The sequence below is a fragment of the Halomonas alkalisoli genome, assembly GCF_021412585.1.
Taxonomy (GTDB): domain Bacteria; phylum Pseudomonadota; class Gammaproteobacteria; order Pseudomonadales; family Halomonadaceae; genus Halomonas; species Halomonas alkalisoli.
In genome coordinates this window covers 57672-143839 of the sequence record NZ_JAKCMI010000019.1, presented here as the reverse complement: position 1 = coordinate 143839, position 86168 = coordinate 57672, and the positions used below count along the sequence as shown (strand labels likewise).

The 86168-nt window shown below is 65.4% G+C and carries 77 protein-coding genes and 1 tRNA gene (1 of these 78 only partly in view); 32 read left to right on the top strand and 46 right to left on the bottom strand.

The annotated features are described in order from the left end of the window. Positions 1–4 precede the first annotated feature (4 nt). The 3 genes from trkA to LY622_RS06430 all read left to right on the top strand — a co-directional run bounded on the left by trkA (position 5) and on the right by LY622_RS06430 (position 4385). Positions 5–1378: a Trk system potassium transporter TrkA gene (trkA, locus tag LY622_RS06440; protein ID WP_201025426.1), complete on the top strand. Its 1374-nt coding sequence runs from the start codon at positions 5–7 to the stop codon at positions 1376–1378. Positions 1379–1457: 79 nt separating this feature from the next. Next, a complete protein-coding gene (locus LY622_RS06435; protein WP_234290122.1) occupies positions 1458–2906 on the top strand; it encodes a TrkH family potassium uptake protein in 1449 nt (482 codons plus the stop codon). Between the two features lie 240 nt (positions 2907–3146). After that, positions 3147–4385, top strand: coding sequence for a TraB/GumN family protein (locus tag LY622_RS06430; protein WP_234290121.1), 1239 nt, complete (start codon positions 3147–3149; stop codon positions 4383–4385). Positions 4386–4394: 9 nt separating this feature from the next. On the opposite strand, the gene LY622_RS06425 is transcribed toward LY622_RS06430, so the two are convergent. After that, positions 4395–4823: a transcriptional regulator gene (locus LY622_RS06425; protein ID WP_234290120.1), complete on the bottom strand. Its 429-nt coding sequence runs from the start codon at positions 4821–4823 to the stop codon at positions 4395–4397. Positions 4824–4972: 149 nt separating this feature from the next. On the opposite strand from LY622_RS06425, the gene LY622_RS06420 reads away from it, so the two are divergent. Beyond that, positions 4973–6958, top strand: a complete 1986-nt coding sequence (locus LY622_RS06420; protein WP_234290119.1) for a sensor domain-containing diguanylate cyclase — start codon at positions 4973–4975, stop codon at positions 6956–6958. A 4-nt stretch (positions 6959–6962) separates the two neighbouring features. Here the strand turns inward: LY622_RS06420 and LY622_RS06415 are convergent, their stop codons facing one another. The 7 genes from LY622_RS06415 to LY622_RS06385 form a co-directional block, all read right to left on the bottom strand. After that, complete coding sequence (locus LY622_RS06415; protein ID WP_223137238.1) at positions 6963–7712, bottom strand: tRNA-uridine aminocarboxypropyltransferase; 750 nt, start codon at positions 7710–7712, stop codon at positions 6963–6965. Between the two features lie 79 nt (positions 7713–7791). Beyond that, complete coding sequence (locus tag LY622_RS06410; protein WP_234290118.1) at positions 7792–8526, bottom strand: SIR2 family NAD-dependent protein deacylase; 735 nt, start codon at positions 8524–8526, stop codon at positions 7792–7794. A gap of 66 nt (positions 8527–8592) precedes the next feature. Further along, positions 8593–10338 (bottom strand): bifunctional isocitrate dehydrogenase kinase/phosphatase, encoded by a 1746-nt coding sequence (aceK, locus tag LY622_RS06405; protein ID WP_234290117.1) that lies wholly within the window; start codon positions 10336–10338, stop codon positions 8593–8595. 241 nt (positions 10339–10579) lie between these two features. After that, positions 10580–10888 carry a hypothetical protein gene (locus LY622_RS06400; protein WP_234290116.1) on the bottom strand — a complete coding sequence of 103 codons (309 nt, stop codon included), beginning with the start codon at positions 10886–10888 and terminating at the stop codon, positions 10580–10582. Between the two features lie 166 nt (positions 10889–11054). Beyond that, positions 11055–11474: a SpoIIAA family protein gene (locus tag LY622_RS06395; RefSeq protein ID WP_234290115.1), complete on the bottom strand. Its 420-nt coding sequence runs from the start codon at positions 11472–11474 to the stop codon at positions 11055–11057. A gap of 134 nt (positions 11475–11608) precedes the next feature. After that, positions 11609–12841, bottom strand: a complete 1233-nt coding sequence (locus LY622_RS06390; RefSeq protein ID WP_234290114.1) for an MFS transporter — start codon at positions 12839–12841, stop codon at positions 11609–11611. A gap of 104 nt (positions 12842–12945) precedes the next feature. Next, positions 12946–13611: an SDR family oxidoreductase gene (locus LY622_RS06385; RefSeq protein WP_234280964.1), complete on the bottom strand. Its 666-nt coding sequence runs from the start codon at positions 13609–13611 to the stop codon at positions 12946–12948. A 224-nt stretch (positions 13612–13835) separates the two neighbouring features. Between LY622_RS06385 and LY622_RS06380 the strand changes: the two genes are divergently transcribed. Further along, positions 13836–15254 (top strand): hypothetical protein, encoded by a 1419-nt coding sequence (locus tag LY622_RS06380; RefSeq protein WP_234290113.1) that lies wholly within the window; start codon positions 13836–13838, stop codon positions 15252–15254. A gap of 320 nt (positions 15255–15574) precedes the next feature. Here LY622_RS06380 and LY622_RS06375 read toward each other — a convergent pair whose 3' ends face one another. Next, positions 15575–16894, bottom strand: a complete 1320-nt coding sequence (locus LY622_RS06375) for a ferredoxin reductase family protein (RefSeq protein WP_234290112.1) — start codon at positions 16892–16894, stop codon at positions 15575–15577. 173 nt (positions 16895–17067) lie between these two features. Between LY622_RS06375 and LY622_RS06370 the strand changes: the two genes are divergently transcribed. From LY622_RS06370 to LY622_RS06355, 4 genes are all read left to right on the top strand, one after another. Next, a complete protein-coding gene (locus tag LY622_RS06370) occupies positions 17068–18366 on the top strand; it encodes a Glu/Leu/Phe/Val family dehydrogenase (protein ID WP_234290111.1) in 1299 nt (432 codons plus the stop codon). Positions 18367–18482: 116 nt separating this feature from the next. Then, positions 18483–19250: a pseudouridine synthase gene (locus LY622_RS06365; protein ID WP_234290110.1), complete on the top strand. Its 768-nt coding sequence runs from the start codon at positions 18483–18485 to the stop codon at positions 19248–19250. Positions 19251–19272: 22 nt separating this feature from the next. Next, entirely contained in the window at positions 19273–20106 is an 834-nt protein-coding gene (tcdA, locus tag LY622_RS06360; RefSeq protein ID WP_234290109.1) for a tRNA cyclic N6-threonylcarbamoyladenosine(37) synthase TcdA, read from the top strand. Between the two features lie 34 nt (positions 20107–20140). Next, positions 20141–20365 (top strand): DUF1653 domain-containing protein, encoded by a 225-nt coding sequence (locus LY622_RS06355; RefSeq protein WP_114480880.1) that lies wholly within the window; start codon positions 20141–20143, stop codon positions 20363–20365. Positions 20366–20511: 146 nt separating this feature from the next. Here LY622_RS06355 and LY622_RS06350 read toward each other — a convergent pair whose 3' ends face one another. The 8 genes from LY622_RS06350 to lptF all read right to left on the bottom strand — a co-directional run bounded on the left by LY622_RS06350 (position 20512) and on the right by lptF (position 27047). Beyond that, complete coding sequence (locus tag LY622_RS06350) at positions 20512–21279, bottom strand: ABC transporter permease (RefSeq protein ID WP_234290108.1); 768 nt, start codon at positions 21277–21279, stop codon at positions 20512–20514. Between the two features lie 13 nt (positions 21280–21292). Then, on the bottom strand, positions 21293–22102 hold the full coding sequence (locus LY622_RS06345; RefSeq protein WP_234290107.1) for an ABC transporter ATP-binding protein: 810 nt from the start codon (positions 22100–22102) through the stop codon (positions 21293–21295). A gap of 4 nt (positions 22103–22106) precedes the next feature. Beyond that, positions 22107–23156: an ABC transporter substrate-binding protein gene (locus tag LY622_RS06340; RefSeq protein WP_234290106.1), complete on the bottom strand. Its 1050-nt coding sequence runs from the start codon at positions 23154–23156 to the stop codon at positions 22107–22109. A 289-nt stretch (positions 23157–23445) separates the two neighbouring features. Next, positions 23446–23928, bottom strand: coding sequence for a bacterioferritin (gene bfr, locus LY622_RS06335; protein WP_234290105.1), 483 nt, complete (start codon positions 23926–23928; stop codon positions 23446–23448). Positions 23929–24096: 168 nt separating this feature from the next. Continuing rightward, positions 24097–24303 carry a (2Fe-2S)-binding protein gene (locus LY622_RS06330; protein ID WP_234290104.1) on the bottom strand — a complete coding sequence of 69 codons (207 nt, stop codon included), beginning with the start codon at positions 24301–24303 and terminating at the stop codon, positions 24097–24099. Between the two features lie 117 nt (positions 24304–24420). Then, entirely contained in the window at positions 24421–24897 is a 477-nt protein-coding gene (locus LY622_RS06325) for an RDD family protein (RefSeq protein ID WP_234280951.1), read from the bottom strand. Between the two features lie 6 nt (positions 24898–24903). Further along, positions 24904–25968, bottom strand: coding sequence for an LPS export ABC transporter permease LptG (lptG, locus tag LY622_RS06320; RefSeq protein ID WP_234290103.1), 1065 nt, complete (start codon positions 25966–25968; stop codon positions 24904–24906). Then, a complete protein-coding gene (gene lptF / locus LY622_RS06315; protein ID WP_234290102.1) occupies positions 25968–27047 on the bottom strand; it encodes an LPS export ABC transporter permease LptF in 1080 nt (359 codons plus the stop codon). The genes lptG and lptF overlap by 1 nt, the downstream gene beginning before the upstream one ends. A 117-nt stretch (positions 27048–27164) precedes the next feature. On the opposite strand from lptF, the gene LY622_RS06310 reads away from it, so the two are divergent. The 10 genes from LY622_RS06310 to LY622_RS06265 all read left to right on the top strand — a co-directional run bounded on the left by LY622_RS06310 (position 27165) and on the right by LY622_RS06265 (position 40593). Next, positions 27165–28685, top strand: a complete 1521-nt coding sequence (locus tag LY622_RS06310; protein WP_234290101.1) for a leucyl aminopeptidase — start codon at positions 27165–27167, stop codon at positions 28683–28685. A 145-nt stretch (positions 28686–28830) separates the two neighbouring features. Continuing rightward, a complete protein-coding gene (locus tag LY622_RS06305) occupies positions 28831–29931 on the top strand; it encodes a branched-chain amino acid aminotransferase (protein ID WP_234290100.1) in 1101 nt (366 codons plus the stop codon). 180 nt (positions 29932–30111) lie between these two features. Beyond that, positions 30112–30567, top strand: coding sequence for a DNA polymerase III subunit chi (locus LY622_RS06300; RefSeq protein ID WP_234290099.1), 456 nt, complete (start codon positions 30112–30114; stop codon positions 30565–30567). A gap of 293 nt (positions 30568–30860) precedes the next feature. Continuing rightward, complete coding sequence (locus tag LY622_RS06295) at positions 30861–33722, top strand: valine--tRNA ligase (RefSeq protein WP_234290098.1); 2862 nt, start codon at positions 30861–30863, stop codon at positions 33720–33722. Between the two features lie 165 nt (positions 33723–33887). Further along, positions 33888–35345, top strand: a complete 1458-nt coding sequence (locus tag LY622_RS06290) for a sigma-54 interaction domain-containing protein (protein WP_234290097.1) — start codon at positions 33888–33890, stop codon at positions 35343–35345. A 301-nt stretch (positions 35346–35646) separates the two neighbouring features. Continuing rightward, the gene (locus LY622_RS06285; RefSeq protein WP_234290096.1) at positions 35647–36759 is read left to right on the top strand and encodes a TRAP transporter substrate-binding protein; all 1113 of its coding nucleotides are present in this window, start codon (positions 35647–35649) and stop codon (positions 36757–36759) included. A gap of 151 nt (positions 36760–36910) precedes the next feature. After that, positions 36911–37513: a TRAP transporter small permease subunit gene (locus LY622_RS06280; RefSeq protein ID WP_234280942.1), complete on the top strand. Its 603-nt coding sequence runs from the start codon at positions 36911–36913 to the stop codon at positions 37511–37513. 11 nt (positions 37514–37524) lie between these two features. After that, complete coding sequence (locus LY622_RS06275; protein WP_234290095.1) at positions 37525–38895, top strand: TRAP transporter large permease; 1371 nt, start codon at positions 37525–37527, stop codon at positions 38893–38895. 21 nt (positions 38896–38916) lie between these two features. Further along, complete coding sequence (locus LY622_RS06270; RefSeq protein WP_234290094.1) at positions 38917–39699, top strand: 3-hydroxybutyrate dehydrogenase; 783 nt, start codon at positions 38917–38919, stop codon at positions 39697–39699. A gap of 159 nt (positions 39700–39858) precedes the next feature. Next, positions 39859–40593: a phosphatase PAP2 family protein gene (locus LY622_RS06265; RefSeq protein WP_234290093.1), complete on the top strand. Its 735-nt coding sequence runs from the start codon at positions 39859–39861 to the stop codon at positions 40591–40593. 192 nt (positions 40594–40785) lie between these two features. Here LY622_RS06265 and LY622_RS06260 read toward each other — a convergent pair whose 3' ends face one another. The 3 genes from LY622_RS06260 to LY622_RS06250 all read right to left on the bottom strand — a co-directional run bounded on the left by LY622_RS06260 (position 40786) and on the right by LY622_RS06250 (position 42533). Then, positions 40786–41247: an META domain-containing protein gene (locus LY622_RS06260; RefSeq protein ID WP_234290092.1), complete on the bottom strand. Its 462-nt coding sequence runs from the start codon at positions 41245–41247 to the stop codon at positions 40786–40788. A gap of 168 nt (positions 41248–41415) precedes the next feature. After that, on the bottom strand, positions 41416–41856 hold the full coding sequence (gene gloA / locus LY622_RS06255; RefSeq protein ID WP_234280937.1) for a lactoylglutathione lyase: 441 nt from the start codon (positions 41854–41856) through the stop codon (positions 41416–41418). Between the two features lie 182 nt (positions 41857–42038). Then, on the bottom strand, positions 42039–42533 hold the full coding sequence (locus tag LY622_RS06250; protein ID WP_234290091.1) for a DUF411 domain-containing protein: 495 nt from the start codon (positions 42531–42533) through the stop codon (positions 42039–42041). 91 nt (positions 42534–42624) lie between these two features. On the opposite strand from LY622_RS06250, the gene LY622_RS06245 reads away from it, so the two are divergent. Next, positions 42625–43161, top strand: a complete 537-nt coding sequence (locus tag LY622_RS06245) for a DNA-3-methyladenine glycosylase I (protein ID WP_234290090.1) — start codon at positions 42625–42627, stop codon at positions 43159–43161. 49 nt (positions 43162–43210) lie between these two features. Then, a complete protein-coding gene (locus LY622_RS06240) occupies positions 43211–44278 on the top strand; it encodes a metal-dependent hydrolase (protein WP_234290089.1) in 1068 nt (355 codons plus the stop codon). 185 nt (positions 44279–44463) lie between these two features. Here LY622_RS06240 and LY622_RS06235 read toward each other — a convergent pair whose 3' ends face one another. Beyond that, on the bottom strand, positions 44464–45072 hold the full coding sequence (locus LY622_RS06235) for an FMN-dependent NADH-azoreductase (RefSeq protein ID WP_234290088.1): 609 nt from the start codon (positions 45070–45072) through the stop codon (positions 44464–44466). Between the two features lie 186 nt (positions 45073–45258). Further along, positions 45259–45837: a superoxide dismutase gene (locus LY622_RS06230; RefSeq protein ID WP_223138065.1), complete on the bottom strand. Its 579-nt coding sequence runs from the start codon at positions 45835–45837 to the stop codon at positions 45259–45261. Between the two features lie 110 nt (positions 45838–45947). Here LY622_RS06230 and LY622_RS06225 point away from each other — a divergent pair, with 110 nt between their 5' ends. Next, on the top strand, positions 45948–46607 hold the full coding sequence (locus tag LY622_RS06225) for a helix-turn-helix transcriptional regulator (RefSeq protein WP_234290087.1): 660 nt from the start codon (positions 45948–45950) through the stop codon (positions 46605–46607). 410 nt (positions 46608–47017) lie between these two features. Here LY622_RS06225 and LY622_RS06220 read toward each other — a convergent pair whose 3' ends face one another. Together LY622_RS06220 and metE are read right to left on the bottom strand one after the other, a co-directional pair. Continuing rightward, the gene (locus LY622_RS06220) at positions 47018–47746 is read right to left on the bottom strand and encodes an MliC family protein (RefSeq protein ID WP_234290086.1); all 729 of its coding nucleotides are present in this window, start codon (positions 47744–47746) and stop codon (positions 47018–47020) included. A 110-nt stretch (positions 47747–47856) separates the two neighbouring features. Beyond that, positions 47857–50157: a 5-methyltetrahydropteroyltriglutamate--homocysteine S-methyltransferase gene (metE, locus tag LY622_RS06215; RefSeq protein ID WP_234290085.1), complete on the bottom strand. Its 2301-nt coding sequence runs from the start codon at positions 50155–50157 to the stop codon at positions 47857–47859. 101 nt (positions 50158–50258) lie between these two features. Between metE and LY622_RS06210 the strand changes: the two genes are divergently transcribed. Then, positions 50259–51173 carry a LysR family transcriptional regulator gene (locus LY622_RS06210; protein WP_234281076.1) on the top strand — a complete coding sequence of 305 codons (915 nt, stop codon included), beginning with the start codon at positions 50259–50261 and terminating at the stop codon, positions 51171–51173. On the opposite strand, the gene LY622_RS06205 is transcribed toward LY622_RS06210, so the two are convergent. Then, positions 51160–52791: an ATP-binding protein gene (locus LY622_RS06205; RefSeq protein ID WP_234290084.1), complete on the bottom strand. Its 1632-nt coding sequence runs from the start codon at positions 52789–52791 to the stop codon at positions 51160–51162. The genes LY622_RS06210 and LY622_RS06205 overlap by 14 nt on opposite strands. A 3-nt stretch (positions 52792–52794) precedes the next feature. Beyond that, entirely contained in the window at positions 52795–53508 is a 714-nt protein-coding gene (locus tag LY622_RS06200) for a response regulator (RefSeq protein WP_234290083.1), read from the bottom strand. 337 nt (positions 53509–53845) lie between these two features. On the opposite strand from LY622_RS06200, the gene LY622_RS06195 reads away from it, so the two are divergent. From LY622_RS06195 to LY622_RS06180, 4 genes are all read left to right on the top strand, one after another. After that, positions 53846–56746, top strand: a complete 2901-nt coding sequence (locus LY622_RS06195; RefSeq protein ID WP_234290082.1) for a ribonucleoside-diphosphate reductase subunit alpha — start codon at positions 53846–53848, stop codon at positions 56744–56746. Positions 56747–56820: 74 nt separating this feature from the next. Then, on the top strand, positions 56821–58071 hold the full coding sequence (locus LY622_RS06190; RefSeq protein ID WP_234281072.1) for a ribonucleotide-diphosphate reductase subunit beta: 1251 nt from the start codon (positions 56821–56823) through the stop codon (positions 58069–58071). 279 nt (positions 58072–58350) lie between these two features. Beyond that, positions 58351–58659, top strand: a complete 309-nt coding sequence (locus LY622_RS06185; protein WP_234290081.1) for a hypothetical protein — start codon at positions 58351–58353, stop codon at positions 58657–58659. 68 nt (positions 58660–58727) lie between these two features. Then, a complete protein-coding gene (locus LY622_RS06180) occupies positions 58728–60374 on the top strand; it encodes an alpha/beta hydrolase (RefSeq protein WP_234290080.1) in 1647 nt (548 codons plus the stop codon). A 104-nt stretch (positions 60375–60478) separates the two neighbouring features. On the opposite strand, the gene LY622_RS06175 is transcribed toward LY622_RS06180, so the two are convergent. From LY622_RS06175 to rplU, 16 genes are all read right to left on the bottom strand, one after another. Next, positions 60479–61894 (bottom strand): pilus assembly PilX family protein, encoded by a 1416-nt coding sequence (locus LY622_RS06175; protein WP_234290079.1) that lies wholly within the window; start codon positions 61892–61894, stop codon positions 60479–60481. Between the two features lie 34 nt (positions 61895–61928). After that, positions 61929–62543, bottom strand: coding sequence for a PilW family protein (locus LY622_RS06170; protein WP_234290078.1), 615 nt, complete (start codon positions 62541–62543; stop codon positions 61929–61931). Next, positions 62540–62962 (bottom strand): type IV pilus modification protein PilV, encoded by a 423-nt coding sequence (pilV, locus tag LY622_RS06165; RefSeq protein WP_234290077.1) that lies wholly within the window; start codon positions 62960–62962, stop codon positions 62540–62542. Before pilV ends, LY622_RS06170 begins: the two co-directional genes overlap by 4 nt. After that, positions 62959–63390, bottom strand: coding sequence for a GspH/FimT family pseudopilin (locus LY622_RS06160; RefSeq protein ID WP_234290076.1), 432 nt, complete (start codon positions 63388–63390; stop codon positions 62959–62961). Before LY622_RS06160 ends, pilV begins: the two co-directional genes overlap by 4 nt. Before the next feature lie 5 nt (positions 63391–63395). Then, on the bottom strand, positions 63396–63803 hold the full coding sequence (locus tag LY622_RS06155; protein WP_234290075.1) for a type IV pilin protein: 408 nt from the start codon (positions 63801–63803) through the stop codon (positions 63396–63398). Between the two features lie 169 nt (positions 63804–63972). Further along, the gene (ispH, locus tag LY622_RS06150) at positions 63973–64947 is read right to left on the bottom strand and encodes a 4-hydroxy-3-methylbut-2-enyl diphosphate reductase (protein ID WP_255762276.1); all 975 of its coding nucleotides are present in this window, start codon (positions 64945–64947) and stop codon (positions 63973–63975) included. A gap of 66 nt (positions 64948–65013) precedes the next feature. Beyond that, positions 65014–65460, bottom strand: coding sequence for an FKBP-type peptidyl-prolyl cis-trans isomerase (gene fkpB / locus LY622_RS06145; RefSeq protein ID WP_234290073.1), 447 nt, complete (start codon positions 65458–65460; stop codon positions 65014–65016). A gap of 43 nt (positions 65461–65503) precedes the next feature. Further along, positions 65504–65992: a signal peptidase II gene (gene lspA, locus LY622_RS06140; protein ID WP_234290072.1), complete on the bottom strand. Its 489-nt coding sequence runs from the start codon at positions 65990–65992 to the stop codon at positions 65504–65506. A gap of 19 nt (positions 65993–66011) precedes the next feature. After that, positions 66012–68855: an isoleucine--tRNA ligase gene (ileS, locus tag LY622_RS06135; RefSeq protein WP_234290071.1), complete on the bottom strand. Its 2844-nt coding sequence runs from the start codon at positions 68853–68855 to the stop codon at positions 66012–66014. Between the two features lie 10 nt (positions 68856–68865). Continuing rightward, complete coding sequence (gene ribF, locus LY622_RS06130; RefSeq protein ID WP_234290070.1) at positions 68866–69924, bottom strand: bifunctional riboflavin kinase/FAD synthetase; 1059 nt, start codon at positions 69922–69924, stop codon at positions 68866–68868. Positions 69925–70053: 129 nt separating this feature from the next. Then, positions 70054–71577, bottom strand: a complete 1524-nt coding sequence (gene murJ, locus LY622_RS06125) for a murein biosynthesis integral membrane protein MurJ (RefSeq protein WP_234290126.1) — start codon at positions 71575–71577, stop codon at positions 70054–70056. 263 nt (positions 71578–71840) lie between these two features. Beyond that, positions 71841–72107 carry a 30S ribosomal protein S20 gene (gene rpsT / locus LY622_RS06120; protein WP_066443760.1) on the bottom strand — a complete coding sequence of 89 codons (267 nt, stop codon included), beginning with the start codon at positions 72105–72107 and terminating at the stop codon, positions 71841–71843. Positions 72108–72325: 218 nt separating this feature from the next. After that, complete coding sequence (gene proB / locus LY622_RS06115) at positions 72326–73462, bottom strand: glutamate 5-kinase (protein ID WP_234281061.1); 1137 nt, start codon at positions 73460–73462, stop codon at positions 72326–72328. Between the two features lie 68 nt (positions 73463–73530). Beyond that, on the bottom strand, positions 73531–74718 hold the full coding sequence (gene cgtA / locus LY622_RS06110) for an Obg family GTPase CgtA (RefSeq protein WP_234290069.1): 1188 nt from the start codon (positions 74716–74718) through the stop codon (positions 73531–73533). A gap of 84 nt (positions 74719–74802) precedes the next feature. Beyond that, positions 74803–75060, bottom strand: a complete 258-nt coding sequence (gene rpmA, locus LY622_RS06105) for a 50S ribosomal protein L27 (protein WP_066443752.1) — start codon at positions 75058–75060, stop codon at positions 74803–74805. A 33-nt stretch (positions 75061–75093) separates the two neighbouring features. Beyond that, positions 75094–75405: a 50S ribosomal protein L21 gene (gene rplU / locus LY622_RS06100; protein WP_066443749.1), complete on the bottom strand. Its 312-nt coding sequence runs from the start codon at positions 75403–75405 to the stop codon at positions 75094–75096. Between the two features lie 284 nt (positions 75406–75689). Here rplU and ispB point away from each other — a divergent pair, with 284 nt between their 5' ends. The 3 genes from ispB to LY622_RS06085 all read left to right on the top strand — a co-directional run bounded on the left by ispB (position 75690) and on the right by LY622_RS06085 (position 78426). Beyond that, positions 75690–76697: an octaprenyl diphosphate synthase gene (ispB, locus tag LY622_RS06095; RefSeq protein ID WP_234290068.1), complete on the top strand. Its 1008-nt coding sequence runs from the start codon at positions 75690–75692 to the stop codon at positions 76695–76697. Between the two features lie 102 nt (positions 76698–76799). Next, positions 76800–76876 (top strand) — tRNA-Pro (locus tag LY622_RS06090). A 230-nt stretch (positions 76877–77106) separates the two neighbouring features. Further along, positions 77107–78426, top strand: a complete 1320-nt coding sequence (locus LY622_RS06085) for a sensor domain-containing diguanylate cyclase (RefSeq protein WP_234290067.1) — start codon at positions 77107–77109, stop codon at positions 78424–78426. 100 nt (positions 78427–78526) lie between these two features. Here the strand turns inward: LY622_RS06085 and LY622_RS06080 are convergent, their stop codons facing one another. From LY622_RS06080 to LY622_RS06070, 3 genes are all read right to left on the bottom strand, one after another. Then, the gene (locus LY622_RS06080) at positions 78527–80032 is read right to left on the bottom strand and encodes an SLC13 family permease (RefSeq protein ID WP_234290066.1); all 1506 of its coding nucleotides are present in this window, start codon (positions 80030–80032) and stop codon (positions 78527–78529) included. 77 nt (positions 80033–80109) lie between these two features. Further along, on the bottom strand, positions 80110–81690 hold the full coding sequence (locus LY622_RS06075; RefSeq protein ID WP_234290065.1) for a phospholipase D family protein: 1581 nt from the start codon (positions 81688–81690) through the stop codon (positions 80110–80112). Then, complete coding sequence (locus LY622_RS06070) at positions 81677–81916, bottom strand: hypothetical protein (protein WP_234290064.1); 240 nt, start codon at positions 81914–81916, stop codon at positions 81677–81679. The genes LY622_RS06075 and LY622_RS06070 overlap by 14 nt, the downstream gene beginning before the upstream one ends. A gap of 132 nt (positions 81917–82048) precedes the next feature. Between LY622_RS06070 and LY622_RS06065 the strand changes: the two genes are divergently transcribed. Together LY622_RS06065 and rapA are read left to right on the top strand one after the other, a co-directional pair. Next, positions 82049–82849, top strand: a complete 801-nt coding sequence (locus LY622_RS06065) for a TlpA disulfide reductase family protein (RefSeq protein ID WP_234290063.1) — start codon at positions 82049–82051, stop codon at positions 82847–82849. Between the two features lie 142 nt (positions 82850–82991). Continuing rightward, positions 82992–85946: an RNA polymerase-associated protein RapA gene (rapA, locus tag LY622_RS06060; RefSeq protein ID WP_234290062.1), complete on the top strand. Its 2955-nt coding sequence runs from the start codon at positions 82992–82994 to the stop codon at positions 85944–85946. Positions 85947–85961: 15 nt separating this feature from the next. Here the strand turns inward: rapA and LY622_RS06055 are convergent, their stop codons facing one another. Continuing rightward, a protein-coding gene (locus tag LY622_RS06055; protein WP_234290061.1) for a TIGR01777 family oxidoreductase crosses the window boundary here: on the bottom strand, positions 85962–86168 show its 3' portion. The gene runs 705 nt beyond the window's last position; 207 of the gene's 912 nt are visible here — the last part of the coding sequence; its start codon lies beyond the right edge, outside the window; its stop codon occupies positions 85962–85964.

Genomic DNA, 86168 nt, shown 5'->3' with positions numbered 1-86168 from the left:
AGCAATGAAGATCATCATTCTTGGCGCCGGCCAGGTCGGCGGTACGCTGGCCGAGCATCTGGCCCGCGAGGAAAACGACATCACCGTGGTGGACACCGACGGCGAGCGGCTGCGCGAGCTGCACACCCGGCTCGACATCCGCACCGTGGTGGGGCCGGGCTCCTACCCCGTGGTGCTGCGCCAGGCCGGCTGCGAGGACGCCGATATGCTGATCGCGGTGACCAGCCAGGACGAGGTCAACATGATCGCCTGCCAGGTCGCCCACACCCTGTTTCGCACCCCCACCAAGATCGCCCGGGTCCGCGCCACCGCCTACCTCACCCGCAAGGGGCTGTTCGCCCACGAGGCGGTGCCCATCGACGTGCTGATCAGCCCCGAGCAGGTGGTCACCGACCACATCCGCCGGTTGATCGAGCACCCCGGCGCGCTGCAGGTGCTGGAGTTCGCCGGTGGGCTGGTGCAGCTGGTGGCGGTCAAGGCGTTCTACGGCGGCCCGCTGGTGGGCCAGGACCTGGGCTTCCTGCGACGCCACATGCCCAGCGTCGACACCCGGGTGGCGGCCATCTACCGCCGCAACCGGCCGATCATTCCCCGCGGCGACACCGTGATCGAGGCCGACGACGAGGTCTTCTTCATCGCCGCCCGCCGCGACATCCGCGCGGTGATGAGTGAGCTGCGCCGGGTCGACCGCGACTTCCGCCGGGTGATGATCGCCGGCGGCGGCAACATCGGCGAGCGGCTGGCCGAACACCTCGAGCACAGCCACCAGGTCAAGATCATCGAGCACGGCATCGAGCGCTGCACGGTGCTCGCCGAGCGCCTCGACCGCACCGTGGTGCTGCACGGCAGCGCCACCAACAAGCGGCTGCTGGAAGAGGAGAACATCGAGGACTGCGACATCTTTTGCGCGCTGACCAACGACGACGAGGTCAACATCATGTCGTCGATGCTGGCCAAGCGCATGGGTGCCAAGAAGGTGCTGACGCTGATCAACAACGCCGCCTACGTGGACCTGGTCCAGGGCGGCGAGATCGACATCGCCATCTCGCCGCAGCAGGCCACCATCGGCAGCCTGCTGACCCACGTGCGCCGCGGCGACATCGTCAACGTGCACTCGCTGCGCCGCGGTGCCGCCGAGGCGATCGAGGCCATCGCCCACGGCGACATGCAATCCTCCAAGGTGGTTGGCCGCGCCATCGGCGACATCGACCTGCCCAGCGGCACCACCATCGGTGCGCTGGTGCGCGGCAAGGAGGTGCTGATCGCCCACGACGACGTGGTGGTGGAGTCGGGCGATCACCTGATCCTGTTCGTGATCGACAAGCGCCGCATTCGCGAGGTGGAACGCCTCTTCCAGGTCGGCCTGACCTTCTTCTGATGCCAACGGGGCGCCTCTTGATGTCACGCTGCTGCTTCGCGCCTATGGTTCGCACGCCTGTCGCCAGGGGAATCTTCGCATGAGCCTGCGCATCATCCTGCGCATCCTGGGCATGCTGCTGATGATGTTCAGCCTGACCATGGTGCCACCCATCCTGATCTCGCTGCTGTTCGGCGATGCCCAGTGGGATGCCTTCGCCATCGCGATCATCATCACCGCGGCAACGGGACTGGTGATGTACCTGCCCAACCGGCTGGCTCGCAAGGAGCTGCGCACCCGCGACGGCTTCCTGATCGCCGCCCTGTTCTGGAGCGTACTGGGGCTGTTCGGCTCGCTACCACTGATGTTGACCGGCGACGCCGCCCTGTCGCCCACCGACGCGGTTTTCGAGTCCTTCTCGGGGCTGACCACCACCGGCGCCACGGTGATCACCGGCATCGACTTCCTGCCGGAGTCGATCCTCTACTATCGCCAGCAGCTGCAGTGGCTCGGCGGGATGGGGATCGTGGTACTGGCGGTGGCGATCCTGCCGACCCTGGGGGTCGGGGGCATGGCCCTCTATCGCACGGAGATCCCGGGCCCGCTGAAGGACTCCAAGCTCACGCCGCGCATCACCGAGACCGCCAAGGCGCTGTGGTACATCTACGCCGCCCTGACCATCACCTGCTTCCTGGCCTACCTGGCCGCCGGCATGAACTGGTTCGATGCCCTGGGCCACAGTTTCTCAACCGTGGCCATCGGCGGTTTTTCCACCTACGACGCCAGCATCGGCCATTTCGACAGTGCCACCATCGAGCTGATCTGCATGTTCTTCCTGATCATCTCGGCAATGAGTTTCAGCCTCCATTTTCTGGCCTGGCGCGGCCGGCGCATCCGCCACTATTTCCAGGACCCGGAAGCCCGTTTCCTGCTGATGTTCCTGGCTTTCCTGTCCGTCATCACCGTGATCTCGCTGTGGCTTACCGGCACCTACGATACCGAGCGGGGCCTGCGCCATGGCCTCTTCCAGGTCGTCTCGATCGCCACCACCGCCGGTTTCGGCGTGGCGGACTTCGCGGCCTGGCCGGGCGCGCTGCCGTTCCTGCTGTTCATGGCGGCCTTCGTCGGCGGCTGCTCCGGGTCCACCGGCGGCGGCATGAAGGTGATCCGCATCATCCTGATCCTGAAGCAAGGCATGCGCGAAGTCATGCGCCTGATCCACCCCAACGCGGTGATCGCGGTCAAGATCGGCAAGGTGAGCGTACCCGATGGCATCGCCCAGGCGGTGTGGGGTTTCTTCTCGGTCTATGTGATGCTGTTCTTCCTGATGCTGGTGGGCGTCATGGCCACCGGCGTCGATCAGGTCACCGCCTGGTCGACGGTGGCCTCGGCGCTCAACAACCTGGGCCCTGCACTCGGGGAAGCCTCAGCGAATTACGGCGAAATGCCGATGCTCGCCAAGTGGATCCTGGTGGTTGCCATGCTGCTGGGCCGCCTGGAGATCTTCACGGTGCTGGTGCTGTTCACCCCGGCCTTCTGGCGCCGTTAGGGAAACACTGCACAAATGCCTACACGAGCGAATCGCTGCGTTGCGCGGTGCTCGGAATCCTCACATATACCCCATATGCTCCGGTTCCTGTGCTCCGTGCGCCTTGCGCTTCATCTCGCTCGACGATTTGTTCAGCGTTTCCTTGGATAAGCCTGATGCTACTTCCGACAGGCCGGGTTTGGAGCGCGGGCCGGCTTCGTGGATAATCGGGCATTCATCCCCTTTCAACCCCGAGCGTTCATGACCCACTCCCAGGACACCGTGACCGACCCCCGCCAGGAAGGCGACTTCAGCGGCCCGCGCCAAGTCATCGAGCTGGGCGGGACCCGCTATACCCTGCTGGGCACTGCCCATGTCTCGGCGCAGAGCGCCGATGACGTGCGCCGCCTGATCGGCTCCGGTGAATTCGACGCCGTGGCCATCGAGCTGTGCGACTCCCGCCACCAGAACCTCAGCGACCCGGATGCCCTGGGCAAGCAGGATCTCTTCGAAATCTTTCGCCAGGGCAAGGCCGGCATGGTCGCCGCCAGCCTGGCGCTGGGCGCCTTCCAGCAGCGAGTCGCCGAACAGTCGGGTATCGAGCCGGGTGCCGAGATGCGTGCCGCCCTGGAGGAGGCACGCCGGCACGAGCTGCCCTTGCTGCTGATCGACCGCGACGTGGGCATCACCCTCAAGCGCATCTACCACAACGTACCCTGGTGGCAACGCATGTCGCTGTTCACCGGGCTACTCGGCAGCGTGCTCTCGCGCCAGGAGATCAAGCCCGAGGAGATCGAGCGGCTGAAGCAGGGCGACGTGCTGGAGTCCACCTTCAATGAGTTCGCCGCCGAGTCCGAGGCGCTCTACATTCCGCTGATCACCGAGCGCGACCGCTACATGGTGATGTGCCTGGCCGAGCAGGCCCCTCCCGGGCGCTATCGCAATGTGCTGGTGGTGATCGGTGCCGGGCATATGAAGGGGATGGCCGAGCGCTTCGGCGAACCCTTGCCCGCCTCGCCCCGGGAAGAGCGTGAGAAGCTGGAGGTCACGCCGCCGCCGTCGAAGATTTGGCGCTCACTCCCCTGGCTGATCACGGCCCTGGTGCTGACCGGCTTCGCCATCGGCTTCTCGCGCAACACCGAACTGGGCTGGCAGCTGGTCGGCGAGTGGTTCCTGATCAACGGCGTGCTCTCGGGGCTCGCCACCCTGGCCGCCCTGGCTCACCCGGTCACGGTACTGGCCACCATGGTCGCGGCACCGCTCACCTCGCTGAATCCGACCATCGGCGCCGGCTTCGTCGCCGCCGGGGTGGAGCTGTGGATGCGCAAGCCCAAGGTGCGCGACTTTTCCACCCTGCGCCACGATGTCACCGAGCTGAAGGGCTGGTGGCGCAATCGGGTTTCACGCACCCTGCTGGTGTTCCTGTTCGCCACGCTGGGCTCCGCCGCCGGCACCTGGATCGCCGGCTTCCGCATCGCCGGCGCGCTGTTCGGCGGCTGACGGGGCGCATCACCCCCCTTCCGAGGCCTCGCCGCTCTCATCCGGGTGCGTACCATAGGCCTGAGAGAATGCCTCGATGACCTGCGCCACCACCTTGCGCTGCGCGACCGGCAGCGCGAGGTAGCGTTGCAGCACCTGGCGCTCCTCGCCACTGATCGACGCCTCCCAGCGGCCCCGGGCCTCGCGAATCTGCAGCCCGGCGGCTTCCCCGTAGCGCAGCGCCTGGGGCTCGACGCCCAACCACTCCGCCAGCACCTGGAGCTTCTCCTGCTTGGGAAGGGTCTCGCCACAGAGCCAACGACGCACCCCCTGCAGGGTGACGGGCTTGCCCCAGTAGCGCAGGTTGAATTCACGTTCCAGCACGGCGGGCCGTGGCTCGTAGCCAGCCGACCGCATTGCGGTTGCCAGGCGTTCGGCAAAGGCGGTTTTTTCGTTCATGCGGCGAATGTGCCGCGCAGTTCAGGCTCGCAGTTAAACTGGAGTTGATCTAATATAGCAACCAATGGTTAACTCCATCATGTCAGTTGATCATCGATGCCAGCCGCGTCAAGGCCCGGCCGTTGGCTCAAAACACAACAGGACCCCCCATGCCGGACTCGCTTCAAAGGGATCTCGATGCGAGCTACTGTCCGAGGGTACTGGCGGAAACCGCCGGTGCCATCCAGCCCCATGGCTGCCTGATCGTCGTCGATCAGCGGTGGCGCAGCGTGACCCTCACCAGCACCAACCTGGATCGGTTCCTTGGCCAGGCACCGGCCGATGTGCTCGGCCGCTCTCCATCCGCCGTACTGGGCTCGGTTCCCATCGGCCTGCTCGCCTCCCGGTTCGGCAAAGGCGAGGAAGGCCGCGCCAGTACCGCCACCTGCCGGCTCGACATCACCCCACAGCCACTACATGTCACCGCACACGGCGTGGCGACCAGCATCGTCCTGGAGCTGGAGCCATGCGGAAACCTGACCGACAACCTGACGGAACGGGTGGCTGGCTGGGGTTCACGCATCGCTGGGGCCGACTGCCCAGGCAGGGTGCTCTCGCTGCTATTGGCCGCACTGCGCGAGCTGACCGGGCTCGAGACCGCCGAGGCCTATCGCATCGACGATGGCGGCCACCTGCAACGACTGGCGGCGGACGCTGCCTCCGACCAGGTCCGCAACGCATGCGGCGCCTTTTCCGCCGGCCTTCCGCACCCGACGGGGAGCCTCTTTTCCGGCAGCACACCATTGCGGATGATCGCCGACACCACGGCAAGCCCCGTCCCGCTGACGGGTCCGGGGGCGGCTGCCCTGGACCTCTCCCGGGCCGTGCTCCGCTCGATTCCTGTGCGCGACCGGAACTGGCTGCGGCAGTTGCAGGCGCATACCGCCCTTGTCATCAACCTGTACGATGGGCAGCGCCGCTGGGGGCTGATCGCCTGCCATGGGCGCCAGGCCCGTTACCTGGCACCCAGGCTTCGCCAGCTGCTGCAGCTGTTGGCCCATACGGCATTCCAGCGCCATGCCCTGCTGCAGGAGCGGGCAGAATCCCTGCGTCGACGCCGGTTGCTGGCAATGGCCGGCCAGCTCGGCGTTCGCCGACCGCGACGGCCCTCCAACACCGCGCTGCTGGCAGCCGCCAAGGCCTGCAAGCACTACTTCCAAGCCTGTGGTGTCGCCCTAGTATATCAAGGTAAGGCCCTGGGACTTGGCAAGCGTCCGCCTGCCCGAACCCTACAGCAGCTTGCCGCTGATCTCGACCGTTGTTCACCCGATGCCCTCTGGCACAGTCATCGACTGGCCGATACCGCACTCGGCAAGGCCTTGCCGCCACAGGGAGACTTCAGTGGCCTGCTGGCGGCTCCCCTGACCAGCGAGGCACAGCCAGCCGGGTGGCTAATGCTGTTTCGGCAGCCGACAAGGCGGCGCACCGTCGCACAGCAGAATGAAGTCCTCCAGACCGAAGCGCCCCACGACAGCATCGCCTGGTCCACCGCCGACCAGCATGCCGCTGTCGAGCTGGGCAGGATGCTATCCAATGACATCACCGTCTGGCGGGCCAGGCATCGCTGCAGGCGCCTGCATGAGCGCAATGCCAGGCTCAGGCACCTGGCCCGCACCGATCCGGTCGCAGGCATTGCCAACCGTCACCGGATCGAGGAGCTGCTCAAGGCGGAGCTCGCCATAGCCGAGCATGGTGGCAAACCCTGCTCGCTGCTGCTGTTCGATATCGACCATTTCAAGCGAATCAACGACAGCCATGGGCATGACGCAGGCGACAGCGTGCTGCGACAGGTGGCCCAGACCGTTCAAGCGCGTCTGCGAGCCTCGGATCACCTGGGCCGCTGGGGGGGCGAGGAGTTTCTGATCATCGCCCCGGACTGTACCCTGCCCCAGGCCACCGAGCTGGCGGCTCGCCTCTGCCAGGACCGGCTAGAGACACCCTTCCCTGCTGTCGGCCCGGTCTCGATCAGCATCGGCGTCACTGCCTGGCAGCCGGGTGACACCCCGAGCCAACTGGTGCATCGGGCCGACATGGCCATGTATCAGGCCAAGGAGGCGGGGCGCGCCTGCGTTCGAGTCGCCGAGGCGGCAGACTGAAGACTTACCGGGTGCGCCGGTTCTGCAGCCGCTTCATGGCGGGCGTCGGCGCCAGGAGCTTCTCGAAGCGCCGGCTGGCGGCATAGCTGTCGTTGAAGGCGTCGAAGTAGTCATCCAGCACGTCGCCGGCCAGGGTGTCCCCCGATTGACGCAGCAGTTCGGCGGCCACCTCGGCCGTGCAGAGGTGTGCCGCCGACGCCGGCTTGCGCAGCCGATAGCGGGTCAGTCGCTCGGTGGCCAGCGGCAGCACCGGCAGGTTCTTCAGGTAGGGGCTCTTGCGGAAGATCCGCCGTGCCTGGCGCCAGGTGCCGTCGAGCAGGATAAAGACCGGTGTCTTCCCGGCGCTCTTGACGCTCGCGACGGCGTCCAGGCTCACCACGCGGTCGGCGTAGTCGGGCTGATCATCGGGAAAGATCACGAAGGGGGCGAAGCGGCTATCCTCGAGCAGTGCCAGCAATCGCTCGTCCGGGGTCGTACGGTACCAGGTAAACACCTCGGTGGTGGGCAGCACGTCCCGGATCAGTCGCCCGGTATTGGTCGGCTTGTGGTGCTCCAGGGGGTGCGTCAACAGCCAGACACGAGCCGTACTCTCCACCGTGAACCGATAGGGGCAAAGGCAGTTGAGGCGAGGCAGGTTGCAACCGGGACAGCGCTCGACGAAGCTCCCGCGCCCCTTGAACTCTCGCCGTGGCGGCCGAGGATGACCCGTTGCGGGGTCACGATCGCTGAAATCGCTGGGCGTATTGTCCGACATGAGGGCCTTTGGCGGTGCTGAAAGGGGCGGCATTCTATCATGGCTCCCCGCTGCGGGAGAGGCCGCTTGCCGAGTGGCATTAGCCCAGCAGGGTCTCCGGCATCCACAGCCGCCCCTCCCGCTGCCAGTGGCGTACGAGTTCTGGCACCCCCCTGCCGGCGGGCTGGCTGACGCGAGTCACGCCCGGCGGCGCCAGCGTCTCGGCCTCGGGGTCCACCAGCACGCAGGGGGCCTCCAGGGGAGCATGATCCAGCAATGAAGCGGCGGGCATCACGGCAAGCGAGGTGCCGACCACCAGCAGCAGGTCGGCCTCGCCGACGATCTCACAGGCCTCGGCAAAGTGCGGCACGCTCTCGCCGAACCACACCACGTCCGGGCGCAGCTGGCTCCCCTTGTCGCAGATATCGCCCAACTCGATGCCGCCACGGGGCAGGCGATACTGCATTCGGGCATCCACCGTAGAGCGCGCCTTGAGGATTTCGCCATGCAGGTGCAGCACGTTGCGGGATCCCGCGCGCTCGTGCAGGTCATCGATGTTCTGGGTGATGATACTGACCCGAAAACCCCGCTTCTCCAGCTCCGCCAGGGCCTTGTGGGCGGCATTGGGCCGGGCCCGGCGGACCTGGGCCCGGCGCGTATTGTAGAATTCCAGCACACGCCGGGGATCACGACGCCAGGCTTCGGGGGTGGCCACCGCCTCGATGGGGTGGTCGGCCCAAAGGCCATCGTCGGCCCGGAAGGTCTGGATACCGCTCTCGGCGCTGATGCCGGAACCGGTAAAGACCACAAGATGGGGGCGCCTCTCCTCCGCCATACCTTGCCTCGTCATTGCCGCTGCCTGCCGGACGCACTGAAGTGGCGGGCCTGGAAGCGGCTCGCTTCAATAGACCAGGCCATTCTCCTCGCTACCGACAAACCGCTGCTTGTTGCGGTAGGGATAGACGTCGATGACTCGTCCATCGCGAATGGCCTGCTGTAATCCCTTCCAGTAATCCGCGTCGAGCAACTCCGCGTGCAGTTCATAGAAGAGCTTGCGCAGTCGGATATCGGCGAACAGGAAGGGGCCGAATTCCTCGGGAAAAATATCATTCGGCCCCACCGAGTACCAGGGTTCGTCGGATAGCTCCTGCTCGGGGTACATCGGCTCCGGAATATGGCGGAAATTGCACTCGGTGAGATAGCAGACCTCGTCATAGTCGTAGAAGATCACCCGGCCGTGGCGGGTGACGCCGAAGTTCTTGAGCAGCATGTCACCGGGGAATATATTGGCAGCCGCCATCTGCTTGATGGCATTGCCGTAGTCCTTGAGTACGGCCCGTGTCTCGGCTTCATCGCACTGCTCCAGGTAGAGGTTGAGCGGCGTCATCATCCGCTCCGTGTAGCAGTGCTTGATGATGACCTTGTCACCCTTGAGCTGGACGTTGGAGGGTGCCACCTCGAGCAGTTCCTCCAGGCACTCCGGTGCAAAGTGATCCTTGCGGGCGATGAAGTTGGAGAATTCCTGGGTATCCGCCATGCGGCCGACCCTGTCGTGACGCTTGACCAGGCTGTACTTCTCACGGACGTTATCCCGGCTCATCTGCTTGGAAGGGTCGAAGCGATCCTTGATGATCTTGAAGACCGTGCGAAACGACGGCAGCACGAATACCGCCATGACCATGCCACGCACCCCCGGCGCGATGATGAACTTGTCCTCCCGCTTGGCCACCTGCCGGTTCAGCGCACGGAAGAACTCCGTCTTGCCATGCTTGAAGAAACCGATCGTGGCGTACAGCTCCCCTTCGGGCTTGTCGGGCATCAACTCCTGCAGATAGTCGACGAACTCTCCCGGCACCTGCACCTCCACCTGGAAGTAGGCACGGGTGAAGGAGAAGATGATCGACACCTCGTCGGACTCGATGAGCACCGTATCCAGGTGCAGCCCCTTCCCTTCATCGTGAAGCACCGGCAACACCAGCGGGACCTGTTCACCGCCCCCTCGAATGCGCCCCACCAGATAGGCGCCCTTGTTGCGGTAGAAGACGCTCTTGAGCAGCTCGACCTCGGTATCCGGCGCGTCGAGAATGGCGGCCGGCAGGTGGCCACGCAGGAACTCGGCGGCCAGCCGGGTATCACGCTGCAGGTTGTCGAAGGGTGTCTCGAAGGGAGCACCCGCCAGTGCCCAGTGGATGGCTTCCTGCCATTTTCCGTCCACCGGCAGGCGACGACAGCGCTCGATCCCCGAGTGGTGCGCCGCCGCATCCCGGGAGCTGTAGACGAACATCCAGTCGTTGCGGATATGGCGGTGATGGAAGATAGAGCAGAACATCGAGTTGAAATAGGTTTCGGCCAGCTCGTAGTCGAGACGCTGGCTGATCAGTTCGGCGTAGTGATTCCTGCCCTCGCGCCAGCATTCACAGTGGGTCAGTTCCTCGTCGGCGAAGGATCGCTTGAGCCTGTCGAGGGTTTCCTCGACCTTCTCGTCGTAGAGGTTGATGCGTTCCGCAGAAGCCTGCTGTGCCTCCCGCCATGCGGCATCACGGAAACGCCGGCTGGCATCCGCGGTGATCTCCTTGAAACGCGAACGGTACTCATCGAAGCCGTGCAGGATCGTGGCAGCAAGACGATAGGCGGGGGAATGCTTCATGGCGGACTCCGGGCAGCTTGAACGACAAGCTTCGCGGATTTGGCCACGTTTCGCGAGCAGACCATGGTGGACCATGGGTGTAGTGAGGCGACACGGACGTCATCCCTTCATCCACGCCAACGAAAACCACACGGATGCGGCATCCAGATGGCAATGCCATGACAATCAACGCGCTCGCGATTCCTGACCAGTCATGGCATTGAGTCACACCGTTCCCCCGGCCGTGGGGAGATCGACCGGCTCACTCCACCGCCCGGTAGATCTCCCAGCGGGTGGAGCCGCTGACGACCAGGGGCTCGATCGCCTTGCCCCACTCCCGGTGGTCGGCGCGCTCGGCGAGCTTGTCCCACTGGGCGCTCAGAGTCGCGATGTCCGCCACCCGAACGTCCACGGCGACAACCGACTCGGCGGCACCGATGCTGCCGGTGGTGATGGTGTAGTCGGTCTGGCCGATCTCGCGGCCGATGGTGCGCCACCACTCCTGGGTCTTCGCAAGCAGCTCCTGCTTGTGCCCAAAGCGGGCCTGACAGTACCAGCGTGCAATGATCATGACATCCTCCCGTGCTCTGCAGGTTGCGAGTCGCCGGGGTATGCCCCGGCGATCACAGGGACGCAGCAGGCGGCAGAAAGGTTCCCGCCTATCCCTATCAGCCGAGAAGAAAACGTGCCGTGGAGGTGTCCACCACTTGCGCTGGTTCCCAAGTGGCAGGACAGGATCAGGCCCCGTGGTAGCCGTCCTCTTCGGGATCCTCATGGGCGCCCCTGGGAAGCTCACCGGCCCAGGCCATCGCAGCGGCGCGTTCGCGGCAAGAGAAAGTGCGGATATCCACCGCCTTGAACAGCCGCTCTTCCAGGTGGGCGAAATGCTCGATCCACGCCTGGTCGGTGACCACGGCGGCGCGGTGGTAGTGGTCGAGATCGCCGAGCTGAGTCAGGCCATAACCGATGTCCTTGAGCAGGGCAGTCAGCGTCATCAAGCGCAGGTTGTCGATCTCGATCACCAGGCTGATCACGGGATGATCCCGCTTGGCGGCCTCAATGGCATCAATGGCGCGCTGCAGCTCTCTGCCCGTCACGATGCCCCCCGCCTTCATCGCCACGACATGGTCTGCCGGGTGGGAGATCAGATCCAACATGGGCGTTCTCCTTGAGGTCTGGAGCAATACGAAGTGCCTCGGCCACTTTCAGCATAGCGCGCCATGGCGGCCTGGCGGAAAGCATGACGCACACACCCTGGGCGAAGCCAGCCTGGTGGAGTAGAAACGGCGGCTCAGGCGACGCGCGGCGCGGCATCGCTGCGCACGCAGTTCAGCAGGCAGAAGACCGCCAGCGCACCGGTCAGCGTGGGTAGCAGGAAGCCCACGGCGTAGCTGCCGGTGAGCCACACGATCAGGCTGAACAGCGCCGGGCCCACCAGCACCCCCATGTAGGTCAGCACCAGCACGGCGGCGGTGGCCTCGCCCACCTCACCGGGCTGGCAGCGCCGCGCCACCTCGCCCAGATAGACCCCGTTCCAGCCCACCGCCGTGGCGCCGGCGACCACCATCAGGGCAATCGTCAGCCAGGTCGGCACCACGGTGCCGAGTACGGCCAGCAGAAAGAAGAGCACGGAGATAACGCCGGCCAGGCCGAATAGCACCGGCAGGCTCCCTCCCAGGCGGTCGGCCAGGGCACCCCAGGCCAGTCGCCCCGACACCCCGGCCACATGCACCAGCGACACCACGGCCCCCGCCATGACCAGGCTCAGCAGCAGCTCCTCGACCATGAAGGCCACCGCGAAGCTGAGCAGCGAGAGCTGCGCCGCGGAGAGGCAGAAGCCGGTGGCGCCCAGCCAGCGCATGGCACGGGAGCGGCGCAGGACATCCAGGCTGCCGGCCCCCTGCATGCGTACGCTGGCATCTCGGCTGGCATCCCAGCGGGAGCGACGTGGCTGCAGCAGCAGCAGTGTGGCAAGGCTGGCCGCGCCCACCGCCAGGAAGGCCGCCTGCCAGTTCCAGTAGGCCGCCAGCGGCGGTGCCATCAGGCCGGCCAGCACGCCGCCCAGGGGCACGCCGGTCTGCTTGATGGAGTAGACGAGATTGCGTCGTTCGGGGGGCGTGAAGCGGGAGAGCAGCTCCGCCGCCGCGGGACTGGTGATGCCGTAGGCGAGGCCCAGCATCAGGGTGGTGCCGAGCAGCGCCAGCGGCGTGCCGATCAGGGCCAGCGCGCAGCCCCCCATCACCAGCGCGATGGCCAGCTGGCTGGCCCGACAGCCGCCCAGGCGCCGGGCTAGCACCGCCGACTGCAGCGAGGTGAGCATTGCCACCCCGTAGAGCAGGCTGACCTGCAGCCCGACCCAGCCGGTCGGCACGCCGAAAGCGGCGGCGATCTGTGGCGCCAGGGTCGGCACCAGCAGCATTCCCGCGCTGCACAGCACCTGTACCCAGGTCGCGGCCAGCAGCACCACGAGCCCCTCGCCCCATTCGGGGGAGGCGGGGGGCTGGACGGTAGGGGATGGCGGCATGGGCGCGCTTCCTGGCCAAGGAAACCGTTAGCCTACACACAATCTGCAGCTTCCCGCCAATACTTGCGCCGGGACGAGCGCCACGGCGCCTCCCGGCTCCCGCCTTACCAGGGCAGCGGTTCGCCGTTGCTATGCCAGAAGGTACCGGTGGTCTCGAGCGTCAGTGCCGCGATACGCGCCGCGATACCGGCTGCGGCCTCCTCCGGTGAAATCATGCCGCCGAAGTTGACCATGCGGGTCTTCACGAAGCCGGGATGGAGCTGGATGACCGAAATTCCGCGGGGAGCCAGGTCCATGGCCAGCGACTTGCCGAAGGCATTGAGTGCCGCCTTGGAGGCGCGATAGCCATAACGGCCACCGGAATCGTTGTCGGCGATCGAACCCATGCGGCTGGTGATGTTGGCGATCTTGCTGCCTTCCCCCAGGTTGTCGAGCAACGCCTCGACCACGGCGAGCGGCGCGTAGGCATTGATCTCCATCTGTTCCCGGATGGTGTCGAAGTTCAGTTCGCCCAGGGACTCGTCGCGCAGCAGCCCCGCGTTGTTGATCAGCAGGTCGAGCCGCTGATCCTTCACCTCCTCGGCGAGTCGGGCGATATCCGCGGCACGGGTCACATCGATACCTTCCACCACCCGGCTGGCCACTGCGTCCAGCTCGGCGGATGTCTGGCGACAGACCCCGATCACTTGCCAGCCCTCGCCATGATAGTGCCGGGCCAGTGCCAGGCCGACGCCGCGATTGGCACCGGTGATCAAGACGGTTGAGGACATGATGACTCCTGTTGAATGGTAGAACGGTCGGTTTAACGTTGACCGGAGGTTTTCCTGGCTTGCTCAGGGAGAGGTTGGGGGTCACGGGGCTCACTTCAAGCGGCAAGTGCTTCCCACTGCCCCTCAACGAAGAAGCCCCGTATAATGGTTACGTAATGTAAACATTGCCCGACATAGCCGGGCGCCCCTTTCACCGATGCTCGCCATCGAACAAGGAAGCTTCCATGGCCAACCGTGCCACTCCCCTTTTCCTGATCGCCCTGGGCGGCGCAGCCGTCGGCTTGATCGTCGGCTGGCAGCTGCCGGCGGTCGCCACTTCCACCGAAACGGCGGCGGATGACGCTAGCGTCATGACCGCCTTTGAGCGCATCCAGCTGGGCGAACGCCACCGTGGCGAGATCACCTCGCAGAGTGAGCTCAACGGCAAGGATGGCAGCCGTTTCACCCGCTTCACCCTGCCGCTCGAAGAGGGAGCGCTGGTCGAAATCGAGCTCGGCGGTCCCCTGCAGGGCGCCCTGTCGCTATATGACGATGAAGAGCAGCTGCTGGCATCCACCTACGCCCCCACTGACTACCTCGACCCGGCCCAGACACCGGCGCTGCGCCGCCGCATCGACGAGAGCGGTGATTACACCCTGATCGTGAGTGGCAACGACCTGCACAGCTATGGGCCCTTCAGCGTCACCAGCCGCAGCATGGAGCTCACCACCAGCGACACCCTGAGCGTACCGTCACGTGCCGACGGCTGGCTGCAGGACGGGCCGGATCACTACACCCTGACGGTGGAAGAGAGCGGGCTTTACCAGATCGAGATGCGCTCCAGCGATGTGGACGCCTACCTGGTCCTGGAAGGCGCTCATGGCTACCACCGCGAGGATGACGACAGCGCCGGCGACCTGGACGCCCGCATCGCCGATTTCCTCGAGCCGGGCGAATACCAGCTCACCGCTCGCACCGCCTATGGCCAGGAGAGCGGCCTCTACACCCTCACCGTCGAGCCTCATGAACTCGCCCACGGCGCCGCCCTGCGCAACAGCGGCGAGCTGGCGATCGACGAGCCGCTGCATGGCTGGCTCAACGGCGAGGCGCTGGAATACCAGCTGACCCTCGTGTCTCCCGCCCTCGTCACCATCGACATGCTCTCCGACGACTTTGATGCCTTCCTCGAGCTGCGCGGCGAGGACATCTTCACCAGCGACGACGACGGCGGTGAAGGACTCAATGCACGTATCCGCTACAACCTGGGGCCGGGCGGCTACACCGTTACCGCCCGCAGCCACAGCTTCAGCGGCAGCGGCCTGTTCGAACTCAAGGCTTCCGCAGTGGAACTCGACGAACTCCCCGACGATGGTCAGCTGGCAATCGGCCAACCCATCGAAGCCTGGCTGGAAGCGGGTGCCCGGGACGCCTATACGTTTCAACTGGAAGAAGCCGGCACCTACCGCCTGGACATGATCTCCAGCGAGCTGGACGCCTTCCTGGAGCTGGAGGGAGAAGGACTGTTCTTGAACGATGACGATGGCGGCAACAACCTCGATGCCCGTATCGAGGCGCACCTGGAGCCCGGCGAATACCGCGCCATCGCGCGCTCCTTCAACGGCGGCGACAGCGGCACCTATGTGCTGAGCCTGAGCGCCGAATAGTCGCCCACTGCCATGACGGTGGCCCCGGCCGACCTGGCGACCGCCTGTGGCGGGGCCATCGGTGGCCCATGGCACCTAACCAGCGACCAGGCGTGCGGCCAGAAAGGCGATTATCACCAGCAGTATGGCGATGAACATGCCGGCGCGGCGAGCGTAGAGGTGCAGCATGGTGGCTCCTTAGGCTATGTACGAAAAGTCGCCGAGCGAAGGTCAGGCAAGGCAAAAATCGGCGAAAAAGCGGAGTTTACGGGGTGTAAATGAGCATTTTGAGTCGATTTTTAACGCCGCATGGCCGAGCGCAGGCAGTTTTCGTACAAAGCCTAGACGATATCGAATCGATCGGAATAGATACGGGTCGGCGCGGCACCAATGTGCAACAGCGCCTTTTCGGCGGCATTCATCAGCGGTTCGGGGCCGCAGATGAAGTACTCCCGTCGGCCGTCGTCGGCAGGTAACCGCCGCCTCACCAGCGCCTCGTCGATCATGCCGCTCTCGCCTTGCCACTCCGGCTCCGGGTCGCTGATCACGTGGATGACCTCGAGGGGCAGGACCTCCTCGAGTTCCATCAGCTCGTCGCGGAAGGTGGCCTCGTCCCAGGTATCGTTGGCATAGAGCAGCCAAAGCGGCACTGTCGCACCCTGGTCCCTCAAGGTGCGAAGAATGCTCATGATCGGTGTGATACCGATGCCCCCCGCAATCAGCACCGCTCCCGAATCACTCGCCATATTCGGCACGAAAGCGCCGTAGGGGCCCTCGATATAGGCCAGCGTGCCCGGCTTGACGTCGGGCAGGGTATGGGTGAAATCGCCGAGCCGCTTGGCGGTGAAGGCGATCCGCTCGCTTTTGACGGCCGATGACGCAATCGAGAAAGGATGCTGCTGCAGCGAGAACGGCGTCTCGCCCAGGGTGATCCAGAAGAACTGCCCTGGCGCGAAGTCGAGGCGATGGTCGCCGTCGGCCTCCAGGGTCAGCGTGGCGGCATCGCCCCGCTCCTGGCGGTTGTCGATCACTCGCCAGGGGCGCTTCCGGTTGCGCCAGACCCGGAACAGACGCGACTCCAGCAATAGCAGCAGCGGCACGGCAATGACCGCAATCAGCACCAGCGAGGTCGCCAGCCCTGCCGTGTAGTGCTGCACCATCAGCGCATGGCCGAGGCCGGCGGAGACGATGAACAGCGACAGCATGCCGTGCAGCGCCCGCCACCATTCGTAGGAGAGGCCGAAGCGGGTCCGCCACAGCGAGCTCGCCACCAGCAGCAGTGTCGCTGCCAGCAGCAGGATCAGCGTCACTGCCCGCAGCGTCTCGTCGCGCGGATCGAGAAACTCGATCCATTCGGGCCGCGTGGCGATCATGACGACGGGGTGAGCCAGCACCAGCAGCAGGGCACAGATGCCCGTCTGCCGGTGGAACTGCAGGATATTGTCAAAGCCCAGTGATTCGGCGAACCAGCGATGGCGCCCCGATATCACCACCTGCATGGCCAGCACGCCAAGCGCCAGCAACCCGAGAAAGGCGCCGAAAACAGCACCCAGCGCCCGAGCCTCCTCGGGCCGGGCGACCAGCGCCACGATCAGCGGCGTCAGTACCAGCAGCATATAGCTGCCACACCAGAAGAGCGCTTTTCGCATCAGTGGGCTCACGGCTTCCCTCCCTTGTTCGATCCTTGGCGTCCTGCCTTGCCCAAGATAGTGCTTCATCCGGTAATCGACTGAAATTTTTCGTCCCCGTCGCCGGCACGCCAATGGCTGAGTCGGGAGGACTGCTACGCTGAACTCTAATAATCACTATACCGTCTCGACAATGGAGGATGACGATGTCACGGCAAATGGATCATGCCAATCTCTTCGACGATGCCCGCTCCCGCCTGGAAGACGTCTTCGAGGCGCTGGACGTCCACGATGACGTCATCGAGCGCCTGATGCAGCCCAGCCTGTCGCTACAGGTGAGCGTTTCGGTGCGCATGGACGACGGCCGGCTGCGCGTCTTCCCCGGCTGGCGAGTGCAATACGACACTACGCTGGGCCCGGCCAAGGGTGGCATTCGCTTCCACCCCGACGTCGATCAGTTGGAGGTCACCACCTTGAGCTTCTGGATGGCGGTGAAGTGTGCCGTCGTCGACCTGCCCTATGGCGGCGGCAAGGGCGGGGTCAAGGTCGACCCCAAGCAACTCTCTCGCCTCGAGCTGGAACGGCTCGCCCGGGGCTACATTCGTGCCATTGCCGATGTGATGGGCCCCCGCCGTGACATCCCCGCACCGGACGTCAACACCAACGCCACGGTGATGGGCTGGATGGCCGACGAATACGACCATATCGTGCGCGGCAAGGAGCCTGCTGCGATTACCGGCAAGCCACCGGCCCTGGGCGGCTCCCTCGGCCGAGTGGCGGCCACCGGGCGCGGCGCCCTGCAGGTGCTGGACCTGTGGGCCAAGCGTGAGCAGCGCAAGCCGGAAGACACGACCCTGGCCATCCAGGGCTTCGGCAATGCCGCCTACCACTTTGCCCGGCTGGCCCACGAGCGCGGCTATCGCATCGTCGCCCTCTCCGACTCGGGCGGCGCCATCTACAGCGACGAAGGGCTGGACCCGGAGCCGATCATGCAGCAGAAGACAAGGAACCAGCGGCTGCACGACCTCGTCTACTGCGATGAATCGGTCTGTATCGCCGAGGACGTCGAGCACCTCGACCGGGACGACCTGTTGACCCTCGATGTCGATGTGCTGGTACTGGCGGCGCTCGAGGATCAGGTTCACGACGACAACGTGGGCCAGGTGAAGGCAAAGGCCCTGCTCGAGATCGCCAATGGCCCGGTTACCAGCAAGGCCGAGGCGGCGCTCGACGAGCGGGGCGTTCCGGTCCTGCCGGACGTGCTGGCCAATACCGGCGGCGTCATCGTCAGCTACTTCGAGTGGGTGCAGAACCTCACCGGCGAGCGCTGGTCGGAGGAGACCGTCAACGAACGTCTGGCGGAACGGATCGAAAGCCAGGGCCGGCTGGTGCTGGAGCGGGCCGAGAAGGAGTCGATCTCCTACCGCCAGGCCGCTTATCGCCAGGGTATCGAACGCATCGCCCGCGGCATCCTTCAACGGGGCAACTGCCAGGACAGCGAATGACGGCATATACGGCGACCAGGTCCTCTAGGCGACAAGCACCGAGGTGAAGAGCACCGAGGTGACAACGCCCCGCGGGGCGGCGACAATGGCGGCCCCGTTCCACGAGCCAGGCTGACATGTCGGAAGCGTTGACGATTCTCCACCGGGATGAGCACCTGGTCGCCGTGCACAAGCCGGCTGGCCTGCTGGTGCACCGCACGGCCCTGGCACGGGGTGAGCGCGAATTCCTGCTGCAGCGCCTGCGCGACCAGCTCGGCCAGCGGGTCTACCCCGTGCACCGCCTGGACCGCCCCACCTCGGGGGCGATGGTCTTCGCCCTGTCGACGACCGCGGCAGCCCGGCTGGCGGAAGCCTTTACCGAGCGCCGGGTCGCCAAGCGCTACCTGGCAGTAGTTCGCGGCATCGGCCCCGAGCACGACTGGCTCGACTACCCGCTGCGCGAGGAGGACGGCAGCCGCCCCAAGGCGGAAATGCCGGCCATGGAGGCGATGACCGAAGTGAGGCGGCTCGACAGCGTCGAGCTGCCGGTGCAGGTGGACCGCTACCCCCAGAGCCGCTACTCGCTGATGCAGGCGTGCCCCGTGACCGGGCGCCGCCACCAGATACGCCGTCACCTGTCGCAGCGGGGCTATCCCATCATCGGTGACGCCAAGCACGGCAAGGGCAACCACAACCGCTTCTTCAAGGAGCGGCTGGGGTGTTCGCGGCTGCTGCTGGCCGCCGTGGGCCTGGCCTTCGACCATCCGTTCGAGGCGTATCGGCTGACCTTGAGCTGTGCCCTGGACGTCCCCATGTCGTCACTGTTCGAACGCTTCGGCTGGGGCGGCCACCTGCCGGTGAACGGCGCCGGCCTCAGCGCCCCCAACCCCGAACCCACTGCCTGACCGGGAGTCCGAGCCACCTATCATGACAGCCCCATTCTCGAGCCACGGCGACCCCGCCACCCAGCATGACCACGACCTTCGTTTCGGCGGCATCCGTCGGCTCTATGGCTCCCGTGCCGCCGAGCGCTTCCGCACCGCCCATGTGGTGGTGGTAGGCGTCGGCGGCGTAGGCAGCTGGGCGGTGGAAGCCCTGGCCCGCTCGGGCATCGGCAAGCTCACGCTGATCGACCTGGACGATGTCTGCGTCTCCAATGTCAATCGCCAGCTCCACGCCCTGGACGGCACCATCGGCCGACCCAAGGTGGAGGTCCTGGCCGAGCGCTGCCGGGCGATCCAGCCGGGCATCCAGGTGGTGGCGGATAGCGCCTTCGTCACCGCTACCAACCTGGCCGAGCGCATTCCCCAGGATGCCGACCACGTGGTGGATGCCATCGACAGCGTGCTGGCCAAGGCCGCGCTCATCGCCTGGTGCAAGCGGCGCAAGCTGCCGATCACCGTGACCGGTGCCGCCGGCGGCCAGACCGACCCGACACGCATCCGCATAGCGGACCTCAGCCGCACGGAGCATGACCCGCTGCTGGCCAAGGTTCGCGCACGCCTGCGCCGTGACTTCGGCTTCTCCCGCAACCCCAAGCGCCGCTTCTCGGTGGAGTGCGTCTACTCCGACGAGCAGCTGGTCTATCCGGGCAGCGATGGCGAGGTATGCTTCCAGAAGCCGGGAACCGGCGAGGCGATACGGCTCGATTGCGCCTCGGGCTTCGGCTCCGCCACCTTCGTCACCGGCAGCTTCGGTTTCACGGCCGTCTCGCGGGTGTTGGCCAGGCTGGCCAGGCTCGCCGCCGCACCCGGCGAGTGACCCTCCCTACCACGCTTCACGCATGGAGTCTCCGATGACAAGCCCCTACCCCGTTCCCGGCATCTACAGCCACTACAAGGGCAACCGCTACGAGGTGCTGGGCGTCGCCCACCACAGCGAGAGCGAGGAAGCCCTGGTGGTCTATCGCGCCCTCTACGGCGAGTACGGCCTGTGGGTGCGGCCGCTCGCCATGTTCACCGAAACCGTCGAGGTCCAGGGCGAACCGGTACCGCGCTTCGACCTGGAGAAGGCGTTCTAGCTGAGGTAAGTGTGGATTCCCGTAGCGAGCGAAGAGAGGCTGACCGCCGCCGGAACGGAGCAACCGGAGTTGACTGGCTGCTCAATGAGGATTGTGAGTACCGCCGGCGGCCAGGATATCGAGCGCAGTAGGGAAGGCGCCTTACCTTAACGTTGGCCCCGATGTGCCCATCCAGTCATCCGCTTCTCCAGCACGGCAAACAGCTCATACATCACCATCGCCATGGCGCTGATCACGATCAGCCCGGCGAACACCAGCGCCATGCGCATCTGCGAGCCGGCACTCATCATCAGGTAGCCGATACCCTGGTTGGAGGCCACCGTCTCGGACACCACGGTGCCGACGAAGGCCAGGGTGATGGCCACCTTCAGCGAGGCGAAGAAGTAGGGCAGCGAGCGCGGCAGCCCCACCTTGAGCAGCACATCGAGTCGCTTCGCCCCCAGCACCCGCAGCACGTCCTCCATTTCCGGCTCCAGGGTCGCAAGCCCGGTGGCCACGTTGACCACGATGGGAAAGAAGCAGATCAGGAAGGCGGTGAGGATCGCCGGCACCGAGCCGATGCCGAACCACACCACCAGGATCGGCACGAAGGCGACCTTGGGAATGGCGTTGAAGCCCACCAGCAGCGGGTAGCAGGCGTGGTAGAGAAACTTCGACGAACCGATGATGAAGCCCAGCAAGAGGCCCACCGCCACGCCGATGCCAAAGCCCACCATGGTGGTCCAGAAGGTCTGCCAGGAGTGCATGCCGATGGGGCCGGCGTAGGTCACCAGCGCCTGGGCCGTGGCCCAGGCCCCGGGAAAGATGAACTTCGGCACGTCGAGCAGCCGCACCGTGGCTTCCCAGATCACCACCAGGATCGCCACCGCCGCCCAGGGTGCGATCCGCTGGCGGCTCTTTTCACTCAGTTGCATGTCACGTCCTCGATCAGGTGCCGCGGATCTCGCCGATCTGCTTGCGCAGGCTCTGCACCAGGCCGGTGAACGGCTCCTCGTAGGTGATCGCCAGTTCACGCGGGCGTGGCAGGTCGATGGTGCGCCGCTCGATGATGCGCCCCGGCCGCCGACTCATCACGTAGACGGTGTCGGCCAGGAAGGCCGCCTCGCGCAGGTCGTGGGTCACCAGCACCACGGTGAAGCGCTGGGCTTCCCACAGGTCGCGCAGCACGCACCACAGCTCCTCGCGGGTGAAGGCGTCCAGGGCGGCGAAGGGTTCATCGAGCATCAGCAGCCGCGGGCGATGGATCAGCGCCCGGCAGATCGACGCCCGCTGCTGCATGCCGCCGGAGAGCTGCCAGGGAAACTGGTCCTCGTAGCCCTCGAGCCCCACGGTGCGCAGCAGGTCCCGGGCCCAGCCGACGAACTCGGCCCGGCGCTTGCGGAACTGCGAGCGGTAGGGCTTGACGATCTCCAGCGGCAGCAGGACGTTGTCCAGGGTGGTTCGCCAGGGCAGCAGGTTGGCATTCTGGAAGGCCATCCCCGATATCTTCAGCGGACCGCCCACCGGCGCGCCATCGACCCTCACCTGGCCTGCGGAGGGGCCATGCAGGCCGGTACACAGCTTCATGAAGGTCGACTTGCCGCAGCCGCTGGGGCCGACGAAGGCGACGAACTCGCCCTCCTCGATGGTCAGGGTGATGTCCTCGATGGCATTGCCCGAGTCGTCGTAGGCCAGGCTCACCTGGTCGAAGGCGACGAAAGGCGTGTCGGTTGCCTGCGCCAGGGGTACTTCCGCCATGCCGCTACTCCGCCCGGTCGGCAAAGATCATCCGTTCGTCCCGAGCCGGCAGGAAGCGCGAGGTGAAGACACGCTCCGCGTCGGGCACCGACGGCAGATCATAGGCGTCGGCCACCAGTTGAATGGCGTTGCGCAGCCGCTCCTCGTCCACCGCCCCGGCGCCGTTGGCACGGGCATCCTCGGTATCGATCACGCTGTCGATGGCAAGCCTGAGGCGCCGGGTCTCCATCTCCCTGTCGATCAACGAGTCGCGGTTGTAGACATAGTCGATGGCGCCATCCGGGTCGGCCAGGGTCTCCTCGAGAGCGCGGTTGAAGGCGCGCAGGAAGCCCTCGACGGCTTCCGGGTTCTCCTCGGAGAAGGCCTCGCTGGCGATGATGGCATTGCCATAGAGCGGCACGCCATAGTCGGGGAACGGCATGATGGTGAGCTCCTCCTCACCCATTCCACGCCCTTCCAGATTGAGCAGGCTGGTGAAGTAGAACCCGGTGATCGCATCCACGTCGCCGCGCACCAGCAGGGTCTCGCGCAGGGTCGGATCGACGTTCTGCCACTCGACGTCGTCGGCATCGAGATCGTTGGCCGCAGCGAAGATGCCCCAGGCCCGATAGCCGGTATCGAAGGCCGGCGCGGCGATGGACTTGCCGGCGAGGTCCGCGGGGGACTCGATCTCCCGATCCTTGCGTGCGAAGACCGAGGCCGGGCTGCCGTCATACACCACGTAGACCCCCTGGATGCCTGGCCCATCGGGATTCTCGGCGAGAAACTCCACCAGGGCGTTGAGGTCGCCGAAGCCCATCTCGTAGGCGCCGGAGGCGACCCGGTTGATGGCGCCGGCGGAACCACTGCCGGAGTCGATCTGGACATTGAGCCCCTCCTCGGCGAAATAGCCGCGCTCCACGGCCATCAGGAAGGGCGCCGAAGGGCCCTCGAAACGCCAGTCGAGCTGGAAACGAATGCGGGTCTCGTCGGCCTGGGCCAGCGGCGCCCCGGCCAGTATCAGACCAAGTGCGCCGACCAGCAGGCCGGTGGAACGGGAAAGGTGACGACTCATCAAGGCTGCCCTCGCAGGTTCTGGTTATGATTGTTGTATGCAGTTTTCCTGCCAATGCCCTGCGCACTGGCAGCTGCCAAGAGCGGCACACGCCCTCGCTGGCAGGACAGGGCGGCAAGGGCAACATACTGGTGCAGTACGCGACGACTCGCACGCCCACATGCACCAGCGTAGATCATTGCCGGCGGTTTCCCAGAGGGCGGGGCGAGAACGGAAGGACAGAAACGCCGACACCGGCGCAGTGCGCCGATGTCGGGAGGGGAAAATGAGGGTGCGGCTACGGCAGGACTTACTCGTTGCCCGCTTCCTGCATCTGCTTGAGCATGTAGTTCTCGATACCGACCTTGTCGATCAGGCCGAGCTCGGTCTCGATATGGTCGATGTGGTCTTCCTCATCGGCAAGGATCTCGCGGAAGAGGTCGCGGCTCACGTAGTCCTTGACCTTCTCGCAGTGGGCGATCGCTGCGATATAGGCCTTGCGTCCTTCGTGTTCGATCTTGAGATCGGACTCGAGCATCTCGCGGACGTTTTCACCGATATGGAGCTTGCCGAGATCCTGCAGGTTGGGGAGACCCTCGAGAAACAGGATACGCTCGATCAGCTTGTCGGCGTGCTGCATCTCCTCGATGGACTCGTCGTACTCCCACTTCGCCAGCGCCTTGAGGCCCCAGTCCTTGTACATCTTCGCATGCAGGAAATACTGATTGATCGCCACCAGCTCATTGCCGAGCGCGGTATTCAGGTGCTCGATGACCTTGGCATCGCCTTTCATGGCACTTCTCCATTCTCGTCGGGGATCGGGGACTACTCAGTATTAGCCACACTGACAAAAAAGTCCAACAACGACAAGAGCTTGGATAAAGGTCAACAATAATGATAGAGATTGGCATCAGGGCCGGAGGGGGCGGCAAGCCATCACGTCAACATCGGGAAATACGCGCTACACGGCATAGGCCAGGCCGGCAGCCGAGGCCTTCATTTCCGACCTGATGGCGTCACGGGTGATGGTCTTGGCCACAGAGGCGCACTTGCCGCACTGGGTCGCGCAGCCGGTCTCGCGCTGCACCTCGCGCCAGCTGCGAGCCCCGTCTTCGACGGTCGCACGGATCTTGTGGTCGGATACGCCCTTGCAGAGACATACGTACATTTGCCATCACCTCTATCATAGCCACTAGAGTTAATGTAAATGATTCGCATAGCGTCTCGCAAGTGGAAATCGACCATTTTTTGACCGATATCATGTTCACCGTCTGCCAGGACGATGCTATCGATCGGCCTTGGGCACCACCACCACCCGGGTCCCGGAGGCGATATCGGTCCAGCTGCGCTTCTGTCCGTCGAAGAGGATCCACAAGTAGCCAAGGCCAAAAGCCGCCAGCGACACCCATCCCACCAGGTAGCGCACCAGGCTCTGAGTCCAGGTGATCGAATACCCATCGTCGCTCTGCACGCGCAATCGCCAGGCCTGCATCCCCAGGGTCATGCCGCCACGGGTCCAGAAGAAGGCGAAGAAAGCGTAGGCGCTCAACGCCAGGGCCAGCCGCAGCGAGAGCACCTGGGCCAGGCCGGCCCCCACCGATTCAGGCGGCAGCTCCAACACCAGCCTCACCCAGGCCACGTGGGCGGTAGTGATGCCGATCCAGATGGCCAGCACCAGCAGCCCGTCATACACCATGGCACCCAGCCGCTTGCCAAGGCCGGCCGGCCATACCTCGTCGAGTTGATCGAAACGTCGTCGCATAGACTCCTAGCCTGTTCGTCGCAGGAAATAGAACCCCAGGGCTGCACTGATCAGGGTTGGCGCCAGCACCGCCCAGATCGGCGAAAAGCCGAATACCGTGGACGCAGGCGCCAGCAGGTCCTGCAGATACTTGAAGCAGAGCCCGGTCACCACGCCATAGAAGACCCGCGTTCCGGCAGCGACGGTACGCAAGGGGCCGAAGACGAAGGAGGCTGCCACCAGCACCAGCGACGCCATGGTCAGCGGCATCAGCATCTTCTGCCAGAAATAGAGCAGTGGCTGCGTGGCCTGCAGCCCCTGGTTGTTCAGGAAACGGGCATAGGCCCAGAGCTCGCTGGGTGCCTGGCTGTTGATGGGGCGCAGCAGCCGGTTGAGCTGGGCCGGCGTGAGGCTGGTCTCCCACCCCTGCTCGGCGAGGTGCTCGGCCTCGCTGCGCCCCGCCTCGAAGCGCGTCGTCGCCACCTCCTCGAGAACCCAGACACCGTCGCGCCAGACCGCACGCTCGGCCACGGTGGCCTCGCGCAGTTCGCGGCCCTCGAAGCGGTAGCGGGTCAGGTCGACCACGGTATCGTCGGCCCGTATGGCGCCGAAGCGATAGACGCTGTCGCCCTCGCGCTGCCACCCGCCGCGCTGCATCACCACGGCGCCTTCGCCCTGCATCTGTTCCAGCCGCCAGGCACTGGCGAACTGCTCGGTGCGCGGGCTGACGTACTCGGCCACGATCAACACCACCGCCACCACCAGGATGATCGGCTTCATGACGCCCCAGAGAATCCGGGTCAGCGAGCGGCCCGCGGCACGCATCACCGTCAGCTCGTTGCTCGACGCCATGCTGCCCAGGCCGATCAAGGCACCGATCAGCACCCCCACCGGGGCGTATTGATAGAAGCGCCAGGGCAACCGCAGGAGCAGGTAGAGCAATACTTGGAAGGCGCCATAGTTGCCTTCCACGTCGTCCAGGTCATTGATGTAGGAAATCACCAGATCAAGACCCAGCAGCACCACCTGAACCACGATGATGGCACCCAGCACATTGCGGGCGATATAGCGGTCGAGGCGATCCGTTACCATCAGCGCATTCCCTTCTTCTGGGCACGTACCATCATGCCCAGGCCGAGCGCCAGGAAGGCGCCGTGAATGGGCCACATGCCTATCGCCGCGGGCATCGCGCCGCGCCCGATGGCATCCAGCGCCGCCAGCAGCAGGCTCAGGTAGCAGACATGCAGGAAAATGGCCGGCAACAGCTTGGCGAAGCGTCCCTGGCGTGGATTGACCCGGGACAGCGGCATCGCCATCAAGGTCAGGATGAAGACCATGATCGGCAGGGAGAGCCGCCACTGCAGCTGTGCCCTCGCCTCACTGGAGTCATCGCTCAGCAGCTCCCTGGTAGAGGCGTAATCGGGCGACTCCAGCTCACGCCTGTCGCCACCCAGCGCAAGCCGCACGGCATAGGTGGCAAACTCGAGGTGCTCGGCCTCGAACCGCCCCGGATCGACGCTGTAGCGCTCGCCATCGGCCAGCACCAGGAACCGGCTGCCGGTCTCCTCGTCCACGGTCTGGTAGCCGCTTGCCGCCCGTGTCACGGCACGCTCGGGCGTGCCGTCCCGCCTGCGTTGGCTCTCGCTGATAAAGACCTCCTGCATGCGGCTGCCATCGTCGCTGAAGGACTCGGTGTAGGCGGTACGCCCGCCGCCGAAGTCCTGGAAGCGACCCGGCGCCAGGGCGGTAAAGTCCAGCCTGCTGCGCTGGTCCTCCAGCATCACGGCATTGTGCAGCGCCCCGGCGGGGGTCAGCCACAGGCTGCACAACCCCACCAGCACCGCGACCAGGGCAGCCGGTGCCAGACTGACCTGCAGCAGCCGCGCCGGGCTGGTGCCACAGGCGACCAGCACGGTGATCTCGCTGTTCAGGTAGAGCTGGCCGTATGCGAGCAGAATGCCGAGAAAGAACGCCAGCGGCAGAATCAGCTCGAGAAACCCCGGCAGATGGAACAGCATGAGGTTGCCGAGAATGCTGGCGGGAATGTCCCCCTCCGCCGCATCGGCAAAATAGCGGATGAAGCGGCTACCCATAATGACCAGCAGCAGGACACCGGCAACGGCGGCCATCGTCAGTAGAATCTCGCGGGTCAGGTAACGAAAAATGATCATGCAGCCGTCTTCCATGCAATGGCGCCATGCCTTGAGTACACTGGGGTGACTCGGCAATGGCCTGGAGCCGTGCCGGCATTATCCAGAATCCCCCTTCGCTTGTCTTGTGGAGTCACAATGGAATTCCCAGTTCAGACGGCTAATCCCGCCAAGGCCGAAACGGCCTGCCTCGTGGTACCGGTGTTCAAGGACGGCGACCTGCTGCCTACCGCCGCCAAGCTCGACGATGCCAGCGAGCGATTGATCGGGCAGCTGATCGAGCGCGGCGACTTCGATGCCAAGCCGGGCAGCGTGCAGCTGGTGCCATTTGCCCCCGGCCTGGGCGCCGACCGCCTGATGCTGGTGGGCCTGGGCGAGCGCGACAAGTGCCAGGAGCGGGTATTCATCAAGGCCCTGGACGCCGCCTTTACCGCCCTCGCCGGCCTGCCGGTGGAGGATGCCGCGGTGGCCTTCACCGACGTTCCGGTGTCCGACCGTGCCTGCGACTGGAAGGCACGCATGGTGGCCGAGGCCGCTCACCGTGCCGTCTACCGTTTCAACGAGTTCAAGTCGGAGCCGGCACCGATCCCCAGGCTGGCCCGTATCACGCTACTGGTCAGCGAAGGTGGCAACGCCGCAGAGGCCCGCGAAGGCGCCCGAATCGGTGACGCCGTCGGCCAGGGTGTCGCCCTGACCCGCACCCTGGGCAACCTGCCGGGCAACGTCTGCACGCCGAGCTACCTGGCCGGGCAGGCCGAGTCGCTGGGCAAGGGCTCGGGCGGCGCACTCACGGTCGAGATCCTCGACGAAGCGGCGCTGGAGGCGCTGGGTGCCAACAGCCTGCTCTCCGTGGGCCGCGGCAGTGAAGAGCCCACCCGCCTGATCGTGATGAAATATCAGGGTGCCGAGGACGCCGAGGAAGCCCCGCATGTACTGGTGGGCAAGGGGATCACCTTCGATACCGGCGGCATCTCGCTCAAGCCCGGCGAGTCCATGGACGAGATGAAATTCGACATGTGTGGCGCGGCCAGCGTGTTCGGCACCGCCAAGGCGGTCCTGGCGATCAAGCCCAAGCTCAACCTGGTCTTCATCGTTGCCGCCGCCGAGAACATGCCCGATGGCAGCGCCACCAAGCCCGGCGACATCATCAAGACCCTCAAGGGCCTGACGGTCGAGGTGCTCAACACCGACGCCGAGGGCCGCCTGGTGCTGTGCGACGCCCTGACCTACGCCGAGCGCTTCGAGCCTGCCAGCGTGGTCGACATCGCCACCCTCACCGGGGCGGCCATCATCGCCCTGGGCCACCACGCCACGGGGCTGCTCTCCAACGACGACGACCTGGCGCTGGACCTGCTGGATGCCGGCGAAGCCGCCTGGGACCGCGCCTGGCACATGCCGCTGTGGGAAGAGTACCTGGAGCAGCTGGACTCCAACTTCGCCGACCTGGCCAATATCGGCGGCCGCCCGGCCGGCACCATCACCGCCGCCTGCTTCCTCTCGCGTTTCGCCGACAAGTTCCCCTGGGCGCACCTGGACGTCGCCGGTACCGCCTGGACCTCGGGCAAGCAGAAGGGGGCCAGCGGCCGCCCGGTGGGCCTGCTGACCCAGTACCTGCTGGACCGGGAGGCGGATGCCCGCGTCGAGATCGGCGACAATTGAGCCAAGAGGGTTGCCATCGCGCTCGGCAACCTTTACATCTGGACCATTGACAACGCATCGAGCCGGCTCAGCCCGGCTCGATGTTCCTGTATCGCCCCTTGGGAGCGGCCGATGGCCGTCCAAGGGACTGCGGAGACCCTTTGCCGTGCCCACTGATAGCTTTGACCTACAACCCAACGCCACCCCCACGGCGACGCCGATCCGTGAGGATATCCTCAAGAATCCCGGCTTCGGTCGCTACTTCACCGATCACATGGCGCATGTGCGCTGGACGCTGGACGCCGGCTGGCACGGCCGCGAGGTGCGTCCCTACGGCCCGCTGACGCTGGACCCCGCGGCCGCCGTGCTGCACTACGCCCAGGAGATCTTCGAAGGCATCAAGGCGTACCGTCACGCCGACGGCTCGGTGTGGACCTTCCGCCCCGAGAAGAACGCCGAGCGCTTCCGCCGCAGCGCCCGTCGCCTGGCCCTGCCGGAACTCTCCGACGAGGACTTCATCGGCTCGCTCAAGGCGCTGCTGGCCCAGGACCACGCCTGGGTGCCGACCCCGAAGAGCGCGGCTGACGAGTGCAGCCTCTATTTGCGCCCCTTCATGATCGCCAGCGAGAAGTTCCTCGGCGTGCGCCCGGCCCACGAGGTCGACTACTACGTCATCGCCTCGCCGGCCGCGGCCTACTTCAAGGGTGGCGTGGAGCCGGTCTCCATCTGGCTCTCCAGCCACTACAATCGCGCCGCCCCCGGCGGTACCGGCTTCGCCAAGTGCGGCGGCAACTATGCCGCCTCCCTGGCCGCCCAGAAGGAGGCGAGCGCCCACGACTGCGGCCAGGTGGCCTTCCTCGACGCCCGCGAAAACAAGTGGATCGAGGAGTTGGGCGGCATGAACCTGTTCTTCGTCTTCAAGGACGGTCGCATCGCCACCCCGCGCCTCACCGACACTATCCTCGAGGGCGTGACCCGCGACTCGGTGCTGACCCTGGCCCGGGACGAAGGGCTCTCCCCCGAGGAGCGGCCGATCAGCATCGACGAGTGGCGCGAGGGCGCCGCCTCCGGTGAAATCACCGAGGTCTTCGCCTGCGGCACCGCCGCGGTGATCACCCCTGTGGGTGAACTGGTCACCGAAGAGGGCCGTATCCGGCTGGCCGCCGGCAGCGACAACCCCATCGCCAAGCGTCTGCGCACCAAGCTGCTCGACCTGCAGTACGGTCGCGCCGAAGACACGCATGGTTGGTTGACCAAGCTGGTCTGAAAAAAGCAGATTCTCGCTACGCCAGGAGCCGGCCAATGCCTCGCGAGGCGGCCGGGAGCAGGTCGAAGAGGAGGTCTTTTGCCATGGATGGCAAAAGTAGCGCCCAGGGATGGGTTCACAGCGCCTCCTCGTAACCCTGTCGCCGAGAAAGCCCCTCAGCCACCAGGTCAGCGAGTTCCCATGACCCAGGTAGACTTTTACATCCTTCCCGATACCACCCTCGAGGCACGCCTCGACTTCGCCTGCCGCCTGGCCGAGACCATCGCCGGCAAGGGCTTCCGGCTGCACCTGCACGCCGAGGACGAGGCCATGGCCCGCGACCTCGACGACAGGCTGTGGACCTTCCGCCCCGACGCTTACCTGCCCCATGCCCTTGTGGACAGTACCCCGCTTGGCAGCGAGATGGCCGACAGCGTGGCGGTGACCATCGGCTGGGAGCATCCCCCCGAGCCGGTTCCCGATACACCCATGGCGATGCTCAACCTCGACCCCGGCATCCCCGAGTGGTTCTCGCGCTTCGATCGGGTCGCCGAGATCATCAACCAGCACCAGCAGGTGCTCACCGCCAAGCGCGAGTGCTGGCAGACCTACAAGCAGCGCGGCTATCCGGTAAAGGCGCATCAGCTCAAGGGATGAGCTCCCGTTTCCAGGGTTACGGAAGACTGCCTGTACCGGGGCTGATCCGAGGGCAGGCCTACGAGGAGGCGCTGTAAACCCGTCCCTGGGCGCTACATTCGTCATCCCTGACGAATGACCTCCTCTTCGACCTGCCCCCGGCGCCCCTCTGAAGTTCTATCGTGCCGCTCTTGGCTGACGCCAAGTGCCTCATCGCGCTATAATCGCATCCATTTTTCGAACACTCTTCTTACGACTTCCTGCCGCCCGGCGCCACGACCGGCGGCGATCATTTCTGGACCCGGAACGCCCCCATGGACAAGACCTACCAACCCGAGCAGATCGAATCCCGCTGGTACGAGCGCTGGGAGGCCGACGGCCGCTTCGCCCCCTCGGGCGAGGGCGAGCCCTACTCCATCATGATCCCGCCGCCCAACGTCACCGGCAGCCTGCACATGGGCCACGCGTTCCAGGACACCATCATGGACACCCTGATCCGCTGGCGGCGCATGCAGGGCAACAACACCCTGTGGCAGGTGGGCACCGACCACGCCGGCATCGCCACGCAGATGCTGGTGGAGCGCAAGGTCGCCGCCGAAGAGGGCAAGACGCGCCATGACCTCGGCCGTGACGCCTTCATCGAAAAAGTGTGGGAGTGGAAGCACGAGTCCGGCGGACACATCACCCGCCAGCTGCGCCGCATGGGTGCCAGCGTCGACTGGAGCCGCGAGCGCTTCACCATGGATGACGGCTTCTACCAGGCGGTGCAGGAAGTCTTCGTGCGCCTCTATGAAGAGGACCTGATCTACCGCGGCAAGCGCCTGGTCAACTGGGACCCGACCCTGCACACCGCGATCTCCGACCTCGAGGTGGAGAACCGCGACCAGCAGGGTAGCTTCTGGCACTTCCGCTATCCGCTGGCCGACGGCGTCACCACCGACGCGGGCCTCGGCTACCTGGTCGTCGCCACCACCCGTCCCGAGACGATGCTGGGCGACACCGGTGTGGCGGTCAATCCCGAGGACCCGCGCTACGCCTCGCTGGTGGGCAAGTTCATCGAACTGCCCCTGGTCGGCCGCCGCATCCCCATCGTCGCCGACGAGCACGCCGACATGGAGAAGGGCTCGGGCTGCGTGAAGATCACCCCGGCCCACGACTTCAACGACTACGAAGTCGGCCGCCGCCAACATCTTCCGCTGATCAACGTCTTCACCCAGGACGCGGCGATCCTGCCCCAGGCCGAAGCCTTCGATATCCAGGGCCGCCCGCTGCCCGACATCGACCCCAGCCTTCCCCAGGCCTACGCCGGGCTCGACCGCTTCGAGGCGCGCAAGCAGATCGTCGCCGACATGGAGGCCGCCGGCCTGCTGGAGCAGATCGAGACGGTCAACAATACCCTGCCCTTTGGCGACCGCTCTGGCGACGTCATCGAGCCGCTGCTCACGGACCAGTGGTTCGTCGCCGTGGAGAGCCTGGCCAAGCCCGCCATCGAGGCGGTGGAGAACGGCGACATCCAGTTCGTGCCGAAGAACTACGAGAACATGTACTTCTCGTGGATGCGCGACCTGCAGGACTGGTGCATCTCGCGCCAACTGTGGTGGGGCCACCGCATTCCCGCCTGGTACGACAGCGAGGGCAACGTCTATGTCGCCCGCACCGAGGCCGAGGCCCGCGAGAAGCATGGCCTGCCCGCCGACCTCGCCCTGACCCAGGACGAGGACGTGCTCGACACCTGGTTCAGCTCGGGCCTGTGGACCTTCGGCACCCTGGGCTGGCCGGAGAAGACCCCGGAGCTCGAGACCTTCCACCCCTCCAGCGTGCTGGTCACCGGCTTCGACATCATCTTCTTCTGGGTCGCGCGAATGATCATGCTGACCCTGAAGTTCACCGGCGAGGTACCCTTCAAGCAGGTCTACGTCCACGGCCTGGTGCGCGACGGCCAGGGCCAGAAGATGTCCAAGTCCAAGGGCAACGTGCTCGATCCCATCGACCTGATCGACGGCATCCAGCTGGACGAGCTACTGGAGAAGCGCACCGGCAGCCTGATGCAGCCGCAGAAGGCCAAGGCGATCGCCAAGGCCACCCGCGACGAGTTCCCCGAGGGCATCGAACCCCACGGCACCGACGCGCTACGCTTCACCTTCCTCTCCCAGGCCACCACCGGGCGCGACATCAAGTTCGACATGGGCCGCCTGGACGGCTACCGCAACTTCTGCAACAAGCTGTGGAACGCCTCCCGCTACGTGCTGATGAATGCCGAGGGCGAGGATTGCGGCGCCTCTCTCGAAGGTCAGGGCGGCGACGTCGAGCTGTCGCTGGCCGACCGCTGGATCGTCTCGCGCCTGCAGCAGACCGAGACCCAGGTGACCCGCGCCATGGAGGAGTTCCGCTTCGACCACGCGTCGCAAGCACTCTATGAATTCGTCTGGAACGAGTACTGCGACTGGTACCTGGAGCTCTCCAAGCCGGTGCTGTGGGACGAAGGCGCCAGCGAAGCGGCCAAGCGCGGCACACGGCGCACCCTGGTTCGCGTCTTGGAAGCGATCCTGCGCCTGGCCCATCCGATGATGCCCTACATCAGCGAGGAGATCTGGCAGCGCGTGGCGCCCCTGGCAGGCAAGGCCGCTGGCGACGGTGCCGAATCGATCATGAACCAGCCTTGGCCCGTGGCCGAGCAGGAGAAGATCGACGAGCAGGCGACCCGCGATATCGAGTGGCTCAAGGGCGTGATCGTGGCGGTGCGCAACATCCGTGCCGAGATGAACATTGCCCCGGGCAAGCCACTGGAGGTCCTGCTCACAAAGGGCGGCCCGGACGATCCGGCGCGCCTGGAGGCTAACCGCCGGTTCCTGCCTAAGCTGGCCAAGCTGGCGAGCGTCGACTGGCTGTACGATCCCCAACAGGCGCCCCTGTCTGCCACCCAGTTGGTAGGCGAAATGGAAGTGCTGGTGCCCATGGCCGACCTGATCGACAAGGATGCCGAACTGGCGCGCCTGGCCCGCGAGATCGACAAGCAGGACAAGCTGATCGGCGGCATCGAGAAGAAGCTCGGCAACGAGAGCTTCATCGCCAAGGCGCCCGATGCCGTAGTGGAGAAGGAACGCACCAAGCTGGCCGATTTTCAGGCCGCCCGTCGCCTGCTGGTGGAGCAGCACGACAAGATCTCCGCGCTCTGATCAGCGGCCCGATAACGCCGCGCTCCCATTAGCGGCCCGAAACCGCCGCGCTCTCATTAGCGGCCCGAAACCGCCGCGCTCTGATCAGCGGCCCGAAACCGCCGCGCTCTGATCGGCGGCCCGAAACCGCCGCCCTAGTGGGCGGCCATATTGGAGTCTACGGATATGCCTCGGGTCGACCCTAGCGATAGCGATGCCAAGGCCACCTTACCCGGCTCGCTGGGAGAGGGGCTGACGCTCGAGGCGATCCGGCCGCTCTTTTCTCTCTTCGAGCATGCCAGCACCGGGGCCATCTCGGTGGACGCCGAGGCCCGGCTCACCTGGATCAACGACAGCTACTGCCGGCTGCTGGGCATCGAGGATCCTGCCAGTGCCATCGGCCGACCGGTCGCCGAGGTCGTTCCCCATACGCGGATGCCCGAGGTGGTACGCAACGGCCGCCCTATCCTGCTCGACATCATGGAGTTCGAGGACCGCCAGCTGGTGGTGGTGCGCCTGCCGCTGCACGACAGGGAAAGCGGCGAGGTAAGCGGTGCCGTGGCCTTCATCGTCTTTGATGACCTGGAGCCCCTCACCCCGCTGATCGGCAAGTATCGTCGCCTGCAGAACGACCTGGCAGCGGCCCGGCGTGCCCTGGCCAAGCGTGGCGCCCGCTACGACATGGGGGACTTCATCGGCGCCAGCCCGTCCGTACTGGAGGTCAAGCGTCGTGCCCGGCTGGCCGCCGCCCGCGCCACGCCGGTGCTGCTCCTGGGCGAGACGGGAACCGGCAAGGAGGTGCTGGCCCAGGCCATCCATGGCGCCTCGCCCCGCGGCGACCTCCCGTTCGTTGCCGTCAATGTGGCCGCCGTGCCCGAGAACCTGCTGGAAGCGGAGTTCTTCGGTGTCGTTCCGGGGGCCTTTACCGGCGCCGACCGCCGCCCCCGCCAGGGCAAGTTCCAGCTTGCCGACGGCGGCACCCTGTTCCTCGATGAAGTGGGAGACATGCCGCTGGCCGTACAGGCCAAGCTGCTGCGGGCCCTGCAGGAGGGCGAGGTGGAGCCGCTGGGCTCCAACGAGGTCAAGCGGGTGGATGTCCGCGTGATCGCCGCCACCAGCTGTGACCTGGAGGCCATGGTGGCAGAAGGCAGCTTCCGCTCCGACCTCTACTACCGGCTCAACGTGCTGCGCATTCGCGTGCCTCCGCTACGCGAGCGACTGGCTGACCTGGGCATCCTGTGTGAAACCATCCTCGGCAAACTGGCCCAGGAGAGCGGCGAGTCCCGAGCCGAGATCACCAACGAAGCCGTGATGTTGCTGCACCAGCATGACTGGCCGGGCAATATCCGTGAGTTGCGCAATACCCTGGAGCAGACGCTGGCACTCAACGAAGCGTGCCGCGTGATCGACGTGCCGGAACTCCTGGCCGCCCTTCCCTACCAACCCCGTGACGCTCAGCCCCATAACGCGGTCGCCCCCATTCGGGCCCTGGCCGAGGTGGTGGCCGAAGCCGAGCGTACCGCACTGCAGAACGCCCTGGCTGCGTGCCGTGGCAACAAGTCCCGCGCGGCCCGCCTGTTGGGCATCCCGCGCTCGGTGCTCTACGAGAAGCTCGCCAAACTGTCCTCAAATCCGGACACCTGACCGGAAAGCAGACAGAATACGCTGCGACGAAGGTCGACTATTGTCCGAAAATCCGGACAACCTCTCTTTCCTGCGTGATCAAAACGCCCATCAAGCGATTGTTTTACAACGTTTTTTAATATCTGGCATGAACCGTGCAACTAAATGGGGCAAGCGTCACCTGGCGTGGCGCCAACAAAGCCGCATGCCTGCGGCGACGACAAGAAACCAACGCAGATCAACAACGTCGTTCCAGCAGCTGTTGCATTGACCACAGCTGTACTGACAAAGCTGCACTGAAAATAATGTACAAGGAGCCTTCATGCCGTTCATTCCGACTCTCGCCACTCGCATCCGCCCCGTCACCCTCGGTGTCGCCGCCGCCGCACTGCTGGCGGGTGCCACCGGTGTCAGTTCCGCCGAAGCCCAGGAGCGCGTCCGTTGGCAGGTACCCATCGCCTTCCCGTCGCACCTGGTCGGCCTGAGCACCCCCGTACGCTATCTCAGCGAGACGCTGGACGAGGTGTCCGGCGGCAATATCAACCTGCGCTACTACGAGCCGGGCGAGCTGATTCCCCCGTTCGAGATTCTCGATGCCGTTTCCGAAGGCCGCTACGACGCCGGCTTCACCTGGGTCGGCTACGACCAGGGCAGCATCCCCTCACTGCCGCTGTTCGCCGGTGCTCCCTTCGGCATGGAACCGCCGGCCTACCTGGCCTGGCACTACTTCGGTGGTGGTGCCGAGCTGCTCGAGGAGATCTACGAGGAGTACAACGTCAAGCCGCTGCTGTGCAGCATGATCGGTCCCGAAGCCGCCGGCTGGTTCGCCGAGCCGCTGGAGTCTCTCGACCAGATCGACGGCCTGCGCATCCGCTTCGCCGGCATCGGCGGCCGTGTCATGGAAAACCTGGGCGCCTCGGTCACCATGATCCCCGGCGGCGAGCTCTACCAGGCCATGGAGCGCGGCACCATCGACGCCATGGAGTTCTCCGCCCCGGCGGTGGACCGCATCCTGGGCATGCAGGAGATCGTCCAGAACTACGTGCTGCCGGGCTGGCACCAGACCTTCACCACCGCCCACCTGCTGATCAACCAGGAGAGCTGGGACGCGCTGGAGCCGCAGACCCGCGCCACCATCGACATGGGTTGCCGTGCCGCCACGCTCTATGGCTACTCCGAGAGCGAGATGGAAAACCCCAAGGCCCTGCGTGACTTCGAGGATGAAGGCGTCAACGCCCAGGTGCTGTCCGATGAGATTCTCGGTGAACTGCGCCGCGTGACCAACGAGGTCCAGGCCGAGATCGCCGCCGAGGACGAGATGTTCGGCCGCGTCCTGGAGAGCCAGCAGGCGTTCATGAAGGTCCACGGCAACTGGCACGTCAAGGGCCACCTGCCGCGCTCCTACTATGCGCCGGAAGAGATCGGCCAGCAGTAAGCTGCCCGGCACCTCCCCGCGGCTTGCCGGCCGCCGCCACCGGGCGGCGGCCGGCCTCTGCCCTCTGTCATGCAAGACCGTCATTCAAGGACTGTCATTCAAGGTCTGTCTTTCCAGGACCAGCTTTCTTTAACGAGTCACGGAGTCATCCATGAGCACTCACGATTCCGCGCCCGGAGCCCCGGCACGGGGGGGCGACCCTGCGCAGGCTCTGCCCACCAACCGGTTGAGCCACGTTCTCGACACCGCCATCGCGGTGATCGGCAAGACGCTCTCCTGGCTGTGGATCGCCACCCTCGCCGTCGTGCTGACCAATGTCTTCAGCCGCTTCATCCTCGGCCGCGGCTCCATCGCCCTGGAGGAGATGTCCTGGCACCTGTTCGGCGCCACCATGATCCTCACCCTGGCCTATGCCGTGGTCACCGATGACCACGTCCGCGTCGACGTGCTGCGCGAGAAGTTCTCGCTGCGCTTCCAGGCCTGGGTCGAACTGCTCGGCATCGTCCTGCTGGTGCTGCCGATCCTCTACTTCATGATCGACAACCTCGCCGAGTACGCCTACCGCTCCTTTACCCGCGGTGAGCGCTCCCAGGCGCCCAGCGGCCTGCCCTATCGCTTCATCATCAAGAGCACGCTGCCCATCGGCATGGCCCTGATCGCCATCGCGCTCTCGTCGCGGGCGCTGCGCTGCTGCACCTACCTCTTTCGCTTTCCTCGGGAGCTGCACCTGCGTCGCCCGACCGACTTTCGCTAACGAGGATCATCATGGGTCTCGAAGAATATCTCGTCATCGGCATGTTCGCCGGGTTCATGGGGCTGCTGCTGCTCGGCTTCCCCGTGGCCTGGGCGCTGGCCGGCATCGGTTTCCTGTTCGCCATCGTCGGTCATGTGCTGGTCGAGCACATGGGCGCCGATCTGTGGTTCTCCTGGGGCGGCACCATCGGCGTGCTCGACCGACGGCTCTACGGCATCGTCGCCAATGAGCTGATGGTGGCGCTGCCGCTGTTCATCTTCATGGGGATCATGCTCGACCGTTCCGGCATCGCCGAGCGGTTGATGAATTCCCTGGTGCGGGTGCTCGGCGGCCTGCGCGGCGGCTATGCGGTGACGGTGGTGATCGTCGGCGTGCTGCTGGCGGCGTCCACCGGCATCGTCGGTGCCTCGGTGGTGCTGCTCGGCATGCTCTCCATCGGCCCCATGCTGCAGGCGAAGTACAACAAGTCGCTGGCCGTGGGCACCGCCTGTTCGGTGGGTACCCTGGGCATCCTGGTGCCGCCGAGCATCATGCTGGTGCTGATGGCGGATCGCCTGGGCACCTCGGAGGCCTCGGTGGGCCGGCTGTTCATGGGCGCGCTGATTCCCGGCATCATGCTGGGGGTGATGTACATCGCCTTCATCGTGATCGCGGCCTATATCAAGAAGGACCTGGCACCGGCGCCGGCGAACCGCCAGCCGCTCAATGCCCGGGCGCTGCTCGAGGTGCTGATCGCCGTGCTGCCGCCCATGGCGCTGATCGTGGCGGTGCTCGGTTCGATCTTCACCGGCTTTGCCACCACCACCGAGGCCTCGGCGGTGGGCGCCCTGGGGGCCATGCTGCTGGCGCTGTTCAATCGCCGCCTGAGCTTCGACATCGTCTCCAAGGCGCTCTACCAGACCACCCGCACCACCGCCTTCATCTTCGGCATCTTCGTCGGCGCCACCATCTTCGCCGTGGTGCTGCGCGGGCTGGGCGGCGACGACGTGATCCGCGATGCCATCACCGGGCTGCCCTTCGGGCCCGCCGGGGTGGTGCTGACGGTGATGCTGGTGGTGTTCCTGCTCGGCTTCTTCCTCGACTGGGTGGAGATCACGCTGATCATCCTGCCGCTGGTGGCGCCGGTGGTGTTCAGCCTGGGCGTCGACCCGGTTTGGTTCGCCATCCTCTTTGCCATCTGCCTGCAGACCTCGTTCCTGACGCCGCCGGTGGGCTTCGCGCTGTTCTACATCAAGGGCGTCTGTCCCCCGGGCATCACCACCGTCGATATCTACAAGGGCGTGGCGCCCTTCGTGGCCATACAGCTGCTGGGGCTGGCACTGGTGTTCTTCTTTGAGCCGCTGGCCACCTGGCTGCCCTCGCAGGTCTACAGCGGACGATGACCCACAATCGGAGATACGCTCATGCAACTGACTGACCGCACAGCCCTGATTACCGGCGCCGCCGGGGGTATCGGGCGCGCCATCGCCGAACGGTACGCCCGTGAGGGTGCCCGGGTCGCGATTGCCGACCTCAACCTCGACGCTGCCGAAGCCGTGGTACGCGCCATCCGCGAGCAGGGTGGCAAAGCCATGGCCGTGGCGATGGATGTGACCGACGAGGCGGCCGTGGAGGCCGGTGTCACGAGGGTCGTTCAGGAATGGGGGCGCCTGGACATCGCCATCGCCAATGCCGGAATTCAGCATATCGAGCCGCTGCATACCCTCAGCTTCGCCGACTGGCGCAAGGTCGTCTCGGTGCATCTGGACGGCGCCTTCCTGCTGACGAGTGCGGCCCTGCGCCAGATGTACCAACAGCAAAGCGGTGGCTGCCTGCTTTACATGGGCTCGGTGCACAGCAAGCTCGCCTCACCGCTCAAGGCGCCCTATGTGGCAGCCAAGCATGCCCTGCTCGGGCTATGCCGCACGGTGGCCAAGGAGGGCGCGGCACACCGGGTGCGCACCAATGTCATCTGCCCCGGCTTCGTGCGTACGCCGCTGGTCGACAAGCAGATTCCCGAGCAGGCCGCCGCACTGGGAATCTCCGAGGAAGCGGTGATACGCGACGTGATGCTCAAGGACACCGTGGACAGGGAGTTCACCACCCTGGACGATATCGCCGAGGTGGCACTTCACCTCGCCGCCTTCCCCACGGCGGCGCTCACGGGCCAGTCGATCGTGGCCAGCCACGGCTGGTATATGCAGTAGCGCGAACTCACCAGGCAGTCGGCCAAACCGACTGCCTGGCGCAGGGAACGGGCACAAGAGCAGGGGCCGGCCAATTGACACCACCATTAGGGAACGCTGTTCTGCTATAGGCGTTTCGCCTAGAATGGGCTCACACTTCCACAACGCGTGCCGACGCCCATGTCTCAGACTGAAACCAACTTTGCGCCTGGACGCATTCTGCTCTTCAATCTCCTGGGTGCCATCCTGGTGTGGACCTGGATGTCGCCTGGGCTGATGTTCTGGACGGAGATCGATGATGCCGTCTTCTTCGCCACCAACGCCTGGCTCGGCGAAGAGAACGAAGCCTGGGTGCTGTTCGTGGCGGCCACCAACAATCGCCTGTTCGACGTCGCAAGCCTCATGATCCTGCTGGCGATCTATCTCTGGGCCATCGGTCGCGATCCCGACCCGCATCACCGCATGCTGCGCTGGGGCGGCATCGGCGTCACCATGCTGCTCTCGGCGGTTTTCATCGCCCAGGGAGTTCGCATGGTGGTGCCCTACACCCATCCCAGCCCTACCCTGGTGTACGAGAACGTCAACCTGATCACCGAGATGGTCGACTTCTCGACCAAGGACAGCTCCAGCAGCAGCTTCCCCGGCGACCACGGCGTGAACCTGGTGCTGTTCACCGCCTTCATGTGGCGCTTTGCGGGGCTCAAGGTGATGCTGGTCAGCGCCCTGTTCGCCGTGCTCCTCAGCGCGCCGCGCATCCTCAGCGGCGCCCACTGGTTCAGCGACGTCTACTTCGCGGCCATCGCCATCAACCTGGTCGTCGCCCCCTGGATCCTGCTCACGCCGCTGGCACCGGCGCTGTCGCGAGCCCTTACCGCCGGGATGATTCGGGTACGTAACGCCTTGCCGGGCCGTTAGGGAAAGTCGCTTGCCTATTGCGCTAGATATCCTGGCTGCCGGCGGTACTCGCATTCCTCATTGAGCCGCCAGTCAACTCCGGATGCTCCGTTCCGGCGGCAGCCAGCCTATCTTCGCTCATTACGGCAATCGGTCTTTCCCTATTTCTTCGGATGTTGAAAAGCGCGGCCATGGCCGCGCTTTTTGCTTGCTTCAATTCGCTTTGCGCCAGCCTCCTAGTACCCGCTGATCCGGGCCGAAGAACACCAGCCGGTCGTGATCGATGAGGTAGCGGTAGGCCGTTTCCATCATGGTGGTGACGCGACGGGCATCGTCGAGCTGCGGGCAGCCCATTTTCGTGCTGGCCAGCTCGCGGAACTGGATGCGATTGCCGTCATCCAGCTGCACCCTGCCATTGATCGCGTTGCAGCCGTCATGCCCGCTGACGCGGCCGTCGGGCGCAATCACGAAATGGGGCGTGGTGGGCATCGAGAGGCGTTCATCGGTGCCGACCAGCAGCAGGTTCCAGCGCTGCCCCACCACCGGCCCATCCAGCTTGCCCCCCGATGATTCCACGGCGCGCCTGTCGACATCGGAGGGTTTGCTGCTGCAGGCCGCCAGCGTCAGCGCCAGCAGGCCCATCAGCAGGCTACGGCCCAGGTAATTCCGTTTCATTATTGGTGCATCCTTAATCATTTCTTAGAGGGTGTTTACAAATGTCACGAGCGACGGCCAGGCAAGGCGAAATCAGCCGAAAAAGCGGAGTTTACGGGGTTGTAAATGAGCATTTTGAGGCTGATTTCAACGCCGCATGGCCTAGCGCAGTAGTTTGTAGACACCCTCTTACCAGGTGCCGGTGTTTTCCATGGATACCCAGGGCTCGCTGGGCGGCAGCGCCTCGCCCCTCTGCAGCAGCTCGATGGAGATGCCGTCAGGACTGCGCACGAAGGCCATATGGCCGTCCCGGGGTGGCCGATTGATGGTCACTCCATTCTCCTGAAGCCGCTCGCACAGGGCATAGATATCATCGACCCGGTAGGCCAGGTGGCCGAAGTTGCGCCCACCGGTGTACTCCTCGGGATCCCAGTTCCAGGTCAGCTCCAGCTCGGGAGCCTTGAGCTCGGCCGAGCGCGCCTCGTCCTCCGGCGCTGCCAGAAATACCAGGGTGAAGCGCCCCTTCTCGTTCTCCTTGCGGCGCACCTCCTTCAGTCCGAGCAGGTCGCAGTAGAAGCGCAGCGACGCATCCAGGTCGCTGACGCGCACCATGGTGTGCAGAAATTGCATAAGCCCTCCTTGTCTTTCATCTCTTCAGGCGAACAGCCCGGGAAACGCTGAACAAGTCGTCGAGCGAGATGAATCGCAAGGCGCACGGAGCACAGGAACCGGAGCATATGGGGTATATGTGAGGATTCCGAGCACCGCGCAACGCAGCGATTCGCTCGCGCAGACAGTTGTGCAGTGTTTTCCTAATCATGAGTGTACTCGTTGAAGACAGCCGGTGTCCGGTCCTCGTGACGCCAGGTCAGCACGGCGTAATCGTCGTAGCGACCGGTTTCCATGCCAGGAGAACCGTGGGGCATGCCCGGCACCGTCAGCCCCACCACGTCGGGCTTCTCCTCGAGAAGGCGATGGATATCGGCGGCGGGCACGTGGCCTTCGATCACGTAGCCCTCGACCAGCGCCGTGTGGCAGGAGGAGAGTTCCGGTGTGACGCCATGCTCCACCTTCACCGAGCGCATGTCGCGGGTCTTGTGCTGACGCACCTCGAAGCCCGCTTCCTTGAGGTGGTCGGCCCAGTCGGTACAGCAACCACAGTTGGGATCCTGGTACATCTCGACCACCGGACCCGCCTGGGTGCTGGTACCAGGAGTCAGGGCCAGGTACAGGGCCAAGGCGCCTCCGATCAGCAGGGATAATGCCGCCGCCTTTTTCGTCTTGCGGTTTGCCGTTAGGGTTTTCATGCTAGGGACTCCTGAAGCGTTGACGCCGGATAATGGAATCGTGACAAGCCCATGGCGGCTTGCCAATAGCAAAGACAATGGAGACGGCGAAATGTCGCATTATTGTGATCTGGCACCGGGTCACCCGTTTCACGGCCCCTACCACGACGCGGAATATGGTTTCCCGGTCGATGACGACCAGGTGCTTTTCGAGCGGCTGGTGCTGGAAATCAACCAGGCGGGGCTCTCCTGGCTGACGGTATTGAAGAAGCGCGATGCCTTTCGCCTCGCCTTCGAGGACTTTCACATCGACCGGATCGCCGACTATGCGGAGGATGACCGGCAGCGGCTACTGAGCAATGCCGGCATCATCCGCAACCGCCTCAAGGTGGATGCGGTCATACACAATGCCGGGGTCGTGCAGTCGCTCCGTCGGGAGCACGGCAGCTTCAAGGCCTGGCTGGACCACCACCACCCACTGCCCCATGCCGACTGGGTCAAGCTGTTTCGCAAGACCTTCCGCTTCACCGGGCCCGAGATCGTCGGCGAGTTCCTGATGAGTACCGGCTACCTGCCCGGCGCCCATCGCGACGACTGCCCGGTCCACGCCCGTATACTCACTGCCAGCCCCGCCTGGCTGTCAACCTAGCCGTTTTCGGGCAGGCCCGGCGCGAGACAAGAAGAAGGAGAGAGCACCTTTGGATACCCTGACTCAGGCGGCACTGGGTGCGGCGGTGGGGGGCGCCGTTCTCGGCCGCCGACTGGGCCGCAAGGCGGTGGTGATCGGTGCAGTCCTGGGCACCCTCCCGGATTTTGACGTCTTCATCGACTACGGCGATGCGGTGGCAAACTACACCGAGCACCGCGGCTTCACCCACTCGCTGTTCATGCTCACCGGGCTTGGCACGCTGCTGGCACTCATGGCCGACCGTTTCGCCCCGGCCCGTGATATTGCCTTGCGCCACTGGTGGGCCTTCTTCGTCCTCTGCCTGGTCACCCACCCGCTGCTCGATGCCCTGACCACCTACGGCACACAGCTATGGTGGCCGATGGACCTGCGGCCCAGTGCCTGGCCGGTAGTCTTCATCATCGATCCGCTCTACACCCTGACGCTGCTGGCAGGAATCGGCGTGGCGCTGGTCACCGGCAACGGCCGGCGCGGCCCTGCCTGGGGACTGGCGCTCTCCAGCGCCTACCTGCTGTTCGCCATGGGTGCCAAGGTGCTGGTGGAGCACCGCCTCGAGCCGGTGCTGGCCGAACAGGGGCTGCAGGACACGCCGCGCCTGGTACAGCCCACCCCCTTCAATACCCTGCTATGGCGCGTGACCCTCATCGACGAGGCGCAGCATCACGAAGCCCTGATGAGCCTCTTCGACGGTGACAGGCCGCCTGCCTTCGAGACCTTCGAACGCGGCGCCGAGCTTGAGCCCACCGCGCTGGCGCTCGAGCGGGGTGAGCGGCTCGACTGGTTCGCCGGCCCCTTCCTGCGATACGAGGTCCGCGACCTTGAGGGTGAAGAGACCCTGGTGGCCACCGACCTGCGCCTCGGCTTTCCGGGCTTTCATGCCTTCAGCTTCACCCTGGCGGTCCGCGAGGACGGCGACTGGCGGCCGGCGGCCCCGACAGAGCTGCTCCCGGCCGATGTCCGCGCCGACCTCGACGTCCTGGGGCAGTTGGCCTCGCGCATCTTCAGCCCCGAACCTCCGCTCTGTACCAGCCATTTCGTCGCCGACCGCTGGGTGGTCGACACACCGGAGTCATGCTGAGCGGCGCCTAGCGACAAGAGGGCCTGGCACGACGCAGCGGGGGCGGCCCATGGCCGCCCCCGCTGTGCTATTTCGCCGGACTATTTCACCGGACTATTTCACCGGGCTATTTCGACAGACTATTTCTTCGACGGACGGTGCCGACATACTCCTTGACCGGTCTCTGTCGGCATTGGCTGAATGGCTCAGAGAGCGGCCACCAGCCCGTCGATGGCCTGCCTGGCCTCCTTGAGCGAGGCATCGCGATGCCCCTCCCCCATGGCCAGCCCCTCGGCGAACACCACCGTCACGTCGGTGATGCCGATCAGGCCCAGCATGCCCTTGAGATGCGGCGTCTGGCTGTCCATCTCGGTGCCGGCGTACTGCCCGCCGCGGGCCGCCAGGATAACGGCACGCTTGCCCTCCACCAGGCCCTGGGGCCCCTTGTCGGTGTAGCGGAAGGTTTCACCGGCACGCAACACCCGGTCGAACCAGGCCTTGAGCTGGGAGGGAATGCCCATGTTGTACAGGGGCACCGCCAGCACCAGGACGTCGTGCGCCTTCAGCTCGTCGATCAGCCCATCGGAGCGCTCGGCCAGGGTACGCTGCTCGGGCGTGCGCTCCGCCGCCGGCACCTGCCAGCTGGAAAGCTCGGCGACACCAAGGTGCGGCAGCTCATCGGCCACCAGGTCGCGGCGGGTAACCTCGATGGTGTCCCGCTCATTGCTGCGTGTGGTGAAGTGATCGGCCAGGGCAATGGACTGGCCCTGAGCGCCGAGGATGGAAGAAGTGACGACGAGTGCACGGGTGGTCATGGCGGTTCTCCTGAAACGATGACGATCAATGACCGCCATTCTATTGCGCCAAATAATCGTATAAAAGCGCAACATTTCGCCCAAGAAAGACAATTAAATCGAAAGGATTCCACCAAAACACAAAAGCCCTGCCGCATGCGGCAGGGCCCTTGTCAGCTTCTCATGGCGCCGTGATGGCGCCCGGTATCAGCTGAAGTTCTGGGCGACGAAATCCCAGTTGATCAGGTTCCACACGCTGTCCAGGTACTTGGGACGGGCGTTGCGGTAGTCGATGTAGTAGGCGTGCTCCCACACATCGATGGTCAGTACCGGGGTCTGGCCATGGGCGATGGGGGTATCGGCGTTGCTGGTATTGACGATATCCACGCCGCCATCGTCGGTCTTGACCAGCCAGGTCCAGCCGGAGCCGAAGTTGGCCACGGCGTTGGCGTTGAAGGTCTCCTTGAACTTGTCGAAGGAGCCGAACTTGGCATTGATCGCCTCGGCCAGCGCACCGCTGGGCTCGCCGCCACCGTTGGGCGACAGGCAGTGCCAGTAGAAGGTGTGGTTCCACACCTGAGCCGCCTGGTTGAACAGGCCGCCTGACGCGCTCTTGATGATCTCTTCCAGCGACTTGCTGGCGTTGTCGGTGCCTTCGACCAGCTCGTTGAGCTTGGTGACATAGGCCTGGTGGTGCTTGCCGTAATGGTATTCGAGGGTCTCGGCGGAGATGTGCGGCTCGAGCGCGTTCTTTTCGTAGGGCAGTGCGGGCAATTCAAATGCCATCGGGTCTTGCTCCTTGCTTTCACGGTGGGAATCGAGGCGATCCGGACTTGCCTCCTGGCCGCCTCGTCGGTATTTTCCAAGCATACACTAGATTAATTCCAACGGGCACCATGTCAAGCGACCCTGATGAAAAACCGGCTGATACCGCCGCGGAGCGACTGCTGCGCCTGCTGAAGTCCCGCGGGCCGCACTCCGCAGCCGAACTCGGCGATATGCTCGGCACCACCGGCGAGAACGCCCGCCAACAGCTGAGCAAGCTCGCTGTCCGGGGGCTGGTGGCCCAGCGTGCGCGACCGGGTGGCGTCGGTCGCCCCGCCATCGAGTGGCGACTCACCGAGGCCGGCCACGGCCGCTTTCCCGACACCCACGCCGAGCTCGCCTCCAAGCTGATCGTCAGCGTGCGCGACACCCTGGGCGAAGCGGCGCTGGACCGGCTGGTGGAGGCGCGTGGCGCCGAGACCCTGGCCCACTATCGCCGCGAGCTGGCGGATGCCGGGACCCTGGCGGCACGGGTCGCGCGCCTGGCCGAGATCCGCAGCCGTGAAGGCTATATGGCCGAATGGCAGGAAGACGCGGACGGCAGCCTGCTGCTGGTCGAGAATCACTGCCCGATCTGCAGCGCCGCCCGCACCTGCCCGGCCTTCTGCCACTCCGAACTGCAGGTGTTTCGCGCCGTGCTGGGCCCGGACGTCAGCGTCGAGCGTGTCGAGCACGTGCTGGAGGGGGCACGACGCTGCGCCTATCGAATCATCAAGCAAGGAGGTTCATAGCTGGCGCTGCGGCCTCCGCCAAGGCGCCTGACGGCGCCAGTCGCGATGGAAACTCGGAGCGCCGAACCGAGCGCTCCTACAGCTGCCTTTTCCTGCCATAACAGGCGACTACCACCCTGTAGGAGCAGCTTTAGCTCGCGACTGGAGGCCGCAGGACTCCCGGCGGTGTTGCCGGTATTCGCGACGACAACCAACCTTTCAGCCTCCGCCGAGGCGCCTATCGGCGCCAGTCGCGATGGGGACCAGCGCTCCAACAGCTGCTTTCTCCACCAATGTCGCCACGCCGCTGTCGGAGTAGCTTCAGCTCACGACTGGAGGCCGCAGGCCTCCCGGCGGTGTTGCCGACGCCAACGATCACCGCCAACGCGGCGGCCTCCACCACGCGCCTGCTGAGTCGTAATCAGGTAAGCCTAAGGCGCGATGCCCTGCCCACACCCTCTCAACGTCTCCCCCTCGATGGTCAGGGTCACCCGTGCGGGGAACGGCTCGCCGCTCATGTCATCGAAGCAGGCCCTCGCTTCCAGCCACAGCTCGAAAGGCTGATCGGTCAGGCCGCTGGCCAGGGACACGCGCCCCTGGGCGTTGTCCATCGCGGTGACGCGGTAGGGCAGCGTCAGCTCCCGCGCACCATAGTCCAGCGTCAGCGTCAGTTCTGGGGTGTCATGCGCCAGATTGACGTGCCAGCCCGGCTCGTTGCCGCGGCCGTGGAACATCACCCCGGGGCGCTGCTCGCGGGTCAGGGGGGAGCGGGCCATGTCGGCACTGCAGTCGAGCCGGCCGTTGGCGCTCTCCACCACCGCGTCTCCTCCCTTGTTCCAGAAGCTGAGATCGCCCTGCTGGTAGCGCGCACCGCTGGCCACCACCGCCGGTGCCAGGCGATAGCCGCCGTGGGCGGACCACAGCCGCAGCTCGCGCTCGCCAAAGGCGGTGACCAGATCCTGTTGCGGCGTGCAGCGCCAGGCCTCGAAGCGCTCGGCGCCACCGGGAAAGAGCAGCGAAGGCAGCAGCGGCGCGGTGCTGGCGACCTGACTGGTGCCGGGACGCGGCCCGTCGACGGGTGTAGCGGCACAGCCGACCAGCAACAGCGAAGCGGCAGCCAGCAGCGCTGGGCGAAGGGAAAAGGGTCCACAAAGCGTCATGACAGTTCCTTGGGCGTATCAAACCGACACAGCATAACAGGCGCCGGGGCGAAGGCCGCGGCGCCTGTTTTCACGCTTGCTGTCGAAGCATGCCCGCCCCGGGCGCGGGATCAGCCGTGGCGTCGGCGCAGCTCCCGGGCCGCCTCGACCATGTTGGCCAGGGCCGGCTCCACCTCGGCCCAGCCGCGCGTCTTGAGGCCGCAATCGGGATTGACCCACAGCCGCTCGGCCGGGATCCGCTCGGCGGCCTTCTCCATCAGCTGCACCATCCAGTCCACCTGGGGAATGTTGGGCGAGTGAATGTCATAGACCCCGGGGCCGATCTCGTTGGGGTAGGCGAAGTCCTGGAAGACATCGAGCAGTTCCATGTCCGAGCGCGACGTCTCGATGGTGATCACGTCGGCGTCCAGGGCGGCGATGGCGGCGATGATGTCGTTGAACTCCGAATAGCACATGTGGGTGTGGATCTGGGTCTCATCCCGAGCCACGGCGGCGGTCAGGCGGAAACAGGCCACCGCCCAGTCGAGATAGGCCGGCCATTCGCCGCGCCGCAGCGGCAGCCCTTCACGCAGCGCCGGCTCGTCGATCTGGATGGCCGGAATGCCCGCCGCCTCCAGGTCGGCCACCTCGTCGCGCAGCGCCAGGGCGATCTGGCGACAGGTGGTCGAGCGGGGCTGGTCGTCTCGCACGAAGGACCACTGCAGCATGGTCACGGGGCCCGTGAGCATGCCCTTCATCGGCCTGTCGGTGAGCGTCTGGGCGTACTCGCTCCAGCGCACCGTCATCGCCGCCGGACGCGCCACGTCGCCCACGATAACCGGCGGCTTGACGCAGCGTGAACCATAGCTCTGCACCCAGCCGAAGCGGGTAAAGACGTAGCCCTCGAGCTGCTCGCCGAAGTACTCCACCATGTCGTTACGCTCGGCCTCGCCATGCACCAGCATGTCGATCCCCAGCCGTTCCTGGCGTACCACCGCATCGGCGATCTCGTCGCGCATGCGCGCTTCGTAGTCGTCACGGCCCAGCTCGCCGGCCTTGAAGGCTCGCCGGGCCGCACGAATCTCGGCGGTCTGCGGAAAGGAGCCGATGGTGGTGGTGGGAAACAGCGGCAGGTCCAGCGCGCGCCGCTGCTGCCGGGCCCGCTCGGGGTAGGCACCGGCACGGCGAGTGTCGCCCTCGGCGATGCCGGCCAGCCGCTCGGCCACGGCCGGCTTGTGGATTCGCGGCGATTCGCGACGAGCGTCCAGCGCCGCGGTGGCGGCCTCGAGCCGTCCGCGATCCTCGGCGGTGGCGCGGTTGTCCAGCAGTCGCGACAGGGTCACCGTCTCGTCGAGCTTCTGGCGGGCAAAGGCGAACCAGCTCCTGAGCTCCTCATCCAGATCGGTCTCGGCGTCCAGGTCCACCGGCACATGCAGCAGTGAGCAGGAGGGTGCCACCCAGAGCCGCTCGCCCAGGCGCATGCGGGCACCGGCGAGCCGCTCACGCAGCACCGCCAGGTCGGCCCGCCAGATGTTGCGTCCATCGATGGCCCCCACCGAGAGCACCTTGTAGCCAGGCAGGTTGTCGATCACCGTGGTCAGCTGGCCGGGATCCCGAACCACATCGATATGCAGGCCATCCACAGGCAGGCTGACCGCCAGCTGCAGGTTGTCGCCAAGCCCGCCGAAGTAGCTCGCCACCATCAGCTTGACCGGCGCGTTGCGTAGCGTGTTGTAGGCCGACTCGAAGGCCTGCTTCCACTCCCTGGGCAGGTCCTGGACCAGCGCCGGTTCATCGAGCTGTACCCACGTCACCCCCTGGTCGGCAAGCCGAGCCAGGATCTCGCCGTAGACCGGCAACACGGCATCGAGCAGCGACAGGCGATCGAACGCCTCGTCGCCCTTCTCCTTGGCCAGCCACAGCCAGGTCAGGGGACCGGTCAGCACCACCTTGACCGGGTGACCGGCGTCACGGGCCTCGGCCACCTCGTCGAACAGCCGGCTGCTGGCGAGCTGGAAGCGCTGCCCCGCGTGCAGCTCAGGGACCAGGTAGTGGTAGTTGGTATCGAAGTACTTGGTCATTTCGCAGGCGGCGGCGGGCTCACCGCTGGGGGCCCGGCCACGCGCCATGCGGAAGGTGGTGTCCAGATCGACTTCGCCGGCGGCGACTTCCTCGTTGGCACCAAACCGCGGTGGCACGGCGCCCAGCAGCGTGGAGACGTTGAGCACGTGGTCGTAGAAGGCGAAGTCTCCCACCGTGACCAGATCGAGCCCCGCCTCTCGCTGCACCTGCCAGTGGCTACGACGAAGCTCACGGCCGGTGGACTCCAGCGCCTCGCGGTCAATCTCACCGCGCCAGTAGGCCTCGACGGCGTGCTTCAGCTCGCGACCGCCGCCGATTCGCGGATAGCCAGATATATGAGCTAATGTCATGATGATGTCTCTTCTACATGAATGAATGCAGAGTAGTCTCGCCGGCCACCTCTGGTGAATCAAACTAAACATACTAATCAAAAACATGAAATGGATTCATCATGCTTGAATTACGCCACCTGCGCACCCTGATTGCCCTGCGTGACGCGGGTTCCCTGGTGGAAGCCGCAGAACGGGTACACCTGACCCAGTCCGCGCTCTCGCACCAGATCAAGGATCTGGAGGAGCGCCTGGGTAGCCAGCTGTTCGTGCGCAAGTCCCGCCCGGTGGAGTTCACCCGTGCGGGCCAGCGCCTGCTGGCGCTGGCCGAACAGGTCCTGCCGCTGGTACGCATGGCCGAGCGGGACCTGGCGAGGCTGGTCGGCCATGAGCCAGGCCGGCTGCACATGGCCATCGAATGCCACAGCTGTTTCCAATGGCTGATGCCGACCATCGATCACTTCCGCGATCACTGGCCGGAGGTCGAGATCGACATCCCCGGCGGCCACCACTTCGACCCGCTGCCAGCGCTGGCCCGGGAGCAGCTCGACCTGGTGATCACCGCCGACCCGCAGACACTGCCCGGGGTCTACTACGAGCCGCTGTTCCGCTATCAGGGCCTGCTGGCGGTGGCTCGCCAGCACCCGCTGGCCGACCGCGCCTTCGTGGTTCCCCAGGACCTCGCCGAGGAGACGCTGATCACCTACCCGGTGGAGCACAGCCGGCTGGATGTCTTTACCCAGTTCCTCGACCCCGCCGGGGTCAGGCCACGAGAGCTTCGCACGGCCGAGTTGACCATCATGATGATGCAGCTGGTCGCCAGCGGACGCGGGGTCTGCGCGCTGCCCAACTGGGCGTTGACCGAGTACCTGGAACGGGACTATGTGAAGGCGGTGGCACTGGGCGAAGAGGGGATGTGGAGCACGCTGTATGCCGCCATTCGGGAAGAGAGCCGCGACCAGCCCTGGATGGAAGACTTCCTGCGCACCGCGCGGGAGACGTCGTTCGCGGTGCTGGAAGGCATCAGGCCGGCTTGACGGGCAACGCGGCCTCCCTGGGGATCGGCAGCAGCAGCGAGAAGCGCGCGCCCCCCAGCTCCTGGCTGTCGTCCACCACCACGCTGCCGCCGTGCCAGGCCATGACCTTCTGGACGATGGAGAGCCCCAGCCCATAGCCGCCCGAGCGACGCGTGCGGCTGTCATCGAGCCGGGCGAAGGGCTTGAAGATCGCCTGACGCTCGCTCTCCGGGACACCCGGGCCATCATCCTCGATATCCAGCCGCACCAGCCGCGCCTCCACCGTGAGGCGTACCAGCACACGGGAACGGGCGTGTCGGCAGGCATTGGCCACCAGGTTCTGCAGCGCCCGCTGCAGATAACGCGAATCGGCAAGGACCTCCACCTCGGGGCCGGGCGCCAGCTCCAGGTGAAGGTGGCCGTGCAGGGGCGCCAGGGTATCGAGCACCCGCCTGGCCATGGCGCGACAGTCGACGACGGCACGCTGCAGCTCGGTGCCGTTGACGATGCCGCTGTCGAGGCGGGCATAGGTGAGGATCTCATCGATAAGCTGGTCGAGCTCCTCGATATCGCCGTCGATGCCATGCAGCTGCCGATGGACGGCCGGGTCGTCGGTCATGTCCTCGACCATCTGCACGGCGAAGCGAATCCGGGCGACGGGTGTGCGCAATTCGTGGGATACGGCGCGAATCATCTCCTGCTGGGAGCGCAGCAGCGACTGCACCTGAGCCGCCATGGCGTTGAAGGCCATGCCCACCCGGCCGATGAAGCCACCGCCGTCGACCTTGACCCGTGTGTCGAGTCGGCCACTGGCAATGCGACCGGCGGCCAGCTCCAGGCGGGCCAGGCGGGCTTCGACGCCACGCACGATGAGATAGATGATCGCTGCCAGCACGGCCAGCATGATCACCAGCACCAGCAGCAACAGGGAAATGGGTGTCGGTTCCAGCGCCGAGACCGGGCCGATCGATAGCCACTGTCGGCCGCCATTCTGCGCCGGCACGGAAAGATAGACCGTCAGCGCCCAGTGGCCCGGCAGCAGGCGTATCACCAGTTCGCCCTCGCGCAGGCGCGAGAGCTGGGGACTGTCGAGCCCCTCCGGAGCCAGGTCGCTGAGGTGGATCGGCAGGGCATCGGTAGTCACGCTGGCCAGCCGCCGCTGACGGACGTCGCCTTCCACCTCGGCCAACCAGTCCCCCAGCATCTGGGCCAGGCCACGCAGCTGGCGCTCATTGAGCCCGGACAGGCGCGCCTCGAGCACCCGGTATTCCCCGGCTATGCGGCGATAGAGGCGCCAGTTCTCGCCATCTTCCGGCTTGACCAGGACGCTGCCACGCTCCAGGCGCCGCCGCTCGAACCAGCCCAGGCCGGCGTCGTCGGGGCTGCGCAGGGAAAGGCGCATGTCGAGCCGATCGGATTGCTGGGTCAGCCAGTCACCACGCTCGTTCGCCGGCAGGCCAGCGACCTTTCGGGTCAACAGCAGCAGCGGTGCTTCGGCCAGCTGCTCGCGGTACTGTTCGATACGCACCCGATCGACCAGGGCCAGGCCCATCAGGGCCAGGCCGAAGGTCAGCAGCAGCGCCAGGGCCAGGGCCAGGTAGACGCGCAGGAAGGTGCCATCGGCCAGGAACCGCTGCATGGCTCAGGCGTCCTTGACGAACAGGTAACCCTTGCTGCGCACGGTCTTGATGCGGTGCGGATGGTTGGGGTCATCGCCGATCTTCGGGCGGATTCGCGACACTCGCACGTCGATGGAGCGGTCCTGCCCATCGTACTTGATGCCGCGCAGGTCGCTGAATATCTCCTCGCGGGTGAGTACGCGGCCCGCATTGCTGGCCAGCAGCCACAGCAGATCGAATTCGGCACTGGTCAGGTCGATGCGATCGCCTTCCAGCCAGGCTTCGCGGGTCGCACTGTCGATTTCCAGGTTGCCGAACGAAAGGCGCACGTCGCCCCCCTGTTCGGTATTGTCCGCCCGTCGCAGCAGGGCACGCATCCGCGCCAGCAGGACCCGGGGCTGAACCGGCTTGGGAACATAGTCATCGGCACCCATCTCCAGCCCCAGCACCTGATCCATATCGTCGGTGCGGGCAGTCAGCATGAGAATCGGGCCGCTATAGTCGGGCCTGGCCCGTCGGCAGATCGACAGGCCATCTTCACCCGGCAGCATCAAATCGAGGATCACCAGATCCGGCTGCAGGGTCTGGATCTGCTCAACACCTCGCGAGCCCTCGGCCTCCACGGTCACCTGGAAGCCATTGGCCTCCAGATAGTCCCGCGTGAGTTCGGCCAAGCGCACGTCGTCCTCGATAATCAGCACGTGTTCCATGTCACTGCTTTCCAGGTTGTCTTCCATCCTAGTCATCCCCGTGCTGGGCAATTCATTTGCATTTCCGGGACGCCCTGTCCCGCCATCTTTATCAAGGATACCCGAAATATGCCATTTCGCATGCTTGTGTTGATATTACGTACAAACGGCCTGACCAGCGAAGCATAGCCCAAAGCTCGGCGATGCCACAGGAAGTCACCAGCTCGCCCACAGGTTATCCACTTGATGACTGCCAAAAAGCACTCTATCTTGTGTTCACCAGCAACCAAACCACAAGATGATGTGCATCTAGCAAGTTGCGCCCTTGCTGTCAATGCCCATGTCACCCCGACGAAAAGATCCGAAAGGAAGGGAACACCCGACCATGGAACAGCTCCAGACCCCCGATGCGGCCAGCCTGTCCATCACCGCACCGCAGACGCTGCGTGTCATCAAGCGTACCGGTGACGTGGCAGCCTTCGACGTCAGCAAGATCGCCGTCGCCATGTCCAAGGCCTTCATCGCCGTGGAGGGCGACAATGCCGCCACCTCCTCCCGGGTGCGCGATTTCGTCGCCGAGGCCTCGCACACCATCGCCGAGACCTTCCAGCGCCGCATGGCCGATGGCGGCACGGTACACATCGAGGACATCCAGGATCAGGTCGAACTGGCCCTGATGCGTGCCGGCGAGCAGAAGGTCGCCCGCGCCTACGTCCTCTATCGCGAAGCCCACGCCCGGGCCCGGGCCGCCGCCGGCGACGACATCGAGAAACCCCACCCGACGCTCAACGTCACGGCCCTCGATGGCAGCCGCCGCCCGCTCGATCTCGGGCGGATCGAGACCCTGGTGTTCGACGCCTGCGCGGAGCTGGCCAACGTCGACCCCAACCGCATCGTCGAGGAAGCGCTGAAGAACCTCTACGACGGCGTTACCGTCGATGGCGTCTCCCAGGCGCTGATGATGACCGCCCGCACCCTGGTGGAGAAGGATCCCAACTACACCTACGTCACCGCCCGGCTACTGCAGGACAACCTGCGCCGCGAGGCGCTGTCGTTCCTGGGCGTGGCCGAGGAGGCCACCTTCGGCGAGATGGCCGAGCTCTACAAGCCGGCCTTCCACGCCTACGTGGCCCGTGGCATCGAGTTCGAGCAGCTCGACCCCAGGCTCGCCGAGTTCGATCTCGAGCGGCTGGGCGACGCGCTGGACCACACCCGCGACAACGCCTTCACCTACCTGGGCCTGCAGACCCTCTACGACCGCTACTTCATCCACAAGGATGACGTGCGCTACGAGCTGCCCCAGGTCATGTTCATGCGCGTCGCCATGGGTCTCTCGCTGAACGAGGACGACCGCGAAGGCCGCGCCATCGAATTCTACGAGCTGCTCTCCAGCTTCGACTACATGGCCTCCACGCCGACGCTGTTCAACGCCGGCACCCTGCGCAGCCAGCTCTCCTCCTGCTATCTCACCACCGTGCCCGACAACCTGGATGGCATCTACAGCGCCATCCGCGACAACGCCCTGCTCTCCAAGTGGGCCGGCGGCCTGGGCAACGACTGGACGCCGGTGCGCGCCCTGGGCTCCTACATCAAGGGCACCAACGGCAAGAGCCAGGGCGTGGTGCCCTTCCTCAAGGTGGTCAACGACACCGCGGTGGCGGTGAACCAGGGCGGCAAGCGCAAGGGTGCGGTCTGCGCCTACCTGGAGACCTGGCACCTGGACGTCGAGGAGTTCCTCGACCTGCGCAAGAACACCGGTGACGACCGCCGCCGCGCCCATGACATGAACACCGCCAACTGGGTGCCGGACCTGTTCATGAAGCGGGTCTTCGACGACAAGGAGTGGACGCTCTTCTCGCCCTCCAACTGCCCGGACCTCCACGACCTCTACGGCGCCGCCTTCGAGAAGCGCTATGAAGAGTACGAGGCGATGACCTACAGCGGTCAGCTCAAGCTCTACAAGCGGGTCCGCGCCAAGGACCTGTGGCGCAAGATGCTCTCGATGCTGTTCGAGACGGGCCATCCGTGGATCACCTTCAAGGACCCGTGCAACCTGCGCAGCCCGCAGCAGCACGCCGGCGTGGTGCACTCCTCGAACCTGTGCACCGAGATCACGCTCAACACCAGCGTCGACGAGATTGCGGTGTGTAACCTGGGCTCGGTCAACCTGGCCCAGCATGTGACCGATGGCCAGCTCGACAACGAGAAGCTGGGTAAGACGGTACGTACCGCGGTGCGGATGCTCGATAACGTCATCGACATCAACTACTACGCGGTACCCCAGGCGCGCAACTCCAACTTCAAGCACCGCCCGGTGGGGCTGGGCATCATGGGCTTCCAGGATGCGCTCTACGCCCTGGGCATCGCCTACGCCAGCGACGGCGCCATCGAGTTCGCCGACCGCTCCATGGAGCTGGTCAGCTACCACGCCATCGAGGCCTCGAGCGATCTCGCCGCCGAACGCGGCCGTTACGAAAGCTTCGACGGTTCGCTCTGGAGCCAGGGCGTGCTGCCCATCGACTCCATCGAGAAGCTCAGGGTCGAGCGCGGCGAGCAGTACATCGAGGTGGACACCTCGAGCACCCAGGACTGGGGGCGCATCCGCAACAAGGTCGCCAAGCAGGGCATGCGCAACTCCAACGTCATGGCCATTGCCCCCACGGCCACCATCTCCAACATCTGCGGCGTCACCCAGTCCATCGAGCCGACGTATCAGAACCTCTATGTGAAGTCGAACCTCTCCGGCGAGTTCACCGTGGTCAACGCCTTCATGGTCAATGACCTGAAGGAACGCGGCCTGTGGGACGAGGTGATGATCAACGACCTCAAGTACTACGACGGCAGCGTCCAGCCCATCGACCGGGTGCCGGATGACCTCAAGGCGAAGTACGCCTCCGCCTTCGAGGTGGAGCCCAAGTGGCTGGTGGAAGCGGCCTCACGCCGCCAGAAGTGGATCGACCAGGCCCAGTCGCTGAACCTCTACATCAAGGGGGTTTCCGGCAAGAAGCTCGACGTGACCTATCGCATGGCCTGGTTCCGTGGCCTCAAGACCACCTACTACCTGCGCGCCCTGGGCGCCACTTCGGTAGAGAAGTCCACCGTGGAGCGCGGCACCCTGAACGCCGTGAGCAACGGCGGTGCCCCGGAGCCGACCCCGACACCCGCCGCGCCGGCCGCGTCCGAGCCGCGGGGCATAGAGGACTTCCTCAGCGGCAAGGCGGGCAGCGGTTCACGCGCGCCCAGCGCCTCCGAGATCGATGACCTGGGCTGCGAGGCCTGCCAGTAACACGGACACCCCCTGCAGGCGCGCGGCAAACCGCGCGCCTGCAGGCAGCCGGACCACATACCGGAGAGAAACAGATGCTGAACTGGGACGAATTCAACGAAGACGAGACCGCCGTTGCCGACAAGCCGGCACCGGCAACCCCGGCGCCCGCCGCCAAGGCGCAGCCGAGCGCCCCGGCTGACGCCGGCGAGATCCAGGAAGCCAGCGGGAACTACGTGATCGCCGAGGCCGACCGCATCGAGCGCGCCCGCAAGTCGCTGGAGGAGCTCGACGTCGCCGCCGGCCTCGAGGAGCTGGAGATGGGTGCGGCGCGCATCGAGGTCAGCGACAAGCAGATGATCAACGCCCGCGCCGACCTCAACCAGTTGGTGCCGTTCAAGTACGAGTGGGCCTGGCAGAAGTACCTGGACGGCAGCGCCAACCACTGGATGCCCCAGGAAGTGAACATGAACGCCGATATCGCCCTGTGGAAGAGCCAGGAAGGGCTCACCGCGGACGAACGGCGCATCGTCGAGCGCAGCCTGGGCTACTTCTCCACCGCCGACTCGCTGGTGGCCAACAACCTGGTGCTGGCGCTCTACCGCCTGATCACCAACCCCGAGTGCCGCCAGTACCTGCTGCGCCAGGCCTTCGAGGAAGCCATCCACACCCACGCCTACCAGTACTGCGTGGAGTCCCTGGGCATGGACGAGGGCGCAGTCTTCAACATGTACCGCGAAGTCCCCTCCGTGGCCGCCAAGTCGGCCTGGAGCCTCAAGCACACCCAGTCGCTGGCGCGTGCCGACTTCAACACCGGCACCCCGGAGACCGACCAGGAACTGCTGCGCAACCTGGTGGCCTTCTACTGCGTCACCGAAGGCATCTTCTTCTACTGCGGCTTCAGCCAGATCCTCTCCATGGGGCGGCGCAACAAGATGACCGGCGTGGCCGAGCAGTTCCAGTACATCCTGCGCGACGAGTCGATGCACCTCAACTTCGGCGTCGACATGATCAACCAGATCAAGATCGAGAACCCGCACCTGTGGACCGCCGAGTTCCAGGACGAGGTGACCCAGATGATCCTCGAGGGCACCGAGCTCGAGATCGCCTATGCCCGCGACACCATGCCCCGCGGCGTGCTGGGCATGAACGCGGCGATCATGGAGGAGTACCTGCGCTTCATCTGCAACCGCCGCCTGGCCCAGATCGGCCTGAAGGAGCAGTACCCCGGCGCCCAGAACCCCTTCCCCTGGATGAGCGAGATCATCGACCTGCGCAAGGAGAAGAACTTCTTCGAGACCCGCGTCACCGAGTACCAGGTGGGGGGTGCGCTGAGCTGGGATTGAGCGGACTGGCAAGCAGGGGGCATACCCGATAGTTGCAAGCTTGGGAGGAAGCACCATGACCGAATCGAGAAGTGTCATCAAACGCGTCTACGTGCCCACGCATGTACGCGATCTTCCAGGCGGGGAGAGAGTCCGCATTCCCGGCTACTACAAGAAGCCACCTTCGAGCTGATATGACGACGCCTCTCCCGGCAACGGGCGGGGCGTTTTTCATGAACCCTGGCAACGCCTACGATCGGGCAATGCCTCTCTGCAGTCGCAGCAACCGAGGACAATCCGATGCATGCAACACGACCCGTAGAATCACGTCGCGACTCCCGGGCCTGGCAAACCGCACTGGACCGGGCGCTGGCCGCCCATGACAGCGCAGACGCCCTCGCCCACTACCCCCATGTGGCCTTCGCCTTCCCCTCGTCATCCCCCAACCCCTACTCGCGGGACTATCCGCTGCTCAACTACCGGGAGCTGAAGGAGTGGGCGACCTCCCGTGGCTGGCGGGTGCGGCCCGCCCCGGAACGGGCACCCGCAGGCGAGAAGTACAGCCCGCCGGTGCGCTTCACCCGCGGCAAGGCATGGAGTTCGCATTGAGCCTGCGTTGCACTTCCCTGCCCTGGCCCCTAGGCTCATAGGTTTTTGACTAGGGGCACAGGGACGACATGCATCACACGGCCGTACGACTGCTTCGACAATTCTCGGCGACAGGCCTGCTGGTGGGGACGCTGTTCTTTGCCTTCTCCCTTACGCCGAGCCTGTTGCCGAGGCCCATGTACTCACAGGGCATCGTTTCGGGGCTCTCGCTTGCCGCCGGCTACGCGCTGGGCTATGCCGGCCACTGGCTCTGGTACTACCTGCACCTTCCCAGGCCCAGTCTCCGGCTGGCACTCTCCATCAAGCTCACCGCGGCAGTGGTGTGCGCCGTGATCGCCGCCGCCTTCCTGTGGCAGGCCTCCGAATGGCAGAACAGCATTCGCGAGCTCATGGGCATGGAAGAGGTCAGCGGCATACGGCCGTTCTACATCGGCACGATCACCTTGCTGGTCTTCGGCGCCCTGCTGCTGCTCGCCAGGCTGTTCCGGCGCACCTTCCGCTTCCTGTCACGGCGGCTGCAGCACTACATCCCCCACCGGGTATCGAATGTCATCGGCATCCTGGTCGCCACCATGCTGTTCTGGTCGGTCATCGACGGCGTCATCTTCACCCTGGCCCTGCGCGTCGCCGACAACTCCTTCCAGCAGTTGGATGAGCTGATCCAGGACGACCTGGCGCCACCCGCCGACCCGATGCAGACCGGCAGCGCCAGCTCGCTGATCGGCTGGGAAGAGCTGGGCAGCCGCGGCCGGCGCTACATTTCCCGAACCCCTTCCGCGGAGGCGCTGACGGACTTCCTCGGCGAGCCCGCGCAGGCGCCGATACGGGTCTACGTTGGCCTGAGTGCCGCGGAGACACCGAAGCAGCGGGCCCGGCTCGCCCTGGAGGAGCTGAAGCGCGTCCGCGCCTTCGAGCGCTCGGTGCTGGTGCTGGCCACCCCCACCGGCCGCGGCTGGGTCGACCCCGGCGCCCAGAACACCCTGGAGTACCTGCAGCGCGGCGATGTGGCCACGGCAACCGCGCAATACTCCTACCTGCCGAGCCACCTCTCCATCATTGCCGAGGGGGATTACGGGGCAGAGAACGCTCGCGCGCTGTTCGAGACGGTCTACGACTACTGGACCACCCTTCCCACCGAGTCGCGGCCGAGGCTCTACCTGCACGGCCTCAGCCTGGGGTCGCTCAACTCCGATCTCTCCTTCGACTTCTACGACATCATCGACGACCCCTTCCACGGCGCCCTGTGGAGCGGCCCGCCTTATCGCAGTGAAACCTGGCAAGCGGTGACCCGCAGCCGCGAGCTCGGATCGCCGGCCTGGCTGCCGACCTTCCGCAACGGCTCGGTGGTGCGTTTCATGAACCAGTATCAGGGGCTGGAGATGCCTTATGGCGAGTGGGGGGACTTCCGTATCGCCTACCTGCAGTATGGCAGCGACCCGATCACCTTCTTCGAACCCTGGTCGTTCTTCCGGGAACCGGAATGGATGCGCGAGCCCCGCGCACCGGACGTCTCGCCGGAACTGCGCTGGTACCCGGTGGTGACCATGCTACAGCTGCTGGCCGACCTGACCATCGGCAACGCCCCGCCCGGCTACGGCCACTCCTTCGCCGCCAGGCACTACCTGGACGCCTGGGCAAAACTGATCGAACCGGAAGACTGGACCGAGGAGGAGCTGGAGCGACTGCAAAGGCGGGTCGCCGAGTCTTATCGTTGAATTCGACGGTGATCAAGAAGATGTCACCCTCTTCGGAGACTACTGAAATCGCGAGGTGCAGCCTCTTCCGAAGGAAGAGGCTGCATGCAAAGGGGGATCGGCCCCTACTGGGAAATGGTTATTTCTCGCCAGCCACGGGCCATATAGCTGAAGTTACCTTCGGGGTTGTTGCCTTCCAACCATAGCCTGGCCGCATCGGGAGAAATAGTCCCCAGAAGCTCCCATGCTGCGTCCAGATACTCCAGGACATGAAGGTAATCGTTCCCGCCCCCACCCCTCAGATCAACGTTCATCTCATCGAAGAAGCAATTACCGCCCCGACAGCTGTAGGGCGCGGCGATTATCGAACCCTCCAGGTCACCGCCACCGCCACCCTTGACCGTATAATCGCCCAAGACGATGATCAGCCCCTGAAACTCAGGATTACCATTAAACTCGACATCACCATCAATGATCAGTACGCCGTCGCCTGCTGAGCTACCGCTCCCCGTATATTTATGTCGGCTTGGCTGACAAACCTCACTCAAGCATGTGGTTCCATCCGGCATCACTTCATCTTCAACATACCTGGTGGGTTGATACTCGCCATCCGAGTCTAGGTGATTTCCCTCGGATATGATATTGAAGCCTGACATGCTGCCACTCAAAGAATCCGAACTGGTACTGCTGTATGCATCGGAAAAAATGGCAGAAATGAAATCATGAAACAAGTTGGCATCAGAAAGAATATGATCCTTCGGCTTGGTTGCTATCCCACCTTTATAATTGCAAAGCCTGTTCTGACCACTATTGCAAGTGGAATAATTCCCCGTATAGTCACCATTTTGATCCACTGCCGCAGCTGCATAAAAGGTGCCGTCGCCCGAACCGTCATCATCCTCAATAAAAACATACTTGCTTTCACCGTTATTGCCGACGATATCGTCGACGATCTTTTTCGCCTCCTCCTTGCTGGCTGCCGATATAGCCGGGTTGCGCGTGCCATCAACTTCTTCTTCACCTTCCACGCCGGCCTGAGACGACATCCCCTCATAATTATCCAGAGTCGCCGCGATATTGAGCGGCGAGAGGTTCCCTGCACCCAATCCATTAAGACGAGCCAGAATCTCGATCTCACGAGATGCTACAAGATCAGTTCTAGCGCTGTCTGAAAAAACCTCCCCCGTGGCCCGTAACGGTATATCTAGTCCCACGCCATCCATCATCTGAATACGAAAAAAGACGTTGGGGTGAGCACCCTCACTCCCCGCCACAGGGTGGTGATCTCCAAGACTCACCTCACTGTCGAGAGCACTTTCAAAGGTACTTTCAGATGTATTACCCACATCAACAGCCAGGGTACCTGCCCAGGCCTCCGAGGCCCCGAATTCCGCCGCCATCATGGCCAAGGCACTGCTTCGGTAGTTGCCCGACAGGCGCTCATCGACCAGTGAGGACTGCATGCCGGATAGGCCAAGCATCAGTGACATCGTCAAGAGGGACAGGACGACGACCAGCGCAGCTCCTCTTTGTCTTTTCATATTTCATCCCCCATTTTGACAGCGTATTCGACACCTATTGCACTGCAACCGCCCGATTGACTGCCTGGAAATTGATAACCCTATCTTGGACACAAGCCGTTTCACCCGGCTCATCCATCAAGCAGAAACTTATCACATAAACACCAAAGCTAGAGTCCGTCGTATCGACTTCAAAACCACCGCTAGCAAAACCTGTGACTAGCGGCTCTGCAGGTGGATTCGTAGAGTCAGAGCAGTCTTGCTCCAGCACTAAAGAAAACCCTTCTCGGGCATTGCTATCAGAGGATAGATAGTATTGACGGACCACATCTTCATCTTGGCTACATCCGTCCGAATCATTGGCCGCAACAAAACCAACCTCTAGAATATTATTAGATGAATCCCAAACTATCTGATCATTATCCGCTCTTCGGATATCCCGAATTAACGTCTCGGTTGCAAAGGTGAGCGCCGCCTGCTTGTTGCCCATCAGCTCGGTCTGACGAAACGTCTGGAAGCCCATCAGGAACAGCTGACCAGCGCCAAGAATGATGATCAGACCAATCACCAGGGCAACCATCAGCTCAACAAGGCTAAAACCCCGCTGACGCCGGGAGTGCCGGCCGCCGCCGAGACTTGGAAAAACGCTGTGCCAGTGTCGATGGTTCATAGCTCAGGCAACCTGAAGAGATAGACGAAGGGATCCAGGCTCTCTTCATCCATGAAGCGCTCCTCCCGCCATTCCACGGTGACGGTATATCGGCACTCACCGGTGCGTACAATACCGCTGTTCACGTCGATCAAGACACCCCCGAACCATTCGCCTAACCAAGCGCCTTCAATATCCGTCAGCGCCGAAGCATCGGGACAACTGCCCAGTTCCGATAGCGCAGCCCAGGCCCTTTCCTGGGCGTCGATGGCCGCCAGGCTCACCACTGAACGCTGGTAGCCCATATGGGCGCTCTGCAGCGCCTTGAGCTGCATGGCCGCGACGCCCAGCAGCCCGATGGAGAGCACCACCAGGGCGATCAAGGCCTCTATCAGCGTAAAGCCTGTCTGTGAACGGTAGCCCTTCATCGACCCCCTCATGGCGACCTTCCGACACGCCCGGTGGTACTTACCTGCATCTCACTATCGTTGCCATTGCTGTGCGCAATCGTTATGGTGCAGCCGGCAGTACAGTTCGTTCTGCGACCGAGGGCATTGAACGTGATGGCCGTCGTCGTGACATCGGTTCGGTTGTCACGACCGTTTCGCTCGACCAACAGTTCGTTGTCTGCGTCCCTTACCCGGTAACGCCAGGGGCTCGCCTGGTCCACGGTAAACGTCACCGCCTCTCGGCGCTTGATCGCTTCGCTCCTGGCGTAGTTGAGCCCCGATAGCACTTCGTTGTAGTCGCCCGCCAATCGGTTGCTCGCCATCATGCTCTGAAAGCCCGGTACGGCAATGGTGGCCATGATGGCCGCCACCGCGATGGTCACCAACAGCTCGATCAAGGTGAACCCGCGGGCTTTCATCATATTCACCAGCAGTTGCCGCCAGCAGGGCCGCGCTCGCCACGATGTGTCAGCGTCAAGTCGCCGGAGCAGCGATCTGCCTGGGAGGTGGTCGCCGTCAGCGTGTAGCCGGTAGCCGTTGCAGAAAGCGAAATGGTATAGATGCCATCCGGCGAGGTCGTGGTGATCGCACAACCGGAATAGGTATTATCGACCGTATAGCAGCGCTCGAGCTGCTGGGCGGCCTGCATCAGCCCTGCATGGGCGTCTGCACGGCGGCTGTTCTCCACGTAGCGCTGGTAGTTGGGTATCGCAATCGCCGCCAGGATGCCGATCACGGCTACCGCTATCATCAGTTCGATGAGCGTGAAGCCGGCGGTGTGCCGGAGGATGCCGTTGGCGGCCCGGGAGCGGCCTTGAATGGCTAGCCTCATCAAGCGGCGCTTCTCCATGGTTGCGTTACGTTTGGTTTCAGTATGTATCATGGTGTCGTCTGCCGCTAGTGCGGCATCAAAAAGCCGGGCCTTTGCCCGGCTTCCGTGCCTGTACGAACGAATGAGCCCGTGATCATGCCGGTACCAGTTTTCTCCTACCCTGGGCCCATCATAGCGAATCGCTGGTGATCACGCGCTCACGCAGCTCGCGGGGCATCGAGAAGGTGATGGTCTCTTCCCGGCCGGCCAGCTCCTCCGGCGCCTCGGCGCCCAGGCCCTGCAGCCTCTCGATCACCCCCTTGACCAGCACTTCCGGTGCGCTGGCCCCGGCGGTGATGCCGATGGTGGAGACGCCCTTGAACCAGTCGGGCTCGATCTGGTCGGCGTCGTCGATCAGGTAGGCCGGTGTGCCGCTCCGCTCGGCCAGCTCGCGCAGGCGATTGGAGTTGGAACTGTTGGGGCTGCCCACCACCAGCAGCAGGTCGCTGCCGGCCGCCAGCTCGCGCACGGCGTCCTGGCGGTTCTGGGTGGCGTAGCAGATGTCGTCCTTGCGCGGCCCCTCGATCTCGGGAAACTTCTTGCGCAGGGCGTCGATCACTCGGGCGGTGTCGTCCATGGAGAGGGTCGTCTGGGTGACGAAGGAGAGCCGCGACGGGTCCTTGACCTGGAGCCGTTCGACGTCGGCCTCATCCTCGACCAGGTAGATCTCGCCGCCATGGCCGGTGTCGTAGCGCCCCATGGTGCCTTCCACCTCGGGATGGCCGGCGTGGCCGATCAGGATGCACTCCTGGCCGCGCCTGGCGTATCGCAACACTTCCAGATGCACCTTGGTGACCAGCGGGCAGGTGGCGTCGAACACCTTGAGGCCGCGGCGTTCGGCGTCCTCCTGCACGGCGCGGGAGACGCCGTGGGCGGAGAAGATGACGATGACGTCATCGGGCACCTCGTGGAGCTCCTCGACGAAGACGGCTCCGCGCTCGCGCAGGGTGTCGACCACGAAGCGGTTGTGCACCACTTCATGACGCACGTAGATGGGCGGGCCGAAGACATCCAGCGCCCGGTTGACGATCTCGATGGCGCGATCGACGCCGGCACAGAAGCCGCGGGGATTGGCCAACTTGATTTTCATGGGTTTGCGTTGCATGGCGCCTTGCCTTGATGCCTGGGCATCCGGTCATGGATTCTCTGATGAAAACGTTCTCAGGCGTTCTTAATGAGTCTGTGCAGGCTTCACCGCGATGACTTCCACCTCGAAGGTCAGGGTACGCCCTGCCAGCGGATGATTGAAGTCCACTTCCACCTGCTTGCCCTCGACGCTGGTGATGACACCGGGCAGCTCGCCCCCGGCGGCGTCGGCGAACGACATCACGGTGCCTACCTCGGGCTCGATATCCTCGAAGTCGTCACGGCTGAGCAGTTGCACGTTCTGCGGGTTGTGCTGGCCGAAGGCGTGCTCGGGGGTGATCTCGAAGCTTCCGCTCTCGCCGTCGCTCATTCCCTTCAGCGGATACTCGAAGCCCGGCGGCAGGTTGCCGTCGCCCATCTGGAAGGTGGCGGGCTCCTTCTCGCGGGTGGAGTCCACCACGGTGCCGTCCTCGAGCTTGAGGGTGAAGTGCAGGGTGACTTCCATCCCCTCGTCGACGCGATATTCGCTCATGGTTGCCCTCTGCTGTCTCTGTCGTGTCGCGGCATGAGTCCTGTCAGCCGCGGCGGCGCGCTTGCTTGCGCCCCTCGAAAATGGATTCCCAGATCAGGCCGATGGCCCCCAGGGTGATGCCGATGTCGGCCACATTGAAGGCCGGGTAGTACCAGCCGGCCACATGGAACGACAGGAAGTCCACGACGTAGCCGTGCACCAGGCGATCGTAGAGGTTGCCCAGCGCCCCGCCAATGATCAGGGCCAGCGCGATCGCCAGCAGCGTCTCGTCGCGCTTGAGGCGAGTCAGCCAGTAGGTCAGGCCGATACTGGCGCCCACGGCGACGATGGCGAAAAACCAGCGCTGCCAGCCGGGGCTGCCGGCCAGGAAGCTGAAGGCCGCACCGGTGTTGTGCAGCAGCGTCAGGTTGAAGAACGGCAGCACCTCCACCGGCTGGCCGTAGCTCAACAGGCTGGTGGCCAGCGCCTTGGTGCCCAGGTCCAGCACGATCCAGGCCGCCGCCAGCCATAGCCAGCGCAGCGGCCGCCGCATCGGTTCTCCGCCGCGCACCTCAGGCATAGTGACGCACTTCGCCGGGGCCCTGGGGCAGGTTGCCAATACAGCGACCGCAGAGGTCCGGATGCTCGCTGTGCGAACCGACGTCCTCGCGGTGATGCCAGCAGCGCTCGCACTTCTGGTGCGGGCTGGCCGCCACGGCGACCTTGAGGCCGTCGAGCTCGGTGGCTTCGGCATTTTCGGCGTTTTGGCCCTCGGCCAGCGGCGACAGGCGCACCTCGCTGGTCAGCATCACGAAGCGCAGTTCATCGCCGAGCTTGGCCAGGGTCGTGCGCAACTCGTCGCTGACGTAGAGCGTGACCTCGGCGGCCAGGCTGCCCTTGATGGTCTTGGCGTTGCGGGCGTCCTCCAGGCACTTGTTGACCGCCTGCTTCACCTCGAGCACCTGCTCCCAGAAGTCGCGGCCCAGGGGCGCATCGTCGGCGAGGGTCGAGAGCCCTTCGTAGTAGGTCTCGAGCAGCACGCTGTCGCCCCGCTGGCCGGGAATATGCGTATAGATCTCCTCGGCGGTGAACGAGAGGATCGGTGCCACCCAGCGGGAGAGCGCCTGCACCACCTGGTAGAGGGCGGTCTGGCAGCTGCGTCGCGCCAGGGAGTCGGCCTGGGTGGTGTACTGGCGATCCTTGATCACGTCCAGGTAGAAGCCGCCCAGCTCCCGGGAGCAGAAGGTGTGAACCTGCTGGTAGACGTCGAGGAAACGGTACTCCTCATAGGCCGTCTCGATGCGCGCCTGGAGCTGGGCGGCGCGATCCACCACCCACTGGTCCAGGGCCAGCATGTCGTCGAAGGCCACCTGGTCCCGGCTCGGCTCGAAGCCGTTGAGGTTCGAGAGCAGGAAGCGCGCGGTGTTGCGGATACGCCGGTAGACGTCGGCGGTGCGCTTGAGGATCTCGTCGGAGACCGCCATCTCGCCGGAATAGTCGGTGGAGGAGACCCACAGGCGCAGGATGTCGGCACCCAGCTTGTCCATCACCTCCTGGGGGGCCACCACGTTGCCCATGGACTTGGACATCTTGCGGCCATGGGCGTCCACGGTGAAGCCGTGGGTCAGCAGCCCGCGATAGGGCGGGTGGCCGTCGATGGCGCAGCCGGTCAGCAGCGACGAATGGAACCAGCCGCGGTGCTGGTCGGAACCCTCCAGGTAGAGGTCGGCACGGGGGCCGCTCTCGTGGCCGTGAGGATGCGAACCGCGCAGCACATGGCGGTGGGTGGTGCCGGAGTCGAACCAGACGTCCAGGGTGTCGGTGACCTTGTCGTAGTCGGCGGCTTCGTCACCCAGCAGCTCGGCCGGGTCGAGGCGGAACCAGGCATCGATGCCCTCGACCTCGACGCGCTTGGCCGCCTCTTCCATCAGTTCGACGGTGCGCGGGTGCAGCTCGCCGGTGGCCTTGTGCAGGAAGAAGGGAATCGGCACGCCCCAGTTGCGCTGGCGCGAGATGCACCAGTCGGGGCGATTGGCGATCATGGAGTGCAGGCGAGCCTGGCCCCAGGCGGGCGTGAAGTGGGTCGCCTCGATGCCGGCCAGGGCGCGCTCACGCAGGGTGCGGCCATCCTTGCCCTGGATATCCATGCCCACGAACCACTGGGCGGTGGCGCGATAGATCACCGGCGTCTTGTGGCGCCAGCAGTGCATGTAGCTGTGGGTGATCGGCTTGTGGGCCAGCAGTGCGCCCACCTCGCGCAGCTTGTCGACGATCTGCGGATTGGCCTTCCAGATCATCTGGCCGCCGAAGAACGGCAGGTCGTCGGCGTAGACGCCGTTGCCCTGTACCGGGCTCTTGATCTCCTCGAACGCCATGCCGTGGGCGCGGCAGGTGACGAAGTCGTCGACGCCATAGGCCGGGGCCGAGTGGACGATCCCCGTGCTGCCCACCTCGGACTCGACGTAGTCGGCCAGGTAGATCGGCGACAGGCGGTCATAGAAGGGGTGGTGGAACTCGATGAGGTCCAGCCGCTCGCCGGTGGCGGTGGCGATGATCTCGCCCTCCAGGCCGTAGCGTTCCAGGCAGCTCTCCACCAGCTCCTCGGCCAGCAGCAGCAGGCGCTCGCCGGTGTCGACCAGGGCGTAGGTGAAGGCCGGATGCACGTTGAGCGCCTGGTTGGCGGGCACGGTCCAGGGCGTGGTGGTCCAGATCACGATGGCGGCGGGCTTGGGCAGCTCGGTCAGGCCGAAGGCGGCCGCCAGCCTGGCCTCGTCGGCGGCCGGGAAGGCCACGTCGATGGCGTCGGACTGCTTGTCCTGGTACTCCACCTCGGCCTCGGCCAGGGCCGAGCCGCAGTCGAAGCACCAGTTGACCGGCTTGAGCCCCTTGAACACGTAGCCCGCCTCGACCATGTCGGCCAGGGCGCGGATCTCGCCGGCCTCGTTGGCGAAGTCCATGGAGCGGTAGGGGTTGCCCCAGTCGCCGATCACGCCCAGCCGCACGAAGTCGGAAAGCTGCTCCTGGATCTGCTCGCCGGCATACTCGCGGCACAGCCCCCGGGCCTTCTCGGGCTCGAGGTGCTTGCCGTGGGTGGTCTCCACCTTGTGCTCGATGGGCAGGCCGTGGCAATCCCAGCCGGGCACGTAGGGGGCATCGAAGCCGGCCAGGTTCTTCGACTTGACGATGATGTCCTTGAGGATCTTGTTGACGGCGTGACCGATATGAATGCTGCCGTTGGCATAGGGAGGGCCATCGTGCAGCACGAACTGTTCGCGCCCGCGGCGCTCGTCACGCAGGCGCTGGTAGAGCTTCATGTCCTGCCACTGCGCCACCTGACCGGGCTCACGCTTGGGCAGCATGCCGCGCATGGGGAAGTCGGTTTCGGGCAGATTCAGAGTGTGCTTGTAGTCGCTCATATCCTGGGGGTCAGCCGTCGTCGTGGTCGGCGGGGCGTCCCGCCGAGAATTCGGAAGCCACGGCCTCGCGCGCCAGGGGCGCCGATGCCAGTGGAAGTGTGTCGTCTGTCAGGCCGGCGCCATCGGCTCCGATGCCCGCATCGAAATAGCCCCGGGCCCGCACCTGGTCGGCGCCGATCTGCCGCTTGAGGTCGGCGAAGTCGTCGAACTTCACCTCGCCGCGCAGCTTGGCGCAGGGGAAGACCGCCAGCCGCTGGCCGTAGAGGTCACCGTCGAAGTCGAACAGGTGAGCCTCCAGCACCGGACGAATGCTGCCCACCGTTGGGCGCCAGCCGATATTGGCGACGCCCGGCCAGCGGCTGCCATCGGGCAACTCGGTCACCACCGCATAGACGCCGCGCAGCGCCAGGGGCAACGGCAGCAGCGGCAGGTTGGCGGTGGGTACGCCGATGGTGCGGCCGAGCTTCTGGTCGGCGACTACCCGTCCGGCCAGGCGATAGGGCCGGCCCAACATGCGCGCCGCCTGGGAGAAGTTGCCGCTGGCCAGCAGGGTCCGCACCCGGGTGCTGGAGACGCGCTCGTCGTCCAGGGTGAAGGTGCGGGTATGCTCGACGCTGAAGCCCCTGGGCCCGCGACGCTCGCCCTCTTCGGCCAGCAGGTTGAAGTCCCCGCTGCGGTCGCAGCCGAAGCGGAAGTCATCCCCTACCACCAGATGGCGTACGCCCAAGCCTTCGACCAGCACCCGGTCGATGAATTCCACCGCCGTCAGGCTGCGCAGGGCATCGTTGAAGGGCAGGCAGAGCACAGTCTCCACGCCGGCCTCGCCCAGCAGGCGCACCTTCTCGCGCAGGCGGGTCAGCCTCGGCGGGGCCTGGTCGCCGGCGAAGAACTCCCGGGGCTGGGGCTCGAACACCACCACCGTGACCGGCAGCTGCAGCTTCGAGGCCTGCTCGCGGCACTGGTCGAGAATCGCCTGATGGCCGCGGTGCACCCCATCGAAATTGCCGATGGTGGCCACGCAGCCGCGATGCTCCTCGCGCAGATTGTGCAGTCCTCGAATGACTTCCATTTAGTCGTCGCTAAGCCTTTTGATTGAAACGTGTAAAGGGGTCGATTATAGCGAACCTGGCCCCCCTTGACAGCCGCCCGCCTATGTTCAAGACACCGAACGGCCGGGGCTGATCCGGGGGCAGGCCGCTCACCCTTTCATCCGGAAGTGACGCAGCCGCACCCCGAAGGCCATCAGCCAGGCGAAATAGACCGCCGCACCGGCCACCACCAGCATCGCCAGCCACTGCACCCGGGTCCAGACGCCCCAGCCCAGCCACTGCTGCCAGTCGGGAGAGAGCCACGCAAGGCCCAGCCCCATGACCGTACAGCCGCCCAGCAGCTGCAATCCAAAACGCCCCCAGCCGGGCTGGAACACCAGCACCCGCTCCTTCCACAGCAGCCAGCCCAGCAGGCCGGCATTGAGGAAGGCCGACAGCGCCGTGGCCAGGGCCAGGCCGGCGTGGGCCAGCGGCCAGATGAGGATCAGGTTCAAGACCATGTTGGCCGCCATGGCGATGATGCCGATCTTCACCGGGGTCTTGGTGTTCTGGCGGGCGAAGAAGCCCGGCGCCAGCACCTTGATCAGCATGAAGGCGATCAGCCCGAAGGCGTAGGCGCGCAGGCTCATGGCCGCCATGGTGATGTCGTGCTCGGTCATGGCGCCATAGTGGAACAGCGAGATCAGCAGCGGCTCTGCCAGCACCGCCAGGGCCAGGGCCGCCGGCAGCCCCAGCAGCAGCACGGTCCGCACCGCCCAGTCGAGCATGGCGGCGAAATGCTCCCCGGACTGGGCCGCATGGCGCTTGGAGAGCGCCGGCAGGATCACCGTACCGATGGCGATACCAAACACGCCCAGGGGCAGTTCCACCAGCCGGTCGGAGTAGTAGAGCCAGGAGACGCTACCCGGCGCCAGCAGCGAAGCCAGCACGGTGTCGAGCAGCAGGTTGATCTGCGACACCGAGACCCCGAACAGCGCCGGCGCCATCAGCACCAGGATGCGCTTCACCCCGCTGTGGGCGAAGTTGGGCCAGGGCGTGGGCATCAGCCCCAGGCGGACCAGGAACGGCACCTGGAAGGCCAGTTGGGCGAACCCCGCGATCAGCACGCCCCAGGCCAGCGCCATGGCGGGCTCTTCCATCAGCGGCGTCAGCAACAGTGCCGCACCGATCAGCGAAAGATTCAGCAGCACCGGGGTGAAGGCCGGCACCGCGAAACGGTTCCAGGTATTGAGCACGCTGCCGGCGAAGGCCGTCAGCGAGACCAGCAGCAGGTAGGGAAAGGTCAGCCGCAGCATGTCGGCGGTCAGCGCCAGCTTGGCCGGGTCGCGACCGAAACCGGGGGCGAAGAGCCACACCAGCCAGGGCGACGCCAGCATGGCCAGCGCCGTGATCAGTGCCAGCACCGCGGTGAGACTGCCCGCCACGGCATTGAGCAGTTCGCGGACCTCACGCTTGCTGCCACGGGTGGCGTACTCCGACAGCACCGGCACGAAGGCCTGGTTGAAGGCACCCTCGGCAAACAGCCGGCGCATGAAGTTGGGGATCTTGAAGGCGACGAAGAAGGCATCGGCACCGCTGCCGGCACCGAACAGCGTCGCCACCACCACGTCGCGCACCAGCCCCATGACCCGCGACAGCATGGTCATCACGCTGACCACCAGGCCGGAGCGCATCAGCCCTCCGGCCTTTGGCGCCACGGCCCGGTCATCGTCGGCCACCGCCACAGGGAAGGGGTCCCCTGGCGGTAGCGGCTTTGACTCGGGCGGCTGTTCGCGATCCGTCACGCTATCCCTTCCTCGGCAGGCTGACTCAACGAAGATTCACTCGGGTAGAAACCAGACACAAAAAAACCGGCCTCGGCCGGTTTTTCGTGGGATATCTTCGAACGTGAGCGCATCGGCGCCGCAGCGTTCGGGACTCCTCCAAAGCGTCCGGCTTACGCAGCCAGCGCCTTAATTCGCTTGTTCAGGCGGCTCTTCAGGCGCGCGGCCTTCTTCTTGGAGAGCACGTCCTTGTCGGCGATACGGTCGATGACCGGCTGCGCCTGCTTGAACTGGCTCATGGCCTCGGCGTGATCGCCGCCCTGGATGGCCTTGATGACGCGCTTGAGGTAAGTACGCACCATGGCACGCTGACTCGCCTTCAGAACACGACGGCCTTCGGCCTGACGGGCACGCTTGCGGGCTTGCTTGCTGTTCGCCACTGACTATCTCCTGGAATACATTAACGCCGCCGGGCATCCCGACGGCATTGATAACATTTTGTCCGGACTGGAAAAATTAGCTTTTCCGCCGGTGTGGCCATCCGGCAACGCGATGGTTGTCGACGGGCCGTGTCTGAGAGGATGGCGCATCCTACCATAACAACCCACTGCCTTGCCACAGGTGGATGAACTCACGCGCAGTGAGGCGTGGCTGTCACTCAGAGCACCACCAGGTTATCGCGATGAATGAGCTCCGGCGCCTCCATGTAGCCCAGGATCGCCTCGATCTGATGGCTGGGCTTGCCGAGAAGGCGGCTTGCCTCGACGGCATCGTAGTTGACCAGCCCCTTGGCGACCCGCTCGCCCTGCTCGTCGACACAGAGCACCATGTCGCCGCGCACGAAGTTGCCCGATAGCGCCTTGACCCCCACCGGCAGCAGGCTCGAGCCGCTGCCGCGCAGCACCTTCACCGCACCGGCATCCAGGACCAGGCTGCCCCGCACTTGCAGCTGGCCGGCCAGCCAGCGCTTGCGTGCCGCCATGGGCGCTTCTTCCGGTGACAGCAGCGTGCCGAGCCGCTCGCCCTCCACCAGCCGGGTAAGTACCTCGGGCTGGCGCCCGCTGGCAATCGCCGTGACCGCGCCGGAGCGAGCAGCCAGCCGCGCAGCCTGCACCTTGGTGGTCATGCCACCGCGCCCCAGCGATCCGCCGCTGCCCGCCATGGCGGCTAGCGACGGATCGCCGGCACGCCCTTCGTGGATCAGCCGGGCACCGGGGTTGTGGCGCGGGTCGGCGTCGAACAGCCCCTCCTGGTCGGTGAGGATCACCAGGGCATCGGCTTCCAGCAGGTTGGCCACCAAGGCGCCCAGGGTGTCGTTGTCGCCGAAGCGGATCTCGTCGGTGACCACGGTATCGTTCTCGTTCACCACCGGCACCACCCGCAGATCGACCAGGGTGCGCAATGCCGAACGAGCATTGAGGTAGCGCTTGCGGTTGGAGAGATCGTCGTGGGTCAACAGCACCTGGGCGGTGAGCAGGCCGTGCCGGGCGAAGTGGTGCTCATAGCACTGGGTGAGGCCATTCTGGCCCACGGCGGCGGCGGCCTGCAGCTCGTGCACCGCCGAAGGACGCACCTGCCAGCCCAGCCGCACCATGCCGGCCGCCACGGCGCCGGAGGAGACCAGCACCACTTCGATGCCACGCTTGTGCAGCGCGGCGATCTGGTCCACCCAGCCACCGATGGCAGGCTCATCGAGACCGCGACCGTCATTGGTCAGCAGCGCGCTGCCGATCTTCACCACCACCCGACGAGCGCCACGCAGCGCATCGCGTCCCGGTACCCGCTCGTTGCTCACCTTTCGACTCTCCAACAAGGCTGAACCTCAAACCCAGAGACACTGCGCGAGCGCAGCCAGTTGTTACCTCAAGGAGCGTATTCGACCTCGACGTCATAATCATCATCATCGAAGTCGTCATCATCGTCGTCCTTGCGCTTGCGACGCCGACCCAGCCGCGCCTCGGCACGCGCCACGGACTCGGCCTCCATGCGCTCGCGCATCTGACGCTCGCGCTCCGCAGCCTCCTCGTCCTCGTGCTCGAGACGGCGCCGCTCGGTCAACCAGCGATGCGCCGCCTGCACCAGGGCATCGGTGCCCTCGCCGCTGATGGCGGAGATACGATACACCGGGCCCTCCCAGGCGAGACCCTCGACGATAGCGGCCACCCGCGCCTCGCGCTCCTCCTCGGGCACCAGGTCGAGCTTGTTGACCACCAGCCAGCGCGGCAGCTCGGCGAGGGCTGGCGAGAACTGGCCCAGCTCGTGGATGATCGCCTCGGCGGCCTCCACCGGATCGGACTCGTCGAAGGGCGCCATGTCGACCACATGAAAGAGCAGCCGGGTGCGCGTCAGGTGCTTGAGGAAACGCAGCCCCAGCCCGGCACCGTCGGATGCCCCTTCGATCAGCCCCGGCACGTCGGCCATGACGAAGTGCTCGTGCATGCCGAGCTTTACCACGCCCAGGTTGGGCACCAGGGTGGTGAAGGGGTAGTCGGCCACCTTGGGCTTGGCCGCGGAGACGGAACGGATCAGCGTCGACTTGCCGGCGTTGGGCATGCCAAGCAGGCCCACGTCGGCCATCACCTTCATTTCCAGGCGCAGGTTGCGCCGCTCGCCCTCGGTGCCCGTCGTGGTCTTGCGCGGAGCCCGATTGGTGGAGGACTTGAAGTGGATATTGCCGAGTCCACGGCGCCCGCCCTGAGCCACCAGCACCTGCTGGCCGATCTCGGTGATATCGACGATCACTTCGAGGGTGTCCTCGTCGATCACGGTGGTGCCGACCGGCACCTTGACCACCAGGTCGTCACCGGCGCGGCCGCTCATCTGCCGCCCCTGGCCGGGCCGGCCGTTCTCGGCCTGATAGAAACGCTGGAACTTGAAGTCGATGAGGGTATTGAGGGAGTCGTCACCCACCAGGTAGACGCTACCGCCATGCCCGCCGTCGCCGCCATCGGGGCCACCCTTGGGCACGTATTTCTCGCGGCGGAAGCTGAGGCAGCCACTGCCACCCCTGCCTGCCTCCACGATGATCGAGGCTTCGTCGACGAACTGCATTGCTACTCTCCCGACGGTATCCACCGTCATGATACAAGAAGGCCCCGCCTTGGCGGGGCCCTCCTACTACCGGTTCGTGCGCTCTCAGGCAGAGACGACGCTGACGAACTTGCGGTTTTTCGGACCCTTGGTCTCGAACTTGACCACACCGTCGCTCAGGGCGAACAGCGTGTGGTCGCGGCCGAGGCCGACACCGGTGCCGGCGTGGAACTTGGTGCCACGCTGACGGACGATGATGTTACCGGCGGTCACGACCTGGCCACCGAACAGCTTGACGCCAAGGCGTTTGGATTCTGAATCGCGGCCGTTACGGGTAGAGCCGGCTGCCTTCTTATGAGCCATTGCAAAGTCCTCGCTCGTTCAGGGGGTTGCCGCTTACGCGGAGATCCCGGTGATCTTGACTTCAGTGAACCACTGACGGTGGCCCTGACGCTTCATGCTGTGCTTCCGGCGACGGAACTTGATGATGCGGATCTTTTCGCCACGGCCGTGGGAAACGATCTCGGCAGCCACCTTGGCACCGTCAACCAGCGGTGCACCAATGGTGACGTCATCACCATCGGCTACCAGGAGGACCTGGTCGAACTCGATGGTTTCGCCGGTCGGCACTTCCAGCTTCTCGAGCTTGAGAGTCTGGCCTTCCTGAACGCGGTACTGCTTGCCACCGCTCTTGATTACTGCGTACATGTGCGTGTCTCTCCAGAACTCATCGGGGTTGGCTCTTCGTCGGCCTGCTTCGAGTGGCGCCCCTTTTGGCAGCCATCTGACAGGGAGCGTGATGAGTGGGCCGCGTATTATAACGACACCCACCTGGCCGTTCAAGCCACATCTTGGCTAGCTGCTGCACGCCGTCATTAACAGGGATGACGCCGCTTGACGCCCATTGGGGGTGCCCATAGCATGACCCGCAACCCAAGGCCACGGGCAAAGCCTCCGACTTGCCGGCCCCACCGCTTGATGACAACGAATCCATGCCAGCCAACGTCACTTCGAATTCATCTGCCAGCACGCCGTCGGACTCGCCGCTTCACGCTGCGGTTGCCGATGATTTTGCCGCGGTAAACCGCACCATCATCTCCCAGCTGGCCTCGCGGGTTCCGCTGGTGGAGACCATCGGGCAGTACATCATCGCCAGCGGCGGCAAGCGCCTGCGCCCGCTGCTGGTCCTGCTGGCCGCCCGCGCACTGGGCTACCAGGGCGACAAGCACATCTCCCTGGCCACGCTGATCGAATTCATGCACACCTCGACGCTGCTGCATGACGACGTGGTGGACGACTCCCACATGCGCCGCGGCCGGGCCACCGCCAACGACGCCTGGGGCAATGCGCCTTCGGTGCTGGTGGGCGACTATCTCTACTCCCGCTCCTTCCAGATGATGGTAGAGATCGGCTCGCTGCGGATCATGGGCGTGCTTTCGGGGGCCACCTGCGTGATTGCCGAGGGCGAGGTGCAGCAGCTCACCAACGTGGGCAATCCCGATATCGACGAGGCCACCTACTTCGAGACCATCCTGGGCAAGACCGCCATGCTGTTCGAGGCGGCGTCGCACAGCGGCGCGATCCTCGCCGAGGCGACCCCGCAACAGGAAACGGCGCTGCAGCACTACGGCCGCTACCTGGGGCTCGCCTTCCAGCTCATCGACGATCTGCTCGACTATCAGGGCGATGCCACCGCCATGGGCAAGAACGTGGGCGACGACCTGGCCGAAGGCAAGCCGACCCTGCCCCTGATACAGGCCATGTCCGCCGGAACCCCCGAGCAGACCCGAACGATTCGCCAGGCCATTCGCCAGGGCGGCCTCGACCATCTGGACGAAGTGCTGGCCATCGTGCGCGATACCGGCGCGCTGGACTACACCCGTGCCCGCGCCGAGGAGATGGCCGCCAAGGCCCTGGAACAGCTGGATCTCCTGCCCGCCAGCCCCTACCGGGACAGCATGGCCGAACTGGCCCGCATGGCGGTGGACCGAGAGGCCTGAGGCAGCTCCGCCAGAGGGCTTGCAAGCCCAAGGCAATTGCGTATAATGCCGATCTCGTCAGGCCCCCAGTCGCCTGACGGCACAGTGAAAACTGGCAGAAATCGGAGTATAGCTCAGCTTGGTAGAGCGCTGCCTTCGGGAGGCAGAGGTCGTAGGTTCGAATCCTGCTACTCCGACCAGAGAATTCAGTAAAAACCGCCACTTACGGGTCACACCGGGTGGCGGTTTTTCGTTGGGCAAGCTTACTCCCCCTCCTTTAGCCTAGGTTCAGCAACTTCGGCGTGAACGCGCCCCTAAAAGGCGCTATTCTGCGCGGCCGGGGCCTCCGCCCCGCCTCTCTCGACCCGACGATTCAACCCGTTCCATGAAAGACTTGCGCCAGAACAAGTCCAATTATACGGAGGGGTTCGTGAAAACAGACGGCCTCGACAGCACACTCACTGATTCGGCTACGCCCGGGCCCGACTGGGCCAGCGCCGATCTCGACATCCTGCGTGCCAAGTTCTATCAGCTATACATCGCTGTGGAGCAGAGCCCCGCGGCGACCGCCATCACCGATACCGACGGCCGTATCGAGTACGTCAACCAGCGCTTCCTCGATGTCACCGGCTATACCCGCGAGGAGCTGGTGGGCAAGACCCCCGCCATGATCCAGTCGGGCATGACGCCGGGCGACGTCTATCGCGACATGTGGCAGACCCTGCGCAGCGGCCGGGTCTGGCGTGGCGAACTGCAGAACCGCAAGAAGAACGGCGAGCTCTACTGGGAGGCCGAAACCATCACCCCGGTGCGCGATGACAGCGGGGAAGTCGTCAGCTTCGTGGCGGTAAAAGAGGACATCACCGAGCGCAGGCGCCAGGAGGAGGAGCTCAAGCTGCTGGCCAGCGTGTTCCAGACCGGCCAGGCCACGCTGATCACAGATGCCGACATGCGCATCGAACGGGTCAACCAGGCCTTTACCGACATCACCGGTTATTCGGAGGAGGACGTCATCGGCCTGACGCCGAAGCTCTTCAAGTCCGGACGCCACGACAAGGCATTCTATGTCGGGCTCTGGAACGAACTACTGGAGACCGGGCACTGGCAGGGCGAGATCTGGAATCGCAACAAGTACGGGGAGACCTATCCGCTATGGCAGTCGATCACCGCCGTGTACGACACCAACGGCGAGGTCCGACGCTACATTGCCGTTTTCCACAACATCGCCGAACGCAAGCGAATGGAGAGCGAACTCGAACACCAGGCCACCCGCGATCACCTGACCGGCGCCCATAACCGTCGCGCCTTCGACACAGCCATGCGCAAGGCGATTCGCCAGGCCGAGCGCAGCGACAACACCTTCTCGTTGCTGCTGTTCGATATCGATCACTTCAAGTCGGTCAACGACCAGCATGGCCACGAAACGGGGGACATCATCCTCCAGCGCCTGGCCGCGCTGATCGGCCAGACCCTGCGCAGCACCGACCTGCTGGCTCGCTGGGGCGGTGAGGAGTTTGCCATCCTGCTACAGGACACCTCCGCCCAGGGGGGGACGATCTTCGCCGAGCGGCTGCGCCAACAGGTGGCGGAGACCCGCCTTCACGGCCTGGCCGTGACCATCAGCCTTGGCATTACAGAGTACCGTCGGGGCGACAGCCCGGAAGCGCTACTGGCACGCGCCGACAGCGCGCTTTATCGTGCCAAGCGGGCGGGCCGCAACCGGGTGGGCATCGCCGACGCAAACGCCTGAGCCTTCACTGGATGACCGTGCACTGCCCCCCACCTGCCCAGGATCCAGGCCAAACGCCCTGGTTGCGCCTTGCCGTTGCCGTTACCGACGACAGGGCGACTCAGCCACTCGCCCAGCCGAACCCCAGCACCGGCATGGCCAGGGCAAAGAGCACCGTGGTAATGATGAGCACCGCTGCCAGGCTGACCAGCGCCCCGGCGCGCACCATATCCATCACGCTCAACCTGCCGCTGCCGAAGACCACGGCGTTGGGCGGCGTCGCCACGGGAAGCATGAAGGCACAGCTCGCCGCCATGGCCACCGGCACGGCAAGCAGCAGGGGGCTCGCCCCCAGGCTAACGGTCAACGCCGCCGTCAGCGGCAGGATGGCGGCCGCGGTGGCGGTATTGCTGGTGACATGGCTCATCAGCATTACCACCACCACGACCATGCCCACCAGGGTCCACTGCGGCCAGCCGCCGAAGGCGGCAAGGCCTTCGGCCACGGTCGCGGCCAGCCCGCTGGTTTCTATGGCGGTGCCGAGACTGAGCCCGCCGCCCACCAGAATCAGCACGCCCCAGGGCAGGTGACGGGCACTGTCCCAGTCGAGCAGGAACTGTCGCACCTTCCAGCGGGCGGGTGTCACGAAGAGCAGGAGTGCACCGATCACGGCAATCCCCGCGTCGGTGAGCTCCAGCCCAGGCAGCAGGTTCTGCAGCAGCGGTCGCGATACCCAGGCCAGCGCCACCAGTGCAAAGATGATGGCGACACGACGCTCCGGCCGGGTCATGCGCCCCAGGTCTTCGGCCTGCTCCTGCAGTATCTGCTCGACACCAGGCACGACATCCCGCGGCAATGGGTATACCAGACGGGTCAATACCCACCAGGCCAGGGCCAGCAGCAGAAGCGCAGGGGGCACCGCCAGCAGCATCCACTGAGCGAAGCCGATCTCGATACCGTAGTTGTCAGCCATGAAGCCAGCCAGCAGCGCGTTGGGCGGGGTGCCGATCAGGGTGCCCATGCCGCCGATATTGGCAGCCAGGGCGATGCCCAGCAGCAGGGTCAGCGCCATGTTGCGACTGGCCCCGACGCCGCCCTGCCGCTCCAGCAAGCCCAGCACCGAGAGGCCGATCGGCACCATCAGTGCTGCCGTGGCGGTATTGCTCACCCACATGCTCAGGCCAGCCGTGGCCATCATGAAGCCCGCCACCAACTGGTGCGGGCGGTGCCCGGATACCGTCAATACCACCAGGGCAATGCGCCGGTGCAGGCCCCAGCGCTGAATCCCCTCGGCCAGCAGGAAGCCGCCCAGGAACAGGAAAATCAGTGGGTTGGCATAAGGGGCGGCAACCTCGGCAATGGGTGATGTGCCCATCAACGGCAATACCGCCACGGGCAGCAGCGCCGTCACGGCAATGGGAACCGGCTCGGTCACCCACCACAGGGCCATCCAGAGGGTGAGTGCCATGACCTGCCAGGCCGCCGGCGACATGCCTGCCGGCGGCGCCATCGCGATCAACACCAGTGCCAGCAGCGGGCCCGAAAGCAGTGACAGCGCCAACCCCAGCCGCGCCAGCGCCTCGCGACGGGCCTCGCTAGCGGTTTCCTCATTCAGCGGCTCAGTCATCCTCCCCGTCTCCTTGTCGGCGTCTCGGCATCCCGACCACGACCATGGGGCCAGCGCAGCCAGTTTTCGGTCAGGGGCTAAAGCCAGGAATCCAAGGGAACCAGCCGGCTGACGCCGGCTCCCAGGTGGCGCCAGAAGCCGCCAGGTTCGCTCATCAGCCGCACCGACTCGCCGCCGATTTCGGTCTGCCAATAACGCTGCCCGGCTTCCGTGCGATCGACCCGATAGCTGAGCGCCGAGCTCTTGCCCAGATCGGCGAGCGCTTGAAGCTCGGCGGCCAGGCTCTCGCTGTAGGCCAGCACGCCCACCTCGGTATTCCACCACACCGAGCGTGGATCGGCGTTGGCCGAGCCCACGAACACCCGGTCGTTGTCGATACCGAGGGCCTTGATGTGCAGGGCCGATGCCGAGCCCCCGACGCTGATCTCCCCCTCGCTGCCGGGCTCCCGTTCGGCGCGCAGCTCATGAAGCTGGACAACGCTCTGCAGCAGCCCGTCGCGACGCGCCTGATAGGCGCCATGCACCAGCGGCACATCGGTGGCCTCCAGGGAGTTGGTGAACACCGCCACCTCGACGCCGGCATCGGCCAGTGACCGCAGGTATTGCGTGCCGGCCCTGCCTGGCACGAAGTAGGCGGAGATCACCACCAGTCGTTCGCTCGGCTCGCCCACCTCGGCGAGCAGCTCCCCGGCCATGGTGCGTGCCAGGGCAGGTCGGCCTGGCCAGGCGGGCTTGCCCGGTGGGTCCCATAGCGCCACGCCTTCGCCCCAGTGCAGCCTGCCCACCAGCGGCCCCTGCCCGGCATCGGCATAGCGTTCGCGCAGCCCGGTGAAATAGGCGTCGTCGCCATTGTCGCCGACCCACTCTCCCAGGGAAGCCTGAAGCTCGCGCCAGGCCCCCTCCTCGGCGCGATGGTAGCGACCGATGGGCTGCGCCAGGCCATGGTTCCAGTAGAGGGAATAGCTTCTCGCGAGTGGCTCGACCACCGGGCCGATGGCCATCATGTCCAGGTCGGAGAAGTTGCGCGGCTCGCTGGCGCTGTAGTACTCGTCGCCCAGGTTGCGCCCGCCGACCAGGGCCACCGCACCATCGGCGAGCCACAGCTTGTTGTGCATGCGCCGATGCTGGCGCCCTGCCCGGGGGATCGAGGCCAGCACCCGGGTCGTCAGGTAGCCCCGCCCCAGGGCGAGCGGGTTATAGACGCGCACCTGGACGTTGGGATGGCTATCCAGTGCGGCCAGGCGACGCCCCTGGCCCACCGCGCCAATATCGTCGAGGAGCAGCCGTACTTTCACCCCCCGCTCGGCGGCGTCCAGCAGGCGGGCGAGCAGGACGCGGGTGGTCAGGCCGTCCCCCATCAGGTAGGTCTGGATATCCAGCCGCTGATCGGCCTGCTCGCTGAGCAGGACGCGCAGGCTGAAGGCGTCTTGTCCGCTGGAAACCAGGGCGAAGCCGCTCTGGCCATCATGCGGGGCGGCGCTTTGGGCGGCCCACTGGCCCAGCCAGGTCGTTTCGATGTCATCCGGCGTCATCGCCGCGCCGTGCTCACGGGAAACGGCGCTGGCGGCACAGCCTGCCAGCAGCCACGGCAAGGCGGCCAGCAGGGTAGCCGCCAGCCGTCGAACCCAGGCAGCGGCTCGACGCTCAGCTATCGTCATCGTCTTCCGCCAGGCGGCGGTCCATGGCCTTGCGCGCCCGGTTGCGACGGTAGAGGCGTGCCAGGGCCAGAAACAGGGCACAGAGGACCATGGCGGCCAGGGTCACGCCCTGCCAGGGTCGGGCGGCATCGCCCATCAGGGTTTCCAGGGTGATGATCAGGATGAAACCCAGCGCCTGGCTGGCAATGGCCAGGACTCTCAGGGTATCGAAGGACGTCTTTGCCATGTTGGCTCCCGCCAGGTGACAGACCATTGCTCGCACAGTAGGCTTTGCTCAGCCTGCGCGGTGGTGTAAACAAGTGTGCGATTCTACCCGGTCCTGCCGCCAACGCCGACCCCGTTCTCGGAGCTGAACCCAATGGATGCCTTTGCCCTGGGCCCCGTACTGATTTCCATACCCCGACTCTATGCCATCGGCTGCGCCCTGCTGTTGCTGCTGGCCGCATGGCTGCTGCTGGGCCTCTCCACCGGCACCCGGGTCCGCTGGTTCAACGGCCTGGTGCTGGCCTGGCTGGTGGGCGCTCGCCTTGGGCACGTGGCCATGAACCTGGACGCCTACGCCGCCGCCCCGCTGGACGTGCTGAAGCTCTGGCAAGCCGGCTTCCACGGTATCTGGGGACTGCTGGCGGCACTGGTCTGGACCGCCTGGTCGCTGCGCGAGCACCTGCTGTCGATGATCGGCGCCATGGGCCTTACCATCGGCACCTCGGCGCTGTGGCTGGTGCTGGTCACCCTGGCACCGCTGGGCGGCGACATGGCGATACGCGAACTGCCCGATGTCACTCTGGAGAACCTCGACGGCGAACCGGTCAACCTGCAGTCGCTGCGCGGCGAGCGGGTCGTGGTCAACCTGTGGGCCACCTGGTGCCCGCCCTGCCTGCGCGAGATGCCGCTGCTGGCCGAGGCAGACACCCGGGAGGGCGTCACGGTGGTGGTGGTCAATCAAGGTGAGGACCTGCTGCAGGTGGTACGCTATCTCGACGAGCAGACGCTGGCCTTTCGCTACCCGCTGCTCGACCCCGGCCAGGAGATGATGCGAGTCATGGAGTCCCCCGGCCTGCCCACCACGGTGCTGTTCAACCCCGAAGGACGTGCCGTGGAGCGCCATGTGGGCGAACTCTCCCGCGCCCAGCTCGACAGCTGGCTGAACCGGCACTGAGGGCGCTCCCCCTACCACTTCTAGTCGCACATCACCACTCTTAAGCCGTGGCGGGCTTTGCGTTAGAATCGCCCGCCCTGTTGCTGCCGGCGGCTTGAGCCATCGGCGGCGCGTGCACCGTTTTCAGCATTCCCGAGGCATCATGAGCGACTTTTCACCCGGCCAACGCTGGATCAGTGACGGCGAGGCCGAACTGGGCCTGGGCACCATCCTCAGTTGCGATCAGCGCAGCGTTACCGTGCTGTTCGGCGCCAGCCAGGAGACCCGCACCTACAGCAGTCGCCAGGCCCCCCTCACCCGAGTGGCCTTCGGCAGCGGCGACCGCATCGAGTCCGCCGACGGCTGGCAGCTGCTGGTCGAGGACAGCAAGGAGGTCGACGGGCTGATCGTCTATATCGGTGAGGATGCCAAGGGCGAGCTGCGTGAGCTGCCCGAAGCCAAGCTGGCCGATACCATGCAGTTCGACCAGGCCCGCGATCGCCTGCTGACCGGCCAGGTGGACCGCAACGACTGGTTCGACCTGCGCTTTCGCACGCTGCACCACTTCAACCGTATCGAGCAGAATCCGGCGCTGGGCATGTCCGGCCCCCGCATCGACCTGATCCCGCACCAGCTCTATATTGCCGATGAGGTCTCCCGTCGCCACGCCCCGCGGGTACTGCTCGCCGATGAGGTCGGCCTGGGCAAGACCATCGAGGCGGGCCTGATCCTGCACCGGCTGCTGCTGACCGGCCGCGCCGAACGGGCGCTGATCCTGGTGCCGCCGAGCCTGACCCACCAGTGGCTGGTGGAGCTGCTGCGCCGCTTCGCCCTGGACGTGACCCTGCTCGACGAGCAGCAGAGCCTGGCCCAGGCCGAGACCAACCCCTTCGAGTCCGGCCAGCTGGTGCTCGCCAGCCAGGAGTGGCTGTTCGCCAACCCGCACCGCCAGGCCCAGGCCGAGGCCTGCAGCTGGGACCTGCTGATCGTCGACGAAGCGCACCACCTGGACTGGAGCGCCGAGAAGGTCGGCCCCGGCTACGCCTGCGTCGAGCGCCTCGCCACGACGGTGCCCGGCGTGCTGCTGCTGACCGCGACGCCGGAGCAGATGGGGCTGGAAAGCCATTTCGCCCGCCTGCGCCTGCTCGACCCGGACCGCTACCACAGCCTCGAGCGCTTCCGCGACGAGGAGCAGCACTACGTGGAGGTGGCCCAGGCCATCGACGCCCTGGAACGCTTGCCCGCAGCCGACGACAGCGATGACCGCGAGCGGATCGCGGCGGTGATCGACGAGCCCGACAGCCTGGCCCTGCTGGCTACCCTGGCCAACCCCGAGAGCGGCGAGCCACAGCAGGAGAGCGCCCGCAGCCAGCTGCGCGACCAGCTGCTGGACCGTCACGGCACCGGCCGGGTGATGTTCCGCAACAGCCGCCGTCACGTCGGCGGCTTCCCCGAGCGCCGCCTGCACCTGGCCCACCTGCCCCCGCCTTCCTCCTACCGGCGCGTCTTCCGCAAGCTCGAGCGCGACGAGGACTACCTCGACGAACTGCTGATCGAGACCGGACTCGATCACCCGGATGTGCTGATCTACCCGGACGCCATGTATCGCGCCCTGGCCGAGGATCCGCTCAACGCCGAGCCCTGGTGGCAGTTCGATCCTCGGGTGACCTGGCTCATGGAGCGCCTGAGCGACGACGGCGAGCACGGCTTCGCCGGCGGCAAGGTACTGGTGATCGCCCATGGCCGCGAAACGGCCCAGGAGCTGGCCGAGGCGCTGCGCGTGCTGGGTGGCATTCACGCCCCGCTCTTCCACGAGGGCCTGACCCTGGTGGAGCGGGACCGCGCCGCGGCGGACTTCGCCGACGAGGAGGAGGGCAGCCAGCTGCTGGTCTGCTCGGAGATCGGCTCGGAGGGGCGCAACTTCCAGTTCTGCCGGCACCTGGTGATGTTCGACCTGCCCCAGCACCCCGACCAGCTTGAACAGCGCATCGGCCGCCTGGACCGCATCGGCCAGCGACACGCCATCGAGATCCATGTGCCGCTGTTCGAGGCCAGCCCCGCCGAGCGCCTGCTGCGCTGGTACCGGGACGGCATGGATGCCTTCCAGGCGCCCCACGGTGTGGGCAACGAGCTCTTCGATGCCTTCGGCGACGCCCTCTCCGAGGCCCTGCTCGACGACGAGGCGCTGGAGGAGGTCATCTCCGAGACGCGCACCCTCTTCCTCAGCCGCCTGGCCGAGCGTGACGCCGGCCGCAACCGGCTGCTGGAACTCAATGCCTGCCGTCCGGCACGCGCCGAGGCGGTCGCCAGTGCCATCCGCGCGCTGGACGACGATGCGGCGCTGCCCCGTTACCTGGATCAGGCAATGGATGTCTTCGGGGTCGACAGCCAGGAGCTGGGCAACGGCCTGCTGCACCTGCAGCCGAGCCAGCACATGCTCGACGGCCTGCCGGGCCTGGCCAAGGGCGAGGAGGGTTTTACGGCGACGCTCTCCCGGTCACGGGCGCTGGCCCGCGACGACGTGCAGCGGCTCTCCTGGGAGCACCCGCTGCTGCGCGAGATGATGGGCCGTATCATCGACGGCACCATGGGCAATACCGCCCTGTCCCTGCTCAGGCACCCGGCGATTCCCGCCGGGCGTCTGATGGCGGAGCTGATCTTCCGCACCCACTGTCCGGCACCCAGGCGCCTGCATGTGAACCGCTTCCTCCCGCCTACCGCGGTGCGGGTGCTGCTCGACGAATCCGGCGCCGTGCTCACCGACAAGGTCTCCTTCACCGGACTGTCGAAGAACCTGCAGAAGGTCAAGAAGGCAATGGCGCGGGACCTGATCCGCAGCCGCCACGATCAGCTGCGCGACCTGCTTACCCAGGGCGAGGCGGAAGCCGAACGGGAATTGCCGAGCATCATCGAAGCGGCCCAGGCCCGCATGCGCAGCGAACTGGATACCGAGCTCGCCCGCCTGGAAGCCCTGGCACGGCTGAATCCGGCAGTGCGCGAGGAGGAGCTCGATGCCATGCGTCGCGAGCGCAGCGAACTGGACGAGGCCATCGATGGGGCCCGCCTGCGGCTCGACGCCGTGCGCGTGATCGTCACGGTGGACCAGGAGAGCCGCTGAGCCCCCTGGGCCGGCTCAGCGCCTGCCCAGGATCTCCGCCAGTGCCTCCTCCAGGGTCGGATAGCGAAACTCGAAGCCGGCGTCGAGCAGGCGCCGAGGACGCATGTCGGCACCGGTCAGCAGCAGCCGGGCCATCTCGCCGAAGGCGGTTTCCAGGGCGATGGCGGGCACCGGCAGCGCTGCGGGCCGGTGGAGCTGGCCTGCCAGGGTGCGGGTGAATTC

Coding starts and splice junctions, on each gene's coding strand:
- trkA (WP_201025426.1), top strand. CDS start 5: ATGAAGATCATCATTCTTGGCGCCGGCCAGGTCGGCGGTACGCTGGCC.
- LY622_RS06435 (WP_234290122.1), top strand. CDS start 1,458: ATGAGCCTGCGCATCATCCTGCGCATCCTGGGCATGCTGCTGATGATG.
- LY622_RS06430 (WP_234290121.1), top strand. CDS start 3,147: ATGACCCACTCCCAGGACACCGTGACCGACCCCCGCCAGGAAGGCGAC.
- LY622_RS06425 (WP_234290120.1), bottom strand. CDS start 4,823: ATGAACGAAAAAACCGCCTTTGCCGAACGCCTGGCAACCGCAATGCGG.
- LY622_RS06420 (WP_234290119.1), top strand. CDS start 4,973: ATGCCGGACTCGCTTCAAAGGGATCTCGATGCGAGCTACTGTCCGAGG.
- LY622_RS06415 (WP_223137238.1), bottom strand. CDS start 7,712: ATGTCGGACAATACGCCCAGCGATTTCAGCGATCGTGACCCCGCAACG.
- LY622_RS06410 (WP_234290118.1), bottom strand. CDS start 8,526: ATGGCGGAGGAGAGGCGCCCCCATCTTGTGGTCTTTACCGGTTCCGGC.
- aceK (WP_234290117.1), bottom strand. CDS start 10,338: ATGAAGCATTCCCCCGCCTATCGTCTTGCTGCCACGATCCTGCACGGC.
- LY622_RS06400 (WP_234290116.1), bottom strand. CDS start 10,888: ATGATCATTGCACGCTGGTACTGTCAGGCCCGCTTTGGGCACAAGCAG.
- LY622_RS06395 (WP_234290115.1), bottom strand. CDS start 11,474: ATGTTGGATCTGATCTCCCACCCGGCAGACCATGTCGTGGCGATGAAG.
- LY622_RS06390 (WP_234290114.1), bottom strand. CDS start 12,841: ATGCCGCCATCCCCTACCGTCCAGCCCCCCGCCTCCCCCGAATGGGGC.
- LY622_RS06385 (WP_234280964.1), bottom strand. CDS start 13,611: ATGTCCTCAACCGTCTTGATCACCGGTGCCAATCGCGGCGTCGGCCTG.
- LY622_RS06380 (WP_234290113.1), top strand. CDS start 13,836: ATGGCCAACCGTGCCACTCCCCTTTTCCTGATCGCCCTGGGCGGCGCA.
- LY622_RS06370 (WP_234290111.1), top strand. CDS start 17,068: ATGTCACGGCAAATGGATCATGCCAATCTCTTCGACGATGCCCGCTCC.
- LY622_RS06365 (WP_234290110.1), top strand. CDS start 18,483: ATGTCGGAAGCGTTGACGATTCTCCACCGGGATGAGCACCTGGTCGCC.
- tcdA (WP_234290109.1), top strand. CDS start 19,273: ATGACAGCCCCATTCTCGAGCCACGGCGACCCCGCCACCCAGCATGAC.
- LY622_RS06355 (WP_114480880.1), top strand. CDS start 20,141: ATGACAAGCCCCTACCCCGTTCCCGGCATCTACAGCCACTACAAGGGC.
- LY622_RS06350 (WP_234290108.1), bottom strand. CDS start 21,279: ATGCAACTGAGTGAAAAGAGCCGCCAGCGGATCGCACCCTGGGCGGCG.
- LY622_RS06345 (WP_234290107.1), bottom strand. CDS start 22,102: ATGGCGGAAGTACCCCTGGCGCAGGCAACCGACACGCCTTTCGTCGCC.
- LY622_RS06340 (WP_234290106.1), bottom strand. CDS start 23,156: ATGAGTCGTCACCTTTCCCGTTCCACCGGCCTGCTGGTCGGCGCACTT.
- bfr (WP_234290105.1), bottom strand. CDS start 23,928: ATGAAAGGCGATGCCAAGGTCATCGAGCACCTGAATACCGCGCTCGGC.
- LY622_RS06330 (WP_234290104.1), bottom strand. CDS start 24,303: ATGTACGTATGTCTCTGCAAGGGCGTATCCGACCACAAGATCCGTGCG.
- LY622_RS06325 (WP_234280951.1), bottom strand. CDS start 24,897: ATGCGACGACGTTTCGATCAACTCGACGAGGTATGGCCGGCCGGCCTT.
- lptG (WP_234290103.1), bottom strand. CDS start 25,968: ATGGTAACGGATCGCCTCGACCGCTATATCGCCCGCAATGTGCTGGGT.
- lptF (WP_234290102.1), bottom strand. CDS start 27,047: ATGATCATTTTTCGTTACCTGACCCGCGAGATTCTACTGACGATGGCC.
- LY622_RS06310 (WP_234290101.1), top strand. CDS start 27,165: ATGGAATTCCCAGTTCAGACGGCTAATCCCGCCAAGGCCGAAACGGCC.
- LY622_RS06300 (WP_234290099.1), top strand. CDS start 30,112: ATGACCCAGGTAGACTTTTACATCCTTCCCGATACCACCCTCGAGGCA.
- LY622_RS06295 (WP_234290098.1), top strand. CDS start 30,861: ATGGACAAGACCTACCAACCCGAGCAGATCGAATCCCGCTGGTACGAG.
- LY622_RS06290 (WP_234290097.1), top strand. CDS start 33,888: ATGCCTCGGGTCGACCCTAGCGATAGCGATGCCAAGGCCACCTTACCC.
- LY622_RS06285 (WP_234290096.1), top strand. CDS start 35,647: ATGCCGTTCATTCCGACTCTCGCCACTCGCATCCGCCCCGTCACCCTC.
- LY622_RS06280 (WP_234280942.1), top strand. CDS start 36,911: ATGAGCACTCACGATTCCGCGCCCGGAGCCCCGGCACGGGGGGGCGAC.
- LY622_RS06275 (WP_234290095.1), top strand. CDS start 37,525: ATGGGTCTCGAAGAATATCTCGTCATCGGCATGTTCGCCGGGTTCATG.
- LY622_RS06270 (WP_234290094.1), top strand. CDS start 38,917: ATGCAACTGACTGACCGCACAGCCCTGATTACCGGCGCCGCCGGGGGT.
- LY622_RS06265 (WP_234290093.1), top strand. CDS start 39,859: ATGTCTCAGACTGAAACCAACTTTGCGCCTGGACGCATTCTGCTCTTC.
- LY622_RS06260 (WP_234290092.1), bottom strand. CDS start 41,247: ATGAAACGGAATTACCTGGGCCGTAGCCTGCTGATGGGCCTGCTGGCG.
- gloA (WP_234280937.1), bottom strand. CDS start 41,856: ATGCAATTTCTGCACACCATGGTGCGCGTCAGCGACCTGGATGCGTCG.
- LY622_RS06250 (WP_234290091.1), bottom strand. CDS start 42,533: ATGAAAACCCTAACGGCAAACCGCAAGACGAAAAAGGCGGCGGCATTA.
- LY622_RS06245 (WP_234290090.1), top strand. CDS start 42,625: ATGTCGCATTATTGTGATCTGGCACCGGGTCACCCGTTTCACGGCCCC.
- LY622_RS06235 (WP_234290088.1), bottom strand. CDS start 45,072: ATGACCACCCGTGCACTCGTCGTCACTTCTTCCATCCTCGGCGCTCAG.
- LY622_RS06230 (WP_223138065.1), bottom strand. CDS start 45,837: ATGGCATTTGAATTGCCCGCACTGCCCTACGAAAAGAACGCGCTCGAG.
- LY622_RS06225 (WP_234290087.1), top strand. CDS start 45,948: ATGTCAAGCGACCCTGATGAAAAACCGGCTGATACCGCCGCGGAGCGA.
- LY622_RS06220 (WP_234290086.1), bottom strand. CDS start 47,746: ATGACGCTTTGTGGACCCTTTTCCCTTCGCCCAGCGCTGCTGGCTGCC.
- metE (WP_234290085.1), bottom strand. CDS start 50,157: ATGACATTAGCTCATATATCTGGCTATCCGCGAATCGGCGGCGGTCGC.
- LY622_RS06210 (WP_234281076.1), top strand. CDS start 50,259: ATGCTTGAATTACGCCACCTGCGCACCCTGATTGCCCTGCGTGACGCG.
- LY622_RS06205 (WP_234290084.1), bottom strand. CDS start 52,791: ATGCAGCGGTTCCTGGCCGATGGCACCTTCCTGCGCGTCTACCTGGCC.
- LY622_RS06200 (WP_234290083.1), bottom strand. CDS start 53,508: ATGGAAGACAACCTGGAAAGCAGTGACATGGAACACGTGCTGATTATC.
- LY622_RS06195 (WP_234290082.1), top strand. CDS start 53,846: ATGGAACAGCTCCAGACCCCCGATGCGGCCAGCCTGTCCATCACCGCA.
- LY622_RS06190 (WP_234281072.1), top strand. CDS start 56,821: ATGCTGAACTGGGACGAATTCAACGAAGACGAGACCGCCGTTGCCGAC.
- LY622_RS06185 (WP_234290081.1), top strand. CDS start 58,351: ATGCATGCAACACGACCCGTAGAATCACGTCGCGACTCCCGGGCCTGG.
- LY622_RS06180 (WP_234290080.1), top strand. CDS start 58,728: ATGCATCACACGGCCGTACGACTGCTTCGACAATTCTCGGCGACAGGC.
- LY622_RS06175 (WP_234290079.1), bottom strand. CDS start 61,894: ATGAAAAGACAAAGAGGAGCTGCGCTGGTCGTCGTCCTGTCCCTCTTG.
- LY622_RS06170 (WP_234290078.1), bottom strand. CDS start 62,543: ATGAACCATCGACACTGGCACAGCGTTTTTCCAAGTCTCGGCGGCGGC.
- pilV (WP_234290077.1), bottom strand. CDS start 62,962: ATGAGGGGGTCGATGAAGGGCTACCGTTCACAGACAGGCTTTACGCTG.
- LY622_RS06160 (WP_234290076.1), bottom strand. CDS start 63,390: ATGAAAGCCCGCGGGTTCACCTTGATCGAGCTGTTGGTGACCATCGCG.
- LY622_RS06155 (WP_234290075.1), bottom strand. CDS start 63,803: ATGAGGCTAGCCATTCAAGGCCGCTCCCGGGCCGCCAACGGCATCCTC.
- ispH (WP_255762276.1), bottom strand. CDS start 64,947: ATGCAACGCAAACCCATGAAAATCAAGTTGGCCAATCCCCGCGGCTTC.
- fkpB (WP_234290073.1), bottom strand. CDS start 65,460: ATGAGCGAATATCGCGTCGACGAGGGGATGGAAGTCACCCTGCACTTC.
- lspA (WP_234290072.1), bottom strand. CDS start 65,992: ATGCGGCGGCCGCTGCGCTGGCTATGGCTGGCGGCGGCCTGGATCGTG.
- ileS (WP_234290071.1), bottom strand. CDS start 68,855: ATGAGCGACTACAAGCACACTCTGAATCTGCCCGAAACCGACTTCCCC.
- ribF (WP_234290070.1), bottom strand. CDS start 69,924: ATGGAAGTCATTCGAGGACTGCACAATCTGCGCGAGGAGCATCGCGGC.
- murJ (WP_234290126.1), bottom strand. CDS start 71,577: ATGCGCTCCGGCCTGGTGGTCAGCGTGATGACCATGCTGTCGCGGGTC.
- cgtA (WP_234290069.1), bottom strand. CDS start 74,718: ATGCAGTTCGTCGACGAAGCCTCGATCATCGTGGAGGCAGGCAGGGGT.
- rpmA (WP_066443752.1), bottom strand. CDS start 75,060: ATGGCTCATAAGAAGGCAGCCGGCTCTACCCGTAACGGCCGCGATTCA.
- rplU (WP_066443749.1), bottom strand. CDS start 75,405: ATGTACGCAGTAATCAAGAGCGGTGGCAAGCAGTACCGCGTTCAGGAA.
- ispB (WP_234290068.1), top strand. CDS start 75,690: ATGCCAGCCAACGTCACTTCGAATTCATCTGCCAGCACGCCGTCGGAC.
- LY622_RS06080 (WP_234290066.1), bottom strand. CDS start 80,032: ATGACTGAGCCGCTGAATGAGGAAACCGCTAGCGAGGCCCGTCGCGAG.
- LY622_RS06075 (WP_234290065.1), bottom strand. CDS start 81,690: ATGACGATAGCTGAGCGTCGAGCCGCTGCCTGGGTTCGACGGCTGGCG.
- LY622_RS06070 (WP_234290064.1), bottom strand. CDS start 81,916: ATGGCAAAGACGTCCTTCGATACCCTGAGAGTCCTGGCCATTGCCAGC.
- LY622_RS06065 (WP_234290063.1), top strand. CDS start 82,049: ATGGATGCCTTTGCCCTGGGCCCCGTACTGATTTCCATACCCCGACTC.
- rapA (WP_234290062.1), top strand. CDS start 82,992: ATGAGCGACTTTTCACCCGGCCAACGCTGGATCAGTGACGGCGAGGCC.